Consider the following 113,662-nt stretch of genomic DNA (forward strand, 5'->3'; position numbering starts at 1 on the left):
CGCCGAGCCCCAGGCGCCCGCCGCGGCGCCCGAGCCGGTCGTGGCCGAGGCCGCGCCGGTGGAGGCGCCGACCGCCGAGCCGGAGCCGGCGGCCCTGCCCGCGGAAACGGTGGTCCAGGCCCCCGAGGCCGTCCAGGCCGCCGAGCCCGCCGCCCCCGAGGCGCCTGCGGTCCCGGTCGCCGTGGAGCCCGTACCGGAAGCGGTTCCGCAGGCCGAGGCCGTGGAGCCCGAAGCCGCTGCCGAGCCCGCCCCGGAGCCCGAGCCGGTCGTCGCACCGGCCGCCGAGCCGGTCGCCGAGCCGGTCGCGGAGGCCGCCACCGAGCCCGAGGCCGAGTCCGGCGTACCGCTCGCGCCCCTCGGAGCCGTCCTGGAGCCCTCCGCGGGCGAGGCGGCCCCCGCGTACGCCGACGCCGAGCGCGAGGCCGTCCTGCGCGTCATGCGCGAACGCCGCGACATCCGCAACGGCTTCCGCACCGACCCGATCCCGCACGAGGTGCTGCTGCGCGTCCTGGAGGCCGCGCACCACGCGCCCAGCGTGGGCCACTCCCAGCCCTGGGACTTCGTCGTCATCCGCTCGGCCGAGACCCGCCGCACGATGCACGAGCTCGCCCAGCGCCAGCGCGAGGCCTACGCGAAGTCGCTGCCCAAGGGCCGGGCGAAGCAGTTCAAGGAACTCAAGATCGAGGCCATCCTCGACACCCCGGTGAACATCGTCGTCACCGCCGACCCCACCCGCGGCGGCCGCCACACCCTCGGCCGGCACACCCAGCCGCAGATGGCCCCGTACTCCTCGGCCCTCGCCGTCGAGAACCTCTGGCTCGCCGCGCGCGCCGAAGGCCTCGGCGTCGGCTGGGTCAGCTTCTTCGACGAGCGCGAGATGGTCCGCGAGCTCGGCCTGCCGGAGCACCTGGAGGTCGTCGCGTACCTGTGCGTCGGGTACGTCGACGAGTTCCCGGAGGAGCCCGAGCTGGCGCAGGCCGGCTGGTCGCAGCGCCGGCCGCTGGCCTGGGTCGTCCACGAGGAGACGTACGGGCGCCGCGCGCTGCCCGGCGAGGAGCCGCACGACCTGCTCTCGGAGACGGTCGCCAGCATCCGCCCGCTCGACGCGAAGGCGCTGGGCGAGGCGTGGGAGCGCCAGAAGCGCATGACCAAGCCCGCCGGGGCCCTGGGCATGCTCGAAATCATCTCCGCACAGCTGTCCGGCCTCTCCCGGGTCTGCCCGCCGCCGATCCCGGAGCCGGCCGCGGTCGCGATCTTCGCGGGCGACCACGGGGTGCACGCGCAGGGCGTCACCCCGTGGCCCCAGGAGGTCACCACGCAGATGGTCGCCAACTTCCTGGGCGGCGGCGCGGTCTGCAACGCGTTCGCCAACCAGGTCGGCGCCGAGGTCTGCGTGATCGACGTCGGTGTGGCCGGGGACCTCCCCGCCACCCCCGGCCTCCTCCCGCGCAAGGTCCGCCCGGGCACCGCGGACCTCTCCACGGGCCCCGCGATGACCCGCGAGGAGGCGATCGCGGCCATCGAGGTGGGCATCGAGACGGCCCGCGACCTGGTGGCGGCGGGCAACAAGGCGCTGCTGACCGGCGAGATGGGCATCGCGAACACGACGGTGTCGGCGGCGCTGATCTCGGTCTTCACCGGCGTCGACCCGGCGGAGGTCACCGGTCGCGGCACGGGCATCAACGACGAGACGCACGCCCGCAAGGTCGAGGTCGTACGCCGCGCACTGGAGCTCCACCAGCCGGACCCGGCGGACCCGATCGGCGTCCTCGCGGCCATCGGCGGCCTGGAGCACGCGGCGATCGTGGGCATGCTGCTCGGCGGCGCCTCCCTGCGCACCCCGGTGATCCTGGACGGCGTCAGCGCGGGCGCGGCGGCCCTGGTCGCCCGGGCCATCGCCCCGGAATCCCTGTCGGCGTGCATCGCGGGCCACCGCAGCGCGGAGCCGGGCCACGTCGCGGCCCTGAACAAGCTGGGCCTGCGTCCGCTCGTCGACCTGGACCTCCGCCTCGGCGAGGGCACGGGCGCGCTGCTGGCCCTCCCGCTGGTCCAGAGCGCGGCCCGCGCGATGCACGAGGTGGCCACCTTCGACTCGGCCGGAGTCACCGAGAAGTAGCCGGATCCGCCGTGCGGGGCCGGGACTGCCGCGCAGCGGTGATCCCGGCCCCGCCGGCGTTCGCGGCGCCTTTGGGGCGCGGTCCCGGTCCGGGAAGGGGCCGGGCGGGCGGAAGGCCCGGCACTGCGGCCCCCCCGGCGGGGGCCGGGGGTGGAGCCCCGGGGGCGACGACGCGGGTCGTATCGTGGACCCGGACACCAAAACCGCACGTCACAGTCCGACAGCCGCTCCAGCGCAGCAGCGGCCTGCACACACCGCCGCATCAGGAGCCGCACCGCTATGGCCGAATACCCCGCGTACCCCGTAGGACTCCGCCTCGCCGGCCGCCGCGTCGTCGTCATCGGCGGCGGCCAGGTCGCCCAGCGCCGACTGCCCGCGCTGATCGCGGCCGGCGCCGACGTCCTCCTCGTCTCGCCCTCCGCCACGCCCTCCGTGGACGCCATGGCCGAGACCGGCGAGATCCGCTGGGAGCGCCGCCGCTACCAGGACGGGGACCTGGACGGCGCCTGGTACGCGCTGATCGCGACCCGGGACCGGGACGCCAACGACGCCGCCTCCGCCGAGGCCGAGGCCCGCAGGGTCTGGTGCGTGCGCGCCGACGACGCCGAGGCGGCCACCGCCTGGACCCCGGCCACCGGCCGCGTCGAAGGGGTCACCGTCGCCGTCCTCAGCGGCAACGACCCCCGCCGCTCCGCCGCCGTCCGCGACGCCGTCGTCGAGGGGCTGCGCGACGGCTCCCTCACCGCGAACCGCGCCCGCACCCCCGGAGTCTCGCTCGTCGGCGGCGGTCCCGGCGACCCCGATCTGATCACCGTCCGCGGGCGCCGCCTCCTCGCCGAGGCCGACGTGGTCATCGCCGACCGTCTCGGCCCCCGCGACCTGCTCGACGAACTCCCGCCGCACGTCGAGGTCATCGACGCCGCGAAGATCCCGTACGGCCGCTACATGGCCCAGGAGGCCATCAACAACGCCCTGATCGAGCACGCCAAGGCCGGCAAGGCCGTGGTGCGGCTCAAGGGCGGGGACCCGTACGTCTTCGGCCGCGGCATGGAGGAGCTCCAGGCCCTCGCCGAGGCCGGCATCCCCTGCACCGTCGTCCCCGGCATCTCCAGCTCCATCTCGGTGCCCGGGGCCGTCGGCATCCCGGTCACCCACCGCGGTGTGGCGCACGAGTTCACCGTGGTCAGCGGCCACGTCGGCCCCGACGACCCGCGCTCCCTCGTGGACTGGGCCTCCCTCGCCAAGCTCACCGGCACCCTGGTGATCCTGATGGGCGTGGACAAGATCGGCCTGATCGCCGAGGCCCTGGTGCGGCACGGCCGCCCCGCCGGCACCCCGGTCGCGGTCGTCCAGGAGGGCACCACGGCCGCCCAGCGCCGCGTGGACGCCACCCTCGCCACCGTCGGCGAGACCGTACGGGCGCAGGGGGTCCGTCCGCCCGCGGTCATCGTGATCGGCGAGGTCGTCAACGTCGGGGTCCCCGCCGCCCCCACCGCCTGAAACACCCGCGGCCCGCACGGCCGTTGGCACCACAACCCGGACAAGGCAGTATCACCCTGTGGCTGATCTCATCACCGTCGAAGACCCCGACGACCCGCGCCTGCGCGACTACACGGGCCTGACCGACGTCGAACTCCGGCGCCGGCGCGAGCCCGCGGAGGGCCTGTTCATCGCCGAGGGCGAGAAGGTCATCAGACGCGCCAAGGACGCCGGGTACGAGATGCGCTCGATGCTGCTCTCCGCCAAGTGGGTCGACGTCATGCGCGACGTCATCGACGAACTCCCGGCCCCGGTCTACGCCGTCACCCCGGAGCTCGCCGAACGCGTCACCGGCTACCACGTGCACCGCGGCGCCCTCGCCTCCATGCAGCGCAAGCCGCTGCCCGCGGCCGACGAACTGCTCGCGGCGGAGGGGGCGGGCGCGGGCCACCGGATCGCCGTCTTCGAGGGCTTCGTCGACCACGCCAACCTGGGCGCCGCCTTCCGCAGCGCCGCGGCCCTCGGCATCAGCGCGATACTGCTCTCCCCGGACTGCGCGGATCCGCTCTACCGGCGCGCCATCAAGGTCTCCATGGGCTCCGTGTTCTCGGTTCCCTACGCGCGCCTCGACCAGTGGCCCGCCGACCTGGAGAAGGTCCGCGAGGCGGGCTACCGGATCCTGGCGATGACGCCGAGCTCCAAGGCCACTCCGCTGGACCAGGTCCCGCCGGAGCGCTTCGAGCGTTCCGCGATCATGCTCGGCTCCGAGGGGCACGGCCTGTCCACGTACGCGCTGCGCGCAGCCGACGAGTGGGTCCGGATCCCGATGGCGGAGGGGATCGACTCGCTGAACGTGGCCGCGGCCTCCGCGGTGGCCTTCTACGCGACCCGCCCGCCCCAGCCCCCCGCTTCCGCGGAGGGCCAGGGGGTGTCCGGCGGATCCTCCTAGAACTTCTGGGCGGCGGCGATCCCCAGTGCCACGATCAGCGTGACCACGACGAACACGATCAGCCGCTGCCGCATCAGCCGGGGGTCCGGCCGTGAGGGGCGCCGCCCCGCTCCCGTCGTGCGCGGGGCCTGGCGGCCGCCCGTACGCCCCCCCGTCGGGCGGGAGGACGGGCCGCCCGGGTTCCGCGAGGAGGAAGACCGGGGGGACGAGGGCCGGGAGGACGAGGACCTCGGGTGACCGCCGCTGTGCGGCCCCTGACCCTGCCCGTGGCCCTGGCCCTGGCCCTGGCCCGGCCCCTGGGGCGCCGGAGTACCGCCCGTACGCCGCTCCGTGCGCTGGTCGGCGTACGCGTCGGCCAGCCGCCCGGTCGGCCGCTCGGCGCCCCGCGCGCGCTGCGCCGGAGGGCGCCCGTCGGACAGCCCCTGCGCCTCGCGGGCCGCGATCTCCTTCAGCCGCATGGACAGCTGGAGCGTGCTGGGCCGATCCTCGGGGTCCTTGGCGAGGCATGCCTGCACGAGCGGGGCCAGCGCGTCCGGGACCCCCACCAGATGCGGCTCCTCGTGCACCACGCGGTACAGCATGACCTCGGAACTGCCGTGCCCGAAGGGCGAGTCGGCGGTGGCCGCGTACGCGAGGGTGGCCCCCAGCGCGAACACGTCGGTCGCCGGGGTGACGGCGGCCCCGCGCACCTGCTCGGGCGCGAGGAAGCCGGGGGAGCCGACGGCCGTGCCCACATGGGTGAGCGTGCTCGCACCCGTGGCCCAGGCGATCCCGAAGTCGATGATCCGGGGGCCCTTGGGGGACAGAAGAATGTTCGAGGGCTTGAGATCGCGGTGGACGACCCCCGCCTCGTGCACGGCGACCAGTCCCTCGGAGAGCGCGGCCCCGATCGCGGCGATCTGCGCGGCCGTGAGGGGACCCTCCTCGGCCACCTTGTCGTGCAGGGAGGGGCCGGGCACGTACTGGGTGGCGAACCAGGGACGCTCCGCGTCCAAGTCCGCGGCCACCAGGCGCGCGGTGCACCCGCCGCGGATCCGCCGCGCGGCGGACACCTCGCGCGCGAAGCGGGAGCGGAACTCCTGGTCCTCGGCCAGGTCGGGCCGGATCACCTTGAGCGCGACCCGCTGGCCGCGCCGGTCCGATCCCAGGTAGACCACGCCCATGCCGCCGGCCCCGAGCCGTCGGTGCAGCCTGAATGATCCGACGACACGCGGGTCCTCGCGCCGGAGCCGCATCATCGCCATGTCCACCCCGCTGACCGGTCGTCCTGTTGACGTGCCACAGCTTACGGACGATCCGCCATGAGCGCTCAGAGGCCGCGCCCTCGCCGGAAGATTCGATTGTCAGTGCGGGGCAACCCACTTGAGGGTTCCTCACCCGCACGGACCCCTGTCCGTACGGCACTTGTCCGTTCGGCCAAACAGCCCTCGGGTCACGGGGATTGGGCGTCCGGCCGGGGTCGTGCGCGGGGCGCGCGGCGGTCGGCGGCGCGTGCGCCGGGCGGGCGCGCGGGGTGATCGCGGGCTTACCCCGTCGGCGGACACGCATGCGCGGGGAGTGACGGAAGTGAGCGAACTCACTACCCTCCGGTCATCCCCTCCGGGATGACCCTCACACCGGGGGACCGGTCTCCACCCAGGGGAGTACGCGCACGGCGGCCCGTCATCCTCTTGGAGGCCTGCCAAGGGGTACGAGGGCAGGACGCCAGGGGACTTCGCCGCGCCTAGTGTTGAGGACAAGCGGCGGGTGGAGCACTCGTCCCCCGAGGTCACAAGCCCGCCGCTGCCAACCGACAGGGAGAGGACCATGGCGGACACCGCACGGCACGGACGCAAGGCATTCGCGTTCAACGGCCATGAGTCCGGCACGCGCCATCCACTGGTGGCCGCGGCCATGGTGCTCCCCCTGGCCGCCCTCCTGCTCTTCCTCTTCGGAGGATTCGACCAGGTGGCGGCACAGGCGTCGTCCGTGGGCGTGATGCTGGGGCGCTGAGCGGCGCCCCAGGTCCGGGAGAGCGGCCCGGACCGGGACATCGGCCCGTCGAACCCCGTGGGGACGGGGGCGCGACGGACGGCAGGTGAAGGGTGCTGCCCGTACGACTGGGGAGTCGGACGGGCAGCACCCTTTTTCATGCCCTGCCGCACCGCCGTCCGCCGACTCATGCGACCCCGCGGTTCCGTAACCTGCTTCCGAGACGCCAGCGACGGGAGCCGTGGAACCGCGATGAACCAGGAGCCACTGCCCGCGGCCCTCGCGGCGTACGCCGGCGCGGGGGAGCGGGACGCCCCGTACGAGCTGCTCGCCGAGCGCGAGGACGGCACGGTCGTGCGCTGCGGCGAGATCGTCGCCAAGGCGCACGCCGGGGACAGTGACCGCGCGGGCCTCGCCGTACGGATGCGGATCGCCGCGGACGAGGCGCTGGCCGGGGTGCTGCTGGCCCCGCTGCACCCCGAGGTCGGCTACCTCGGGGGCCGGCCCGTGTCCCTCTGGCCGTACGGTGCCCCGGTCGACCCGGAGCGTCCTGAGGACGCCCCCTGGGAGGCGGCCGGGCGGCTGCTGGCGGCCCTGCACCAGGTGCCGGTGCACAGGCTGCCCGGACCGGTCCCCCCGATGCGCGGCCCGGCCAAACTCGCCCGCGCCCTGCGCCGCCTGTCCCGGGCCACGGCAACCGACGCGGTCGGGGGCCGGGACGGTGCCCGAAGCCCCGACGGTGCCCGAATTCCCGCCGGGGCGCGGTCCGGGGCCGCGCTCGTACCCGGCCCCGCCGAGGGCCGGTCCGCCGGCGACCTCGTACGGGCGGCCGCGCGGACCCTGCCCGCCTGGGTGCGCGGGGAGGCCCCGGCTCCCCGGGGCGGGGCCCTGTGCCACGGGGACCTGCACCTGGGGCAATTGGTGCGGGGACCCGGACCCGACGGGGGCTGGCGCCTCATCGACGTGGACGACCTCGGCATCGGGACCCCCGCCTGGGACCTGGCCCGGCCCGCGGCCTGGTACGCCGCCGGGCTGCTCGACACCGGAGCCTGGGTCCGCTTCCTCGACTCCTACCGCGCCGCCGGCGGTCCCGCGGCCGGGCCGCCCGGGTCTGACCCCTGGCCGGAACTGGACCTCGCCGCCCGGGCCCTGACCGTGCAGACCGCCGCCCTCGCCCTGGCCAAATCGGCGGAAAACCGACGCCGACTCGAGGACGTGGAACGGCTGATGGTGGAATCCTGCGCCCGGATCGCCTCCCTCCCGCCCGACTTGGAGGCGCGGGCTCCGTCGTAGGGTGAGCTTCACGCCACCGGGCATGCATCCGGTGTCGACGCAGACGGCGAGGAGTTGATCCGGTCATGCAGTGTCCGAAGTGTCACGCGATGATGCACACCTACAACCGCAACGGTGTCCAGATCGAGCAGTGCAGCAACTGCCGCGGCATCTTCCTCGACTACGGCGAGCTGGAGGCGCTGACCCGCCTGGAGTCCCAGTACACCGGCGGCCAGTACGGCCAGGTCCCGCCGCCCGCCGCACCCCCGGCCCCCTACCCGGCCGCGCACGCCCCGGCGCCCGCCTGGGGCGCCCCGCACCACGGCGGCCATGGCGGCCACGGTCACCACGGCCACCACAAGGGCGGCTTCGGCCGGATGCTCTTCTCCTCCTGAGCAACCCCGGCAACGCGGAAGCCCCGGCCGTGAGAACGGCCGGGGCTTCCGGAGGTGGTGCGCGATACTGGGATTGAACCAGTGACCTCTTCCGTGTCAGGGAAGCGCTCTCCCGCTGAGCTAATCGCGCGGGACCGCGGTGTGAACCGCAGTTCAAGGCAGGTGGTGCAGGTACTGCGTGCGCGATACTGGGATTGAACCAGTGACCTCTTCCGTGTCAGGGAAGCGCTCTCCCGCTGAGCTAATCGCGCGGGGATCCTTGCGGATCAGTGGACGATACTGGGATTGAACCAGTGACCTCTTCCGTGTCAGGGAAGCGCTCTCCCGCTGAGCTAATCGTCCTTGGAGGTGGAGACGGGATTTGAACCCGTGTAGACGGCTTTGCAGGCCGTTGCCTCGCCTCTCGGCCACTCCACCATGGAGCTGCGGGGATTCTCGGGAAGATCCCCCACTTCGAGCGGACGACGAGACTCGAACTCGCGACATCCACCTTGGCAAGGTGGTGCTCTACCAACTGAGCTACGTCCGCAGGTCACCGTGTTCGCTCCGGGGTTTTCCCCCTTCGCTCCCTGGCGACGTGTTGAACTCTAGCGGATTCCCGGGCCAGCTCAAAAACGCGTTTCCGCAGCGTGCTGCCGCTCGATCACCACCGGTCACCCGGCGGTCACCTCACCGGCGCCGCGGCGCCACCGGTCATAGACTCGCAGCCGTGCACGACCTGCTTCCCCTGGCCCGCTTCGGCGGCCTCCTCGCGACCGACCTCCGAGACGTCACCAGCGACCCCTCCGCCCTCGACTCGACGGGCTTCTGGGCGGTCGCCGCGGACTTCGAGGGCCGGCTGGTCTGCGCCCGCTTCGGCGACATACGCCCCGACCCCGTCCCGCCGCCCGTCCCGGGGGCCTGGCGCGGCCCCGCCGCCGACCAGTGGTCCTCCTCCCTCGACCGCGCGGCCTACACGGCCGGCGTACGCCGCATCCGCGAGCACATCGCCGCCGGCGAGGTCTACCAGGCCAACCTCTGCCGCGTGATGTCCGCGCCACTGCCCGACCCCGACCGGGCCGATGTCGACGCCCTCACGGCGCTGCTCGCCCGCGGCAACCCGGCCCCGTACGCAGGAACGATTCGGCTGCCGGCCCACGGCGTCGAGATCGCCACCGCCTCCCCGGAGCTCTACCTGCGCCGGGTCGGCCGCCACGTGGAGTCCGGCCCCATCAAGGGCACCGGCCGCACGGCCGCCGACCTGCTGCCCAAGGACCACGCCGAGAACGTCATGATCGTGGACCTCGTGCGCAACGACCTCGGCCGGGTCTGCGCCACCGGCTCCGTCACCGTGCCCGAGCTGTGCGCCGTCGAGGAGCACCCGGGCCTGGTCCACCTCGTCTCCACCGTCAGCGGCGAACTCGCCGACGGCGCCGGCTGGCCCGAGCTGCTCGCCGCGACCTTCCCGCCCGGATCCGTCACGGGCGCCCCGAAGTCCTCCGCGCTGCGGATCATCGAGGCCCTGGAGACCGCCCCCCGCGGCCCCTACTGCGGGGGCATCGGCTGGGTCGACGCCGACCGCGGCACCGCCGAGCTGGCCGTCGGCATCCGCACCTTCTGGATCGACCGCCGCCGCCCGAGCGGTCCGAGCCTGCTCTTCGGCACCGGCGCCGGCATCACCTGGGGCTCAGACCCCGACCGCGAATGGGCCGAGACGGAGCTGAAGGCCGCCCGGTTGCTCAGGGTAGCGTCGGGAACCCATGAGGTGACCGGCACCCCTGGGTGAGCGGAGGTAACGTACGGTGAGGATCTGGCTCGACGGCGCGCTGCGGAACGCCGACAGCGCACAGGTGTCCGTCTTCGACCACGGGCTGACCGTGGGCGACGGGGTGTTCGAGACGGTGAAGGCGGAGCGCGGCACGGCGTTCGCGCTCACCCGCCACGTGGACCGGCTGACCCGCTCCGCCCGCGGCCTCGGACTGCCGGACCCCGACGCCGACGAGGTGCGCCGGGCCTGCGCGGCCGTCCTGGAGGCCAATCCGCTGCCGCTCGCCCGCATGCGCATCACGTACACAGGGGGCGTGTCCCCGCTCGGCTCCGACCGCGGCGACGCCGGCCCGACCCTCGTCGTGGCCGTGGCCGAGGAGACCCGCCGGGCGGACACCACCGACGTGATCACCGTGCCCTGGGTCCGCAACGAGCGCTCCGCTGTGGCCGGCCTGAAGACCACCTCGTACGCCGAGAACGTCGTCGCGCTGGCCGCCGCCCACCGGGCCGGGGCCTCCGAGGCCCTGTTCGCGAACACGGTCGGACGGCTCTGCGAGGGCACCGGCTCCAACGTGTTCGTCGTCCTCGACGGAGTGCTGTACACCCCGCCGCTCGCCTCCGGCTGCCTCGCCGGCATCACCCGGGCCCTCGTCGTGGACTGGGTCGGGGCCAAGGAGGCCGACCTGCCCTTCGAGGCCCTGGAGCAGGCGGAGGAGGTCTTCCTGACCTCCACGCTGCGCGACGTGCAGGCCGTCCGGCGGGTCGACGGGCGCGCCGTGGCCGCCGCGCCGGGGCCCGTCACCGCCGAGGCGATGCGGATCTTCGAAGCGCGGGCCGGCGCGGACCTGGACCCCTGAGACGCCCGATCCGATCCGCCCGCTTAATGGCTGTCGCAGGGGGCCGCAGGGCGGGTAGAACTCGATTGATGACCACCACCCTGCGGCCGAGCGGGCCGCTTCAGCAGAGCACCGGGGGCGCGCGGTCGCGCCCGTACGAGATCCGGGTCAACAGCAGGCGCGTCGGCGCGCTGCTGCTCGCCTGCGACACGCCCTTCGGGCCGACCGTCGGCGAGATACGCGACCTCGCCGTCGACGAGCCCGACCGGCGGCGCGGCCGCGCCACGGTCGGGGCGCTCGCCGCCGAGGAGGTGCTGCGCGGCTGGGGCTGCCGGCGCGTCCGGGTCTCCGTGCCCGCGGCGTCGGCGGGCGGCCTGCGGATGGCCCAGGCGCTCGGTTACGCCGAGTACAGCCGGAACATGTCCAAGGACCTCCCGGCGGAGCCTCCCGTGCTCCGCGCGGGGGTCGTCGGCCGCCCCATGACGCAGGCCGAGTACGAGGTCTGGCTCGTCGGGGCGATCGAGGGCTACGCGGCCGACTGGACCAGCCGCGGGATGCCGGAGGAGGCCGCCCGCGCGAAGTCGGTGGCCGATCACGAGCGCGCCCTGCCCCACGGACTGGCCACCGAGGGCGCCACCCTCTCCGTCCTGGAGGCGGACGGCGTCCCCGTCGGCCACGTGTGGTCGGCGCCGAACGGGGAGGGCGCGTACGTCTTCGACGTCGCCGTCGCCGAGGAGCACCGCGGGCGGGGTCACGGGCGCGACCTGATGCGGCTGGCCGAACGCTCGGCCCTGGCCGGGGGCCACCGCGTCCTCGGGCTCCAGGTCTTCGCTGGCAACACCCCGGCCCTGCGGCTGTACGAGTCCCTCGGCTACCGGACGACGGACGTCAACTACGCCAAGGACCTCCTCTAGCGGCGGCTACGCGTCGTCGGCGGCCAGCAGGCGATCCGCGATCGCCTCGATGCGGGCGCGCAGGCCCTCCTGGCTCTTGCCGCCGTCGAGGCGCTCGCCGTCGATGACGTACGTCGGGGTGCCGGTCACGCCGATCGCCTTGCCCTCGGCCTGGTCGGCGTCGACGATCAGGATGTGCCGGCCGTCGATCAGCGCGGTGTCGAAATCCTCGGCGTCGAGGCCGAGTTCACGCGCCACGTCCAGCAGTACGGCCTCGCCGCGCTCGCCGAGCTCCGCCGTGCGGGCCAGTACGGCCTCCACGTACGGCCAGGCCTGGCCCTGCTCCGCGGCCTCCTCCGCGGCCTGCGCGGCGGCGAAGGCGTGCTTGTGCTTCTCCAGCGGGAAGTGGCGCAGCCGGATGTCCAGCCGGTCGCCGTAGCGGGCCCGCAGGGCGCGTACGTCGTCCAGGGCTCGGTGGCAGTCCGGGCACTGGAGTTCGCACCAGACGTCGAGGATCACGGAATCGGTCATGGGCCCAGTGTCCCAGCCGCCGGGCGCCGCGATCGAAACGCACCCCCTGAGGAGGAGGCGCGACCCCGAGATCTCCCGGAGATCGGCACTGGATCCGCTCCGGGCGTGGCCGTCGCAGCGGTGGCCGGTGCAGGATGGAAGGGACGGATCGCCCACCCCTGGAGGACCGCATGCTGGCCGAGACCATATGTTCCGCGGTGTCCGCGGCCGGCCTGGGCATCGCCGCGGTGACCGCGTACCGCAAGCGCTTCCTCGCCGCCACGCGCATCGCGGCGTACGCGCTGGTGCCGGTCGCCCTGGTGCTGACGGGCTTCGTGGAGTGGGTGTCCGGGATGGTCTTCAAGCCGTCCGTCTGGCTGGGCTTCGGGCTGCTCGGGCTCTCCTGGGTGCTGTTCATGACCACGCGCGCCATCGAGCGGCGCGGCCTCGGGGCGGGGGAGAAGCCCGCCAGGGCGGCCAAGCCCTCGAAGGGCGCGAAGGCGGCCGAGGGGAGCCCCGCGCAGCAGGCCGTGGCCCCGGCCGCGTCGGCCCCCTCGCCGGGTCGGGGCGCCTCCGCGCAGCCGGCGCCCCGCCAGACCCCCGCCACTCCCGCGGACGACTTCTCCGACATCGAAGCGATTCTGAAGAAGCACGGCATCTGAGGCTGCGGAGCGGTATCCCCGCAAGCCTGACTAGAAGAGGTGAACTCCCGCGTAAAGGCTGGCGTGTTGGGGGCCGGTGAAGCGCGCCCTGCGCGATCATCGCCCCGACATGCTCGACACATCGCAGGGCGACCCGCCGGTTCCCGCACCGGCCCCGGTCCCCGCCCCCGTCGCCGAGGAGCCGCGAGGCTGCCTCTTCGCGCTCTCCCAGCCGCCCCTGATGATCTTCCTAGGGGTGATCGGCACCCTCTTGCTGCTGGCCGCCGTGCACGACCTCTTCCTGCTGTGAGCCGGGGGAGCCGAGGGAGGAGCCCTGCTGTGCGTCCTGCTGGGCGCCCGGCTCCGGGAGGCCCGCGTCGGCCTCCTTGCGCCGGGCCCGGTACGCCGCCACGTGCAGCCGGTTCCCGCAGGTCCGGCTGTCGCAGTAGCGCCGCGAGCGGTTCCGTGACAGGTCCACGAAGGCCCGTCGGCAGTCCGGGGCCTCGCAGCGGCGCAGCCGCTCCTGCTCACCGGATACCACGATGAAGGCCAGCGCCATGCCGCCGTCGGCCGCGAGGTGGTCGCCCAGCGAGGCGCCCGGCGCGAAGTAGTGGACGTGCCAGTCGTAGCCGTCGTGGTCGGTCAGCTGCGGGGTGGTGCCGGCGGTCGCCACCAGCTCGTTGATCAGCCCGGCCGCGATCCGCGGGCTGGACGCCCCGAAGACCTGGGCGAACTTGCCGCGGACGGTGCGTACGCCGGCGAGGTCGCGCACGCCGAGCTCGCCGATGTCGCTGATCTTGTACTCGCGTACGAATTCACGCAGCGAGCCGACGTCCGCCAGGCCGTCGGGCTGCTCCGCCTCGGCCGCGGTGTTCACCAGCGCGACGACGACGTCGAGCGCGCGACGGGTGTCGTGGGGAATCTGCACGGGGTCGCTCCTGGGGGCCGGGCCTGCGGCGACGGACCAGTGCCGCCGATGGGGGCCGACTCTAGCCGTGCCCGGGCGGAACCGGGAGGGACCTCTGTGGCGGACCCGTCACCGGGGACGAGGCCGGCCGCGCCACGCACACCGGCGCCGCCCTCGCGGACGGCTTCCGCGAGAACAGCGCCGGCACTGCCGTATGAGGTTTTCGTCCAGCCCGTACCGTCGCCCCGAGTCGGACGGTGCGGAGTGGCCCCCGGCGCGTGCCGGGAGGTGCTCCCTGAGGGCCTGGCTCAGCTTTCGGCCAGGATGTGGGAGAGCTCCTTGTCGAGGTCGAAGTGCCGGTGTTCGGTCCCGGGTGGAACCGCGGCGTCCGTCCGCTTGAGGAACGATTCGAGTGCGCGGGCGGGTGCTTCGAGCAGTGCTTCTCCCTCCGGTGAGCTCAGGGCGATGCAGACGACGCCCTGACCGTGGCTGCGGGACGGCCAGACGCGGACGTCTCCGGTTCCGGTGGGCCGGTGGAGGCCCTCAGCGAGGAGGTCTCGGGCGAAAACCCACTCGACCGTCTCCTCGGCGCCGGTGTGGAAGGTGGCGTGCACGGCGTAGGGATCGGCCGTGTCATACCGCAGGCCCGCCGGGACAGGCAGTGAGGACTCGCTCGACACAACGAGGCGCAGGTGCAGCTCGCAGCTGACCGTGGTGTTCATAAGCGCCAGGGCCTTTCGCTCAGTGTGCGCTCGGGGATTCGCACGTCGGCGAAATCGACATGCCACCTACGGTGCCGTTGTAAACCCCTCTGACCGTTTTGCGGACCTCTGGGTCCCTCGGACGGCGGATCCAAAGCGCCATTCACGTGTGCTTCCGGCTCCGGTAGATTCGGGCTCATGAATACGGGGAGTGACCGCGGGACCCAAGGGTCCGCAGCCGAGTCCGGAGTCGAGTCCGCAGCCGACGACACGACCCAGCAGACCACGGGAGAAGCGCAGCACGTATCGAAGGCTCCCGCCTTCATCAAGTCGCGCCGCACCCTGCACCTGAGCTGGCAGGTCGGCGTCTTCGTCGTCGGCCTCGCCGTCATCGGCGCGGGCGTGGCCATGCTCGTCCTGCCCGGCCCCGGCTGGGTCGCGATCTTCGCGGGCCTGGCGATCTGGGCCACCGAGTTCGCCTGGGCCCACCTGGTGCTGCGCTGGACCAAGCGCAAGGTGACCGAGGCCGCGCAGAAGGCGCTGGACCCGAAGGTCCGCCGCCGCAACCTCATCCTGACCGGCGCCGGGCTCGTGATCGCGGGCGCCCTGATCGGCTTCTACCTGTGGAAGTACGGGCTCACGCCGCCCTGGGACCTCAAGGACCAGTGATGGTCGGGAACCACCGCTGACATGGGGTAATGTTTGCGGTGCGTCCGGGCGATTAGCTCAGTGGGAGAGCACTTCGTTCACACCGAAGGGGTCACTGGTTCGAACCCAGTATCGCCCACCCGGACCAAGGGCCCGGAGACTTCTCGAAGTCTCCGGGCCCTTGGCGTTTCCCCGGCTCCCGCCGCTACCTCAGCCGGCCGAGGGCCGCCCGCAGCCGGCGCGCGTCCCGCAGCCGCTTCTCGTAGTTCGCGCCCACCACCAGGAGCAGCAGCCCGGCCAGCGCCGGCGGCAGCCAGCGCGGCAGCGCGTCGACGACCTGGACCACGTACGGGGCCAGCTCGTGCAGGGCCACCGCCGCGAGCGTGGCGCCGCCGAGCAGCAGCGGGGCCTGGAGCCGCCGGTGCGCGCCGAGCAGGGTCACCGCCAGCGCCGCCAGGCCCAGCAGCAGGGGCCGCAGCCAGTGCGGATCGCCCCAGGCGGCGAGCAGGCTCGGCAGCAGGGTCGCGCCCAGCCCCGGCCCGTACGCCGTCCACGAGGACGCCCGGGCGTCCCGGCGGCGGCGTACGAGGCCCACCGCCAGCGCGGGCAGCGTCACCGGCAGCGCGTACGCCTCCGGGACCTGCACCCCCGACGCCGACAGGCGGATCCACGCCGCCGCCACGAACAGGGTCCCGGCCGCCCAGCCGAGCCCGCGCCGCTCCGCCCGTACCGCCGCCCCCGCGCAGACCACCCCGGCCAGCGCGCACACCAGCGCCGCCCGAGCCGGCTCCCAGGGCCAGGCCGCGAGGAGCAGGGCCGCCGCGCCGACCACGCCCGCCGCGATCTCCGCCGCGGGCCGGACCCGGCCCAGCCGCGGGCCGGCCGCCGCCACCGCCGCCGGGACCGCGAGCAGCGGCAGCGCCCACCACGGCGCCGCGAGCCCCCACAGCGCCCCCAGCGCCGCCGCCACGCCCGCCGCGTATCCGACGGCCAGCACCGCCGCGCCGGCCCGTACGGGCAGCGCCGCGGGCCGCCGCGCCGCCCCCGCCGCGCAACCGGCGCCCAGCAGCCCGAAGACCGCGAAGGTGGCGGTACGGCCGTCCAGCGCGGCCACCGACAGGTTCAGCGCCCCCAGCGCCGCGCACACCGCGGCCGCGTACCCCGGGCCGCGCCCGAGCCGCAGCGCGCCCACCCCGGCCGCCGCCGTGACCGCCAGCTGGACCGCGAGCACCGCCGCCACCGGCAACCCGCACAGCAGCGGCGCCGCGAACAGCCCGGCCCAGCCGAGCACCACCGCGATCACCCCCGGCTCCGGACGCGGCAGCACCCGGGCCAGCCACCCGGCCGCCCCCGCAGCCACCAGCAGGGTCACCGCGGCCGCCGCTCCCGGCCCGTACGCCTCCCGGGACGGGGTCGTCGCCGCCCACACCTCGCCCAGCACCACGACCCGGAACCCCAGCGAGCCGACCGCCGGCAGCAGCGCCGACAGCGCGGCCAGCGCGGCCACCCCCGCCCCCGCCCGGGTCAGACCGCGCCGGACCGCTGCCGGGAGCGCTCTGGGGGGTGTCTTGTGGATCACGCCGGGCTCGACCTGATCCACGAGACGCCCTCCGGCCCGTACCGCCGCCAGCAGCGGCAGGGCGAGCAGCAGGAACACCACCACGGCCCAGTCCGGCGCCAGGGCCGGCCGCACCGTGCCGCCGAGCGCCGCCACCCCCGCGAGGGCGCCGACGGCCGAGGCCGCCATCGCCGAGGGCTCCCGCCAGGCCACCCCGACGCCCAGCGCCGCGCACGCCGCCAGCAGCAGGGCCGGACCGGCCGCCGCCCCCGCCGAACCCGCCCGCGCCATCTCCGCCAGCCCGCTCAGCAGCGCCCCCGCCCCCAGGACGGCCGCGCTCACCGCGGCCGGGCCGGACACCGCCGCCCGCGCCCGGACCCCGGGCACCAGCAGGACGAGCGCCGCGTCCAGCGCCGCCGTCACCAGCAGTGCCCAGCCGGTCCCCACCGGCCCCGCCGCCGCGGCCACCGCCGCCAGCGGCAGCGGGAGCTGCGCCGCCAGCACCGCCGCGGGCAGCGGGACCGCCGGCCCGGGCAGCATCCTGGCGTACCCCGCCCACAGCGCGGCCAGTACGGCCGCCGCCCCCGCCGCGAACGCCGTGCCGTCGGTGCCGGGCGCGGCCACCGCGTACACCGCGTACGCGTCCAGCACCGTCAGCAGCAGCCCCACCGCCGCCACCGACTCGGCGGTCGACCGCAGCCCGCGGCGCAGCAGCAGCGCGGGCGCGCCGAGCGCCGCGGCCGTCACCACGGCCAGCACCCCGCCGCGCCCGGCGATCCCCAGGGAGCCCCAGCTGACCAGGGTGAAGGCCAGCGCGGCCACCGCCAGCAGCACCGCGCCCAGCGTCAGCAGCACGTTCTGCGCACCGGGGCCCGAGGCCTCGTTCGGGCGGCCGGCGGGAACCGGCGCGTGCGCCGCCCAGCCGTTCGGCGCCGGCAGCCGCAGCAGCCAGTCCCGCCGGGCCAGCAAGTACGTTCGCCGGGCGTCGAGTTGGGCCAGCTCCCGGTCGATGAGCGCCAGCTCGTGTCCGGGTGGCAGGGGTGTGCCGTGTGGTGGTGGAGTCGCCATGCTCCGGAGTGTGGCGCCCGTCACGCCGTCAGGACATGGGTGTGCGTACTCAGATCCGCGCTGAGTACGCGCGAGTACGCAGGGGTGCGCGCGATACGGAAGGGGAATGCGCCCCCGTGCCCACGGAAGAGTGGATGCGGCCGAGCGGGCCCCGCGCCCGGCCCCGCCGGTCCAGACTGGGGTCATGGACCGCAGCCGCCTGGACCGCTGGAACCGATACCGCTTCCGCAGTGTGTGGGACCTCGACGCCCCGCCCGCGCGCGTCTACTCCGTACTGGAGCGGACCGGCGACTACCCGCGCTGGTGGCCCCAGGTCCGCGCGGTCGAGCAGCTCGAAGGGCACAGCGGCGCCCTGCTCATCCGCTCCGTCCTCCCGTACGAGATCCGGATGACCGCCACCGAACTGCTCCGCGATCCCGGCCGCGGCCTCCTGGAGGCGGCCCTGCACGGGGACGTCGAGGGGTGGGCGCGGTGGACGGTACGGGCCCGCCGGGGAGCGGGCGAGCGCGGGACACGGGCCCTGTACGAGCAGGAGGTCGAAGTGCGCAGCCCCCTGCTGCGGCGCCTCGCGGTGCCGGTGCGGCCCGCGTTCCGGCTCAACCACACCCTGATGATGCGGGCCGGACGGCACGCGCTGGAGGCCCGGCTGGCCGCCCCGCCGGAAGCGGTTTGAACCAGACCCCGTGCCTCTTGTATTGTTCAACCCGTTCCCGGGCGATTAGCTCAGCGGGAGAGCACTTCGTTCACACCGAAGGGGTCACTGGTTCGATCCCAGTATCGCCCACCGGGTCAGGCCGGTCCGTCTCACGACGGGCCGGCCTTCCGCACGTCCGGGGCCCGTTGCGGCCGCCGGCCTACGCCGCCGCCGGCATCTCGGGGCGCAGCGGCCAGTGCGGATCCACCGCCTCCGGCGTCCCCTGCCGGGCGAACCACGCCTGCAGCCCGCGCGCCTGCGCCGCGTGCCACACCGCCTGGAGCGTGTGCAGCTCCGCCGGCGTCAGCCGTTCCAGCCGCGCCGCGAACCGGCGCCCCACCGCCCGTACGACCTCCAGTGAGGCCAGCGCGTCCGCCGCCGCGTCATGCGCGCCCTCCAGCTCTATCCCGTAGTGCGCGCACAGGTCCGTCAGTGTCCGGCGGCCCTTGCGGTACCGGTCCAGGTGCTTGTCCAGCACCCGGGGGTCCAGCACCGTCAGCGGCCGGTTGTCCAGGTACCGCGCCAGCGTCGACGCCCGGTGCCGGCGCAACTCCCGGTCCAGCAGCGTCAGGTCGAACGGCGCGTTCATCACCACCACCGGCCGGCCCGCCACCAGCTGCTCGCCGAGCGAGCGGGCTATCTCCTCGACGACGGGCGCCGGCCACCGCCCGTTGCGCTGCAGGTGTTCATCGGTCAGACCGTGCACTTCCGTGGCCCCCGGCGGCACCGGAATGCCGGGGTTGACCAGCCAGCGGGTGGAACGGACCCGGCCGCCCGCACACTCCTGCACGATGAGAGCGGCGGACACGATCCGGTCCTGCTCCACGTCCACCCCGGTCGTCTCCGTGTCGAATGCGGCCAGCGGCCCCTCATACCAGCGCGTCATGGCGAACTCCTCGTTCCCGATCGGCAGTCGGGGCGCACCCGGGCACCGCCGCCTCGGAACGTGCACCCCTGCCCGCATCGGTGATACCCGGCCTGTTTGCGCCGTACGCCGTTTGCGGACCTTCCGCTACGGAGACAACTTTCCTGGGGGACCGCACACATGACCGGTCGTCACCCCACCCACCACACCAGCCTCATTCGGCAGAGCCCGGAAGGCATGGGGAGCCGGCCATGGCGCTCGCGCAGCCCGAACCGGGCGGGATGCTGCAGGGGCGGACCGATCCGCGCACCGACGAGGACCGGACCGGACCGCTGCGCGGCTCGCTCGCCACCACCGCCTGCATGGAGACCCTCCAGGTGGCATACCTGCACGCCGTCGCCGCCGCGGCCGGCTGCTCGCTCTCCCAGCCCTTTCCGGACAACGGCATCGACTGGCAGGTCAACCACGGCGCGCCCGAGCACGTCGTCGACGACGAGGTCACCATCAAGGTGCAGCTGAAGGCGACCTACCAGACGGCGCCCAGGCCGGCGGGACCCACCTTCGCCTTCACCCTCGACAACGAGCACCTGGTGAAGCTGGCCCGCACCCCGGTCGCCGTCCACAAGATCCTCGTCGTGATGCTCGTCCCGCGAGAGCGCGACCAGTGGCTCGCCGCCGGCCACGACCGGCTCGACCTGCGGCACTGCTGCTACTGGACCAACCTCGCCGGGCACCCCGTGACCGGCCGGCGCCGGACCACCGTACGGATCCCGACCACGCGGATCTTCGACGACCGGGCGCTGTGCGAGATCATGACCCGGGTCGGGTCGGGAGGGACACCTTGATGCACTGGCACTCACCGAACCTGGAACCGCTGACGTCCCCGTCGGAGTACGGGGACTTCTCCGACTCCGGGACACCCGATCCCGCGCACGTCGACCCGGCCGTGCTGGGGGCCCTGCTGCACCGGCACGGCTGGCAGCGCCGGGGCGGGGCCGCGGGGCGGTACGGGCGATGGACGCCGCCCGCCCCGCACGGGACGGCCGGCGCCGGGAACAGCCTCCTCGTCCCGGAGAGCCGGGCCTTCCCCGACTGCTCCGACCTGCTGGAGGAGGCGCTGACCGCCCTCTCGCGCAGCGCGCTGCCCTCCGCCCGGGAGGTGCTGTACGGACTGAGCGTGCCCAGCGACGAGATCCGCTGGGAGCGGCGGATACCGGAGGGCCCCGGGGGACCGTACGGACCCCAGGGCGCGGCGGCGTGGACCGTGCAGGAGCAGCTCCGCTCGGCCGCGCGGCAGCTCCTGCTGGCCGGGGCCCTCGCGGACCGTGCCAGGGCCGGGTACTACGGGGCCCGCCACCGCGGCCAGGCCGAACGCGCCCTGGACGGGGTGCTGGTCGGGCCGGCCCCCGGCGGGCGCGTGCTCACGGCGTACGTCCCGGTGGACGGCGGGCGGGGCACCGTGACCCGGCTGCACCACGCGCTGCACGCGGCCCGGGAGGCCGTGGACTACCGGCGGGCCACCGGCGGCATGGAGGCCTTCGACGCGGCGGTCGAGGCCGGGGTCAGCCGGGAGCTGGCGGACGCGCTGATCGCGCTGGTACGGGGCTCGGAGGGGGCCGCGGTCGCGCTGGCCTGGGCGCCGGCGGCGGGGGTCCCGGCGGGGTGCGCGGCACGTCCCGAGCCGGTGGAGTTCTCGCCCGGGGACCTGCCGGTGCTCCGGGAGGCGGCGGCGCGCTACACGCGCGACGAACCGGCGGTGCCCGTGCGGGTGGCCGGGGCGGTGGTCCGGATGCGGCGCTCGGCTCCCGGCGGCGGGGGCACGATCCGGCTGCGGGTGCTGGCGGGGGCGGAGGTGCCGTACGTACGGGCGGTGCTGGACGAGGAGGCGTACCGGGTGGCGGGGCACGCGCACCTGGTGGGCGTGCCGATCCGGGTGAGCGGGCGGCTGCAGCGCCGGGGCGGGTTCCGGCGGCTCACGGACGCCACCGACGTGAGCCCGGTCCCGCTGGACGAGGTCGAGCGCGACCGCCTGATGAAGTCCCTGGACGAGTCCCTGGACCCGGCGGACGTCCTGCCCGCGGACGAGGACACGGCCTAGGCATCCCTACGGGAACCAGCCGGGGTTGCGTCCGTGCAGGTCGATCAGGGCGGGGACGCATCCCGTCAGGCAATTGCGCAGCGGGGTGGTTCCGGACTCCACGAACGTCAGCCTGCGGCCCCCGTAGTCGGCGGTCGTGGTGACGTAGACGACGTCCTCGCTGATTCCCGCCTGGTCGGTGACGGTCACCACCCGGTCCTCCTTGATCGAGACGGCCACGGAAAGGTGTCCGAGCCGGGAGTACGGGACCCTGAGGAGCCCTTCGGAGTCCAGTACGCACAGATGGCTGTCGGTGAACGCCACGTTGCGGGTCCTGCCGGTGGTGGCGTGCCCGATCAGCCGTTCCCCCGCGGCCATCTCGCACCGGTTCGCCAGTCGGCGCAGATTCCAGCCCGGACGCCCGGTGCGGGCGAGCGGAACGTCCCGGAGCATCAGGACCAGACGCAGCGCCTCCACCCAGCGGTCGGAGCCGGCTGCCACGGCAACGGCCTCGTCCAGGGGCACGTTGTCCCGGACGGGGACGGCCGGTGCCGCGGGCGTGCGGGCGTCCTGCGCCGGGTCCTGCTCCGGGGGCCGGGGGGCCCTGTTGCGTACGAAGGGATAGGCGCCGGCGCCCGTCTTGCTGCACTCCTCGGGGAGGGGGAGGCCGGCCCCCCTCATCCGACGGCGGACCTCCGGGTAGAGGTCCGTCAGGCCCAGAACCGGTCCGGCTCCGGGGACGCCGTCGCCCATGACGGCCAGCAGGAACCCGGTGAACGCGCTGTACGGCTGCTCCCTGGGCGCCATGGACCGCCGGTCAGCCGGAGCCGAGGAGAGTGAGTACACGCCCGAGTCCGACACCTGCTCGGCGATCAGCCGGGACTCGGAACTCATCAGGCCGGCGTGTCCCCGTCCGCTGTAGCAGCAGTCCAGGATCACGATCTTGACTCTGGCGGGGGACTTCCTGATCAGGTCCGCCACGTAGAAGTACGACAGGCTGGTCCAGTCCTTGCCGGAGTGGCTGGCCGTGAGACTGAGGTGGAAGGCGCCGTCGGCGGCGGCGATCAGTCCGTGTCCGCTGTAGTAGACGAGCAGCGCGCCCTCGGCCTCGTCGGCGGCCGCCGAGACCGGCCGCATGATGTCCTCGTGCTGCCGGGGATCGTCCACCGTCCGCACGTCCCAGGGCGTGAGACCGGCCGCCGCCTCCTGGGTGAGGACCTTCGCGAGGGCCCGGACGTTGCGGCGGGAGTGAGGGATCGGCGCGAGGTCCCCCGCGGCGTAGGCGGCGGCGCCGATCAGTACGGCGCGGGCGGACCCCGAAGGGGCGGCGGCCGGGAGTTCCGGGAGGGCGGGGCCGTTCACCGGCCGTCCAGCTCACGGACGATGCGCAACGCCACCTCGTCCGGGTCGTCGAGCCGTGTGGCGTCGATCTCGACCGTCTTCTTCCCGCTGGTCACCCGGACGCGTACGTTCCTGCGCCGCATGCCGGCCCAGGTGCCCAGGGAGGCCGCGACCGCGGGCAGGAGGCCCTGCGGTTCGAGCAGCAGGTGCAGGGCCTCGGTCACGGGACCCATCTCACCGCCCTGGTCCGGCGCCCGCAGAGCGGTGACGGTGACCCCGCGGAGCTCCCGGTCCTGCCGCAGCCACTGCTCCAGCCGGCGCAGTTCCTCGTCCGTCCCGTCGCCGGTCAGGCCCACCCGCACGTCCATGGAGTCCCCCTGAAGATGCTCAACTCGCAGGCCGCACATGCTAGTCACGCCGGGCGGGGCCGATGGTGCGATCGCCGCAAGAGACCGCCCAGGGGTGAGCGGTCCGGGCCGCGCGCCGCTTCCCCGGACGGTCACCGCCCTGCCAGGACGGCGCCACCGGCGGATATCCGTTTAGCGGCCGGGCCTCTGGGCTCGGTACGATTCAGGTGCGCGGCGTTCGCCCGCGCATCCCTTCCCCGGCTGTCGCGGGGCGGGGACCCCCAGAGTCAGGAGAGACCGGTGTCAGACGTCCGTGTGATCATCCAACGCGATTCCGAGCGGGACGAGCGCGTGGTGGCCACGGGCACTACGGCGGCCGAGCTCTTCGCCGGGGAGCGCACCATCGTCGCCGCGCGCGTCGCCGGCGAGCTCAAGGACCTCTCGTACGAGGTGAAGGACGGCGAGACCGTCGAGCCGGTGGAGATCTCCTCCGAGGACGGCCTGAACATCCTGCGCCACTCGACCGCGCACGTCATGGCGCAGGCCGTGCAGGAGCTCTTCCCCGAGGCCAAGCTGGGCATCGGCCCGCCGGTCCGGGACGGCTTCTACTACGACTTCGACGTGGCCCGGCCCTTCACCCCGGAGGACCTGAAGGCCGTCGAGAAGAAGATGCAGGAGATCCAGAAGCGCGGCCAGCGCTTCTCCCGCCGCGTGGTCACCGACGAGGCTGCCCGCGAGGAGCTCGCCGACGAGCCGTACAAGCTGGAGCTCATCGGCATCAAGGGCTCCGCCTCCACCGACGACGGCGCGGACGTCGAGGTGGGCGGCGGCGAGCTGACCATCTACGACAACCTCGACGCGAAGACCGGCGAGCTGTGCTGGAAGGACCTCTGCCGCGGTCCCCACCTGCCCACCACCCGCAACATCCCGGCGTTCAAGCTGATGCGCAACGCGGCCGCCTACTGGCGCGGCAGCGAGAAGAACCCGATGCTCCAGCGCATCTACGGCACCGCCTGGCCCTCGAAGGAGGAGCTGAAGGCCCACCTCGACTTCCTCGCCGAGGCCGAGAAGCGCGACCACCGCAAGCTCGGCAACGAGCTGGACCTCTTCTCCGTCCCCGACGAGATCGGCTCCGGCCTCGCCGTCTTCCACCCGCGCGGCGGCATCATCCGCCGGACCATGGAGGACTACTCGCGCCGCCGGCACGAGGAGGAGGGCTACGAGTTCGTCTACTCCCCGCACGCCACCAAGGGCGCGCTCTTCGAGAAGAGCGGCCACCTGGACTGGTACGCGGAGGGCATGTACCCCCCCATGCAGCTCGACGGTGGTACCGACTACTACCTCAAGCCCATGAACTGCCCGATGCACAACCTGATCTTCGACGCGCGCGGCCGCTCGTACCGTGAGCTCCCGCTGCGCCTGTTCGAGTTCGGCACCGTGTACCGGTACGAGAAGTCGGGCGTCGTGCACGGCCTGACCCGCGCCCGCGGGTTCACCCAGGACGACGCGCACATCTACTGCACCCGCGAGCAGATGGCCGAGGAGCTCGACCGCACCCTCACCTTCGTGCTGAACCTGCTCCGCGACTACGGTCTGACCGACTTCTACCTGGAGCTGTCGACCAAGGACCCGGAGAAGTTCGTCGGCTCGGACGAGGCCTGGGAAGAGGCCACCGCCGTCCTCCAGCAGGTCGCCGAGAAGCAGGGCCTCCCGCTGACCCCCGACCCGGGCGGCGCGGCCTTCTACGGCCCGAAGATCTCCGTCCAGGCGCGCGACGCCATCGGCCGCACCTGGCAGATGTCGACCGTGCAGCTCGACTTCAACCTGCCGGAGCGGTTCAACCTGGAGTACACCGCCCCCGACGGCTCCCGCCAGCGCCCGGTCATGATCCACCGCGCGCTGTTCGGCTCCATCGAGCGGTTCTTCGCCGTGCTGCTGGAGCACTACGCGGGCGCCATGCCGCCGTGGCTGGCCCCGGTCCAGGCCGTCGGCATCCCGATCGGTGACGGGCACGTGGAGTACCTGCAGGAGTTCGCCGCCGAGGCGAAGAAGAAGGGCCTGCGGGTCGAGGTGGACGCCTCCTCCGACCGGATGCAGAAGAAGATCCGCAACCACCAGAAGCTCAAGGTCCCGTTCATGATCATCGTCGGTGACGAGGACATGGCCGCGGGCACCGTCTCCTTCCGCTACCGCGACGGTTCGCAGGAGAACGGCATCGCCAAGGACGAGGCCCTGGCCAAGCTGGCCAAGGTCGTCGAAGACCGCGTCCAGGTCTGACCGGCGCAGTCGGGTCAGTGAGGGGCCCCCGGGGAACTTTCCTCCCCCGGGGGCCCCTCTTCGTCGTCCCGGCGGAAGATCTGGATCAGCCAGGACGAGAACGAACCCGTGACCGCCCCCAGCAGACCCAGACCGAAGATCATCAAGGTGGTGGCGATGAGCCGCCCCGACACGGTCACGGGGGCCACGTCGCCGTAGCCGACCGTCGTCAGCGTCTGGACCACGCACCACACCGAGTCCCCGAACGTCTGGATCGGGGACTGCGGGTTGCGCCGCTCGGAGTCGTAGAGGCCCAGCGAGCCGGAGAAGCCGAGCAGCAGCGAAGAGAGGCCGGCGTACGTGATCACGCGCGGGTACAGGCTGCGGCGCGGGTGGTCCCGCCTCCTGGCCATGACCGCGTCGTGGACCTTGACCATGCGCAGCGCCCGCAGCGTCGGCAGGATGACGATCACGGTGTCCAGCCAGTGGCGGCGGACGAACCGCAGCGGCCTCTGGCGGCTCAGGACCAGCCGCACCACGTAGTCCACGATGAAGCAGGTCCAGGTCAGTGCGACGATGATCGCTGCGATGTCGCGCCAGAGGGAGTGGGCGTGGGCGAGCACGCGGACCGCGTACCCGGCGAGGAACACGAGCGAGAGGTAGAAGAGCGGGATCTCGGTCCGGCGCTCCCACGCGACGTCGGGGGTCTCGACTGCAACGTGCATGGGCCCAGCATCGCGGCCGCGGTGGCGGTCCCCGCCCCGGCGACACGCCCGTCAGGGGCAAGGTCATATGCTGCATGCCATGACGACTGAGCCGGAGCAGCAGATCGGTGTGGGCACGCAGGACGCGTTCCAGCGTCTGTGGACGCCCCACCGGATGGCGTACATCCAGGGGGAGAACAAGCCGACCGGTCCGGAGGCCGGGGACGGCTGTCCCTTCTGCGGGATCCCGGAGATGTCCGACCAGGACGGCCTGGTCGTGGCCCGGGGCGAACACGTCTACGCCGTGCTGAACCTGTACCCGTACAACGGTGGCCACCTGATGGTCGTCCCGTACCGGCACGTCGCCGATTACACGGAGCTCGACGCCGCCGAGACGGCCGAGCTGGCCGACCTCACGAAGCGGGCGATGATCGCGCTGCGCAAGGCGTCCGGGGCGCACGGGTTCAACATCGGCATGAACCAGGGCGCGGCCGCCGGGGCCGGCATCGCGGCACACCTGCACCAGCACATCGTGCCCCGCTGGGGCGGGGACACGAACTTCATGCCGGTCGTCGGCCACACGAAGGTGCTGCCCCAACTCCTCGCGGACACCCGCCAGATGCTCGCCGACGCCTGGCCCAAGGACTGAGACGACCGGGGTGACCCCGGGGCCGTTCCGCGGCCCCGGGGCATCGCGCTCCACGCGTCGTAGGCGTCCTCCTACGCGTCGTACGCATCCGCCTTGCGCGGGGCGGCGTCCTGGACGAGCCCGCTGACGATCATCGAGCGGTTGCTGAAACGGTCGATGTCGGCGCCGTTCTCCTCCAGTACCCGCAGCGCCGCCGCGTGCACCGCCCGCAGGACCGGGGTCGCGGCGCGCAGGGCGTCGTCGGCCATGAAGCGGTGGCGCCAGGGCTGGCCTGCCCAGACGTGACGCAGGCCGAAGGGCTCCGGCAGGACCAGCTTGCCGCCGAAGAACTCGAGGAGCGGCGGGAACCAGGTCAGCGGGGCGCGGACGGCGAGGCGGACCACTTCCTGGGCGTCCACCAGAGGCAGCGGCCGCTCGACGGTCTCCCAGAACCGGATGGACTTCGGCACCTCGACCTTCGGGGCGGCCGACTTGCTGGTGAACAGGCCGTGCACCGGTCCGAGCGCGTGGCCGGTCACCTCGACGCGCAGCGTCTTGTACAGCACGGTGACCGTCACCAGCATGGTGATCACCAACTGGCCGTCCCAGAGCGGGTACTGGATGCCGAGGTAGTGCCGGTTGCCGCCGCTGAACTGCTGCTCGTTGCAGATCCGGGTGATCTCGTGCGGCTTGACGAGGAAGGTGTCCACGTCGGCGCCGGTCGGGCGGGCCACCTCCCCGGCGCCTTCGCCGACCGGGGTGACGATCCAGTGCTGGATCGAGGCGGGCGGCAGGCCGCCGGTGTGCAGCGGGCCGCGCTCCAGCTTGCGCAGTTCGGCGTCGACCGCGCGTATGACGTCCCAGCTGCGGAACGGGTGGATCTCCATGCCCTCGGTCTTGGGCACGAGCTCCTCGGCCATCTGCCAGCTGCCCCAGCGGGTGCCCATGCCGAGGATGCCCTTGGGGCCGGCGTAGAAGACGGAGTTGCTGCGGTCCTCGGCCGTGAGCTTGGCGAGCGAGTGCCTCAGGTCCTCCCGGGCCTTCTCGTCGGGGTTGCCGGGCACCGCCTCCGGGATCTTGGCGCCGATGCCGCTGCCGGCCAGCAGTCCGTCCCAGCGGGAGCGCAGGTCGGCTGCGGTGGCCTCGCAGATCCGGCGGGCCAGGAGCCAGCCCACGGCGGGGGCGATGATCATGCCGCGCAGGTAGAGGCCGAGGAAGCCGGTGAACGGCAGCCGGAACATGAGCACGGCCGCCACGACGGCCACGCCCACGAGCAGCAGCGTGCCCATCCAGGACGAGCGCTTGCCGTCGCCCTTGGCCAGCGTCTTGCGGAGCTGGAACAGGCCCAGCCACAGCAGGAGGCCGGGCAGGAAGACCACGCCGGCGACGAGCATGATCAGGCGCAGCTTGCGGTCGCGCTCCTTGCGGATGCGGGAGGCGGCCAGGCAGTGCTCGACGACGGTCTGCGGGTCGAGGCCGAAGGACTGGATGAGGGGTTTGCGGCCCGCGCCGAGGGTGCGGGCCTCGACGGCGCGGCAGAAGGCCTCGCCCAGGCTGGGCTCGAAGAGCGAGATCTTCGGTGGTTTGATCGTGGACTTGTGGTACTCGTTGTCGGCCTTGGCGATGTCGGACAGCTTGCTGTCCGTGCCGCCGTCCCGGTACGCGGCCGACGCGAGGGCGTTGGTCGCCGCGGTCTGGCCGCCGCCCCCCTGGAGGGGTACCTGCGCCCCGGGCCTGAAGTCGAATCCGTCGTCCGCCACCGTTGCCCCCATCGCTGTGCGTTGTGCTCTTTTGCCGCGCAGATGAGCCTATCGGCGTATCCCTTCCCATGGTCATGGGACAGGGAAATGCCGCCCACCGCAAGCGGCTTGGGTGGGCGGCTCCCGGGGGATGCCCCTGGCGCTATGTCAATCAGGTTCCCTTCTCGGCCTGTTCCCGCACCTTGTCGGCGATCTGGGGCGGCATGGGCTCGTGACGGGCGTAGGCGCGGGTGAACCGGCCGGTGCCGTGCGACACCGAGCGCAGTTCCACGGCGTACCGGTCGATCTCGATCTCGGGGATCTCGGCGCGCACCTGTGTGCGGCCGGCGCCGGCCTGTTCGGTGCCGACGACGCGGCCTCGGCGGCCGGCGAGGTCGCTCATGACGGGGCCGACGTACTCGTCGGGCACGAGGACGGCCAGCTCGGCGACGGGTTCGAGGAGGTGGATGCGGGCCTCGGCGGCGGCCTCGCGCAGCGCGAGCGCTCCGGCGGTCTGGAAGGCGGCGTCGGAGGAGTCCACCGAGTGCGCCTTGCCGTCGAGCAGGGTGATCCGCACGTCGACCAGCGGATAGCCGGCCGCGACCCCGCGGGCGGCCTGGGTGCGTACGCCCTTTTCGACGGACGGGATGAACTGGCGGGGGACGGCGCCGCCGACGACCTTGTCGACGAACTCGATGCCGCTGCCCGGGGGGAGCGGTTCCACCTCGATCTCGCAGATGGCGAACTGGCCGTGCCCGCCGGACTGTTTGACGTGCCGGCCGCGGCCCGCGGCCTTGGCGCCGAAGGTCTCGCGCAGGCTCACCTTGTGCGGGACGGGGTCGACCTGGACCCCGTAGCGGGTGCGCAGCCGTTCGAGGGCCACGTCCTGGTGGGCCTCGCCGAGGCACCACAGGACGACCTGGTGGGTGTCCGGGTTCTGCTCCAGCCGCATCGTGGGGTCCTCGGCGACGAGCCGGGCCAGCCCCTGCGAGAGCTTGTCCTCGTCGGCCTTGCTGTGGGCGGCGATGGCGAGGGGGAGCAGCGGGTCGGGCATCGGCCAGGGCTCCATGAGCAGGGGCCGGTCCTTGGCCGAGAGGGTGTCGCCGGTCTCGGCCCGGGTGAGTTTGGCCACGCAGGCGAGGTCCCCGGCGATGACCTGGGTGAGGGTGCGCTGCTGCTTGCCGAAGGGGGAGGTGAGGGTGCCGATCCGCTCGTCGACGTCGTGGTCCTCGTGCCCGCGGTCGGTCAGGCCGTGGCCGCTGACGTGCACGGTCTCCTCGGGGCGCAGGGTGCCGGAGAAGACGCGGACGAGGGAGACGCGCCCGACGTAGGGGTCGGAGGAGGTCTTGACGACCTCGGCCACGAGGGGCCCGTCGGGATCGCAGGTGACGGCCGGGCGGTCGGCGCCGTCCGGGGCGGTGACGGACACGGCGGCCCGCTCCAGGGGGGTGGGGAAGCCGCCTGTGATCAGTTCCAGGAGTTCGACCGTGCCGAGGCCCTGGCGGGCGCCGTCGGCGGCGGGGGCGGCCATCAGGACGGGGTGGAAGGTGCCGCGGGCGACGGCCCGCTCCAGGTCGTCGACGAGGGTCTTGAAATCGATGTCCTCGCCGCCCAGGTAGCGGTCCATGAGGCTCTCGTCCTCGCTCTCCGCGATGATCCCCTCGATCAGGCGGGAGCGGGCGTCGGAGATGAGGGAGAGCTCGGCGGGTTCGGGGTCGCGCTCCACGCGCTCCCCGGAGGTGTAGTCGTACACGCGCCGCGAGAGCAGGCCGAGGAGGCCGGCGACCGGGGCGTGCCCGTCGGGGCCGGGAGGCCCGTACAGGGGCAGGTAGAGCGGGATGACGGCGTCGGGGTCCTCGGCCGCGAAGTTCTCGCCGCAGACGGTGGTCATCTGCGCGTAGTCGGCGCGGGCTGCCTCCAGATGGGTGACGACGATGGCGCGGGGCATGCCGACGGCCGCGCACTCGTCCCAGACCATGCGGGTGGCGCCGTCGATGCCGTCGGAGGAGGAGACGACGAAAAGGGCCGCGTCCGCGGCGCGCAGACCGGCCCTGAGTTCGCCGACGAAATCGGCGTATCCGGGGGTGTCCAAGATGTTGATCTTGATGCCGGCCCACTCGACCGGGACGAGGGACAGCTGGACGGACCGCTGCTGCCGGTGTTCGATCTCGTCGTAGTCGGAGACGGCGGTGCCGTCCTCGACCCGGCCGGCCCGGTTGACGGCGCCCGCCGTCAGGGCGAGGGCCTCGACCAGCGTGGTCTTGCCGGCTCCGCTGTGGCCGACCAGCACGACGTTGCGGAGCGACGACGGGCGGTCGGCCGCCGGTGCCCTGCCGGCGGCTCCGGCTTGGTGTGATGTGGCTCCCATGATGCTCGTGCCTCCCGGTGTGACGGTGAGGAGGTTGAATCGGGGTCCTTCGAGCTTTGCACCGGCGTCACACTGCGTCCATACGTAGTACCCGGCACTGTCCGGAGCATGACGCGGGCATGGACCGGCGATTGCCCGGCCCGAACCGGTGGGTGCGCGGCGCAGGGGGCCCGGGGCGCTGGCTACGATGGGCCAGCCGGTGGCCGATGTGGCCGTGCGGCCCAGCGACCCTCTGGGAAGACCATGCTGAACAAGTACGCGCGTGCCTTCTTCACGCGTGTTCTCACGCCATTCGCCGCGTTCCTCCTCCGACGGGGGGTGAGCCCGGACGCGGTCACCCTGATCGGCACGGCCGGAGTGGTGGCGGGAGCGCTGGTCTTCTTCCCCCGGGGCGAGTTCTTCTGGGGCACGATCACCATCACCCTGTTCGTGTTCTCCGACCTGGTGGACGGGAACATGGCCCGCCAGGCGGGCGTCTCCAGCCGCTGGGGCGCCTTCCTCGACTCCACGCTCGACCGGGTGGCCGACGCGGCGATCTTCGGGGGCCTCGCGCTCTGGTACGCGGGCAACGGGAACGACAACGTGCTGTGCGCGGTGGCGATCTTCTGCCTGGCCAGCGGCCAGGTCGTCTCCTACACGAAGGCCCGTGGCGAGTCGATCGGGCTGCCGGTGGCCGTCAACGGGCTCATCGAGCGCGCCGAGCGGCTGGTGATCTCGCTGGTCGCGGCCGGCCTGTCCGGGCTGCAGACCTTCGGGGTGCCCTCGTGGATCGGGGTGCTGCTGCCGATCGCGCTGTGGGTCGTCGCCGTGGGCTCGCTGGTCACGCTGATCCAGAGGGTGGTCACCGTACGCCGCGAGGCGGCGGAGGCCGACGCGGCGGCCTCCGTGGCCGAGGGCGGCGCGGCCTGATGGCCGGGCGGGTGCAGGACAAGCTGGTCGACGGGTTGTACGGGCTCGGCTGGGCCGGGGTCAAGAGGCTGCCGGAGCCGGCCGCGGTGGCCCTCGGTCGCCGCATCGCCGACTTCGCGTGGAAGCGGCGCGGCAAGAGCGTGCTGCGGCTGGAGTCGAACCTGGCCCGGGTGGTGCCCGACGCCGGTCCCGAGCGGCTGCGCGAGCTGTCCCGGGCGGGCATGCGCTCGTACATGCGGTACTGGATGGAATCGTTCCGGCTGCCGACCATGGACCCGGAGCGCTTCGGCACCGATGTCGAGTTCGAGGACGAGCACCTGCTGCGCGAGGCCCTCGACTCCGGGCGCGGGGTCGTCGTGGCGCTGCCGCACCTCGCCAACTGGGACCTCGCCGGGGCCTGGGCCATCGGCCACATGAAGGCGCCGTTCACCACGGTCGCCGAGCGGCTGAAGCCCGAGACCCTCTACGACCGGTTCGTCGCCTACCGCGAGAGCCTGGGCATGGAGGTCCTGCCGCACAGCGGCGGCGCCGCCTTCGGCACCCTCGCCCGCCGGCTGCGCTCCGGCGGCCTGGTCTGCCTGGTCGCGGACCGCGACCTGTCGGCCTCCGGGGTCGAGGTCGACTTCTTCGGCGCCGCGGCCCGCATGCCGGCCGGACCGGCACTGCTGGCCCAGCAGACCGGCGCGGTGCTGCTCCCGGCGACCCTGCACTACGGCGACACGCCGAAGATGTACGGCCGGATCCACCCCGAGGTCGAGGTGCCGAAGACCGGGACCCGGACCGAGAAGACCACCGCCATGACCCAGGCGGTGGCGGACGCCTTCGCCCGGGGGATCGCCGAGCACCCGGAGGACTGGCACATGCTGCAGCGGCTGTGGCTGGACGACCTGGAGGAGCGCCCGTAGTGAAGATCGGCATCGTGTGCCCGTACTCCTGGGACGTACCGGGCGGCGTCCAGTTCCACATCCGCGACCTCGCCGAGCACCTGATCCGCCTCGGCCACGAGGTGTCGGTGCTGGCCCCGGCGGACGACGAGACGCCGCTGCCGCCGTACGTGGTCTCGGCCGGCCGGGCGGTGCCGGTGCCGTACAACGGGTCGGTGGCCCGGCTGAACTTCGGCTTCCTTTCGGCGGCGCGGGTGCGGCGCTGGCTGCACGACGGCGTCTTCGACGTGATCCACATCCACGAGCCGGCCTCGCCCTCGCTGGGACTGCTGTCCTGCTGGGCGGCGCAGGGGCCGATCGTGGCCACCTTCCACACCTCGAACCCGCGCTCGCGCGCCATGATCGCCGCGTACCCGATCCTGCAGCCGGCCCTGGAGAAGATCAGCGCGCGGATCGCGGTGAGCGAGTACGCGCGCCGCACGCTCGTGGAGCACCTGGGCGGGGACGCCGTCGTGATCCCCAACGGGGTCGACGTGGACTTCTTCGCCAAGGCCGAGGCGAACCCCGACTGGTCCGGGCAGACCCTCGGCTTCATCGGCCGGATCGACGAGCCCCGCAAGGGCCTGCCGGTCCTGATGGCGGCTTTCCCCAAGATCGTGGAGGCCTGCCCCGACGTACGGCTCCTCGTGGCGGGCCGCGGTGACGAGGAGGAGGCCGTGGCCTCCCTGCCCGCCGAGCTGCGCGCGCGGGTGGAGTTCCTCGGCATGGTCTCGGACGAGGACAAGGCGCGGCTGCTGCGCAGCGTCGACGTGTACGTGGCCCCGAACACGGGCGGCGAGAGCTTCGGCATCATCCTGGTCGAGGCCCTGTCGGCGGGAGCCGCCGTGCTGGCCTCCGACCTGGACGCCTTCGCCCAGGTCCTGGACCAGGGGGCGGCGGGGGAGCTGTTCGCCAACGAGGACGCCGACGCGCTGGCCGCGGGCGCCGTGGCCCTGCTGCGCGACCCGGAGCGGCGCGCGGAGCTGAGCGCCCGGGGCTCCGCGCACGTACGCCGCTTCGACTGGTCGACGGTCGGGGCGGACATCCTCGCGGTCTACGAGACGGTGACGGACGGCGCCGCGGCGGTGGCCACGGACGAGCGCGTCCGGCTGCGCACCCGGCTGGGCCTGACCCGGGACCCGTCCTGACGCCCGGCCCGGAATCCGTTCCGGCCCGCGGCAGGGGGTAATGTCGCGGGCCGTGATCGAAACCCTTGTCTGGACCGCCCTCGCGCTCGGCGTCATCGGGGTCTACCTCAGCTGGACCGCCGGACGGCTGGACCGGCTGCACTCGCGGATGGACGCCGCCCGCGCCGCCCTCGACGCGCAGCTCGTCCGGCGCGCCTCGGTGGTGCTCGAAGTGGCCACCTCCGGAGTGCTCGACCCCGCCTCCTCGATCGTCCTGTACGAGGCCGCCCACGGCGCCCGCCAAGCCGAGGAGGAGCAGCGCGAGGTCGCCGAGAGCGAGCTCAGCCAGGCGCTGCGCGCGGTGTTCGCCGACGCCGCCCAGGTGGACCTGCTCAAGGCCGCCCCCGGCGGCGAGGCCGCCGCCGAGGAGCTGGCCGCGGCGGTCCGCCGGGTGCCCATGGCGCGGCGGTTCCACAACGACGCCGTACGGGCGGCCCGTGCGCTGCGCCGGCACCGCAAGGTCCGCTGGTTCCGGCTGGCCGGCCACGCCCCGTTCCCGCTCGCCTTCGAAATGGACGACGAGCCTCCGGCGGATCTCGCCGACCGGCCGTAGCGGCACCCGCCAGCCCCACTTGTACCCGAAGGCCAAGTCGAAAGGGGCCACCGGCTCCTCATTGGCCCTTGCGGTGGACTGGTCGGGGAAGGTTTGCTCGGCGCAGTAGAACCGCAGCACCCGTCTTCCCTTCGAGTGAGGTCAATCCGTGAGCACGCTTCCCTCCACCCCGCAGTCCGCTGAGTCCGCGATCGGCACCTCCCGCGTCAAGCGCGGCATGGCCGAGCAGCTCAAGGGCGGCGTGATCATGGACGTGGTCAACGCCGAGCAGGCGAAGATCGCCGAGGACGCCGGCGCCGTGGCCGTCATGGCCCTGGAGCGGGTCCCCGCCGACATCCGCAAGGACGGCGGCGTCGCGCGCATGTCGGACCCGAACATGATCGAAGAGATCATCGAGGCCGTCTCCATCCCCGTCATGGCCAAGTCCCGCATCGGCCACTTCGTCGAGGCCCAGGTCCTGCAGTCCCTCGGCGTCGACTACATCGACGAGTCCGAGGTCCTCACCCCGGCCGACGAGGTCAACCACTCCGACAAGTGGGCGTTCACCACCCCCTTCGTCTGCGGTGCCACCAACCTGGGCGAGGCCCTGCGCCGCATCGCCGAGGGCGCGGCCATGATCCGCTCGAAGGGCGAGGCCGGCACGGGCAACGTCGTCGAGGCCGTCCGCCACCTGCGCCAGATCAAGAACGAGATCGCCCGCCTGCGCGGCTACGACAACAACGAGCTGTTCGCCGCCGCCAAGGAGCTGCGCGCCCCGTACGAGCTCGTCAAGGAGGTCGCCGAGCTCGGCAAGCTCCCGGTCGTGCTGTTCTCCGCCGGTGGCGTCGCCACCCCGGCCGACGCCGCGCTCATGCGCCAGCTCGGCGCCGAGGGCGTCTTCGTCGGCTCCGGCATCTTCAAGTCCGGCGACCCGGCCAAGCGCGCCGCCGCCATCGTGAAGGCCACCACCTTCTACGACGACCCGAAGATCATCGCGGACGCCTCCCGCAACCTGGGCGAGGCCATGGTCGGCATCAACTGCGACACCCTCCCCGAGGCCGAGCGCTACGCCAACCGCGGCTGGTAGTCACCATGACGAACCCCGTTGTCGGTGTCCTGGCCCTCCAGGGCGACGTACGGGAGCACCTGATCGCCCTGGCCGCGGCGGACGCCGTGGCCAGGCCGGTCCGGCGCCCCGAGGAGCTCGCCGAGGTCGACGCCCTCGTGATCCCCGGCGGCGAGTCCACGACGATGTCGAAGCTCGCCGTCCTGTTCGGCATGCTGGAGCCGCTGCGCGAACGGGTGAAGGCCGGCATGCCGGTCTACGGCACCTGCGCCGGCATGATCATGCTCGCCGACAAGCTGCTCGACGGCCGTGACGACCAGGAGACCCTGGGCGGCATCGACATGATCGTGCGCCGCAACGCCTTCGGCCGGCAGAACGAGTCCTTCGAAGCGAAGATCGACTTCGCGGGCATAGAGGGAGGCCCCGTGGAGGGCGTCTTCATCCGCGCCCCGTGGGTCGAGTCGGTCGGCGCCGCCGCCGAGGTGCTGGCCACGTACGACGGCCACACGGTCGCCGTGCGCCAGGGCAACGTCCTCGCCACCTCGTTCCACCCCGAGCTGACCGGAGACGACCGGGTCCACGCGTACTTCGTCGACATGGTGCGCGCGGGGCTGTAGACAGGTCCCGGTAGGATCTGAGGTGCACACTGTTGGTTACGCGAAGGAGACAGGCGGATGTCCGGCCACTCTAAATGGGCTACGACGAAGCACAAGAAGGCCGTGATCGATGCCAAGCGCGGCAAGCTCTTCGCGAAGCTGATCAAGAACATCGAGGTCGCGGCGCGCATGGGCGGCGCCGACATCGACGGCAACCCGACCCTCTTCGACGCCATCCAGAAGGCCAAGAAGAGCTCGGTCCCGAACAAGAACATCGACTCCGCGGTCAAGCGCGGCGGCGGCCTTGAGGCCGGCGGCGCCGACTACGAGACGATCATGTACGAAGGCTACGGCCCGAACGGTGTCGCGGTGCTCATCGAGTGCCTCACCGACAACCGCAACCGCGCCGCGTCCGACGTCCGCGTCGCCATGACCCGCAACGGCGGTTCGATGGCCGACCCGGGCTCGGTCTCGTACCTGTTCAACCGCAAGGGCGTCGTCCTGCTGCCCAAGGGCGAGCTCTCCGAGGACGACGTCCTGGAGACCGTGCTCGAGGCGGGTGCCGAAGAGGTCAACGACCTCGGCGACAGCTTCGAGATCATCAGCGAGGCCACCGACATGGTCGCGGTCCGCACCGCGCTCCAGCAGGCGGGCATCGACTACGACTCGGCCGACTCCAACTTCCTGCCGACCATGCAGGTCGAGCTGGACGAGGAGGGCGCGCGCAAGATCTTCAAGCTGATCGACGCGCTCGAGGACAGCGACGACGTCCAGAACGTCTTCGCCAACTTCGACGTCTCCGACGAGGTCATGGAGAAGGTCGACGCCTGATCGGGCGTCAGCGGCGGGCCGGCGGGGACACACCCCGCCGGCCCGCCGCTTTGTCAGTGCCACCGGTTAGCCTGCACGCACTGGCAATCGAAGGAGGGCGGGGGCGGAGTGCGCGTACTCGGCGTGGACCCGGGGCTGACCCGGTGCGGTGTCGGCGTGGTCGAGGGTGTCGCCGGCCGCCCGCTGACCATGCTCGCGGTGGGGGTCGTACGGACGCCCGCGGACGCGGAGTTGGGGCACCGGCTCGTCGCGATCGAGCAGGGCATCGAGGAGTGGCTCGATGAGCACCGGCCCGAAGTCGTCGCCGTGGAGCGGGTGTTCAGCCAGCACAACGTCAGCACGGTGATGGGCACCGCCCAGGCGAGCGCCGTCGCCATGCTGTGTGCGGCGCGCCGCGGGATACCGGTCGCCCTGCACACCCCCAGTGAGGTCAAGGCCGCCGTCACCGGCTCCGGCCGGGCCGACAAGGCGCAGGTCGGCGCGATGGTGACCCGGCTGCTGCGGCTGTCCGCCCCGCCCAGGCCGGCCGACGCCGCGGACGCCCTCGCCCTCGCCATCTGCCACATCTGGCGGGCCCCCGCCCAGAACCGCCTCCAGCAGGCGGTCGCCCTGCACGCCTCGAAAGGCCGCCCCTCATGATCGCCTTCGTCAGCGGCCCCGTCGCCGCGCTCGCCCCCACCCTGGCCGTGATCGAGGTCGGAGGGGTGGGCATGGCCGTGCAGTGCACGCCGAACACCATCGCCGGCCTGCGGATGGGGGAGACGGCGCGGCTGGCCACCTCCCTGGTCGTACGGGAGGACTCGCTGACGCTGTACGGCTTCGCCGACGACGACGAACGGCAGGTCTTCGAACTGCTGCAGACGGCGAGCGGGGTGGGGCCGCGCCTGGCGCAGGCGATGCTCGGGGTGCACAGCCCGGACGCGCTGCGCCTGGCGGTCTCGACCGGGGACGAGAAGTCCCTGACGGCGGTCCCGGGCATCGGCAAGAAGGGCGCCCAGAAGCTGCTCCTCGAACTGAAGGACAAGCTGGGCTCACCGCTGGTGGGCGCGCAGCGGGCCCCCGTGGCGGCGGGTCCGGCGCCCTGGACGGAGCAGCTGGCGGCGGCCCTGATCGGCCTGGGCTACGCCTCCCGGGAGGCGGAGGAGGCCGTCACGGCGGTCACCCCCCAGGCGGAGGCGGCCATCGCCGCCGGCGGTTCGGCCCCGGTCCCGCAGCTCCTGCGGGCGGCCCTCCAGACCCTGAACCGCACCCGCTGACCGGTGCGCCGCCGCGCGGGTCCGGCAGCAACCACCGCACAACCGAGAAGGCAGACTGACAGCGTGAACTGGGATGACGAGAGCGACGACCGGATCGTGGCGGCGGCCGCGGACGGCGAGGACACCGCCGTCGAGGCCGCACTGCGGCCCAAGGACCTCGGCGAGTTCGTCGGCCAGGAGAAGGTCCGCCAGCAGCTCGACCTGGTGTTGAAGGCGGCCCGCCAGCGCGGCGCCACCGCCGATCACGTGCTGCTCTCCGGCGCGCCGGGTCTCGGCAAGACCACCCTCTCCATGATCATCGCCGCCGAGATGGGCGCGCCCATCCGGATCACCTCCGGCCCCACCATCCAGCACGCCGGCGACCTCGCCGCGATCCTCTCCTCCCTCCAGGAGGGCGAGGTCCTCTTCCTCGACGAGATCCACCGCATGTCCCGGCCCGCCGAGGAGATGCTCTACATGGCCATGGAGGACTTCCGCGTCGACGTGATCGTCGGCAAGGGGCCCGGGGCCACCGCCATCCCGCTGGAGCTGCCGCCATTCACCCTCGTCGGGGCGACGACCCGGGCCGGCCTGCTCCCGCCCCCGCTGCGCGACCGCTTCGGCTTCACCGGGCACATGGAGTTCTACGCCCCCGAGGAGCTGGAACGCGTCATTCACCGCTCCGCCCGCCTGCTCGACGTGGAGATCGACACGGCCGGCGCCGCCGAGATCGCCGGCCGCTCCCGCGGCACCCCGCGCATCGCCAACCGGCTGCTGCGCCGCGTCCGCGACTACGCGCAGGTCAGGGCCGACGGGGTGATCACCCGCGAGGTGGCCGGCACGGCCCTCCAGGTGTACGAGGTGGACGCGCGCGGCCTCGACCGCCTCGACCGCGCCGTGCTGGAAGCCCTGCTCAAGCTGTTCGGCGGCGGCCCCGTGGGCCTGTCGACCCTCGCCGTCGCCGTCGGTGAGGAGCGGGAGACCGTCGAGGAGGTCGCCGAGCCGTTCCTCGTACGGGAGGGCCTGCTGGCCCGTACCCCGCGCGGCCGGGTCGCGACCCCCGCCGCATGGGCTCACCTGGGGCTTGTCCCGCCGGCGCCACACGGGAGTGGATCAAGCGGACAACAGGGCTTGTTCGGGGCCTGACGGCGCGGAGGTTCGCCCCGTCAGGAACTGCGGTGCCATGCTGGGCGTTGTTCCATCGGTGCGGACTCGCCTAGACTCCGCCGATGCCGACCCTTCAGGTCGGTGTGCCCACCCCCGTAGAAATTGGCCGTCTCCCGTGCGGTCGTGCGAAGGATCTCCGTCCCGTGAATCTCGTGACACTCCTCCCGTTCATCGTGCTCATCGGGGCGATGTTCCTGATGACCCGCTCCGCGAAGAAGAAGCAGCAGGCGGCCGCGCAGATGCGTGACCACATGGTGCCCGGCACCGGTGTCCGCACCATTGGCGGCATGTACGCCACGGTGAAGGAGATCGGCGAGGACACCGTCACCCTCGAAGTGGCCCCCGGTGTCCACGCGATCTACGCGAAGAACTCCATCGGCGCCGTCCTCGAGGACGCGGAGTACAACCGCATCGTCCACGGCATCAGTGATGATCTGACGATCGACACGCCGGTCGTCCCGGACGACGCCTCCTCGCTCACCCTGGACAAGGACGCGGACAAGAACGCGGACGAGGCCGGGACCGACGCGCCGAAGCTCGACCTGGGCAAGAAGGACGAGCCCGAGGCCGGCGAGCCGAAGGACGGCGAGACCAAGGGCGACGAGCCCAAGGACGGCAAGGCCGACGGCGAGGCCGGCGCGAAGTAGCGCGCGGCCGGGGACCGGGGAGGCGCCTGACCGGCTGCCGCCGCGGTCCCCGTCAGTGACACTTCTGCGGGGGGCAGGGGTCCCCACCACACATTTCGTGGCCGTCCGCGCGCTGACCCGGCGCGGGGCGGTTGGACAGGGAGATACGACAAGGTGGCAGCACCGAAGAAGGGCCGGCGGCCCACGGGGGCTCAGGGGAGGCCGGGGCGCGCCCTGGCGATCATCCTGATCGCGATGGTGGCGCTCACCGCGGGGATGTTCCTCACGAAGCAGACGACTCCCCGGCTCGGCATCGACCTCGCGGGCGGTACGAGCATCACGCTCAAGGCCAAGAGCGAGCCCGGGAAGCCGGACGCGATCAACGAGACCAACATGAACACGGCGGTCGGCATCATCGAGCGCCGCGTCAACGGTCTCGGCGTGTCGGAGGCCGAGGTCCAGACGCAGGGCCGCGACCACATCATCGTGAACATCCCCAAGGGGACGAACGAGAAGCAGGCCCGCGAGCAGGTCGGTACCACCGCCCAGCTGTACTTCCGCCCGGTCCTGGCCTTCGCCGACGGCGCCCCCGCGGCCCCCGAGGCCACGCCGAGCCCGTCCGCGAGCAGCTCCGGCGCCCCGAAGGCCGAGGGCAGCGGCAAGCCCGGCACCCCGGCCACCCCGTCGTCCAGCGCCACTTCCCAGGGCCGTGTGCTCAGCGAGGCCCTCAAGGCCCCGGCCGCCACCGCCTCTCCCTCGCCCTCGGCGAGCGAGTCGAAGAAGGCAGACGACAAGGCTCCGGCCCCCACCCCGGCCCCGTCGGGCGTCGAGGCGGCCGCCGCCGACCTCCAGGCGAAGTTCGCGGCTCTCGACTGCACCAACGAGGCGCAGCGCGCCGCGGCCGGCAAGGGTGCCAAGCCCGAGGACGCGACGGTCGCCTGTGGCAAGCGCGGCGACACCTGGGGCAAGTGGATCCTCGGCCCGGCCGGTGTCGCCGGTACGGACGTCAAGGACGCCAAGGGTGTCATCGACCCGCAGCGCGGCCAGTGGATCGTCACCATGCAGTTCACCGACAAGGGCGCCGACAAGTTCGCCAAGATCACCGGTGAGCTCGCCACCAAGCAGATGCCGCAGAACCAGTTCGCGATCGTGCTCGACGGCGAGGTCGTCTCCGACCCGTCCGTCAGCCAGGCGCTGACCGGCGGCAACGCCGAGATCTCCGGCGGCTTCACCCAGCAGTCCGCGCAGGACCTGGGCAACATGCTCTCGTACGGCGCCCTGCCGCTCTCCTTCAGCGAGGACAGCGTCACCACCGTCACCGCCGCGCTCGGCGGCGAGCAGCTGAAGGCCGGCCTCATCGCCGGTGCCATCGGCCTCATCCTCGTGGTGATCTACCTGCTCGTGTACTACCGGGGCCTGGCCTTCATCGCCATCATCAGCCTCCTGGTGTCCGCGATCCTCACCTACACGATCATGGCGCTGCTCGGGAAGGGCATCGGCTTCGCGCTGAACCTGCCCGCCGTCTGCGGTGCGATCGTCGCGATCGGCATCACGGCGGACTCGTTCATCGTGTACTTCGAACGCATCCGCGACGAGATCCGCGAGGGCCGCACCCTGCGTCCCGCCGTGGAGCGGGCCTGGCCGCGCGCCCGGCGCACCATCCTGGTCTCCGACTTCGTGTCGTTCCTGGCCGCCGCGGTGCTGTTCATCGTCACCGTCGGCAAGGTGCAGGGCTTCGCCTTCACCCTGGGTCTGACCACCCTGCTCGACGTGGTCGTGGTGTTCCTCTTCACCAAGCCGATCATGACGCTGCTCGCCCGTACGAAGTTCTTCTCCAGCGGCCACCCCTGGTCCGGCCTGGACCCGAAGCGGCTCGGCGCCAAGCCGCCGCTGCGCCGGTCCCGCCGCACCGGCTCCGGTACCGGTTCCGGTTCCGTCACCGCTCCCGTCGACGTAAAGGAGGCGTGAGAGATGTCGAAGCTGGGAGATCTCGGCGCCAAGCTGTACCGCGGTGAGGTCGGCTACGACTTCGTCGGCAAGCGTTTCGTCTGGTACGGCGTTTCCATCCTGATCACCATCACGGCGATCGTGGCCCTGGCCGTCCAGGGCCTCAACATGGGCATCGAGTTCAAGGGCGGTGCCGTCTTCACCACCCCGAAGACGGCGGTGTCGGTGACCCAGGCCACCGACGACGCCGAGAGGGCCTCCGGCCACCAGGCGATCGTCCAGAAGCTCGGCAACGGCACCCTGCGCATCCAGATCTCCAGCCTGGACCCCGCGCAGGCCAACGCCGTCAAGACCAAGCTCGCGGCCGACCTCAAGGTGCCCGAGGCCGACATCAACGCGGACCTGGTCGGCCCCAGCTGGGGTGACCAGATCGCGAACAAGGCGTGGACCGGCCTCGGCATCTTCATGGTCCTCGTGGTGATCTACCTCGCCATCGCCTTCGAGTGGCGTATGGCGGTCGCCGCGCTGATCGCCCTGATCCACGACCTCACCATCACCGTCGGCGTGTACGCGCTGGTCGGCTTCGAGGTCACTCCGGGCACCGTGATCGGTCTGCTGACGATCCTCGGTTACTCCCTCTACGACACCGTCGTCGTCTTCGACGGTCTGAAGGAGGGCTCGAAGGACATCACCAAGCAGACCCGCTACACGTTCAGCGAGATCGCCAACCGCAGCATCAACGGCACGCTGGTCCGCTCGATCAACACCACCGTCGTGGCGCTGCTCCCCGTCGGGGCGCTGCTCTTCATCGGCGGCGGCCTCCTGGACGCCGGCATGCTGAACGACATCTCGCTGTCGCTCTTCGTCGGCCTCGCGGCCGGTGCGTACTCCTCGATCTTCATCGCGACCCCGCTGGTCGTCGACCTCAAGGAGCGCGAGCCGGCGATGAAGGCGCTGAAGAAGCGGGTGCTCGCCAAGCGGGCGGCCGCGGTGGCCAAGGGCGAGTCCCCGGAGGACGAGGGCTTCGAGGCCGCCGACGGCCCGCAGGTCGTGGCCCAGGGCCGTGCCGGGCGGCGCCGGTGAGCACGCTGTCCCCCGAGGCGCGCGAGCTGCTGCTCGGCCGGATCAAGGACGTGGCGGACTACCCGAAGCCGGGCGTGATGTTCAAGGACATCACCCCGCTGCTGGCCGACCCGAAGGCCTTCGCGGCCCTGACGGACGCGCTGGTGGAGCTGGCCGGGCAGTACGGCGCGACGAAGATCGTCGGGCTGGAGGCGCGCGGATTCATCCTCGCGGCGCCCGTGGCGGTCCAGGCGGGCATCGGCTTCGTGCCGGTGCGCAAGGCCGGGAAGCTGCCCGGTGCGACGCTGGCCCAGTCGTACGAGCTGGAGTACGGGACGGCGGAGATCGAGGTCCACGCCGAAGACCTGTCGGCCGGTGACCGGGTCATGGTCATCGACGACGTCCTGGCCACCGGCGGCACCGCCGAAGCCTCGCTCTCGCTGATCCGGCGGGCCGGGGCGGAGGTCGCCGGGGTGGCGGTCCTGATGGAGCTGTCGTTCCTGCCGGGCCGTGAACGGCTGGGCGGCGCCCTCGCGGGCGCCCCGCTGGACGCCCTGATCGTCGTCTGACCCAGGCTCTGCCGAAGCGGCGGGCATCCGGTTCTTCCGGGTGCCCGCCGCTTTCGTGTGCGCCGCCGCCGTGACGTCCCGCCCGGGCCCGGGCGGGCAGGGGCTCGCGGAACGAGGGGGCCGAACCCTCGCTACCATGGGTTGTCCGGACCGGACACGGGCACCGGATCCTCCCCCGCACTTCGTCCGGGGGGACCCCCAGAGGAGCGCTCTTGCCAGACGAGGTCCAGCCACTCTCCGCCGCGCAGCCCGACCCGCAGGCCGAGCGGGCCGCGCAGCCCCCCGCCACGCCCCCGCCGGCCCCGCCCGTGAAGCCCGCGTCCGCGAAGCCCGCGCCCGCGAAGTCGGCCGGGTCCTCCAACCGCGTGCGCGCCCGGCTCGCCCGCCTCGGCGTCCAGCGTTCCAACCCGTACAACCCGGTACTGGAACCCCTGCTCCGTATAGTCCGCAGCAACGACCCGAAGATCGAGACGGCCACCCTCCGCCAGATCGAGCAGGCGTACCAGGTCGCCGAGCGCTGGCACCGCGGCCAGAAGCGCAAGAGCGGCGACCCGTACATCACCCATCCGCTCGCCGTGACCACCATCCTCGCCGAGCTCGGCATGGATCCGGCCACCCTGATGGCCGGTCTGCTGCACGACACGGTCGAGGACACCGAGTACGGGCTGGAGGACCTGCGCCGCGACTTCGGCGACGCCGTGGCCCTGCTCGTGGACGGCGTCACCAAGCTCGACCGGGTCAAGTTCGGCGAGGCCGCGCAGGCCGAGACCGTACGCAAGATGGTCGTCGCCATGGCCAAGGACCCCCGCGTCCTGGTCATCAAGCTCGCCGACCGCCTGCACAACATGCGCACCATGCGCTACCTCAAGCGGGAGAAGCAGGAGAAGAAGGCCCGCGAGACCCTCGAGATCTACGCCCCGCTCGCGCACCGGCTGGGCATGAACACGATCAAGTGGGAGCTGGAGGACCTCTCCTTCGCGATCCTCTACCCGAAGATGTACGACGAGATCGTCCGCCTCGTCGCCGAGCGCGCGCCCAAGCGCGACGAGTACCTCACCGTCGTCACCGACGAGGTCCAGACCGACCTCCGCGCCGCCCGCATCAAGGCCACCGTCACCGGTCGCCCCAAGCACTACTACAGCGTCTACCAGAAGATGATCGTCCGCGGCCGTGACTTCGCGGAGATCTACGACCTGGTGGGCATCCGCGTCCTCGTCGACACCGTCCGGGACTGCTACGCGGCCCTCGGCACGGTGCACGCGCGCTGGAACCCGGTCCCCGGCCGGTTCAAGGACTACATCGCGATGCCCAAGTTCAACATGTACCAGTCGCTCCACACGACGGTCATCGGACCCAGCGGCAAGCCCGTCGAACTGCAGATCCGCACCTTCGACATGCACCGCCGCGCCGAGTACGGCATCGCCGCCCACTGGAAGTACAAGCAGCAGACCGTCGCCGGCACCTCCAAGGTCCGCACCGACGTCCCGCAGGCCGCCAAGGGCAGCGCCGGCCAGGACACGGTCAACGACATGGCCTGGCTGCGCCAGCTGCTGGACTGGCAGAAGGAGACCGAGGACCCCGGCGAGTTCCTCGACTCGCTGCGCTTCGACCTCTCCCGCAACGAGGTCTTCGTCTTCACGCCCAAGGGCGACGTCATCGCGCTGCCCGCCGGAGCCACCCCCGTGGACTTCGCGTACGCAGTCCACACCGAGGTCGGCCACCGGACCATAGGCGCCCGCGTCAACGGCCGCCTCGTCCCGCTCGAATCGACCCTGGACAACGGAGACCTCGTCGAGGTCTTCACCTCCAAGGCCGAGGGCGCCGGCCCCTCGCGCGACTGGCTGGGCTTCGTCAAGTCCCCGCGGGCCCGCAACAAGATCCGCGCCTGGTTCTCCAAGGAGCGCCGGGAGGAGGCCATCGAGCACGGCAAGGACGCCATCGCGCGGGCCATGCGCAAGCAGAACCTGCCGATCCAGCGCATCCTCACCGGCGACTCGCTCGTCACCCTCGCGCACGAGATGCGCTACCCCGACATCTCCTCCCTGTACGCGGCGATCGGCGAGGGCCACGTGGCCGCGCAGGGCGTCGTGCAGAAGCTGGTGCAGGCCCTCGGCGGCGAGGAAGCGGCCAACGAGGACATCGAGGAGAGCGTCCCGCCCTCCCGGACCCGGGGCACGCGCCGCAAGAACGCCGACCCGGGCGTGGTCGTCAAGGGCGTCGACGACGTGTGGGTCAAGCTGGCCCGCTGCTGCACCCCGGTCCCGGGCGACCCGATCGTCGGCTTCGTCACGCGCGGCAGCGGCGTGTCGGTCCACCGGGCGGACTGCGTCAACGTGGACTCCCTCTCCCAGGAGCCCGAGCGGATGCTGGAAGTCGAATGGGCACCCACCCAGTCCTCCGTCTTCCTGGTCGCCATCCAGGTCGAGGCGCTGGACCGGTCCCGGCTGCTGTCCGACGTCACCCGCGTCCTGTCGGACCAGCACGTGAACATCCTCTCGGCGGCCGTCCAGACCTCGCGCGACCGCGTGGCCACCTCCCGCTTCACCTTCGAGATGGGCGACCCCAAGCACCTGGGCCACGTCCTGAAGGCCGTACGGGGCGTCGAGGGCGTCTACGACGTCTACCGGGTCACCTCGGCCCGGCGGCCGTAGCCGCCCGCCCGAGGGCGCGCGGCGCACGTACGAGGGCCCCGGTACGCGATCGCGTACCGGGGCCCTCGTGCACGTACGGGCGGAGTGACTAGCCGCCGAACTCCTCCAGACCCTTCAGGGCCTGGTCCAGCAGGGCCTGGCGGCCCTCCAGCTCGCGCGAGAGCTTGTCGGCCCTCGCGTTGTTGCCCGCCGCGCGGGCCGCGTCGATCTGCTCACGCAGCTTGTCGACCGCCGCCTGGAGCTGACCCGTCAGACCGGCCGCACGGGCCCGCGCCTCCGGGTTCGTACGACGCCACTCGCCCTCCTCGGCCTCCTGGATCGCACGCTCCACCGCGTGCATCCGGCCCTCGACCTTCGGCCGGGCGTCGCGCGGCACGTGGCCGATGCCCTCCCAGCGCTCGTTGAGGGAGCGGAACGCGGCGCGGGCCGCCTTCAGGTCCGTCACGGGGACGAGCTTCTCGGCCTCGTCGGCCAGCTCCTCCTTCAGCTTCAGGTTCTCCACCTGTTCGGCGTCGCGCTCCGCGAAGACCTCGCTGCGCGCCGCGAAGAACACGTCCTGCGCACCGCGGAAACGGTTCCACAGATCGTCCTCGGACTCGCGCTGCGCCCGGCCCGCCGCCTTCCAGTCCGCCATCAGCTCGCGGTAGCGGGCGGCCGTCGGACCCCAGTCGGTCGACTTCGACAGAGACTCGGCCTCCGCGACCAGCTTCTCCTTGACCTTGCGGGCGTCCTCGCGCTGCGCGTCGAGCGAGGCGAAGTGCGCCTTGCGGCGCTTGGAGAAGGCGGAACGGGCGTGCGAGAAGCGGTGCCACAGCTCGTCGTCCGACTTGCGGTCCAGGCGCGGCAGACCCTTCCAGATGTCCACCAGGGCCCGGAGCCGCTCGCCCGCACTGCGCCACTGGTCGCTCTGCGCCAGCTGCTCGGCCTCGGCCACCAGCGCGTCCTTGGCCGCACGGGCCTCGTCCGTCTGCTTGGCCTTCTGGACCTTGCGCTCCTCGCGCCGCGAGTCCACGGTCGCGACGAGCTTGTCCAGCCGGACGCGCAGGGCGTCGAGGTCGCCCACGGCGTGGTGCTCCTCCACCTGCGTGCGCAGGTGGTCGATGGCCGTCTGCGCGTCCTTGGCGGACAGATCGGTGGTCCGCACCCGGCGTTCGAGGAGGCCGATCTCGACCACCAGGCCCTCGTACTTGCGCTCGAAGTAGGCCAGAGCCTCCTCGGGGGTGCCCGCCTGCCAGGAGCCGACGACCTTCTCGCCCTCGGCAGTACGCACGTACACGGTGCCCGTCTCGTCGACGCGGCCCCACGGGTCGCTGCTCACAGCGCCTCCTCCACCTGATGCCTGCGAGGGGTTCGCCCCCTGGGCATCGTCCACAGTTTCCTGGGGCGGGCAGCGCCCGCCCTGCACAACGCCAACATAGGCGACCGCCGGGCCGGCTGTCCGCATCCCGCACGACGGAATATCGCCGTACGGGCCGGACGCCGGCCGGGCCCGGGGCCGCCGGAACCCGTCAGTTCTGGGTGACGGCGCCCTTCTGGATGGTCACCGGGGTCTTCGGGGCCCCGTCCTGGCCACCGTCGGCCGTACCGGCCTTGGCCACCTCCTCCAGCGCCTTCAGACCCGCCGCGTCGATCTTGCCGAACGGCGTGTACGACGGAGCCAGCGGGCTGTCCTTGTAGACCAGGAAGAACTGGCTGCCGCCGCTGTGCGGCTGGCCGGTATTGGCCATCGCCACCGTGCCCGCCGGGTAGATCACCTGGCCCTGCTCGTTCGGCTTGCCCAGCGAGTCGAGGTTCTCGTCCGCGATGGTGTAGCCGGGGCCGCCCATGCCGGTGCCCTCCGGGTCGCCGCACTGCAGCACGAAGATCCCGGAGGTGGTCAGGCGGTGGCACTTGGTGTTGTCGAAGAAGCCCTTGTCCGCGAGCGCCTTGAACGAGTTGACGGTCTCCGGCGTCTTCGCCGCGTCCATCTCGAACTTGATCTCACCCGCGGTGGTCTTCAGGTCGAACGTGTACTTCGCGTTCTTGTCGATCGCCATCGCCGGCGCGGGCGACTGCTTCGCCGACGGGGAGGCCGACGGGCTCGCCGCCGGATCCGCCGCGCTGTCCTTCTTGTCCTTGTCGAAGACACCGCCCACGACGAGGCCCACCAGCGTGGCGACCACGACGGCCACCGCCGCGCCGATCACCGCCGCCCGCTGCCGCGCCTTGCGGCGGGCCTCGGCCCGGCGCTTCTGCTGGCGCTCGTACTTCTCCCTGGCGAGCTGTCGCCGCCGCTGATCGCTCGTGACCACCGGGTCGTCTCCTTGTACGTGTATGGCACCGCTGTCCGGGCTCGGTTAGGCCGTACCGTATATGGGTTCGCTGTGGAACGAGCGGCGCCGGTAGGCTCTGAGCAGCGGCATTCCGATCTCGGCCGCTGCCGAAGCTCCCGCCGGACGACGATTGAGGACGAACGTGCTGATTGCCGGGTTCCCCGCCGGGGCCTGGGGGACCAACTGTTACGTGGTCGCCCCCGCCGCCGGTGAGGAGTGCGTCATCATCGACCCGGGCCACCAGGCCACCCAGGGTGTCGAGGAGACGCTGAGGAAGCATCGGCTCAAGCCCGTCGCGGTCGTCCTCACCCACGGCCACATCGACCATGTGGCCTCGGTGGTCCCGGTGTGCGGAGCACACGACGTACCGGCCTGGATCCACCCCGAGGACCGCTTCATGATGAGCGACCCGGAGAAGGCACTGGGCCGCTCCCTGGGAGCGCAGCTGATGGGCGAGCTCACGGTGGGGGAGCCCTCCGACGTGAAGGAGCTCACCGACGGCGCGAAGCTGGCGCTGGCGGGCATGGAGCTCACCGTGTCGCACGCGCCCGGGCATACCAGGGGGTCGGTGACCTTCGGGATGCCCGAGGCGGGGGACATCCCCCCGTTGCTGTTCTCGGGCGACCTGCTCTTCGCCGGCTCCATCGGACGTACCGACTTCCCGGGCGGCAGCCACGCCGACATGCTCGAGTCGCTGGCCCGCGTGTGCCTGCCGCTCGACGACTCGACCGTGGTGCTGCCCGGTCACAACGAGCACACGACCATTGGCCGTGAGCGCGCCACCAACCCGTACCTGCGGCAGGTGGCCGCCGGCCTGGGAGACGGCTTCACGTCTCCACGACGAGGAATGTGACGAGAGTTTCGTGAGCACCTTCAAGGCCCCCAAGGGCACGTACGACCTGATCCCGCCGTACTCGGCGAAGTACCTGGCCGTCCGCGACGCCATCTCCGGGCCCCTGCGGCTGTCCGGCTACGGGTACGTCGAGACGCCGGGCTTCGAGGACGTCGACCTGTTCGCGCGCGGTGTCGGTGAGTCCACCGACATCGTGACCAAGGAGATGTACACCCTCACGACGAAGGGCGGGGCCAACCTCGCGCTGCGCCCCGAGGGCACCGCCTCCGTGCTGCGCGCGGCGCTGGAGGCGAACCTGCACAAGGCCGGCGGCCTGCCGGTGAAGCTCTGGTACTCGGGCTCGTACTACCGCTACGAGCGCCCGCAGAAGGGCCGCTACCGCCACTTCTCGCAGGTCGGTGCCGAGGCGATCGGTGCCGAGGACCCGGCGCTGGACGCCGAGCTGATCATCCTGGCCGACCAGGCGTACCGCACGCTGGGCCTGCGCAACTTCCGGATCCTGCTGAACTCGCTGGGCGACAAGGAGTGCCGCCCGGTGTACCGGGAGGCGCTCCAGGCCTTCCTGCGCGGGCTGGACCTGGACGAGGAGACCGTCCGCCGGGCCGAGATCAACCCGCTGCGCGTCCTCGACGACAAGCGGGCCGAGGTGCAGAAGCAGCTGGTCGGCGCGCCGATGCTGCGGGACTACCTGTGCGACGCGTGCAAGGCGTACCACGAGGAGGTGCGGGCGCTGATCACGGCGGCCGGGGTCGCCTTCGAGGACGACGAGAAGCTGGTGCGCGGGCTGGACTACTACACGCGGACCACCTTCGAGTTCGTCCACGACGGCCTGGGCTCGCAGTCCGCGGTCGGCGGCGGCGGCCGCTACGACGGCCTGTCCGAGATGATCGGCGGACCGGCGCTGCCGTCGGTGGGCTGGGCGCTGGGCGTGGACCGTACGGTGCTGGCGCTCGAAGCGGAGGGTGTCGAACTGGACATCCCGCCGGCGACGTCGGTGTTCGCGGTGGCGCTGGGCGAGGCGAAGCCGGTGCTGTTCGGGCTGGTCACGGAGCTCCGCAAGGCCGGGGTCGCGGCCGACATCTCGTACGGCGGCAAGGGCCTCAAGGGGGCCATGAAGGACGCCAACCGTTCCGGCGCCCGCTTCGCGATCGTCGCCGGCGACCGCGACCTCGCCGAGGGCGTGGTCCAGCTGAAGGACATGGAGTCCGGGGAGCAGGGGCCGGTCGCCGTGGCGGACGTGGTCGGGGTCCTGCGGACCAAGCTGGCCTGACGGCCGTCGGTGCCCGGCGGGGCCGCAGTGGCGCGGAGCGCCGCCGCGGCCCCGCCGTGTCGCGTCAGAGCAGGTCGTGCCGCATGGCCGTGGTCACCGCGGCCGTGCGGTCGGTGACCTCCAGCTTCCCGAAGATGCGCAGCAGGTGCGTCTTGACGGTGGATTCCGCGACGAACAGGCGGCGGCCGATCTCCGCGTTCGTCGCGCCCTCCGCGACCAGGCGCAGGACCGCCACCTCCCGGTCGGAGAGCCGGGGGCGCGCGGGGCGGGTGCGCAGGCGGTCCACCAGGCGGCCCGCCACCGAGGGGGCCAGGACCGTCTCGCCCCGTACGGCCGCGCGGACGGCGCCGGCCAGTTCGGCCCGCGCCATGTCCTTCAGCAGGTAGCCCGCCGCCCCCGCCTCGACCGCCCGCAGGATGTCCCGGTCGTTCTCGTACGTCGTCAGCACCACCACCCGCACCGGCAGTCCGGCCGCGCTGATCCGGGCGATCGACTCGACGCCGTCGCCGCCCGGCATCCGCAGGTCCATCAGGATCAGGTCCAGGCCGTCGGGGCCCAGCTCCGCGGCCAGCGCCTCCGCCTGCGGGCCGTTCGCCGCCTCCCCGACGACCTCCAGGTCCGGCTCCGCGCTCAGCATGCCGCGCAGGCCCTCCCGTACCACCGGATGGTCGTCGGCCAGCAGGATGCGGATCATGTTCGGCGGCTCCTCAGGGCGTCGTCGGGGAGATCGGGAGAGTGGTCGTCGGGAGGGTGACCGTGACCGTCGTGCCGCACCCCGGCGCGGCCTCGACCGCCGCCGTGCCGCCGACCTCCGCCGCGCGGGCGCGCAGCCCCCGCAGGCCGTAGCCCGGCACCGGGGCCGCCGGGTCGAATCCGCGGCCGGTGTCGCGGACCGCGACGGTCAGTCCGTCGTCACCGTAGGCCAGGGACACCGAGCAGCGCGCCCCCGCCCCCGCGTGCTTCGCCGCGTTCGCCAGTGACTCCTGGCAGGACCGCAGCGCCACCACCTCCAGCGCCGCGGCCAGCGGCCGCACCTCCCCGGTCACCGACACGTCCGCCGGCGGGTCCTGCCGGGCTGCGAGGCGGCGCACGGCGTCCGGCAGGGAGCCGGCGTCCAGGTCGGCCGGTGCTCCGCCCGCGACCAGGGCCCGGGCCTCGGCCAGGTTCTGCCGAGCCGTGGCGGCCATCAGCTCCAGGTGCCGGTGGGCCTGCTCCGGGTCGGTGTCCAGCTCCGACTGCACGGCCTGGACCAGCATCAGCAGACTGGTGAAGCCCTGGGCGAGGGTGTCGTGGATCTCGCGGGACATGCGTTCCCTTTCGGCATGGGCGCCCTGGGCGGCGGAGAGCCGGGCCACCTCCTCCCGGCTGGCGTCGAGTTCGGTGATCAGCGAGGCCCGCTCCTGGCTCTGCCCGATGATCCGGAGGATCCAGGCACCGAAGAACGAGGAGAAGGCGAGGGTGACGAACGAGCCGACCGCGTTCATGAAGACGACGTGGCCCTCGGGCCGCCACAGCAGCGCCCAGCCGGCCACCGGCAGCAGCGACACCACCGCCATCGCCCCGATCGCCCGGCGCAGCGGCAGCAGCATGAAGCAGTGCGGGGCGATCGCGAAGGTGATCAGCCGGGTCTCGCCGACCAGGAAGGCGGCGGGCAGGAACAGGGCCGTCAGCACGCCCAGGTAGCGCAGGGACAGCGCGGGTTCGGCGCCCGGATCCCTCAGGAGCAGGGGCCGGCCGGCCCACGCGTACCAGGGGATCAGCAGCGTGAGCAGGGCGGCGGCGGGGAGCCGGTACGACAGCGCGGGGAAGTCCGCGCCCAGGACGAAGGCGACGGTCGCGGCCCACACGACGCCGAAATAGAGGTCCCACGGCCCGAACGCGCGGTCCCAGACGTGGGATTCGCGCGCTCCGGCCGTACCGGTGAAGCTGTTCAGCCGTCGCGGCGGTTCTTCCACTTGAAGGTCAGCAGACACAGCACCAATCCTCCGACGACCCAGGCCCCCAGGACCAGGGCGACCTTTCCGTACTCCCAGCCGCCCGCCTGCTCCAGGACGGCCGCGGACTCGGGCAGGAACACCCCGCGCAGACCCTGGCACATCCACTTGAGCGGGAACAGCGCACCGATGTTCAGCAGCCAGTCCGGGATCGTGTTGACCGGGATGAAGACGCCGGAGATGAACTGGAGGATCAGGAACGGCAGGACGACCACCGAGCTCGCGCTCTTGCCGGACTTGGGAAGGCTGCTGATGGCGATGCCGAGCAGGGCGCAGCCGGTCAGGCCGAGGGCGAAGATCCAGCCGAAGGTCAGCCACTTCGCGGCCGAGGACGGCAGGTCGAGGTCGAACAGGGTGGAGCCGACGAGCAGCAGGATCGCGGTCTCGGCGAGTCCGGTGGCGAGCACCATCCAGACCTTGCCGAGGAAGTACGCGGCCGGGGGCATCGGGGTCCCGCGCAGCCGGCGCAGCACCTTCTCGTCCCGCTCGACGGCGATCGAGATGCCGAGCGACTGGAAGCTGGTGGACATGATGCCCGCGGCGACCATCCCGGCCGCGTACAGCTGGGAGGCGGTGACCCCGGTGTTCTCCACGCTGTCGTGGAAGATCGAGGCGAAGAGGGCGAGGAAGACGATGGGGAAGGCGAAGGTGAAGATCATCGCGTCGCGCTGGCGGACGAACTGCTTGATCTCCAGCCCCCCGCGGCTCAGGCCCAGGGTCCAGGCGCCGGGCAGCGCCCCGGCGGCCGCGGCGGCCCGGCCGCCCGTCGTCGCGGTCGTGGCGGTGGTGCTCATCGGGCGTCCTCCGGCTGCTGCGCGGTCGTGGGTACGAGCTGGCCCGTGAGGCGCAGGTACACGTCCTCCAGGGTGGGCCGGCCGATCTTCAGCCCCGGGATCTCCCCGTCGAAGCGGGCCATCAGCTCGGCGACCGTACGGGTGGGGGTGTCGGTGGCGACGCTCCGCGGGACGCCGTCGTCCCCGGTCCACTCGACGGTGGCGCCGGTGCCGAAGCGCGAGCGCAGCTCGGCCGGTTCGCCCTCGGCGACCACCTTGCCGCTCGCGATGACCGCGAGCCGGTCGGCGAGGGCCTCGGCCTCCTCCAGGTAGTGCGTGGTGAGCACGATGGTGGTGCCCTCGCCGGCGAGCAGCCGGATCAGGTCCCAGAACCGGCGGCGGGCCGCCGGGTCGAAGCCCGTCGTCGGCTCGTCGAGGAGCAGCAGCTCGGGACCGCCGATGACGCCGAGCGCCACGTCGAGGCGGCGCCGCTGCCCGCCGGAGAGCCCCTTCACACGCTGGTCCCGCTTCTGCTCCAGCCCGACCAGGGCGATGACCTCGGCCGGGTCCCGCGGGGCCGGGTAGTAGCGGGCGAAGTGCTCCACCGTCTCCCGCACCGTCAGTTCCGCGGGCGCCGACTCGTCCTGCCAGACGATCCCGACGCGCGAGCGCCAGGCCCGCCCGGCCGTGGCCGGATCCGCGCCGAGCACGCCGACCTCACCCCCGTCCCGCTCCCGGTGGCCCTGCAGGATCTCCACCGTCGTGCTCTTGCCGGCACCGTTGGGCCCGAGGAGGCCGAAGACCTCGCCCTGCCGGATCGTCAGATCGAGTCCGTCCACCGCGGTGACCTCGCCGTACTGCTTGCGAAGCCCCCGTACTTCCACCGCGTTCCGTGTCATGCCTCAAATGGTGTGGCGGAACGCGGGCCACCGGTCCCCCCGTGCATACGTCCTTATGTCCACCGAACGGTGGACACACAGCTCCGTACGGCACAATGGCCGGTGCTTGTTGACCTTGCAGATGTGGAGCGGGCGGTATGACGACACGAAGTACGGACGCAGATGCCGCCCCGCGGACGGTCGGCGCGAGCAGGGCCCTGGCCCTGCTGCTGGTGATCACGGGCGCCCTGGGACTGCTCGCCGCCTGGGTGATCACGATCGACAAGTTCAAGCTGCTCGAGGACCCGAACTTCACGCCGGGCTGCAGCCTGAACCCGATCGTCTCCTGCGGCAACATCATGAAGAGCGATCAGGCGTCCGCCTTCGGCTTCCCGAACCCGATGCTGGGGCTGGTCGCGTACGGGATCGTCGTCTGCGTCGGCATGAGCGTGCTCGCCGGCGCCCGGTTCCGGCCCTGGTACTGGCTGACCCTCAACGCGGGCATGCTGTTCGGCGTCGGGTTCTGCACCTGGCTGATGTACCAGTCGCTGTACAACATCAACTCGCTGTGCCTGTGGTGCTGCCTGGCGTGGGTCGCCACGATCTTCATGTTCTGGTACGTCACCGCGTTCAACGTGCGCGAGGGGCTGCTGCCCGCCCCGGGCTGGCTGCGCGCCTTCCTCGACGAGTTCACCTGGGTGCCGCCGGTACTGCACGTCGGGATCATCGGCATGCTGATCCTGACGCGCTGGTGGGACTTCTGGACCTCCTGAGGCGGCCCGGGGCGCCTGAGGGCGCGGCCCGCGGGCAGTGGGCTGTCAGTGCGCTCGCTTAGGCTTCCTGTGTGGAACCAGACCTGTTCACCGCCGCTGCCGAAGACCGCCGGGAGACGGACCCGGCGAGCTCCCCGCTCGCCGTCCGGATGCGCCCGCGCACCCTGGACGAGGTCGTCGGCCAGCAGCACCTGCTGAAGCCCGGATCACCGCTGCGGCGGCTGGTCGGGGACGGGGCGGGCGGTCCGGCCGGGGCCTCGTCGGTGATCCTGTGGGGCCCTCCGGGCATCGGCAAGACCACCCTCGCGTACGTGGTGAGCCAGGCGACGCGGAAGCGGTTCGTGGAGCTGTCGGCCATCACGGCGGGCGTGAAGGAAGTACGCGCCGTCATCGAGGGCGCCAAGCGGGCGGCCGGCGGGTACGGCAAGGACACGGTCCTCTTCCTCGACGAGATCCACCGCTTCAGCAAGGCCCAGCAGGACTCGCTGCTCCCGGCCGTCGAGAACCGCTGGGTGACGCTGATCGCCGCGACCACGGAGAACCCGTACTTCTCGATCATCTCCCCGCTGCTGTCGCGCTCGCTCCTGCTCACGCTGGAGCCGCTGACGGACGAGGACCTCAGCGCGCTGATGCGGCGCGCGCTGACGGAGGAGCGGGGGCTGGGCGGGGCGGTGACCCTGCCGGCGGACGCGGAGGCGCACCTGCTGCGGATCGCGGGCGGCGACGCCCGGCGGGCGCTGACGGCCCTGGAGGCCGGCGCCGGTTCGGCGATCGCCCAGGGGGAGTCCGAGATCAGCCTCCGGACGGTGGAGGAGGCCGTCGACCGGGCGGCGGTGAAGTACGACCGTGACGGCGACCAGCACTACGACGTGGCGAGCGCGCTGATCAAGTCCATCCGCGGTTCGGACGTGGACGCCGCGCTGCACTACCTGGCGCGGATGATCGAGGCCGGGGAGGACCCGCGGTTCATCGCCCGCCGGCTGATGATCTCGGCGAGCGAGGACATCGGCCTGGCGGACCCGTCGGCCCTGCCGCTCGCGGTGGCGGCGGCGCAGGCGGTGGCGATGATCGGCTTCCCGGAGGCGGCGCTGACCCTCTCGCACGCGACGATCGCCCTGGCCCTGGCCCCCAAGTCGAACACGGCGACGACCGCGATCGGCGCGGCCCTGGCGGACGTCAGGGCGGGCCTGGCGGGCCCGGTGCCGACGCACCTGCGGGACGGGCACTACAAGGGAGCGGCCAAGCTGGGCCACGCGGTCGGGTACGTGTACCCGCACGACGTCCCGGGCGCGATCGCCGCCCAGCAGTACGCGCCCGACGCGGTGCACGGCAAGCGGTACTACGAACCGACCCGCTACGGCGCCGAAGCGCGGTACGCGGACGTGGTGGAGAAGGTCCGCGAGCGGCTGCGCGGCGGTGGTTCCGGCCCGTCCGGCGCTTGAGGGCCGGGTCAGGGGCGGGGGAAGGCTCCGCCCGGCGGTCACGGCGTGCGGGGGATCAGCCGCCGACCTGTCCTGCTCGCCGTGGACCAGCAGACCAACCAGGACAAGGGCAGCGAGACGGCCGACACGTGGCAGCCGCCGCGCGCGGCGTACCGCTGCGAGTACGCCCGCCGCTCCGTCGGGATCAAGGCCAAGTACGGGCTCTTCGTGACCCCGCCGGAGAAGGCGCCGCTGAGCGGCATGCGCGCGACCTGTGCCCGCCCCCCCCGTACCCGGCCCCCGTACCTAGCCGCCCGCCGCCGCGAACAGCGTGTGCATCGCCCGGCGCAGCTCGCAGACGTCGCGTACAGGCGCCGGGAAGTCGAAGCGGGCGTCGAAGGAGGAGCCCTCGCCCGTGAAGCGGACCCGCAGGCCCAGCCGGTCCAGGGCCAGCGGGACCGCGGCCGTGCCGGCGCTCTCCCGGGGGCCCAGCAGCGCGCACAGGTCCGCGATCCGGTCGCGGTGGGCGGCGGCCAGGTGCTGGAGGAGCTCCGTCTCGTGGTGCACCATCGGGTCGGGCTCCGCAGCGGCCAGCTCCTCCGGGTCCACGTGCTCGGCGCCCCACAGGTCGTCCACCGAGATCTCGCCGACCTCCAGGCGCAGCATGACGAAGGACGGCCGGCCGTGCAGCCCGAGGAGCTCGCCCACCGGCCGGCGCTCCGCCAGCAGTGCGGCGCAGGCCGCGCGGTCGTCCCCGCGCACCTGCGTCAGCCACCCGGCGAGCCACGCACGGCCTCGGATACGATGGGGAACGGACACCGGCGCCACATCCGTGATCTCGATCACGGAGGTGAGGTCGTCGTCCTGGGCGTATGCGGCCGCCCTGGCAGCCGCGGATTCCCCTGACACCAGGAGAATCACGTCCCCGTCCGGGGTGACGGTCCGCGCGGCCGGCCCCCCTGCCCCGAGCTCTGCCTGGTCAAGCGACCGCACCTGGTCGAAAGCACCCGGCAGCATGAGGGATACTGAGGCGTTGGACTCTACGAGGGTTCGTACGCGTTCGGCTCCGGTGAGCTGCCGAACGCCTTCCCTGGGACGCGGCTGACCTTGCTTATCGTCGGCGCAAGCGGATTCTGTTTCAGCTGAATCCGAACTGCGTTGCGCACTGGGCAGGGGGATCCCATGTGGTCGAGACATTACGTCCTCCTCGATAAGGTAAGCCTCACCTAACTTACATGGAGGTAGGTTCCCCGTGAACCAGAAGCGACCCAAGGTCAAGAAGTCGCGTGCCCTCGGCATTGCGCTGACCCCGAAGGCCGTCAAGTACTTCGAGGCCCGCCCCTACCCGCCGGGCGAGCACGGCCGTGGCCGCAAGCAGAACTCGGACTACAAGGTCCGTCTGCTCGAGAAGCAGCGTCTGCGCGCTCAGTACGACATCTCTGAGCGTCAGATGGCCCGCGCGTACGACCGCGCCAAGAAGGCCGAAGGCAAGACGGGCGAGGCGCTGGTCGTCGAGCTCGAGCGTCGCCTCGACGCCCTGGTCCTGCGTTCGGGCATCGCCCGCACCATCTACCAGGCCCGCCAGATGGTCGTTCACGGCCACATCGAGGTCAACGGTGCCAAGGTCGACAAGCCGTCGTTCCGTGTCCGCCCGGACGACGTCATCACCGTGCGCGAGCGCAGCCGCGAGAAGGTTCCGTTCCAGGTTGCCCGTGAGGGTGGCTACGCAGGCGAGGGCGAGACCCCGCGCTACCTGCAGGTCAACCTGAAGGCCCTGGCCTTCCGCCTGGACCGTGACCCGAACCGCAAGGAAATCCCGGTCATCTGCGACGAGCAGCTCGTCGTCGAGTACTACGCCCGCTGATCCAGCGGCCGTAGCCTCACAGGCTGGTCAGCCCGCCGGTTCCCCTCTGGGGGAGCCGGCGGGCTTCCTGTTTTGGGCGGACCCCGAATTCCGGTACGGCGGCGGATCTCCGGCGCGATAGGGTCGGAGGAAGACCTGTCTGGTGATCAACATGCAGAGACCTGCAGAGAGCGGTGCAACGTGTCCGGTGGAGAGGTGGCCGGGATCCTCGTGGCCGTCTTCTGGGCCATCCTGGTCTCCTTCCTCGCCGTGGTGCTGGTGAGGCTGGCCCAGGTGCTCAAGGCGACCACCAAGCTGGTGGCCGACGTGACCGAGCAGGCCGTCCCGCTGCTCGCGGACGCCTCCACCACGGTCCGCTCCGCGCGCACCCAGCTCGACCGGGTCGACGCGATCGCGAGTGACGTCCAGGAAGTCACCTCGAACGCCTCCGCGCTCTCCTCCACCGTGGCCTCCACCTTCGGCGGACCGCTGGTCAAGGTCGCGGCCTTCGGTTACGGCGTCCGCAAGGCACTGGGCAAATCCACCGAAGCCGCGCCGCCGCGGGCGTCCCGACGTACTGTGATCGTTGGCCGTACGGTGCCGGCGGCCCGGCGCCGGAAGCAGAAGGGCTGAAACCTCCGATGTTCCGCCGAGCCTTCTGGTTCACCGCAGGCGCAGCCGCCGGCGTATGGGCCACCACCAAGGTCAACCGCCAGCTCAAGAAGCTGACGCCGGAGAGCCTCGCCGCCCAGGCCGCCGACAAGGCCGTGGAGGCGGGCCACCGCCTCAAGGACTTCGCCCTCGACGTCAAGGCGGGAATGTCCCAGCGCGAGGACGAGCTGAACGACGCACTGGGGCTCGGGCGGGACGCCATGGACCCGGTCCGGCCCGACAACGTCACCGCCCTCCCCGGGCCGCGGCGGCTCCGGGCCATCCAGAACGACAAGACCACCCACGAGACCCGCTCGGCGGGTTCGTACAACCGGAATGAGGACCACTGATGGAGTCGGCTGAAATCCGCCGCCGCTGGCTGAGCTTCTTCGAGGAGCGCGGTCACGCCGTTGTCCCTTCGGCGTCGCTCATCGCGGACGACCCGACTCTGCTGCTGGTCAACGCGGGCATGGTCCCGTTCAAGCCGTACTTCCTCGGTGAGACCAAGCCGCCGGCCCCCCGGGCCACCAGCGTGCAGAAGTGCGTCCGTACGCCGGACATCGAAGAGGTCGGCAAGACCACCCGCCACGGCACGTTCTTCCAGATGTGCGGCAACTTCTCCTTCGGCGACTACTTCAAGGAAGGCGCCATCAAGTACGCCTGGGAGCTGCTGACCAGCTCCGTGGCGGACGGCGGCTACGGCCTTGAGCCGGAGAAGCTCTGGATCACCGTCTACCTCGACGACGACGAGGCCGAGACGATCTGGCGCGAGAAGATCGGTGTCCCCGCCGAGCGCATCCAGCGTCTGGGCAAGAAGGACAACTTCTGGTCCATGGGCGTCCCGGGCCCCTGCGGTCCGTGCTCCGAGATCAACTACGACCGCGGTCCCGAGTTCGGCGTCGAGGGCGGCCCGGCCGTCAACGACGAGCGCTACGTGGAGATCTGGAACCTGGTCTTCATGCAGTACGAGCGCGGCGCCGGCGACGGGAAGGAAGACTTCCCGATCCTCGGCGACCTGCCGTCGAAGAACATCGACACCGGTCTCGGCCTCGAACGCCTCGCGATGATCCTGCAGGGCGTACAGAACATGTACGAGACCGACACCCTGCGCGTGGTCATGGACAAGGCCACCGAGCTGACCGGCGTGCAGTACGGCGCCGCCCAGAACACCGACGTCTCGATGCGCGTGGTCGCCGACCACATCCGCACCTCCGTCATGCTCATCGGCGACGGCGTCACCCCCGGCAACGAGGGCCGCGGCTACGTGCTGCGCCGCATCATGCGCCGCGCCATCCGCAACATGCGCCTCATGGGCGCCACCGGCCCCGTCGTCCAGGACCTGGTCGACGTCGTGATCAACACGATGGGCCAGCAGTACCCGGAGCTCGTCACCGACCGCAAGCGCATCGAGACCGTCGCGCTCGCCGAAGAGGCCGCCTTCCTCAAGGCCGTCAAGGGCGGCACCAACATCCTCGACACCGCCGTGAGCGAGACCAAGGCCGCCGGCGGCACGGTCCTCTCCGGCGACAAGGCGTTCCTGCTCCACGACACCTGGGGCTTCCCGATCGACCTCACCCTGGAGATGGCCGCCGAGCAGGGCCTCTCCGTGGACGAGCCCGGCTTCCGCCGCCTGATGCAGGAGCAGCGCGACCGGGCCAAGGCCGACGCCAAGGCCAAGAAGACCGGCCACGCGGACATGTCCGCCTACCGGGAGATCGCCGACGGCTCCGGCGCCACCGAGTTCACCGGCTACGCCACCACCCAGGGCGAGTCCACCATCGTCGGCCTGCTGGTGAACGGCGTCTCCGCGCCCGCCGCCTCCGAGGGCGACGAGGTCGAGGTCGTCCTCGACCGCACCCCCTTCTACGCAGAGGGGGGCGGCCAGCTCGCCGACCAGGGCCGCATCAAGCTCGACTCCGGCGCCGTCATCGTCGTCCGCGACGTGCAGCAGCCGGTCCCGGGCGTCTCCGTGCACAAGGGATCCGTCCAGGTCGGCGAGGTGACGGTGGGCGCCTCCGCGTACGCCGCCATCGACGTGAACCGGCGCCGGGCCATCGCCCGCGCCCACTCGGCCACGCACCTGACCCACCAGGCGCTGCGCGACGCCCTCGGCCCGACGGCCGCCCAGGCCGGTTCCGAGAACAGCCCCGGCCGGTTCCGCTTCGACTTCGGCTCGCCGAACGCCGTCCCCGGCACGGTCCTCACCGACGTCGAGCAGAAGATCAACGACGTGCTCTCGCGCGAGCTCGACGTCACCGCCGAGATCATGAGCATCGACGAGGCGAAGAAGCAGGGCGCCATCGCCGAGTTCGGCGAGAAGTACGGCGAGCGCGTGCGCGTCGTGACCATCGGCGACTTCTCCAAGGAGCTGTGCGGCGGCACGCACGTCGGCAACACCGCCCAGCTGGGTCTGGTGAAGCTGCTCGGCGAGTCCTCCATCGGCTCCGGCGTGCGCCGCGTCGAGGCCCTCGTCGGCGTGGACGCGTACAACTTCCTCGCCAAGGAGCACACGGTCGTCGCCCAGCTCCAGGAGCTGGTCAAGGGCCGCCCGGAGGAGCTGCCGGAGAAGATCGCCTCCATGCTCGGCAAGCTGAAGGACGCCGAGAAGGAGATCGAGAAGTTCCGCGCGGAGAAGGTCCTGCAGGCCGCCGCCGGTCTGGCCGCGGGCGCCCAGGACATCCGCGGCGTCGCCCTCGTCGTCGGCACCGTCCCGGACGGCACCGGCGCCGACGACCTGCGCAAGCTGGTCCTCGACGTCCGCGGCCGCATCCAGGGCGACCGCCCGGCCGTCGTGGCCCTCTTCACGACGGCGAACGACCGCCCGCTGACCGTGATCGCCACCAACGAGGCCGCCCGCGAGCGCGGTCTCAAGGCCGGTGACCTGGTCCGCACCGCCGCCAAGACCCTCGGCGGCGGCGGTGGCGGCAAGCCGGACGTGGCCCAGGGCGGCGGCCAGAACCCGGCCGCCGTCCCGGACGCCATCGCCGCGGTCGAGCGCCTCGTCGTCGAGACGGTCTGACCATGACGCTGCGCCGTGGCCGCCGTCTCGCCATCGACGTCGGGGACGCCCGGATCGGGGTCGCCTCGTGCGACCCCGACGGGGTGCTCGCCACACCGGTGGAAACCGTTCCGGGCCGGGACATCCCCTTCGCCCACCGGCGGCTGCGGCAGCTCGTCGAGGAGTACGAACCCCTTGAAGTCGTGGTCGGCCTGCCCCGCTCGCTCAGCGGGCGGGAGGGGCCGGCCGCGGCCAAGGTGCGCGCCTTCGCGAACGAACTCGCCAAGGGCATCAAGCCGGTGACGGTCCGTCTGGTGGACGAGCGGATGACCACGGTCACCGCCGCGCAGGGGCTGCGGGCCTCGGGAAGGAACGCGAAGAAGGGCCGCTCGGTGATCGACCAGGCGGCCGCGGTGGTCATCCTTCAGAACGCTCTTGAGACCGAACGGGTATCAGGTAATCCGCCCGGTGAGTGCGTCGAAGTGGTTGTCTGATCGCGGTACGGTAACGTTCCGCGCGATGCGGCGTCATTCGAACAAGTCGTCGCCCACCACTTCAGAGGCGGAACCGGGTGCCGCGGCGGACAGGGCCGTGGCCTCCGTCTCGCGGCTCTAGGGGACCGATGACTGAGTATGGCCGGGGCCGTGGCCCCGAACCGTGGCACCCGGAGGACCCCCTGTACGGGGACCAAGGGTGGACCGGGCACGAGGCCCAGCAGGCTCAGATGCCCTACGCCGGCGGTCCCCAGCAGCAGTACCCGCAGGAGCCGCAGTACCAGCAGGACCCTCAGTACGCGCAGGGCCGGCAGTACCCGCAGGATCCGCAGTACGCGCAGGACCCCCAGTACCAGCAGCAGTTCGTGCAGCAGGGCCAGTACCCGGACCAGCAGCAGGGCTACGCCCCGCAGCAGCCCCAGCAGGTCTACCAGCAGCAGCCGCAGCAGCCGGTGTACGACGGCCAGGGCCAGGGCTGGGACACCGGCCAGGTCCAGGCCCAGGCCCAGTACGCAGCCGTCCCGCAGGCCGACCCGTACCTCGGCGCGGACCCGTACGCCCAGCAGCCCGTCGGCGGCTACCCGGGCGAGGCCCCCGACCTCTACGCCACGCCCGAGGCCTACCCGCCGCCGCAGCCCCCGGGCAGGCGCCACCTGGTCACGGAGCAGGAGGCGGAGACCGAGTACGCCGACGAGACGGCGGAGGCGGCCGACGAGGCCGCCGCGGCCCCTTCGGTCCCGCCCGGCGACGGCGACGACTCCGAAACCCCGGGCGGCGGCGGACGCCGCGGCCGCTCGAAGGACAAGAAACCCAAGGGCCGCAACGGCGCGGCCTGCCTGATCGCCGCCGTCGTGATCATCGGCGTCCTCGGCGGTGGCGGCTACTACGGCCTGGACTACCTCAAGTCCAAGTTCAGCACCGGCGAGGACTACGCCGGCGAGGGCGAGGGCTCCGTCAGCATCGACATCCCCAAGGGCACCGGCATGGGGGAGATGGGCCGCATCCTGAAGGCGCACGGTGTCGTCAAGAGCGCCGACGCCTTCGTCGCCGCCGCCAAGGCCAACCCCAAGGGCGGAGCCCTCCAGGCGGGCTCCTACACGATGAAGCTGCACATGTCGGGCAAGGCGGCCGTCGACCTGATGGTGGGCGGCGCCGGCGTCAACGCCCTCGACGTCATCCCCGGCTGGAAGACCAGCCAGGTCTACAAGGCCATCGACGAGCGGCTCAAGCTCAAGGAGGGCACGACCAAGGACGTCGCCACCAAGGAGGCGAAGAACCTCGGTCTGCCCGACTGGGCCGCCAACAAGGACCTCAAGGACCCGCTGGAGGGCTTCCTCTACCCGGCCCGCTACGACCTCAGCAAGGACGCGACCCCCCAGTCGATGCTCAAGCAGATGGTCGCCAAGTCCAACGAGGCCTACGAGAGCGCGGACGTCAAGGGCCAGGCCTCCAAGCTGGGCCTTTCGAGCCCGCTGCAGCTCATCACCGTCGCGAGCCTCGTCCAGGCCGAGGGCAAGTACCAGCACGACTTCGACAAGATCTCCCGGGTCGTCTACAACCGGCTCAAGCCGGGCAACACCGAGACCTACGGTCTGCTCGACTTCGACTCGACGGTCAACTACATGCGGGGCCAGAGCACCCTGGACGTGGGTTCCGTCAACGACCTGCGCAAGCTCGACGACCCGTACAACACCTACAAGATCAAGGGCCTGCCGCCCGGACCGATCGGCAGCCCGGGCCCGGACGCGCTCAAGTCGGCGATCAACCCGGCCACCGGTCCCTGGTACTACTTCGTGTCGGTGAACGAGAACGAGACCCTGTTCGCCGTGACCAACGAAGAGCACAACAGGAACCGCCAGAAGTACGAAGAGGAGAGGAAGAAGGAAGGGCAGTGATACGCGCAGCCGTGCTCGGTTCCCCGATCGAGCACTCCCTTTCACCGGTGCTCCACCGCGCCGCGTACCAGGAGCTCGGCCTCGACGACTGGTCGTACGACCGCTTCGAGATAGACGAGGACGCGCTCCCGCAGTTCGTCGCCGGCCTCGGCCCCGAGTGGGCCGGGCTGTCGCTGACGATGCCGCTCAAGCGCGCGGTCATCCCGCTGCTCGACGGCATCAGCGACACCGCCGCCTCCGTCGAGGCGGTCAACACCGTCGTCCTGACCGAGGACGGCCGGCGCCTCGGCGACAACACCGACATCCCCGGGATCGTCTCCGCGCTCCACGAGCGCGGGGTCGACCGGGTGGACCGCGCCACCATCCTCGGCGCCGGGGCCACCGCCTCCTCGGCCCTGGCCGCCCTCGCCCGGATCTGCTCCGGCGAGGTCACGGTGTACGTCCGCTCCGAGGCCCGCGCCGACGAGATGCAGGAGTGGGGGGAGCGCCTCGACGTGGCCGTCCGTACGGCCGACTGGGAGGACGCCGCCGAGGGGCTCGGCGCGCCGCTGGTCATCGCGACGACCCCGGCGCGGGCCACGGACTGGCTGGCCGACCGGGTACCGGCCGGTGCGGGCACCCTCTTCGACGTCCTCTACGACCCGTGGCCGACCGCCCTCGCGGCGGCCTGGTCGCAGCACGGGGGCAGGCTCCTGGGAGGCCTGGACCTCCTCGTCCACCAGGCGGTGCTCCAGGTCGAGCAGATGACCGGCCGCCACACCGCGCCGCTGGCCGCCATGCGGGCCGCGGGAGAGGCCGCGCTGCGCTCCCGCCACTGATCCGCTGCCGCCCGCACCCGCCGTGACCGCACCTGATGCACTGCGCGGGCCGATCTTGCCCGTGTACGGTCGCACTCGCCAGGGTGAGCCCGGGTGCACCGCCGTCCGCCAGCTGGACCGGAGGGCGGCGCACCGGCCCGGACGTGGGAGGATCGGGTGTGGCGGGTCCGGGCCGAGCACCCGGCCGCGCCGCCGCAGTACCCAGGCGCGAGCATGAGGAGCATCGTTGAGCAGGTTGCGTTGGCTGACCGCAGGAGAGTCGCACGGACCGGCACTGGTCGCGACGCTGGAGGGCCTTCCCGCCGGCGTTCCGGTCACCACCGAGCTGGTGGCCGACCACCTGGCCCGGCGCCGGCTCGGCTATGGCCGCGGTGCCCGGATGAAGTTCGAGCAGGACGAGGTCACCTTCCTCGGCGGCGTCCGCCACGGCCTGTCCCAGGGCTCCCCGATCGCCGTCATGATCGGCAACACCGAGTGGCCCAAGTGGGAGACCGTCATGTCGGCCGACCCGGTCGACCCGTCGCTGCTCAAGGACACCGGCCGCAACGCGCCGCTGACCCGCCCGCGCCCGGGCCACGCCGACCTGGCGGGCATGCAGAAGTACGGCTTCGCCGAGGCCCGGCCGATCCTGGAGCGCGCGAGCGCCCGTGAGACCGCCGCCCGCGTCGCCCTCGGCGCCGTGGCCCGCTCCTTCATCAAGGAGGTCGCGGGCATCGAGATCGTCTCGCACGTGGTGGAGCTGGCCTCGGCCAAGGCCCCGTACGGGGTCTACCCGACCCCCGCCGACGTGGAGAAGCTCGACGCGGACCCGGTGCGCTGCCTCGACGCCGACGCGTCGAAGGCGATGGTCGCGGAGATCGACCAGGCCCACAAGGACGGCGACACCCTCGGCGGCGTCGTCGAGGTCCTCGCGTACGGGGTGCCGGTAGGCCTCGGCTCGCACGTGCACTGGGACCGCCGCCTGGACGCGCGCCTCGCGGCCGCGCTGATGGGCATCCAGGCGATCAAGGGCGTCGAGGTCGGCGACGGCTTCGACCTGGCCCGCGTACCCGGCTCGCAGGCGCACGACGAGATCGTGGCCACTCCCGAGGGCATCAAGCGCACCTCCGGCCGCTCCGGCGGCACCGAGGGCGGTCTGACCACCGGTGAGCTGCTGCGCGTACGCGCCGCCATGAAGCCGATCGCGACGGTGCCGAAGGCGCTCGCCACGATCGACGTCGCCACCGGCGAGGCCGCTGCCGCCCACCACCAGCGCTCGGACGTCTGTGCCGTCCCCGCGGCGGGCATCGTCGCCGAGGCGATGGTCGCCCTCGTCCTCGCGGACGCGGTCGTGGAGAAGTTCGGCGGCGACTCGGTGCCCGAGACCCGGCGCAACGTGCAGTCGTACCTCGACAACCTGCAGATCCGGTGACGGGCGGACCATTGGTCGTCCTGGTCGGGCCCATGGGGTCCGGCAAGTCCACGGTGGGGGCGCTGCTCGCCGAGCGGCTCGGCGTCCCCTACCGGGACACCGACGCCGACATCGTCGCGGCCCAGGGCCGCGAGATCTCCGACCTCTTCGTCGACGAGGGCGAGCCGTACTTCCGCGAGCTGGAGCGGCAGGCGGTCGCCGCCGCCGTCGCCGAGCACACCGGAGTCCTCGCCCTCGGCGGCGGCGCCGTCCTCGACGAGGGCACCCGGGGGCTGCTGGCCGGCCTGCCCGTCGCCTATCTGTCGATGGACGTCGAGGAGGCCGTCCGGCGCGTCGGCCTGGGCGCCGCCCGCCCGTTGCTCGCCGTCAACCCGCGCCGCCAGTGGCGCGAGCTGATGGAGGCCCGCCGCCCCCTGTACACCGAAGTCGCGCGCGTCGTGGTGGCCACCGACGACCGCACCCCCGAAGAGGTCGCCCAGGCGGTCCTCGACGCTCTGGAGTTGAAGGACGTATGACAGACCAGGTGACGCGCATCCAGGTCGGCGCCAGCGCCGGACACGACGCGTACGACGTACTGGTGGGGCGGCAGCTGCTCGGCGAGCTGGGCGGCCTGATCGGTACGAAGGCCCAGCGGGTCGCCGTGATCCACCCCGAGGCGCTGGCCTCGACCGGTGAGGCCCTGCGCGACGATCTGGCCGAGCAGGGCTACGAGGCGGTCGCCATCCAGGTGCCGAACGCAGAGGAGGCCAAGACCGTCGAGGTCGCGGCGTACTGCTGGAAGGCGCTCGGCCAGTCCGGGTTCACCCGCACCGACGTGATCGTCGGCGTCGGCGGCGGGGCCACGACCGACCTCGCGGGCTTCGTCGCGGCCTCCTGGCTGCGCGGGGTGCGCTGGATCGCCGTACCGACCACCGTCCTGGCGATGGTGGACGCGGCCGTCGGCGGCAAGACCGGCATCAACACCGCCGAGGGCAAGAACCTGGTCGGCGCCTTCCACCCGCCGGCCGGCGTGCTGTGCGACCTGGCGGCGCTGGACTCCCTGCCGGTCAACGACTACGTCAGCGGCCTCGCCGAGATCATCAAGGCCGGATTCATCTCCGACCCGGCGATCCTCGACCTGATCGAGGCCGACCCGGCCGCGGCCCGCACGCCCGAGGGCCCGCACACCGCGGAGCTCATCGTCCGCTCGATCCGGGTCAAGGCGGACGTCGTCTCCAGCGACCTGAAGGAATCGGGCCTGCGCGAGATCCTCAACTACGGGCACACGCTCGCGCACGCCATCGAGAAGAACGAGCGCTACAAGTGGCGGCACGGCGCGGCCGTGTCGGTCGGCATGGTCTTCGCGGCCGAGCTCGGCCGGCTCGCGGGCCGGCTCGACGACGCGACGGCCGACCGGCACCGGGAGATCCTGGCCGCGGTCGGGCTGCCGCTGACGTACCGCGGCGACCAGTGGCCCAAGCTGCTCCAGACCATGCAGGTCGACAAGAAGTCCCGCGGCAACCTGCTGCGCTTCATCGTCCTCGACGGCCTGGCCAAGCCCACCGTCCTGGAGGGCCCCGACCCGGCGCACCTGATCGCGGCGTACGGCGAGGTGTCGGCGTGAGCCGCAAGGTGCTCGTGCTGAACGGGCCGAACCTGGGCCGGCTGGGCTCGCGCGAGCCCGACGTGTACGGGGCCACCTCGTACGCCGGGCTCGTCCAGAGCTGCCGCGCGCTGGGCGAGGAGCTCGGCTTCGACGTCGAGGTCCGCGAGACCAACGACGAGGGCGCGATCGTGCGCTGGCTGCACGAGGCGGCGGACGGCAAGATCCCGGTCGTGATCAATCCCGGCGCCTTCACGCACTACTCGTACGCCATGCGGGACGCGGCGGCGCAGCGCACCGCGCCGCTGATCGAGGTGCACATCTCCAACCCGTACGCCCGCGAGGAGTTCCGGCACACGTCGGTCATCGCCTCGGTGGCGACCGGGACGGTGGCGGGCTTCGGCATCGGCTCGTACCGGCTGGCGCTGCGCGCGCTGGCGGACGAAGTCGCACTCTGACGGTGCTGGTGGGCGGCTTCCGCCCCGCTGTCATATAACGTTCTCGCATCAGTGGGCAGAACGGGACGGAGTGGCAGCGGATGCAGCAAGGAGTGGGGGGCGGCGGCGCGGGCTGGGGGCAGCCGGGACATCAACCGGCCGTGCCCCCGCAGCCGCCGATACCCCCCGCGCACGGGTGGCCGGTGCCGGTGCCGCCGCACGCGCCCCCGCAGGCACAGGTCCCGCACGTGCAGCCGCATTCGCCGCCGCCCGTGTCCGAGGCCACGGGGCACATTCCGCTGCCTCCCGCGGTGGCCGGGACGGGTGGGGCCACGCTGGCCGTGCTCCTGATCGGCCCGGCGGGCGCGGGCAAGACCACCGTGGCCCGGCACTGGGCGAGCACCCGGCCGGTTCCGACCGCCCACGTGAGCCTGGACGACGTCCGGGAGTGGGTGTGCTCGGGCTTCGCGGACCCGCAGGCCGGCTGGAACGACCACTCCGAGGCCCAGTACCGGCTGGCCCGCCGTACCTGCGGCTTCGCCGCCCGCAACTTCCTGGCCAACGGGATCTCCTGCATCCTCGACGACGCCGTCTTCCCCGACCGGCCGGTGGTGGGCCTGGGCGGCTGGAAGCGGCACGTGGGGCCCGCCCTGCTGCCCGTCGTCCTCCTGCCCGGCCTGGAGATCGTCCTGGAGCGCAACGCCGCACGTTCGGGCAACCGGCGCCTCTCGGACGAGGAGGTCGCCCGCATCCACGGCCGCATGGCGGGCTGGTACGGCTCGGGCCTGCCGATCATCGACAACTCGGACCTGGACGTGGAGGCCACTTCCCGGGCCCTGGACGAGGCCCTGGCCCGGACCCTCGGGACACCCGCCTTCTGACCGGTCAGGTTTGGAGAAGCGTGGAGCCGCACCCCGCGGCTAGCGTGAATTCCACGCCAACCCCACCGCTTCAGGAGTGATCATGACCACCTCTCCCACCCAGGGAATCAAGACCGTCCTGCACCCCGTCTCCGACCTGGCCGCGGCCAAGGACGTCTACACCGCGCTGCTCGGTGTCGCTCCCACGGTCGACGAGCCCTACTACGTCGGCTACGAGACCGGCGGCCAGCAGATCGGGCTGGTGCCCGGCGGCGCTCAGCAGGGCATGGCCGCGCCCGTGGCGCACTGGCACGTGCCGGACATCGAGGCCAAGATCGCCGAGGTGACCGCCGCCGGGGGCAAGCTCAAGGACCCCGTGCGCGACGTCGGCGGCGGCCGCCTCGTGGCCACTTTCACCGACCCCGACGGCAACGTCCTCGGGCTCCTCCAGGACCGGTGAGCGCGCCCCGCTCAGCTGGTTAGATCGAGCCAGGCCGCCCGAACCGACGTACGGAGACACGATGAGCATGGCCAGGTCCGCGCCGCACGATGCCGACAGCCACGACCTGATCCGCGTGCACGGCGCGCGCGTGAACAACCTCAAGGACGTCAGCATCGAGATCCCCAAGCGCCGACTGACGGTGTTCACCGGTGTCTCCGGCTCGGGCAAGAGCTCGCTGGTGTTCGACACGATCGCCGCCGAGTCACAGCGGCTGATCAACGAGACCTACAGCGCCTTCGTCCAGGGCTTCATGCCGACGCTGGCCCGGCCCGAGGTGGACGTGCTCGACGGCCTCACCACCGCGATCACCGTCGACCAGCAGCGGATGGGCGGGGACCCGCGCTCCACGGTCGGCACCGCCACCGATGTCAACGCCATGCTGCGCATCCTGTTCAGCAGGCTCGGCAAGCCGCACATCGGCTCCGCCAAGGCGTTCTCCTTCAACGTCGCCTCCATCAGCGGGGCCGGCGCGGTCACCGTCCGGCGCGGCGGGCAGGAGGTCAAGGAGAAGCGCAGCTTCAGCATCACCGGCGGCATGTGCCCGCGCTGCGAGGGCCGGGGAGCGGTCACCGACATCGACCTCACGCAGCTCTACGACGACACCAAGTCCCTCAACGAGGGCGCGTTCACGATCCCGGGCTACACCGGGGGCGGCTGGAACAGCCGCCTCTACATCGAGTCGGGGTTCTTCGACCCGGACAAGCCGATCCGCAAGTACACCAAGAAGGAACTGCAGGACCTCCTGCACCGCGAACCGACCCGCATGAAGATCGCGGGCATCAACATGACGTACGAGGGCCTGATCCCCCGCGTGCAGAAGTCGATGCTGTCCAAGGACACCGAGTCCATGCAGCCGCACATCCGGGCCTTCGTGGAACGGGCGGTCACCTTCACCACCTGCCCCGACTGCGCGGGAACCCGGCTCAACGAGGGCGCGCGGTCCTCGAAGATCGAGCGGAAGAACATCGCGGACCTGTGCGCGATGGAGATCCGGGACCTGGCCGAATGGGTCCGCGCCCTCGATGAGCCCTCCGTGGCTCCCCTGCTCGCCACCCTGCTGGGGACCCTCGACTCGTTCGTGGAGATCGGCCTCGGTTACCTCTCGCTCGACCGCGCCTCGGGCACGCTGTCCGGCGGCGAGGCGCAGCGCGTCAAGATGATCCGCCACCTCGGCTCCTCGCTCACCGACGTCACGTACGTCTTCGACGAGCCCACCACCGGCCTGCACCCGCACGACATCCAGCGGATGAACAAGCTGCTGCTGCGCCTGCGGGACAAGGGCAACACGGTCCTCGTCGTGGAGCACAAGCCGGAGACGATCGCGATCGCCGACCACGTCGTCGACCTCGGCCCCGGCGCCGGCTCGGGCGGCGGCACCGTCTGCTTCGAAGGCACCGTCGAAGGGCTGCGGACCGGCGGCACGATCACCGGCCGGCACTTCGACGACCGGGCCTGCGTCAAGGAGAGCGTGCGCAAGCCCACCGGCACGCTGGAGATCCGCGGGGCAGATGCCCACAACCTCCGCGACGTCGACGTCGACATCCCGCTCGGGGTGCTCACCGTCGTCACCGGCGTCGCCGGCTCGGGCAAGAGCTCGCTCGTGCACGGCTCGATCCCCGCCGGTGAGGGGGTGGTCTCGGTCGACCAGGGAGCCATCAAGGGGTCCCGGCGCAGCAACCCGGCCACGTACACCGGGCTGCTCGACCCGATCCGCAAGGCGTTCGCCAAGGCCAACGACGTGAAGCCGGCCCTGTTCAGCGCCAACTCCGAGGGCGCCTGCCCGACCTGCAACGGCGCCGGGGTCATCTACACCGACCTGGCGATGATGGCCGGGGTCGCCACCACCTGCGAGGAGTGCGAGGGCAGGCGGTTCGACTCCTCGGTCCTCGACTACCACTTCGGCGGCCGTGACATCAGCGAGGTGCTCGCGATGTCGGTGACCGAGGCAGAGGCGTTCTTCGGGTCCGGTGAGGGACACCTCCCGGCCGCGCACCGCATCGTCGCGCGCCTCGCCGACGTCGGGCTCGGCTACCTCACCATCGGCCAGCCGCTCACCACCCTCTCCGGGGGCGAGCGCCAGCGGCTCAAGCTGGCGACCCACATGGCCGACAAGGGCGGGGTCTACGTCCTGGACGAGCCGACGGCCGGCCTGCACCTCGCCGATGTCGCGCACCTGCTGGGGCTGCTCGACCGGCTCGTCGACTCCGGCAAGTCGGTGATCGTCGTCGAGCACCACCAGGCCGTCATGGCGCACGCCGACTGGATCATCGACCTCGGGCCCGGCGCCGGCCACGACGGCGGCCGCGTCGTCTTCGAGGGCACCCCCGCCGAGCTCGTCGCCGAGCGCGCCACCCTCACCGGCGAGCACCTCGCGGCGTACGTGGGCGCCTGACCGGGCGGGGCCCGGCGGATGACCGGGGGCGGGGCCCGGCGCCTGACCGGGCCGCGTCCGGCCCGGGCCCGGCGGCCGGGGCGGCCCCCGGCCGGTCAGCCGCCGGGCCCCGGCCCCGTACGGATGCGCTCACCAGGCCGGATGCGCGGGGCGCTCGTACGCTCGAAGACATGTCAGACGTGTACGCGGCCCGCCGGGGCCTGCTTCGCGACCGATGTGCCGCCGCCGGGAACGCCGCCGCACTGATCACGCGTCCGGCGAACGTCCGCTACCTCGCCGGGGCGTCCCCGCCGTCCGCGGTCCTGCTCGTCGGGCCGGACGGCGAGGACATGCTGTTCACCGTCGGCCCGCCCAGCGGCGAAGCCGACGAGGGCCGCCTCGACGAGCGGCTCAGGCTCTCCGTACTGGCCGGCCCCGGGAGCGACGCGGCCGTGGCGGCCGGAGACGCGGCCGGTGCGCTGCGGGTCGAGTCGCTGGCCGTCGAGGAGCACCACCTCACCGTCGCCCGCCACCGCGCCCTGCGCTCCGTCGCCCCCAAGCTGCGGCTCGTGGACCTGGGGGCCGCCGTGGAGCAGCAGCGCCTCGTCAAGGACGAGGAGGAGATCGCCTGCCTGCGGATCGCCGCCGAGATCGCCGACCAGGCCCTCGGCGAGCTGCTGGAGTCGATCCTGGTGGGCCGGACCGAACGCCACCTCGCCCTGGAGCTGGAGCGCCGTCTCGTCGACCACGGAGCCGACGGGCCCGCCTTCCCCACCTCCGTCGGCACCGGGCCGAACTCCGGCCGCTCCCGGCACCGGCCCTCCGACCGCCGTGTCGAGGAGGGGGACTTCCTCTCCGTCTGCCTCGGTGCCAACTACCGCGGCTACCGCTGCGAGATCGGCCGGACCTTCGTGATCGGCACCAGCCCGGCCGACTGGCAGATCGAGCTCTACGATCTTGTTTTCGCGGCGCAGCGGGCGGGCCGCGAGGCGCTGCTGCCCGGCGCCGCGTACCGCGAAGTCGACCGCGCGGCGCGCTCCGTACTGGACTCCGCGGGCCATGCCGAAGCCCTCGCTCCGTCGACCGGACACGGTGTCGGCCTCGAAATCGACGAGGACCCGCAGCTTGCACCTACGGCAATGGGTAAACTGGACGCTTGCGTGCCGGTCACCGTCGAACCGGGGGTTCACCTCCCGGGCCGGGGAGGTGTCCGGATCGATGACACGCTCGTCGTGCGCCCCGAGGCGGACGGCGGTCCCGAGCTACTCACCATTACGACCAAGGAGCTGCTCGCGCTCTAGCCCGCCGCGGCGGGCTGTGCGCGCACCCGTGGTCTTCCAGTGCAGGAGATTCCGCAACCGTGGCTTCCACGAACGACCTCAAGAACGGCATGGTGCTCAAGCTCGATGGCGGCCAGCTCTGGTCCGTCGTCGAGTTCCAGCACGTCAAGCCCGGCAAGGGCCCGGCCTTCGTGCGCACCAAGCTCAAGCACGTGCTCTCCGGCAAGGTCGTCGACAAGACGTTCAACGCCGGCACGAAGGTCGAAACGGCCACCATCGACCGCCGCGACATGCAGTTCTCGTACATGGACGGCGACTACTTCGTCTTCATGGACATGAGCACCTTCGACCAGCTGATGGTCGACAAGAAGGCCGTCGGCGACGCCGCCAACTTCCTCATCGAGGGCTTCACCGCCTCCGTGGCCCAGCACGACGGCGAGGTGCTCTACGTCGAGCTCCCGGCCGCGGTCGAGCTGACCATCGAGCACACCGACCCGGGCGTCCAGGGCGACCGCTCCACGGGCGGCACCAAGCCGGCCAAGCTGGAGACCGGTCACGAGATCCAGGTCCCGCTGTTCGTGAACACGGGCGAGAAGGTCAAGGTCGACACCCGTACCTCCGACTACCTCGGCCGGGTGAACAGCTAACCGTGGCTGCCCGCAGCAACGCGCGCAAGCGCGCCTTCCAGATCCTGTTCGAGGCCGACCAGCGCGGGGTGCCCGTGCGCGAGGTCCTCGCGGACTGGATCCGCCACGCGCGCTCGGACGACCGGCAGCCGCCCGTCAGCGCCTTCACGATGGATCTCGTCGAGGGGTACGCCGACAAGGTGAACCGCATCGACGACCTGATCGTCACCTACGCCGTGGACTGGGAGCTCGACCGCATGCCGGTCGTCGACCGGAACATCCTGCGGCTCGGTGCCTACGAGCTGATCTGGGTGGACGACACCCCGGACGCCGTGGCCATCGACGAGGCCGTCCAGCTGGCCAAGGAGTTCTCGACGGACGAGTCCCCCTCGTTCGTGAACGGGCTGCTGGCCCGCTTCAAGGACCTGAAGCCGAGTCTGCGCCGGGGCGAGTAGCCCAGGCGGTTCGGCGAGCACGGAGGGCCCGCAGCGCACGCGCGCTGCGGGCCCTCCGTGCGTTCGCGCGCAGCCGGTACGCGAAAACCGGCGTGGGCCGGGAGCCACTCCTGGCTCCCGGCCCACGCCGGTAACGTTTCTGCTGGTCCTGGGCGCGGGGACTAGATGTCCTCGTGCGCCACGGCGCGACGCGCATCCGCGTCGAGCACGCCCCAGCTGATGAGCTGCTCGGTCAGGACCGAGGGGGACTGGTCGTAGATGACGGCCAGGGTGCGCAGGTCGTCCTGGCGGATCGACAGCACCTTGCCGTTGTAGTCCCCGCGCTGGCTCTGGATGGTGGCGGCGTACCGCTGGAGCGGGCCGGCCTTCTCCGCGGGCACGCCCGCGAGGCGCTCCAGGTCGAGGCGCAGCTTCGGCGGCGGCTCGGCGGCCCCGCCCGGAGTGGTGCCCGGCAGCAGCTCCTGCACCGGAACCCCGTAGAAGTCCGCCAGCTCGGCGAGGCGCTGGACGGTCACGGCGCGGTCCCCGCGCTCGTACGAACCGACCACCACGGCCTTCCACCGGCCCTGGGACTTCTCCTCGACACCATGGAGGGAGAGGCCCTGCTGGGTGCGGATGGCGCGGAGCTTGGCCCCGAGCTGTTTGGCGTATTCGCTGGACATAACGCTCCCGGACGCTGTGACGCTGTGACGACATGGACGCTGACGACATGGACCACGTGCGGCTCCGCCGCGCGGCTGGTAACTCACTGTGAGGTTACGCAGCGTTACTTGGATGCGTCAAGCCGAATGATGTCGGAGGCCGTCCCGCGAGGGGCGCCGCCCGCGCCCCGTGCCGGTTCCCCGCCCGGGCCCTGGTACGGTGGAGCACGTACATCAGACGTCCTTTAAGGTCCGTCCCGTGAGGCGGAGAAGGAGGTCCTCTTCATGGACGCTCAGGCTGCTCAGAATGTCGGTGCCCAGGGCACCGAGGCGATGCGCCCCGTGCTCGAGGCACAGGACATCGCGCGGGTGCTGACCCGCATCGCCCACGAGATCGTCGAACGCGCCAAGGGCGCCGACGACGTGGTGCTCCTCGGCATTCCCACCCGCGGTGTGTACCTCGCCCGCCGGCTGGCCGCCAAGCTCGAAGAGATCACCGGCACGAAGATCCCGGTCGGCTCCCTCGACATCACCATGTACCGCGACGACCTGCGGCTGAAGCCCGCCCGCGCGATCGGCCGCACCGAGATCCCCGGCGACGACATCGACGGACGCCTCGTCGTCCTCGTCGACGACGTGCTCTTCTCCGGCCGCACCATCAGGGCCGCCCTGGACGCGCTGGGCGACCTCGGCCGCCCCCGTGCCGTGCAGCTGGCGGTCCTCGTCGACCGCGGCCACCGCGAGCTGCCGATCCGTGCCGACTACGTCGGCAAGAACCTCCCCACGTCGCTGCGGGAGACCGTCAAGGTCCAGCTCCAGGAGGAGGACGGCCGAGACGCCGTGCTGCTCGGCCAGCGGACCGACACGGCCGCCGGGCAGTAGCCCGTACGAGTGAGGGGCCCCGAACGCGGGGGCCCGCGCGCGAGCCTGCCCGCCGGGCCGCACTCCATCCCGCCGCAGCCCACGCCTCCCCGCCGCTGCGCCCTGCCCGCCGCTCTGACCTCATCGACAAACGGAGCACCCTGATGAAGCGCCACCTCATCTCGGCCGCCGATCTCACGCGCGACGACGCCGTCCTCATCCTCGACACCGCCGAGGAGATGGCACGCGTCGCGGACCGGCCGATCAAGAAGCTGCCCACCCTGCGCGGCCTCACCGTCGTGAACCTCTTCTTCGAGGACTCGACCCGCACCCGGATCTCCTTCGAGGCTGCCGCCAAGCGGCTGTCCGCCGACGTCATCAACTTCTCCGCCAAGGGCTCCTCGGTCTCCAAGGGCGAGTCCCTCAAGGACACCGCGCTGACCCTGGAGGCGATGGGAGCCGACGCGGTCGTCATCCGCCACCACGCCTCCGGCGCCCCCTACCGGCTCGCGACCTCCGGCTGGATCGACTCCGCCGTGGTCAACGCGGGCGACGGCACCCACGAGCACCCCACGCAGGCCCTGCTGGACGCCTTCACCATGCGACGCCGTCTGGTCGGCCGCGACGCCGGCCTCGGCAAGGACCTGAACGGCCGCCGCATCACGATCGTCGGCGACGTCCTGCACAGCCGCGTCGCCCGATCCAACGTGCAGCTGCTGCACACGCTCGGCGCCGAGGTCACGGTCGTGGCCCCGCCCACCCTGGTCCCGATCGGCGTCGAGAGCTGGCCCTGCGAGGTCTCGTACAGCCTCGACGACGTGCTGCCGAAGTCCGACGCGGTCATGATGCTGCGTGTGCAGCGCGAACGCATGAACGCCGCCTTCTTCCCGACCGAGCGGGAGTACTCCCGCCGGTACGGGCTCGACGGCGACCGCATGGCCAAGATGCCCGAGCACGCCATCGTCATGCACCCCGGCCCGATGAACCGCGGCATGGAGATCACCGCCGAAGTCGCCGACTCCGACCGCTGCACGGCCGTCGAGCAGGTCGCCAACGGCGTCTCCACCCGGATGGCCGTCCTGTACCTGCTGCTCGGAGGCTCCGAGCCGGCCGTCACCACCACCAGCACGCCCCGCATCGAGGAGAGCAAGTAACGATGAGCAAGATCCTGATCCGTGGCGCGAAGGTACTCGGTGGCGAGGCGCAGGACGTCCTGATCGACGGCGAGACCATCGCCGAGGTCGGACAGAACCTGTCCGCCGAGGGCGCGACCGTCATCGAGGCCGAGGGCCAGGTCCTCCTCCCCGGCCTCGTCGACCTGCACACCCACCTGCGCGAGCCGGGCCGCGAGGACTCCGAGACCGTCCTGACCGGCACCCGCGCCGCCGCCTCCGGCGGCTACACCGCCGTCTTCGCCATGGCGAACACCTTCCCCGTCGCCGACACCGCAGGCGTCGTCGAGCAGGTCTGGCGCCTCGGCAAGGAGTCCGGCTACTGCGACGTGCAGCCCATCGGCGCCGTCACCGTCGGCCTGGAGGGCAAGCAGCTCTCCGAGCTGGGTGCCATGCACGACTCCGCCGCCCGCGTCACCGTCTTCTCCGACGACGGCAAGTGCGTCGACGACGCCGTCATCATGCGCCGCGCCCTGGAGTACGTGAAGGCCTTCGGCGGCGTCGTCGCGCAGCACGCCCAGGAGCCCCGCCTGACCGAGGGCGCCCAGATGAACGAGGGCGTCGTCTCCGCCGAGCTGGGCCTCGGCGGCTGGCCGGCCGTCGCCGAGGAGTCGATCATCGCCCGCGACGTCCTCCTCGCCGAGCACGTCGGTTCCCGCGTGCACATCTGCCACCTCTCCACCGCCGGATCCGTCGAGATCGTCCGCTGGGCCAAGTCCCGCGGCATCGACGTCACCGCCGAGGTCACCCCGCACCACCTGCTCCTCACCGACGAGCTGGTCCGCTCGTACAACGCGGTCTACAAGGTCAACCCGCCGCTGCGCACCGAGCGCGACGTCATGGCCCTGCGCGAGGCGCTCGCCGACGGCACGATCGACATCGTCGCCACCGACCACGCCCCGCACCCGCACGAGGACAAGGACTGCGAGTGGGCCGCCGCCGCCATGGGCATGGTCGGCCTGGAGACCGCGCTCTCCGTCGTCCAGCAGACGATGGTGGAGACCGGACTGCTCGACTGGGCGGGCATCGCCGAGCGCATGTCCTTCGCCCCGGCGCGGATCGGCGGCCTGGACAACCACGGCCGCCCCGTCTCGGCAGGTGAACCCGCGAACCTGACCTTGGTCGATACCTCGTACCGTGGTGTCGTGGACCCCGCACACTTCGCCTCCCGCAGCCGCAACACGCCTTACGAGGGCCGTGAGCTGCCGGGACGCGTCACTCACACCTTCCTGCGGGGCCGGGCAACGGTCGTGGACGGGAAACTGGCGTGACACCTGCAGTAATCCAACTGGCCGCAGAGGCTGCCGAGCGACGGTCGGCGGAGGTGACGGACTGGGGCGCCCGCATGTCGTGGGTGCTCGGTCTGCTCGTCTTCATCGCGTTCGTGTACTGGCTGATGCGGCAGGGCTGGAAATGGCGCGGCGCCCTGCAGAGCGATCTGCCGGAGCTGCCCGCCGCCCCCGGCGGCCTCCCCGAGCACCGGCTGGCCCTGACCGGCCGCTACCACGGGTCCACCACCGCCGGGCAGTGGCTCGACCGGATCGTCGCCCACGGCCTGGGGGTGCGCAGCCGGGTCGAGCTCACGCTCACCGACGCGGGCCTCGACGTGGTCCGTCCGGGTGCCACCGACTTCTTCGTACCGGCCGCGCAGCTGCGCGGCGCCCGCCTCGACAAGGGGATCGCGGGCAAGGTACTCACCGAGGGCGGTCTCCTCGTCGTCACGTGGGCGCACGGCGACAAGCTGATCGACTCCGGATTCCGCTCCGACCGCGCGGCCGAACACGCCGCCTGGGTCGAGGCCATCAATCTCATGAACCAATCCATCACGACGGAAGGCGCCGAACGATGACGACCTCCACCAGGGGAGCAGCCAAAGCTCCCGCCGTACTCGTCCTGGAGGACGGTCGGATCTTCCGCGGCCGCGCCTACGGCGCCGTGGGGGAGACCTTCGGCGAGGCCGTGTTCTCCACCGGCATGACCGGCTACCAGGAGACCCTCACCGACCCGTCGTACCACCGGCAGGTCGTCGTGATGACCGCCCCGCACGTGGGCAACACCGGCGTCAACGACGAGGACCCCGAGTCCTCCCGCATCTGGGTCGCCGGGTACGTCGTACGCGACCCCGCCCGCGTCCCGTCCAACTGGCGCTCGCAGCGCTCGCTGGACGAGGAGCTGGTCAAGCAGGGCGTCGTCGGCATCTGCGGCATCGACACCCGCGCCCTGACCCGCCACCTGCGCGAGCGCGGCGCCATGCGCGTCGGCATCTTCTCGGGGGCCGCCTGGGAGGGCGTCCGCGACGAGGCCCTGGTGGCCAAGGTCCAAGACGCCCCGCAGATGAAGGGCGCGAACCTCTCCGCCGAGGTCGCCACCAAGGAGGCGTACGTCGTCCCCGCCATCGGCGAGAAGAAGTTCACCGTGGCCGCCGTCGACCTCGGCATCAAGGGCATGACCCCGCACCGGATGGCCGAGCGCGGCATCGAGGTGCACGTGCTCCCCGCCACCGCCACCGTCGAGGACGTCTACGCGGTCGAGCCGGACGGCGTGTTCTTCTCCAACGGCCCGGGCGACCCGGCCACCGCCGACGGCCCCGTCGCCGTCATGCAGGGCGTCCTGGAGCGCAAGACCCCGCTCTTCGGCATCTGCTTCGGCAACCAGATCCTGGGCCGCGCGCTCGGCTTCGGCACGTACAAGCTGAAGTACGGCCACCGCGGCATCAACCAGCCGGTGCAGGACCGCACCACCGGCAAGGTCGAGATCACCGCGCACAACCACGGCTTCGCCGTGGACGCGCCCCTCGACAAGGTCTCCGAGACCCCCTACGGCCGCGCCGAGGTCTCCCACGTCTGCCTGAACGACCAGGTCGTCGAAGGCCTCCAGCTGCTCGACCAGCCGGCCTTCTCCGTCCAGTACCACCCCGAAGCGGCAGCCGGCCCGCACGACGCCGCCTACCTCTTCGACCGCTTCGTAACCCTGATGGAGGCCGAGCGTGCCTAAGCGCACCGATATCCAGTCCGTCCTGGTCATCGGCTCCGGCCCGATCGTCATCGGCCAGGCCGCCGAGTTCGACTACTCCGGCACCCAGGCCTGCCGCATCCTCAAGGCCGAGGGCCTGCGGGTCATCCTGGTGAACTCCAACCCCGCGACGATCATGACCGACCCGGAGATCGCCGACGCCACGTACGTCGAGCCGATCACCCCCGAGTTCGTCGAGAAGATCATCGCGAAGGAGCGCCCCGACGCGCTGCTGCCGACCCTCGGCGGCCAGACCGCGCTCAACACCGCCATCTCCATGCACGAGCAGGGTGTGCTGGAGAAGTACGGCGTCGAGCTCATCGGCGCCAACGTCGAGGCCATCAACAAGGGCGAGGACCGCGACCTCTTCAAGGGCGTCGTCGAGGCCGTCAAGGCCAAGATCGGCTACGGCGAGTCCGCCCGCTCGGTCATCTGCCACTCCATGGACGACGTCATCAAGGGCGTCGACACCCTCGGCGGCTACCCCGTGGTCGTGCGCCCCTCCTTCACCATGGGCGGCGCCGGCTCGGGCTTCGCCCACGACGAGGACGAGCTGCGCCGCATCGCCGGCCAGGGCCTCACGCTCTCCCCGACCACCGAGGTGCTCCTGGAGGAGTCCATCCTCGGCTGGAAGGAGTACGAGCTGGAGCTGATGCGCGACACCAAGGACAACGTGGTCGTCGTCTGCTCCATCGAGAACTTCGACCCGATGGGCGTCCACACCGGCGACTCCATCACCGTCGCCCCGGCGATGACGCTGACCGACCGCGAGTACCAGCGGCTGCGCGACATCGGCATCGCGATCATCCGCGAGGTCGGCGTCGACACCGGCGGCTGCAACATCCAGTTCGCGATCGACCCGGTCGACGGCCGCGTCATCGTCATCGAGATGAACCCGCGCGTCTCGCGCTCCTCGGCGCTCGCGTCGAAGGCCACCGGCTTCCCGATCGCCAAGATCGCCGCCAAGCTGGCCATCGGCTACACCCTCGACGAGGTCCCCAACGACATCACCGAGAAGACGCCGGCCTCCTTCGAGCCGACCCTCGACTACGTCGTCGTCAAGGCACCGCGCTTCGCCTTCGAGAAGTTCCCGCTGGCCGACGCCACCCTCACCACCACCATGAAGTCGGTGGGCGAGGCCATGGCCATCGGCCGCAACTTCACCGAGGCCCTCCAGAAGGCCCTGCGCTCCCTGGAGAAGAAGGGCTCGCAGTTCACCTTCGTCGGCCCCGTCGGCGACAAGGAAGAGCTCCTCGCCACCGCCGTCCGCCCCACCGACGGCCGCATCAACACCGTCATGCAGGCCATCCGCGCCGGCGCCACCCAGGAAGAGGTCTTCGAGTCCACGAAGATCGACCCCTGGTTCGTCGACCAGCTCTTCCTGATCAAGGAGATCGCCGACGAGCTGGCCGCCGCCGAGAAGCTCCACCCCGAGCTGCTCGCCGAGGCCAAGCGCCACGGCTTCTCCGACGCCCAGATCGCCGAGATCCGCGGCCTGCGCGAGGACGTCGTCCGCGAGGTCCGCCACGCGCTGGGCGTCCGCCCGGTCTACAAGACCGTCGACACCTGCGCCGCCGAGTTCGCCGCGAAGACCCCGTACTTCTACTCCTCGTACGACGAGGAGAGCGAGGTCGCGCCCCGCGAGAAGCCCGCCGTGATCATCCTGGGCTCCGGCCCGAACCGCATCGGTCAGGGCATCGAGTTCGACTACTCCTGCGTCCACGCCTCCTTCGCCCTCAGCGACGCCGGCTACGAGACCGTGATGGTCAACTGCAACCCGGAAACCGTCTCCACCGACTACGACACCTCCGACCGCCTGTACTTCGAGCCGCTCACGCTCGAGGACGTGCTGGAGATCGTCCACGCCGAGTCGCTGGCCGGCCCCATCGCCGGCGTCGTCGTCCAGCTCGGCGGCCAGACCCCCCTCGGTCTCGCCCAGGCCCTCAAGGACAACGGCGTCCCGGTCGTCGGCACCCCGCCGGAGGCCATCCACGCCGCCGAGGACCGCGGCGCGTTCGGCCAGGTGCTCGCCGAGGCCGGCCTGCCGGCCCCCAAGCACGGCACCGCCACCACCTTCGCGGGCGCGAAGGCCATCGCCGACGAGATCGGCTACCCGGTCCTCGTGCGCCCCTCGTACGTGCTCGGCGGCCGCGGCATGGAGATCGTCTACGACGAGGACCGGCTGTCCTCGTACATCGCGGAATCCACCGAGATCTCCCCGACCCGCCCGGTCCTCGTCGACCGCTTCCTCGACGACGCCATCGAGATCGACGTGGACGCCCTCTACGACGGCACCGAGCTCTACCTCGGCGGCGTCATGGAGCACATCGAGGAAGCCGGCATCCACTCCGGCGACTCGGCCTGCGCCCTGCCCCCGATCACCCTCGGCGGCTTCGACATCAAGCGCCTGCGCGCCTCCACCGAGGCCATCGCCAAGGGCGTCGGCGTGCGCGGCCTGATCAACATCCAGTTCGCGATGGCGGGTGACATCCTCTACGTCCTGGAGGCCAACCCGCGCGCCTCGCGCACCGTCCCCTTCACCTCGAAGGCGACCGCGGTCCCGCTCGCCAAGGCCGCCGCCCGCATCTCGCTCGGCGCCACCATCGCCGAACTGCGCGAAGAGGGCATGCTCCCGAAGACCGGCGACGGCGGCACCCTGCCGCTCGACGCGCCGATCTCCGTCAAGGAGGCCGTCATGCCGTGGTCGCGCTTCCGCGACATCCACGGCCGCGGCGTCGACACCGTCCTCGGCCCGGAGATGCGCTCCACCGGCGAGGTCATGGGCATCGACTCGGTCTTCGGCACGGCCTACGCCAAGTCGCAGGCCGGCGCCTACGGCCCGCTGCCCACCAAGGGCCGCGCGTTCATCTCCGTCGCCAACCGCGACAAGCGCTCGATGATCTTCCCGGCGCGCGAGCTCGTCAACCACGGCTTCGAGCTCATGGCGACCTCCGGCACCGCCGAGGTGCTGCGCCGCAACGGCATCAACGCCACCGTCGTGCGCAAGCTCAGCGAGGGCGAGGGCCCGGGCGGCGAGAAGACGATCGTCCAGCTCATCCACGACGGCCAGGTCGACCTGATCGTCAACACCCCGTACGGAACCGGCGGCCGCCTCGACGGCTACGAGATCCGCACGGCGGCCGTGGCCCGCGGCGTCCCGTGCCTGACCACGGTCCAGGCGCTCGCCGCGGCCGTCCAGGGCATCGACGCGCTCAACCACGGCGACGTGGGCGTGCGCTCGCTCCAGGAGCACGCGGAGCACCTGACCGCGGCCCGCGACTAGCAGCCCGTACGAGGAGGGGGACACGGATGCGCGATGCGCATCGGTGTCCCCCTCGTCATGAGCGCACAAGGGATCTTCTCGACATGTACAAGCTCTTCTTCAACCTGGTCTTCAAGCGGATGGACCCGGAGCAGGCCCACTACCTGGCCTTCCGCTGGATCCGGCTCGCGGCCCGCACCCCGGTGCTGCGCACCTTCGTCGCCGCGGCCCTGGCCCCGCGCCACGAGGAGCTGCGCACCGAGGCACTCGGGCTGCGCATGCACGGCCCCTTCGGTCTCGCGGCGGGCTTCGACAAGAACGCCGTCGCCATCGACGGCATGTCGATGCTCGGCTTCGACCACATCGAGATCGGCACGGTCACGGCGCAGGCCCAGCCGGGCAACCCCAAGAAGCGGCTGTTCCGGCTCGTGCCGGACCGCGCGCTGATCAACCGCATGGGATTCAACAACGAGGGCTCCGCGGCCGTGGCGGCCCGCCTGGCGGCCCGCGTCCCGGTCTTCAAGACGGTCGTGGGCGTCAACATCGGCAAGACCAAGGTCGTGCCGGAGGAGGAGGCGGTCGCGGACTACGTCGCCTCCACCGAGCGCCTGGCCCGCCACGCGGACTACCTGGTCGTGAACGTCTCCTCGCCGAACACGCCCGGCCTGCGCAACCTCCAGGCCACCGAGTCCCTGCGCCCGCTCCTGACGGCCGTGCGGGAGGCCGCGGACCGCACCGTGACCGACCGCCGCGTCCCGCTGCTCGTCAAGATCGCCCCGGACCTCGCGGACGAGGACGTGGACGCGGTCGCCGACCTGGCGCTGGAGCTCGGCCTGGACGGCATCATCGCGACCAACACCACCATCGCGCGCGAGGGGCTGGGCCTGAAGTCCTCCCCGGACCTCGTGAAGGAGACCGGAGGCCTCTCGGGCGCCCCGGTCAAGGAGCGCTCCCTGGAGGTCCTGCGCCGCCTGTACGCCCGCGTGGGCGACCGGCTGGTGCTGGTGGGCGTCGGGGGCATCGAGAACGCCGAGGACGCCTGGCAGCGGATCCTGGCCGGCGCCACCCTCGTCCAGGGGTACAGCGCGTTCATCTACGAGGGCCCGTTCTACGCCCGCGCGATCCACAAGGGCCTGGCCGCGCGCCTGGCCGTCAGCCCGTACGCGACCCTCGCCGAGGCCGTCGGCGCCGAAACCCGGAAGGCCATGCAGTGACCGAGACCCCCGTGACCGAGACCGTGACCCCCTTCGGCACCCGCCTGCGCGCGGCGATGGACGCGCGCGGCCCGCTGTGCGTGGGCATCGACCCGCACGCGGCGCTCCTCGCCTCCTGGGACCTGGACGACGACATCGCGGGCCTGGAGAAGTTCTCCCGCACGGTCGTCGAGGCGCTTGCCGACTCGGTCGCCGTCTTCAAGCCGCAGGCCGCCTTCTTCGAGCGCTTCGGCTCCAAGGGCATCGCGGTGCTGGAGCGGACCGTGGCCGACGCGCGGTCCGCCGGCACGCTGGTCGTGATGGACGCCAAGCGCGGGGACATCGGCTCGACGATGGCCGCGTACGCGCAGGCCTTCCTGTCGCCGTCCTCGCCGCTGTTCTCCGACGCCCTGACGGTCTCCCCGTACCTGGGTTACGGCTCGCTGGAGCCGGCCGTGGAGCTGGCCCGCCGCTCGGGCGCCGGACTCTTCGTCCTCGCGCTCACCTCGAACCCGGAGGGCGCGGAGGTCCAGCGCGCGGTCCGCGAGGACGGCCGCACGATCGGCGCGACGATGCTCGGACACCTCGCCGCGGAGAACGAGGGCGCCTCGCCGATGGGTTCCTTCGGAGCGGTGGTCGGGGCCACGCTCGGCGACCTGTCCTCCTTCGACCTGGACATCAACGGTCCGCTGCTGGCCCCCGGCATCGGCGCGCAGGGCGCGACGGCGGCCGACCTCCCGGCGGTCTTCGGCGCGGCCGTCCGCAATGTGGTCCCGAACGTCTCGCGGGGCGTGCTGAAGCACGGTCCGGACGCAGCCGCGCTGCGCGCCTCGGCGACCCGGTTCGCGGACGAAATCCGCGCGGCGGTCTCCGCCTGAGTCCGTTCGGGGATGCCGTCGGGAGGGCCGGCCGCACCGCGCGTCGTACGGTCTGACGAAAATCGAACGTCTTTCCCCGGACAAAACCGGGGTGTTTTGTCCGTGATGTACGGTTCAGTGGAGGCTGACCAGGACTTTTCGTCCGTTCTCGCTGACTGGAGCGGTCATGGCCGCTAGTCTCCGATCAGAGTGACGAGCAGCGAACGAGTTCCACCGCTGTTCGGGCATTCGCCTGGTGTGGTGCCCTGGGGCTCCCCACTGGTCCGTATCCGACAGTTCGACATCCGAGGTGACGTAGGCGTGGCTCTTCCGCCCCTTACCCCTGAACAGCGCGCAGCCGCGCTCGAAAAGGCCGCCGCGGCTCGCCGGGAGCGGGCCGAGGTGAAGAATCGACTCAAGCACTCCGGCGCCTCGCTCCAAGAGGTCATCAAGACGGGCCAGGAGAACGACGTCATCGGCAAGATGAAGGTCTCCGCCCTGCTGGAGTCCCTGCCTGGCGTGGGCAAGGTCCGCGCCAAGCAGATCATGGAGCGCCTCGGCATCTCCGAGTCCCGGCGTGTCCGAGGTCTCGGTTCCAACCAGATCGCGTCTCTGGAGCGTGAGTTCGGCACTCCTGCCGGCTGACGCGTTGCCTGAAGTTCGCCCGGCGTTCTCAGGCAGTCCCGAGAACCTGGATAATCGCTCTATGGCAGCAGAGGTTCGTCCGCGGCTGACCGTGCTCTCCGGCCCCTCGGGGGTCGGCAAGAGCACGGTCGTCGCGCATATGCGCAAGGTCCACCCCGAGGTATGGCTCTCGGTGTCGGCCACCACCCGCAAGCCGCGGCCCGGTGAGCGACACGGAGTCCATTACTTCTTCGTCAACGACGACGAGTTCGACAAGCTGATCGCCAACGGCGAGCTGCTGGAGTGGGCCGAATTCGCGGGCAACCGCTACGGCACACCGCGCGGCGCGGTGGTGGAACGCCTGGAGAGCGGAGAACCCGTTCTCCTGGAGATCGACCTCCAGGGCGCGCGACTCGTCCGCGAGTCCATGTCCGACGCCCAGCTCGTCTTCCTCGCACCGCCGAGCTGGGACGAGCTGGTCCGCCGGCTCACCGGCCGCGGCACCGAATCACCGGAGGTCATCCAGCGCAGGCTGGAGTCCGCCAAGGTCGAACTGGCTGCCGAGTCCGAGTTCGACACCACCCTGGTCAACACCTCCGTCGAGGACGTGGCGCGCGAGCTGCTAGCCTTGATGGAAGTTGTCTGATCGTTGATCGATGTTCATTTCGGTCAATGCTTGATCATTCACCCATTCTTCGGAAGGTAGAGCGTGTCCTCTTCCATCACCGCGCCCGAGGGCATCATCAACCCGCCGATCGACGAGCTGCTCGAGGCCACGGACTCGAAGTACAGCCTCGTGATCTACGCGGCCAAGCGTGCGCGTCAGATCAACGCGTACTACTCGCAGCTCGGTGAGGGCCTGCTCGAGTACGTCGGCCCGCTGGTGGACACCCACGTCCACGAGAAGCCGCTTTCGATCGCGCTGCGCGAGATCAACGCGGGTCTGCTGACCTCCGAGGCCATCGAGGCCCCGGCCCAGTAAGGCACCGAGAATCCTTTCAGCACAGGCCCGGCAGAACATCTGCCGGGCCTGTGGTGTGTCATAGACACGTACGACGGTCAGCGATAGGGGCGTGTGGTGGGTAAGCCGAAGATCGTGCTCGGAGTCAGCGGCGGCATCGCCGCGTACAAGGCGTGCGAGCTGCTGCGCCGGCTCACCGAGTCCGGGCACGAGGTGCGGGTCGTCCCCACGGCGGCTTCCTTGAACTTCGTGGGCGAGGCCACCTGGGCCGCGCTCTCCGGGAACCCGGCCGGCACGCAGGTGTGGGAGACCGTCCACGAGGTCCCGCACGTCCGCATCGGGCAGAACGCCGACCTCGTCGTCGTCGCCCCCGCCACCGCCGACATGCTCGCCAAGGCCGCTCACGGCCTCGCCGACGACCTGCTCACCAACACGCTGCTCACCGCGCGCTGCCCGGTGGTGTTCGCCCCCGCCATGCACACCGAGATGTGGGAGCACCCCGCCACCCGGGAGAACGTGGCCACGCTGCGCCGCCGCGGGGCCGTCGTCATCGAGCCCGCCGTCGGCCGGCTCACCGGCAAGGACACCGGCAAGGGGCGGCTGCCCGACCCCGAGGAGATCTTCGAGGTGTGCCGGAGGGTCCTGGCGCGCGGGGCGGCCGAGCCCGACCTGGCCGGCCGGCACGTGGTGATCAGCGCGGGAGGCACGCGGGAGCCGCTCGACCCGGTCCGCTTCCTCGGCAACCGCTCCTCCGGAAAGCAGGGCTACGCGCTGGCCCGCACGGCCGTCGCCCGCGGGGCCCGGGTCACCCTCGTGGCGGCCAACACCGCGCTGGCCGACCCGGCCGGGGTGGACGTCGTCCGGGTCGGGACGGCCGTACAGCTGCGCGAGGCCGTGCTCAAGGCGGCAGCGGACGCCGACGCCGTGGTGATGGCCGCGGCCGTGGCCGACTTCCGGCCGGCCGAGTACGTGACCGGCAAGATCAAGAAGAAGGACGGGCAGGATCCGGCCCCCGTGGCGCTCGTCCGCAACCCCGACGTCCTCGCGGAGATCTCGGCCGACCGGGCCCGGGAAGGCCAGGTCGTGGTCGGTTTCGCCGCCGAAACGGACGACGTGCTCGCGAACGGGCGGGCCAAATTGCTCCGCAAGGGGTGTGATCTTCTCGTCGTGAACGAGGTGGGCGAAGCCAAGACCTTCGGTTCCGAGGAGAACGAAGCCGTCATCCTGGCCTCCGACGGGACGGAAACTCCGGTTCCCTACGGTCCGAAGGAAGCGCTGGCCGAGGTGATCTGGGACCGGATCGCCGGGCGACTCGCCCCCCGACGCGCCTGAGTGACGGCTCTTCTCGTAGCGGATTCCATGAGCCAGAATGGAGTGCCGCAGGTCACATGGCTCCCATTGGGCGAGACAGGTGGTCCGGCAAACGGTGGCGACCGATAAACTGCACACTCGGAACGTGATCGGGCGCAGCCCCCGGTGTGGTTCCGCCAAATGATCAGCCAGCAGCCGCTGCAACCCCAGGGAGCGTTGTGTCCCGTCGCCTGTTCACCTCGGAGTCCGTCACCGAGGGTCACCCCGACAAGATCGCTGACCAGATCAGCGACACGATCCTCGACGCACTTCTCACCGAGGACCCGACCTCGCGTGTGGCCGTGGAGACCCTCATCACCACCGGTCTCGTCCACATCGCCGGTGAGGTGACGACGAAGGCGTACGCGCCGATCGCGCAGCTCGTCCGCGACAAGATCCTCGAGATCGGTTACGACTCCTCGAAGAAGGGCTTCGACGGCGCCTCCTGTGGCGTGTCGGTGTCCATCGGCGCGCAGTCCCCCGACATCGCGCAGGGCGTCGACACCGCGTACGAGAAGCGGGTCGAGGGCGACGAGGACGAACTCGACAAGCAGGGCGCCGGCGACCAGGGCCTGATGTTCGGCTACGCGTGCGACGAGACCCCCGAGCTCATGCCGCTCCCGATCCACATCGCTCACCGGCTCTCGCGCCGCCTGTCCGAGGTCCGCAAGAACGGGACCATCCCGTACCTGCGCCCCGACGGCAAGACCCAGGTCACCATCGAGTACGACGGCGACAAGGCCGTCCGCCTCGACACCGTCGTCGTGTCCTCGCAGCACGCCTCGGACATCGACCTGGACTCGCTGCTCGCCCCGGACATCCGCGAGTTCGTCGTCGAGCACGTCCTGGCCCAGCTCGTCGAGGACGGCATCAAGCTCGACACCGAGGGCTACCGTCTGCTGGTCAACCCGACCGGTCGCTTCGAGATCGGCGGCCCGATGGGCGACGCCGGCCTCACCGGCCGCAAGATCATCATCGACACCTACGGTGGCATGGCCCGCCACGGCGGCGGCGCCTTCTCGGGCAAGGACCCGTCCAAGGTCGACCGCTCCGCCGCGTACGCCATGCGCTGGGTCGCGAAGAACGTGGTCGCCGCCGGCCTCGCCTCGCGCTGCGAGGTCCAGGTCGCGTACGCCATCGGCAAGGCCGAGCCCGTCGGCCTCTTCGTCGAGACCTTCGGCACCGCCAAGGTGGAGGTCCAGAAGATCGAGGACGCGATCGGCCAGGTCTTCGACCTCCGCCCGGCCGCGATCATCCGCGACCTCGACCTGCTGCGCCCGATCTACGCCCAGACCGCCGCCTACGGCCACTTCGGCCGCGAGCTGCCGGACTTCACCTGGGAGCGCACCGACCGCGTGGACGCCCTGCGCGCGGCCGCCGGCCTGTAGGACCCCCGCGTACCGCGCGTACGCAGCCGTACGGCCCCGGACCCCGGTCCGGGGCCGTACGGCGTTGGCGCCCCCCGCGCCCCCGCCCCGCGCCCGCCCGCTGGCGTGGCGGTGCCCTCCCGGGGCGAGGGGCGACGGCTCCATCCGGAGCCGGGCTCAGGTCCGGCCGTGAAGGACGGCAGCGTCCGCCGCCGCCCGCCCTGATCCCGGGAGGGCCCGGAACACGGCCGCGGCCCGCGGGGCCGCCGCCGCACGGGGGAGCGCCCCGGACCCGCGCACCGGCTCCCGCTGTCGGTGCCGTTTGGTAAGAATGCAGCTGTGAGCAGCGAGAACGAATCCGAGCCGACGGGCGCCGCCGGCGCCCCGCCGGAGCAGCTCGCGCTGATGCGGGAGATGGTCGCCGAGGCGAAGGCCAAGGCCCCCAAGGCCAAGCCGCGCACCTGGCGCGGAGCCGCCGTCGCCGAGGAGCTCCCCGTGGCCCGCGTCCTCGTCAACAAGGGCGTGCTCCATCTCGACCGGCTCTTCGACTACGCCGTCCCCGCCGAACTCTCCGAGGCCGCACGGCCCGGCGTCCGCGTCCGGGTCCGCTTCGGGGCGGGCGGCCACCGCGTGCACGGCGGACGCCGCGAGGGCGGCGGCCTCATCGACGGGTTCATCGTCGAGCGGCGCGCCGAGTCCGACTACCACGGAGCCCTCGCCGCCCTCGCCCAGGTGGTCTCGCCCGAGGTCGTGCTCACCCCCGGCATGCTGTCCCTGGCCCGGGCCGTCGCCGACCGGTACGCCGGCAGCCTGGCCGACGTACTCCAGCTCGCCCTGCCCGCGCGCAGCGCCCGCGCCGAGGCCAAGCCCTCGCCCGAGCCCCTGCCCCCGCCCCCCGCACCCGAACCGGGCGGCTGGGCGCGGTACGGCGCCGGCCCCGCCTTCCTGCGGGCGCTGGCCACCGGCGGTGCGCCGCGCGCCGTCTGGACCGCCCTGCCCGGACCGGGCTGGGCCGACGAGCTGGCCCGGGCCATGGCCGCCACCCTCGCCTCCGGCCGCGGAGCCCTCGCCGTCCTGCCCGACGGACGCACCGCGGCCCGGGTGGACGCGGCGCTCACCGCCCTGCTCGGCGAGGGCCGGCACGCACTGCTGACCGCCGAATCCGGACCCGAGAAGCGCTACCGCCAGTGGCTCGCCGTGCACCGGGGCTCGGTCCGCGCCGTCATCGGCACCCGGGCCGCGATGTTCGCGCCCGTACGGGACCTGGGGCTGGTCGCCATCTGGGACGACGGCGACTCCAGCCACAGCGACGACCACGCGCCGTTCCCGCACGTACGGGAGGTGCTGGAGCTGCGCGCCGTCGGCGACGGCTGCGGATTCCTGGCCGGGAGCACCAGCTGCACGGTGGAGGCCGCCCAGCTGGTCGAGACGGGCTGGGCGCGGCCGCTCGTCGCCGACCGCGAGACGGTACGGGCCTGCGCGCCCCGGATCCGGACCGTGGGCGACGAACTCCTGGCCCGGGACGAGGCGGCCCGCGCCGCCCGGCTGCCGAGCCTGGCCTGGGAGACCGTACGGGAGGGACTGAAGTCGGGGCCGGTCCTCGTCCAGGTGCCGCGGCGGGGCTACGCCCCCCGGCTGGCGTGCGAGCGGTGCCGCGCTCCTGCCCGCTGCAAGGTCTGCGCGGGACCGCTGGAGGCCCCCGACGCACGGGACCTGCACTGCGGCTGGTGCGGCCGGCAGGAGAGCGCCTGGCACTGCGAGGAGTGCGGGTCCTTCCGGCTGCGCGCCCAGGTGGTGGGGGCCCGGCGGACGGCCGAGGAGCTGGGGCGGGCCTTCCCGGCCGTGCCCGTACGGACATCGGGGCGCGACCACATCCTGGATGAGGTGCCGGACCGGCCCGCGCTGGTGGTGTGCACCCCGGGGGCCGAGCCGGTCGCGGCGGGCGCCGGGTACGCGGCGGCGCTGCTGCTGGACGGCTGGGCGATGCTGACCCGGCCCGATCTGCGGGCCGGGGAGGACGCGCTGCGCCGGTGGATCGCGGCCGCTTCGCTGGTACGGGGTGAGGGGCAGGTCGTGGTGGTCGCGGAGCCGACGCTGCGGCCGGTCCAGGCCCTCGTACGGTGGGACCCGGTGGGCCATGCCGTACGGGAGCTCGCGGAGCGTGCCCAGCTCGGGTTCCCGCCGGTGTCCCGGATGGCGGCCGTCGCCGGCCGCGGCGAGGCGGTGGAGGCCTTCCTGGCCGGAGCCGGGCTGCCGGCGGACGCGGAGGTGCTCGGTCCGGTCCCGGTGCCGGGGCGGCGCGGGGAGGCCTCGCCGGGGGAGCGGGCCCTGGTCCGCGTCCCGCCCGGCAGCGGGGCGGCGCTGGCGGCCGCCCTGAAGTCGGCCCAGGCGGCCCGGCTGGCCCGAGGGGTCCCGGCGGCGGAGGTGGTGCGGGTCCGGATCGACCCGCCGGACATCGGCTAGGAAGCGTCCCGGCCCGATCGGCAAAACACCCCCAGGGCAGGCCCTGGAACCCGGGCCGGGCAGCCGCGCAGCCGAACGCCCCCGGTGGGGGCGGCCACGGGGGCCGTCCCCACCGGGGGCGGGAGTGCGGATGCGGCGTCGGGCCGGCCGGCCGTCGGAGAGTCGGCGTCCCGGCGGCCGGCAGCGGATCAGCCGTTGCGGATCACCCGGCAGGGATCACCCGGCAAGGATCACCCGCGACGGGTCAGCCGTTGCGGGGCCCCGGGAAGGCGGCCGCGGAGCGGGACGGGACCGCGGCCTGGGGCTCCTCGCGCAGCGGCTGCGGCGGCACCGAGCGGGCCGCCGGGACCGTGGGCAGCGGCCCGAGGGTCCGGGTGGTCGTGCCCTCGGCCAGCGGCTCCGCGGACTCCGCGGCCTGGGCCCGCCGGGCCCCGTACCGCCGGTGCACGGCCTGCTTGGTGACGCCGAGCGCGGAACCCACCGCGTCCCACGAGAAGCCGAGCGAGCGGTCGAAGTCCACCGCTGCGGTCACCAGCGTCTCGACGCTGTCCCGCAGCTCCTGCGCGAGACGGACGGTGGGCGCGGGGGCCCGGCCATAGACGACGAAGCCCGTGGAAGGACCGGAGCGGCGCGGGCGGTACACGTTGCCGAGCTGGGCGGTGAGCGTACGCAGAGCATCCACCTGCCGGCGAACCCGCTCGATGTCCCGCACCAGGAGATGCAGGCTGGCCCGTGCTTGGGCGTCGTGGGTGGCGTGGTCGGCCATGAAGAAGCCTCTCGAACCGGTGCTGAAGAGCGGATCGGGCCGCAGACACCGATCTCATCGCGCGGCCCGGTTTCGGTCAATCTCTCTTGACCAACGCGCCAAACGGCACTGAAGTCACGCACCGGGGGCGTGTCGGCATATGCGAGAGGCGCGCGTGTGTGCGTACGCCCCCTGACGGGGTGTCCGGGCCCACGCGGCAGCCCGGCACGGGCCCCTGGGATGCCCGCCTACCGGGCCGGGCGGCCCCAACGGCGCCGGGAACATAGACTGGTGCGCTGCTGACAGCCGAGATAGCGAGGTAGGACCCAGTGAAGCTCGTCTTCGCAGGCACCCCCGAGGTCGCCGTGCCCGCCCTGGACGCCCTCATCGCCTCCGGGCGGCACGAGGTCGCCGCCGTCGTCACCCGGCCCGACGCACCGGCCGGCCGCGGCCGCCGGCTCGTCGCCAGCCCGGTCGCCGAGCGCGCTGCGGAGGCCGGCATCGAGATCCTCAAGCCCGCCCGCCCCCGCGACCCGGAGTTCCAGGCCCGGCTGCGCGAGATCGCCCCGGACTGCTGCCCGGTCGTCGCGTACGGCGCGCTGATCCCCAAGAGCGCCCTGGAGATCCCCCGGCACGGCTGGGTCAACCTGCACTTCTCGCTGCTGCCCGCGTGGCGCGGGGCCGCCCCCGTCCAGCACTCGATCATGGCGGGCGACCAGGTCACCGGCGCCTCCACGTTCCTCATCGAGGAGGGCCTGGACACCGGGCCCGTCTACGGGCACCTGACCGAGGAGATCCGCCCCACCGACACCAGCGGCGACCTGCTGACCCGGCTCGCCTTCGCCGGCTCCGGCCTGCTGGCCGCCACCATGGACGGCATCGAGGACGGAACGCTGCGCGCCGTCGGGCAGTCCGCCGACGGCGTCTCGCTCGCCCCCAAGATCACCGTCGAGGACGCCCGCATCGACTGGCGCGCCCCGGCGATGCGCGCCGACCGCCTCGTGCGCGGCTGCACGCCCGCACCCGGCGCGTGGACCGTCTTCCGCGGGGAGCGGCTCAAGCTGATCTCCGTCGGCCTGGTCACCGACCGCACGGACCTGACGCCCGGCGAGCTCGCCGCAGCCAAGAACAACGTGTACGTCGGTACCGGCTCGCACGCCGTGGAGCTGCTCTGGGTGCAGCCCCAGGGCAAGAAGCCCATGCGCGGCGCGGACTGGGCGCGCGGGGTGCGCATCGCTCCCGGCGAGCGCGTCGGCGCCACCGACGTAGGCTGATCCGTACCGGCGGTCCAGCCCCGGCGACCCGGCCGCACCCCGCACACCCGCAAACGCCGTACCTCGTACGACCCGTAAACCCGGAGCACCTTTCACGTGAGCGATCAGTCCCGTCCCCCGCGCAGCGCCGCAGGCCAGCGGCAGGCCAAGCCGTACCGCCGCCCCAAGAAGGACCCCGTCCGGATGCTGGCCTTCGAGGCGCTGCGGGCGGTGGACGAGCGCGACGCCTACGCGAACCTCGTCCTGCCCCCGCTGCTGCGCAAGGCCCGCCAGACGGAGGGCTTCGAGGCGCGGGACGCGGCGCTGGCCACCGAGCTCGTGTACGGGACGCTGCGCCGGCAGGGCACGTACGACGCGGTCATCAAGGCCTGCATCGACCGGCCGCTGCGGGAGGTGGACCCGCCGGTGCTGGACGTGCTCTCGCTCGGCGCCCACCAGCTGCTGGGGACCCGGATCCCCACGCACGCGGCGGTCTCGGCCAGCGTGGAACTGGCCCGGGTGGTGCTCGGGGACGGGCGCGCCAAGTTCGTGAACGCCGTGCTGCGCAAGATCGCCGCGCACGACCTGGACGGCTGGCTGGAGATCGTCGCCCCGCCGTACGAGGAGGACGCCGAGGAACACCTGGCGGTGTACCACTCGCACCCGAGGTGGGTCGTCAGTGCCCTGTGGGACGCCCTCGGCGGCGGCCGGGCCGGCATCGAGGACCTCCTCGAAGCAGACAACGAGCGGCCCGAGGTCACGCTGGTGGCGCGGCCCGGACGGTCCACGACGGATGAGCTGGTGGAGGCGGTCGGCGAGGACTCGGCGCTGCCGGGGCGTTGGTCGCCGTACGCCGTCCGGATGGCCGAGGGCGGCGAGCCGGGCGCGCTGGAAGCGGTGCGCGACGGACGCGCGGGCGTCCAGGACGAGGGCAGCCAGCTGGTGGCGATGGCCCTCGCGGCCGCACCCGTCGAGGGCCGCGACGAGCGCTGGCTGGACGGGTGCGCGGGACCCGGCGGAAAGGCGGCCCTGCTGGGCGCCCTGGCGGCGCAGCGCGGGGCGTTCCTGCTGGCCTCCGAGAAGCAGCCGCACCGGGCGCGGCTCGTGGAGCGAGCCCTGGCCGGCAACCCGGGCCCGTACCAGGTCATCGCGGCCGACGGCACCCGGCCGCCGTGGCGGCCGGGCTCCTTCGACCGGGTCCTGATGGACGTCCCCTGCTCCGGGCTGGGCGCGCTGCGCCGCCGCCCGGAGGCCAGGTGGCGCCGCCGCCCGGAGGACCTGGAGGGCTTCGCCCCGCTCCAGCGCGCACTGCTGCGGGAGGCCCTGTCGGCGGTCCGGGTGGGCGGGGTCGTGGGCTACGCGACGTGCTCGCCGCACCTGGCCGAGACCCGGGTCGTCGTGGACGACGTCCTGCGCGGCCGCGGCGCGGGCGCCTCGCCGGTGGACGCAGAACTGATCGACGCCAGGCCGTACATGGCGGGTGTCCCGGCCCTGGGCGACGGCCCGGACGTACAGCTGTGGCCGCACCTGCACGGGACGGACGCGATGTACCTGGCGCTGATCCGGCGCACGGGGTAGCGGGGCGCGCTTCGGGGGCCGGTGCGCCGGTACTCGGCGGGTCACGGAGGCTGGTGGGTCACCGCCACCGGCGGTGTGGTTGCGGGGTCGGGCGGGCCGGGGCGGGGGCTTCGGGGGCGGGACTCATGGGCTCGGGGTCGGGGTGGTGTTCGGGGGCGTCCCGTCAGTCCACTGTCCTTCCGTGTCGGGTCGGTCCGTCAAGGGCGCTCCCTTCGGTCGCGTCGCTTCGCGATGGCCTTCGGCCCCCCTTGACCGACCGCCCCGCCCCGGAATGCCATAAGACTGCCGGGAAGCCCCCGAAGGAATGGCCGGGAGGTTCATGTCCAGGGACGGGCCCTCAGCGATGCCGATCGGCGTCTCCTGTGCATCAGCACGCCGAGAGGGCGTCATGGCCGGTCATTCCGCACCTCGGCAGGTCAACCCGCGCCGGACAGCGGTGAGATGACCATCCCCCGCCCGTTCGCCCCGGATCGCTACGCGCTCCTCACGTCTCAGCGTCCGACGGCCGTCTGGGGCTGGACATAAGCCGCCCATGGCCGGCACCAACCCCTCCGATGGGGCGCCTGCGGCCCGCTTGTCCCTTTTGGTGACCGATCGGAACCCGTGAACCGCCTTGCCGGAGTGGGAGGTTGAGAGATCCGGCATCAGACTCCCTCTCGCCCTCATCTCGCCCCTTTTCCGTCGTCAGACGGTCTGCAGGCGCCCGGAAAGCCGCCCGTGAACGTCTTTTGGCGTCCTCCGGCGGCGTGCAGCCGCCGACAAGACCTTTCACACCTGGTGTGTGGGCGGCTTATGTCCAGCCCCAGACGGTCGCCGGACGCCATGCCGTGAGGAGCGCGTAGCGATCCGGGGCGCATCCCGCCCGACCGGGACTGGATGGGCATCTCATCGCTGTCTGGTGCGGGTTGGCCTGCCGCGGTCCGGAAAGGCAGCCTGTGAGGCCCTCCTGGAGGCCTGGTTTGCCCGCGCGCCCGTCCCGGCCGGGCTCGGCGAGTCGGGGACGGGAACAGGGCCGGCCGAGACCGCCGGTCGGCATCGCTGAGGGCCCGTCCCTGGACATGAACCTCCCGGCCATTCCTTCGGGGGCTTCCCGGCAGTCTTATGGCATTCCGGGGCGGGGCGGTCGGTCAAGGGTGGAGCGCAGCGACATCGCGAAGCGACGCGACCGCAGGGAGCGCCCTTGACGGACCGACCCGACACGGAAGGACAGTGGACTGACGGGACGCCCCCGAACACCATCCCGACCCCGCCCGCCCGGAGCCCCCGCCCCGCCCGCCCCCTCCCGAGCGCACCATGGTGGGAGGCGTAGGCGTAGGCGTAGGCGTAGACGGAGACGGAGAGGAGCCCGCGGCCATGGTCGAGCGGGTGATCGAGGAGGGCGGGATCAGGCTCTGTACCGAGTCCTTCGGGGATCCGGGGCATCCCGCCGTTCTGCTCGTCATGGGGGCCGGGGCTTCGATGCTCTGGTGGGACGAGGGCTTCTGTCGGGCGCTCGCCGGAGGCGGGCGCTTCGTGATCCGGTACGACCACCGTGACACCGGCCGGTCCCTCACGTACGAGCCGGGGCGTCCCGAGTACACCGGCGCCGATCTGGCCGGTGACGCCGCCCGGGTGCTCGATGCGTACGGCGTCCCCGCCGCGCACGTCGTGGGGGTCTCCGCCGGAGGGGCGCTCGCGCAGCGCTTCGCGCTCGACCATGCCGCCCGCGTCCTCTCGCTCGTACTGATCAGCACGACCTCGGCCGTATCCGGCGGCGGACGGGTGCTCCCGCCGCCCACCGCGGAGTTCCTGCGGTTCGTCTCCACCTCGCAGACCACCGCGCAGACCACCTCGCAGACCACCGCGCAGACCACCACGCACGCCGACCGGTCGGACGCCGACTCCGTGGTCGAGCACCAGGTCGACTTCGCCCGGCTGCTCGCCGGCGGTCGGCGTCCGTTCGACGAGGCCGCCGTCCGCAGCCTCGTCCGGCGCGACATCCGGCGCGCGCACGACTTCGCCGCGGCCCGCAACCACGACCTGCTCCCCGACGGCGACCCCTCGCCCGCGCCCCTGTCCTCCATCGCCGTGCCCACGCTCGTGATCCACGGGACCGCCGACCCGATGTTCCCGCTGCCGCACGGAGAGGCACTCGCGCAGGAGATCCCCGGGGCGCGGCTCCTGGTCCTGCAGGACGCCGGTCACGGGGTCGAGCGGGCCGACCGGGACGCGATCGTCCCCGCGATCCTCGAACACACCTCAGCGGATCCCCATCCATAAGAATGTCTTAATCGACCTTCAGGTCTCCATTAAGCACTGCTACGACCATCTTCAGTTCCGGGGTCGTGGCCGGAACTGCGCCACGGCATGGCAGGCTTGGGGCATGGCCGCTCAGATTTATCCCAGCATCCTGTCCGCCGACTTCGCCCGACTCGCCGAGGAGGCGAAGGCCGTCGAGGGGGCCGACTGGCTGCATGTCGATGTCATGGACAACCATTTCGTCCCGAACCTCACCCTCGGTATGCCCGTCGTGGAATCCCTGAGCCGCGCCACGGACATCCCGCTCGATCTGCACCTCATGATCGAGAACCCGGACCGCTGGGCCCCGCAGTACGTCGAGGCCGGCGCCGGATCGGTCACCTTCCACGCCGAGGCCGCCGCCGCGCCCGTGCGGCTCGCGCGGGAGATCCGGGCCAAGGGTGCGCGGGCGTCCATGGCCCTGAAGCCCGCCACGCCCATCGAGCAGTACGAGGACATCCTCCCCGAGCTCGACATGCTGCTGATCATGACGGTCGAGCCCGGCTTCGGCGGCCAGCCCTTTCTCGACATCATGCTCCCCAAGATCCGCCGCACCCGGGAGCTCATCGCCAAGCACGGCCTTGAGCTGTGGCTCCAGGTCGACGGCGGGGTTTCGGCCACGACCGTCGAGCGGTGCGCCGAGGCCGGCGCCGACGTGTTCGTCGCGGGAAGCGCCGTCTACGGGGCGGTCGACCCGTCCGCGGCCGTACGTACCCTGCGGGAGCAGGCGGACGTGGCGATCGCCGCTGCGCCCTGGGCTTGCGACCACTGAAGCGAGAGTTGATGGACGGCTCGGTGAACGGGAGCCGTCCAGGCTGATCAACGGCCGCCGGATCTGACAGGATGAACGGCGAGTCGAGAGTGTGAACAGCAGTGAGGAGAACGCGGTGTCTGCAATGTCGGCGGGACGGTCAGCCCTGCGGATGGGACCCGCGGAGCTGGTGCAGGCGGCGGCCATGGCCCGCCGCTTCTACCTGGAGGGCAAGTCCAAGATCCAGATCGCCGAGGAGTTCGGCGTGAGCCGCTTCAAGGTGGCCCGGGTCCTGGAGACCGCCCTCGAGCGCGACCTCGTACGCATCGAGATCCGGGTGCCCGCAGAGCTCGACGCCGAGCGGTCCGACGCGCTGCGGGCCCGGTACGGGCTCCGGCACGCGGTGGTGGTCGAGTCCCCGGCCGACGCGACCGAGGACGCGCCGGATCCCGAGAACCTGGGCGCGGTCGCGGCCGACCTGCTCGGCGAGCTCGTCAACGAGGGCGACGTACTGGGCCTCGCGTGGGGGCGGTCGACCATCCACATGGCCGCCTCCCTGCACCGGCTGCCGCAGTGCACCGTGGTGCAGCTGACGGGGGTGTACGACGCCGGTACGGCCGAGCGCGGGTCCGTGGAGGCCGTGCGGCGGGCCGCCCAGGTCTCGGGCGGCGACGCGCACCCGATCTACGCGCCGATGCTGCTCCCCGATCCGGCGACCGCGGCCGCGCTGCGGAGTCAGACGGGCATCGCCCGGGCCTTCGAGTACTTCGACAAGGTGACGGTCGCCGCGGTCTCGATCGGGTCGTGGGAGCCGGGGATCTCGACCGTCCACGACATGCTGACGGACGAGGAGCGCGCGCACTACGCTTCGCTCGGTGTCGCGGCCGAGATGTCCGCCCACCTGTTCGACTCCGAGGGGCGGCGCGTCGGGCGGGACCTCGGTGAGCGCTGCATCACCGTCGAGGCGGACCGGCTGCGGCGGATCCCCGAGGTCGTGGCCATCGCGGGCGGGCTGCGCAAGGCGTCCGCGATCGGGGCGGTGCTCCGGTCCGGGCTCGTGACCAGCCTGGTCACCGACACGGCGGTCGCGGACTACCTGCTGACCGAGTCGGAGCCGGGGCTGCGGCCGGCGCTGGACCGGGCCGACCCGGACGACTGAGTCCCGCGATTTCTTTGCGGATCGTTCGCGGCACCCCCGCGCCGCAGCTCTGGCCTGGCCGCGTCCGGGGCGGGCGCGGTCCGCGGGGTGGATGGTGCCGTAATTGAGATCCGAACGGCGGCCCGTGCGGGGGCCTGCGGGGCGCATACTGGTCTCAATGACAAAGTCAGCAGTACCTCGCCGCCATTTGCCGTCCAGCCCGTTCAAGGCCCCCGTGGAACCGCCGCTCCGGCAGTTCAGCGTCGGCGACCGGGTCTCTCACGATGAGCACGGCCTCGGCCGTGTCGTCGGTATCGAGGAGGGGATCGCTGTCCTGGTCGACTTCGGGTCGGTCCAGAAGAGAATTCTGAGCCCTTACACCAAGATGTCCGCGCTCTGAGGTCGTCGCCGTCCCGGTTGCCTTTACCGGGCAGGCGATTCGCGAGCGAATCGGATATTTGGCACGATCGGTGCATGATCTTCAGGGACGTGCCCCGGTCGTTGCTGCGTTGCGTGGTGGGGGCGCTGTTCCTTTGCGCTGCGCTGGCCGGCGTGGCGGGGTGCGGTGGGCAGAGCGACGCGCCGCCGTCCGCTTCCGCGGCGGCATCGGGTGCGCCATCGGCCGCCGCTTCCGTACCGGGCCCCGGATCTTCCGCGTCGCCGCCCGGCTGGGCCAAGGGGATCGCGACCGTACGGGTGGACGCGCTGCCGGCGCAGGCGCGGGACGTGCTCGTGCTCATCGACAAGGGCGGTCCGTACGCCTACCGGCAGGACGGGACCGTGTTCGGGAACTTCGAGAAGGTCCTGCCGAAGCAGAAGCGCGGGTACTACCACGAGTACACGGTGAAGACGCCGGGGGAGCGCGACCGCGGGGCGCGGCGGATCGTGACCGGTGAGGGTGGGGAGTTCTACTACACGGACGACCACTACGAGACCTTCAAGGCGGTCCTGCGATGACCCTGGACCCGCGGCCGCTCGGGCCCGCGCTGGCCGCTGCCGAGGAGGCGGGCTGGACGACGCTCCGGGTGGACCTGGCCGGGGTGCGCGGCAAGGCCGAGCTGATGCGGCGGTGGGGAGCGGCGCTCCGGGTGCCGTCGTGGTTCGGCGGGAACTGGGACGCGTTGGCCGATGCGCTGATCGACCTGTCCTGGCTGCCGCAGGCGCCGGGGAGACTGCTGGTGGTGACGTCCTGGCGGTCCTACGCGGGCGCGAGGCCGGCCGACTGGGAGACCCTGCAGGAGATCCTGGAGGAGGCCGTCGACTTCTGGCGCGACGGCGGTGCGGGCGAGTTGACGGTGCTGCTCGCCGAGCCGCCGGCCGGTCCGGACCGGCCGGCGGACCGGACGTGACCGTGGGGGCGGGGGGCTCGCCCCCACCCCCGCCGACTCAGCCCTTCGGGATCCACGGCGGCGTTTGGCCCCAGGACCAGACCGGGATCTTCGCCGCGTCCACCGGTGGGGGGTTGGGGCCCGAGTAGATCAGGGCCATGCGGGTGCCCCACTCGATGTAGTACGTGAACACCGCGCGGAATTCGGGGTCCGTCGGGAGGCCGACCTCGTCCGCCGTGTCCATCAGCAGGTCCACCCAGCGGCGGCGCTGCTTCTCGGTGATGCCGCGGCCCAGGTGTTTGGTGGCCATGTGCTGGTGGCCGCCGTGGTGGGCCGTGTACTCCGCCGGGCCGCCGAAGACCTCCGACAGCCAGACGGCGACGTGCCGGGGGTGCGCCGAGTCCATGCCCGCGAAGACCGGTGCCAGGATCTCGTCCTGCAGGGCGTGCGCGTAGAAGGCGTCCGTGAGGCGGTTCATCGCCTCCGCTCCGCCCATCCACTCGTAGATGGTGGGGGTGGTGCCGGGTGTGGTGCTCATGACTGGGGTGCGGCCTTTCCGGGGCCGGCCACTTCGGTGACGCGGTAGTGCTGCATCTCCTCGATGGCCTTCACGTACGGGCGGATCGCGCTGAAGAACGCCGGGAAGTGCTCGCCCTTGCGGAATCCGTTGAGGTGGGCGTCGACCGACGTCCAGCGGATGCGCAGGATGTAGTGCTCCCGGTCGTTCTCCTCCTCGCAGCGGGCCAGCTCGTAGTCGATGCACTCGGGTGACGCGGCCAGGGCCTCCGCGGCCTGCCGGTACGAGTCCTCGAAAGCCTGCTGGTCGTCCAATGCGATCCGGTAGCGGATGTATTCGACGGTGGTGGTCATGGGGCGTGCCTCTCCCTGTGATCGGGTGCCGGTCGGCTCGCTGTCAGACTTGCGTGATCATGCCCCGGTGGGGAGGGGTTTCGTCATTCCGACGCAGACTTCTGGGAGTCCGAGTCGGACGCGTCCGCGACGTCGGGGCCCGCCGCGCGGACCTGGTGGACCTTGGCCAGCGAGTCGCGGAGCTCGGTCAGCCACTCGTCCGTGTTGCGGCCGACGAGGCGGACGCACCAGGCGAGGGCGTCGGCCCGGCTGCGGGCGACGCCGCCCGCCACCAGGGTGTCGAGCACCTTGCGCTCCGGCTGGCGCAGGCGCGTCATGACCGGGACGGCCAGGTGCGTGAACAGGACGCGGTCGTCACCGGACTGGACGGCCCAGGCGACCTTGCGGCGGTAGAGCTCCTCCGCCTCCCGCGCGACCTCGATGCGCTGTTCGCGGGTGCGCTCGCGGAACTCCTTGACGGACTCGGCCGCCGGGATGGTGCCGACGACCGTGATCTCCTCGCGGTCGACCGAGACGTCGACCAGGGACTCGTAGACGTCCACCGGAAGGCGGTCCGCGAACCACGTGCGAAGCTGCTCGCTCTGCTCGGATGTAATCATGTAATCAACGTTGCATCCGAGGGGATCGTGATCGCAAGCGATTCGTGTTCGCTCTCAGCCCATCGAGCGGTAGCGGTGGATCAGTGAGACCGCCATGGCCCCCTCGCCCACCCCCGAGGCCACGCGCTTGACCGAGTGGGCCCGGACGTCGCCGGCCGCGAAGACGCCGGGGACGCTCGTCTCCAGCGGGTACGGGGCACGCTCCAGGCTCCACTCCGCCGGGAGCTCCCCGCCGTTGGCGATCAGGTCGGACCCGGTGAGCACGAAGCCGTACTCGTCGCGCTCGACCACGCCCGAGAGCCAGTCGGTGTGCGGGCGGGCGCCGATGAAGGTGAACATGAACCGCGCCGGGACGGGCGTGTCCTCGCCCGTCGTCGCGTCGTGGAGGGTCAGCTGCTCCAGGTGATCGTCGCCGTCCAGCCGGACCACCGTCGTACGGACCCTGACCTCGATGTTCGGGGTGCGGTCGATCTCGTCGATCAGGTAGCGGGACATGCTCGCGTCCAGGGACTCGGCGCGGACCAGGATGGTCACCCTGGCCGCGTACTTGGCGAAGTGCACCGCCGCCTGGCCGGCCGAGTTCGCGCCGCCCACGATGAACACGTGCTGGGAGATGCACGCCGAGCTCTCCGTCGTCGCCGCGCCGTAGTAGAGCCCCGCGCCCTCGAAGCGGTCCGCGCCCGGGGCCTCCAGCCGGTTGTACGAGACCCCGGTGGCCAGCAGCACCGTCTCGGCGCTGATCTCCGTGCCGTCGGCCAGGGTAAGGATCTTCGCCGGGTCGTCCCGGGTCAGCGAGACCACCTCCACCGGGTGCAGGATCTCGGCGCCGAAGCGGGAGGCCTGGATGGTGGCGCGGCGGGTCAGGTCGCCGCCGGAGAGGCCCGAGGGGAAGCCCAGGTAGTTCTCGATCAGGCTGGAGGTGCCCGCCTGGCCGCCCGGGGCGCGGGAGTCCAGCATCAGCGTGGAGAGGCCCTCGGAGGCCGAGTAGACCCCGGCCGCCAGGCCCGCCGGGCCCGCTCCGACGATGACGCACTCGTAGTGCGGGCGCGAGGCGGTGGTGGCCAGCCCGAGGCGCTGGGCGAGCGCGGTGTCGGACGGCGCGGAGAGCACCGCTCCGTCCGGGAAGCGCACGAGGGGCAGCGCCGCGTCGGGCTGGGCGGCGATCAGGGTCAGCGCCTCCGGGTCCCGCTCCACGTTCAGGAAGCGGAACGGCTGGCCGTTGCGGGTGAAGAAGTCCCGGACGGCGTGCGTGCCGGGGGAGACGAGGTGCCCCGCGACGATGATGCCGTCGTAGGCGGGGCGGTAGGTGGCCAGCCAGTCGGAGAGCAGGTCGTCCAGGACCGGGAAGAGCCGCTCGTGCGGCGGGTCCCAGGGCTTGAGGAGGTAGTAGTCCAGCCGGACCCGGTTGATCGCGGTGATCGCCGCGTCCGTCTCCGCGTACGCCGTCAGCAGCACGCGGCGGGCGTCCGGGAAGCGGCTGACGGCCTCCAGCAGGAACTCCACGCCGGTCACGTCGGGCATGCGCTGGTCCACGAGGAACAGCGCCGGATCGTGGCCGCGCTCGTCGAGGGAGTCCAGGATCTTGAGGGCGTCGGCGGCGGAGGACGCGCCGAGCACCCGGTAGCGGTCGCCGTAGGCGCTGCGCAGGTCGCGGCGGACGGCCCGCAGCACCTGCGGATCGTCGTCCACGGCCAGGATGACGGGCTTGCGGCTCTCGGCGCGCTCCGCCGCGGCCCCCGCGGCGACGGCAGTGGCGGGAGCGGTGGCGCTCTCCGGGGCCGCACTCATGCCGCGTCCAGCATCAGCTTGTCCGCGTAGCACCAGGCCCACGCCTCGCCCGGCTCGTGCGAGGCGGCGATGGGGTGCTCGGTGGCGCGGTAGTGCTTGGTGGCGTGGCGGTTCTTGGAGGAGTCGCAGCATCCGACGTGCCCGCAGCTGAGGCACATCCTCAGGTGCACCCAGTCGTCGCCGAGGGCGAGGCACTCCTCGCAGCCCTCGGTACCTGGTTTCACCGGACGTATCTGATCGGTGTGTGTGCACAACAGGTCCGTCGTCATCGTCCCCGTCCCTCTCCTCGATCCTTCGCGCACCCGTGATTCGCGGCGCGTCCAGACCATAGGGCGGTGCCCCCGTAATGGTTCAGTGATTCGGCCGAGGTCATGAAGTCTCGCGGCTACTTCATGACCTCCGGAAGCGACTACCTGAGGTGCCCCCGCGACCTGCCCTCCCACCTCATGAAGTCGCATACGGGCGCTTTGACGCAGCCCCCGGGCGCAAGCAGTGTGGGTCAGGCCAACGACAACAGGCGGCGCCTGGAGGAATCCGTGAGCAGAAAGATTCTGGTCATTGTCTCCGAACACGGTTACTGGGCCGAAGAACTGATAGGCCCCGTTTCGAAGTTCGACGAGCGGGGCTACGAAGTCGTATTCGCCACGCCGACCGGAAAGCGTGCGCACGCTCTTCCGCCGAGCCTCGACGCGAACTTCATCGACCCTCCACTGGGACGCTCGGTCACCACCGAGGAGAACGCCCGGCTGGGGCGGGAGTTCGAGCAGTCGAGCCGGCTGGACACGCCGCTCGACATCGAGGCGTGGGCACCGGAGCGCCCGTACACGAGCGACGCGGGCTACCTGCGCAAGCTGGAGCAGTACCACCGCGATCTGGAGAAGCTGGAAGCCGACATCGCCGGCTACGACGCGCTCCTCATCGTCGGCGGCAGCGGTCCCATCGTCGACCTCGCCAACAACGAGCGCGTCCACGCGCTGATCCTGGCCTTCAAGAACGCCGGCAAGGTCGTGGCCGCCGAGTGCTACGGGGTGTCCTGCCTGGCCTTCGCCCGCGACTGGGGCGACCGCAAGAGCATCATCTGGGGCAAGCACGTGACCGGCCACTGCAAGGAGTACGACTACAAGGACGGCACCGGATTCCTCGGTACCGACTTCAACATGGGCCCGCCGCCGTACCCGCTGGAGTACATCCTGCGCGATGCCACCGGGCCGCGCGGCGCATATCACGGGAATTTCGGCCACCCGCTCTCGGTGATCGTCGACTACCCGTTCGTCACCGGCCGTTCCACCCCTGATTCATATCTGACGGGGCAGAAGATCGTGGAAGTCCTGGAGGACGGTCTCACCCGTTACGGGTGGTAGGGGGAATCATGGAAGCCACTCCCGGACGGGAAAGGCTGATCGAGCAGTTCAAGGCCGACGGCCTGAATGTGATGTTCGGAAATCCGGGGACGGTGGAACAGGGATTCCTCGACGCGGTGGACGCGGCGGAGGATTTCCATTACGTCCTCGCCCTCCAGGAGACCGTGGCCGCCGGGATCGCCGACGGCTACGCCCGGGCCACCGGCGGCGCGGCCCTGCTCCAGCTGCACTCCGGGGTCGGGCTGGGCAACGGCATCGGGATGCTCTACCAGTCGCTGCGCGGCCACACCCCGCTCGTCGTGGTCGCCGGAGACGCAGGGGTCCGCTACGACGCCATGGACGCCCAGATGGCTTCCGACCTGGTGGCGATGGCGAAGCCGGTGACGAAGTACGCGACCCGGGTCACCGACCGGCACTCCGTACTGCGCACCATCCGGCGGGCGGTCAAGATCGCCCTGACCCCGCCGCGCGGCCCCGTCTTCGTGGCGCTGCCGATGGACGTGCTGGACGAGCTGAACTCCGAGCCCGTCCTGCCCGCCGCGGTTCCGCTCACGGACGTGGCACCCTCGCCGGCCTCGGTGGGGCGGGCGGCCGAGCTGCTCGCCTCCGCCGAGCGGCCCGTGATCCTCGTCGGGGACGGGGTCTCGCTCTCCGGGGCCCAGCGCGAACTCGTCGCCGTCGCCGAGCTGCTGGGCGCCGACGTGTACGAGGTCGACTCCTCCGAGGTGAACATCGCGGCCTCGCACCCGCTGCGCCGCGGCCAGAGCGGCCACATGTTCGGCCCGCACAGCAAGGAGCTCGTGGGCGGCGCGGACGGGGTGCTGATCGTCGGCACCTACGTCTTCCCGGAGGTGTTCCCCGAGCTGGAGAACCCCTTCAGGGCCGGCGCCAGGGTCGTCCACATCGACCTGAACGCGTACGAGATCGCCAAGAACCACCCGGTGGACCTGGGCCTGGCCGCCGACCCGAAGCAGGCGCTGCACGCGCTGGCCGGCGTACTCGAACGCCGGCTGAGCCCGCAGCGCCGGGCGGCCGCGGCCTCCCGGCTCGACGCCCGCACCCGGGAGCGGGCGCTGTCCGCCCGGGGCGGGGACACCGATCAGGACGGCACGCCGATGGCCGTCTTCCTGCGGACCCTGGCCGAGCGCACCGGCGGGGACCTGATCGTCTTCGACGAGGCGCTGACCACCTCTCCGCTGGTGACCCGGTACCTGCCGCCGGAGCGCCCGGGGGACTACCACCTCACCCGGGGCGGCTCGCTCGGGGTGGGCTTCCCCGGGGCGGTCGGCGCCAAGCTGGCCCGTCCGGACCGGCTGGTCGTCGGCTTCGCGGGCGACGGCGGGTCGATGTACACGTACCAGGCGCTGTGGACCGCGGTCCGGCACGGCATCGACGCCAAGTTCGTGGTCTGCAACAACCGCAAGTACCGGCTGCTGGACGACAACATCGCCCAGTACTGGCGGGAGCGGGACATCCCGGAGCACGGCTTCCCGGGCTCCTTCGACCTCTCCCACCCCGAGATCGACTTCGCCGGGCTGGCGCGGGCGCTCGGCGCCGGGGGGACGCGGGTGGAGAAGCCGGACGAGGCGGTCGCCGCCGTGGGCCGGATGCTCGACCACCCCGGGCCGTTCCTGGTCGACGTGCAGATCTGACGCACCGCCGCGCCGCACCGCCGCCATCCACCGCACCGCACACCACCACGGACAGGAGGAGACCGCATGCCCGCCGAGCGGCTGACCGAGGACGCGATCCGCACCTTCGCGGAGAACTGGTACGTGGCCCTGGACCAGCACCTTCCGCTGGACCAGGTGCTGCCCCTCATCACGGGGGACCTGGAGTTCAAGGTCCCCGAGGACACCTTCCTCGGACACCAGGGCTTCGGCCGCTGGTACGAGGCGGTCACGCACCGCTTCTTCGACGAGGTCCACACCGTCACGAAGGTGGAGCCCGTCATCGAGGGCGACCGCGCCGTCGTACGGGTGCTGGTCAACTGGCAGGCCAAGATCTGGGACCCGCCGGCCGCCCGCAGCGAGTGGCTCGGCTTCGACGCCGACCAGACCTGGACGGTCGTGGCCGGTCCCGACGGCCCGCTGATCAAGCAGTACACCGTCAACGACCTGGCCCCGATGCCCGGTTCCGGCTCGCTCTGAGCGCGGACGCGGGGCAGTCGAAGGAGAAGCGACGATGACCGAAGTGACACGGGAGCGGGTCGAGGCGGCCTACGCCGCCCTCGGCTCCGGCGACCGGGCCCGCATCCTCGAGTACTACTCCGAGGACCTGCGCTGGCTGGTGCCGGGCAGTCACCCGCTGGCCGGCTGGTACGAGAGCCTGGACGCCTTCCTGGAGCTGATGGGGCAGACCCACAAGCTCACCGGCGGCACCTTCCGGATGGACATCCAGGCGGTCCTCGTCGGCGAGGACTGCAGCGCCGACGTCTGCCGCAACGTCGCCCTGCGCGACGGCGCCGACCAGGCCAGCCAGTCCCCGTACGAACGGATGGACTACCCCGTCTTCCACTTCATGCGGTGGCGGGACGGCCGGATCATCGAGGGCCGCGACGGGCTCTTCGGGGACTCGGCGACCGCCTTCAGCCAGTTCTGGGCGCCGTTCGCGCCCGACGGAACCCGCCGCGACCGATAGGGGGAGGAGCGCTGTGGACGCACGACAGATCCTTGAGAAGTACTACGAGTACGCCAACGCGGGCGACTGGGACCGCTGGTGCGACCTGTTCGCCGACGACCAGGTCATGGACGAGCAGCTCGCCGGACACATCGAGGGCCTGGAGGTCCTGCGCTCGATGATGAAGGGCATGGGGACGATGTACCGCGTCTTCCGGAACGAGCCCGTGCACTTCCTCGTCGACGGGGAGAAGGCCGCGGCCGTCTCCCACCTCAGCGCCGTCAGCCCCACGGGCGAGACGATCGAGGCCGAGGTCATGAACTTCTTCCGGATCGCGGACGGAAAGATCACGTACATGGCGAACTACCACGACACCGTCCCCTTCCAGGTGCTGAGCCAGGGCTGAGGGGGGCCGACTCGTGGGAAACGCCGACAGAGAAGAGTACGACTACGTCATCGTGGGATCCGGCACCGCGGGCAGCGTCCTCGCGAACCGGCTCTCGCAGGACCCGGACGTTTCCGTCCTGGTCCTGGAGGCGGGCGGCAACCGGATCCCGCCCGAGGTGGACGACCCGTCCTCCTGGTACAAGCTGCTCGGCGGGCCCGTCGACTGGGGCTACACCAGCGTCCCGCAGCCCGGGCTCGACGGCCGCCGTACGTACGAACCGCGCGGCAAGGCCCCCGGCGGCAGCAGCAACCTGTACATCATGATGCACATCCGGGGCCACGCCTCGGACTTCGACAACTGGGCCTACCAGGGCGCCGCCGGCTGGGGCCACGAGGACGTCCTGCCGTACTTCGCCCTCCTGGAGGGCCAGGAGGACGCCACCGCGCCCACCACCGGCACCCGCGGCCCGCAGCGCATCACCAACGCCGGTCAGCACGGCCCCAACCCGGTCTCCCGCGCCTTCATCGACGCGGCCGTCGAGCTCGGCCACCAGGAGATCGCCGACTTCAACACCGACGGGCCCCGGCGCGGCCTCTTCGGCACCGGCTGGCACCACATCGACGTGGCCGACGGGCGCCGGCAGGGCACCCTCGCCGCCTACCTGGAGCCGGCGCTGCAGCGCTCCAACCTGACCCTGCGCACCAGCGCCCAGAGCACCCGGCTGCTCTTCGACGGCGACACCTGCACGGGCGTGGAGTACGCGCAGCTCGCACCGGCCGCCGAGTTCCCCGGCCGGAGCGTGCGCGACGCCCACGGCACCGCCGGCGATCCCGGACTCCACTCCGTACGGGCCCGCCGCGAGGTCATCGTGGCCGCGGGGGCGATCGAGTCGCCGAAGCTGCTGCTGCTCTCCGGCGTCGGCAACCCCGAGCAGCTGCGCGAGCACGGCATCAGGACGGTCGCGGCGCTGCCCGGGGTCGGCGAGAACTTCCACAACCACGTCCTGACCGGGCTGATGGCCGAGGTCACCCAGGAACTGCCGCCCCCGGCGCAGAACCTGTCGGAGAGCGCTCTGTTCCTCTCGTCCCGGCCCGGTCTGCCGGCGCCCGACCTGCAGATCGCCTTCGTCCACGTGCCGTTCGACGTGATCGTCGGGAAGGACCACCCGAACACGGTGAGCATCCTCCCCGGGGTCGTGCGGCCCGCCTCCCGCGGCTGGATCCGGCTCGCGAGCGCGGATCCGCTGGCCCACCCGCTGATCAACCCCAACTACCTGGGCGACCGGTGGGACCTGGAGCGGATGGTGCAGGGGATCAAGCTGGCCCGGGAGATCTTCGCGACCTCGGCCTTCTCCCCCTGGTACAAGCAGGAGCTCCAGCCCGGCCCCGGTTTCGTCTCCGACGAGGACCTGCGGACCTTCGCGAAGCAGAAGTCGGAGAGCTACCACCATCAGGCCGGCTCCTGCCGCATGGGCATCGACGACCTCTCCGTCGTCGACCCCGAGCTGCGGGTGCACGGCGTACGCAACCTGCGCGTCGTCGACGCCAGCGTGATGCCCGCCGTCCCGTCGGGCAACTGCCACACCGCCATCGCGATGATCGCCGAGCGCGCGGCGGACTTCCTGAGGGGGACCTCCCGTGCCTGACGCCGTACTGCGCGAGGGTGCGCTGAGCGGGACCCGGATCGCGGTCCTGGTCGAGAGCGACTTCTACGAGCCCGAGATCTTCTACTACGGGCACCGGTTCGCCGAGGAGGGCGCCGAGGTCGACTTCCTGACCCGGCTGTGGGGCAACGACTCCATCACCTTCTCCGGACACGAGTACCGGGCGCCGTTCACCGCCGACAAGTCCCTGGAGGGGCTGAGCGACGAGGAGCTGCGCCGGTACGCGGCGATCATCGTGCCCTCGGGCATGGTGGCCGACCGGCTGCGCTACACCGAGGACGTGGACGTACTGGCGCCGGCGACGGAGCTGCTGCGCCGGGCCTTCGAGGAGCCGACGGTCCTGAAGGGGATCATCTGCCACGGCATGTGGCTGGCCGCCTCGATCCCGGACAAGATCCAGGGCCGCAAGGTGGTCTGCCACAACAACCTCATCGGCGACGTCCGCAACATGGGCGCCGAGTACGTCAACGAGGACGTGGTGGTCGACGGTGACCTGGTCACCGGTCGCACCGGCGCCCACCACCACCTCTTCGCCCGCCGGATCATCGAACTGATCGCGGCGGGGCGGGGCCGGGGGGCCGCCTGATGGCCGGCGCCGGGGAGCGCGTGATGGTCTGGTCGCACGTGGGCCTGAACTGCGCGGACCAGAAGACGACCGAGGAGTTCTACACGCGGTACTTCGGCTTCACCCGGGCCCGGGTGGTCGACCTCGGGGAGGCCAGGATCGTGTTCCTGCGCAAGGGGGACGCGTACCTGGAGCTCTTCGCGGCCGGTTCCGCGGCGGCCCGGCCGGCGCAGGACGACGGGCCGCAGGCCCCGGGCCGGATGCGCCACCTGGCCTTCCAGACCGACAGCGTGGACGCGTTCCTGGCCGAGCTGGGCGACGCGGCCGAAGTGACCCTGGGGCCACTGGACTTCGACGACTTCATCTGCGGCTGGCGGACCGTGTGGGTCCGCGATCCCGACGGGGTGATCGTCGAGGTCAGCCAGGGATTCGAGGACGACCGCTCACACGACAAGGACGGTGCATGACATGGCGGACGCCGTGAGCTTCTCCTTCTCCGACACCATCGCGGGCTACGTCGGCCGCTTCGACTCCGAGTCCCGCCTGCTGCGGCTGAAGACCTCCGACGGGCGTGAGTTCGACGTGTCCCTGGCCGGGGACCCGAGCGCCGAGCTGGTCCGCAATCTGGACGAGCCGTACATCGACGCCTCCGGGCACATCGACGAGATGCTCTCGCCCGGACGGTTCCTCTTCGTCTACGGCGTCCACTACCCGGAGGCCGGCGGGCGTTTCGACGCCAAGCGCCTGGTCTTCCTGGGCCGCGGTGCCGAGGACTACCGGTTCGAGGAGCCCAGCTGGTGGGTCAAGCAGATCGAGTCGCTGGCCGACTTCTACAAGCGGGCGCAGTTCGGCGAGGGACCGGTGGACTTCACCGAGTACCGCACCGAGATCCGGCTCGGCGGCGACAAGACCGCCAGCCACGTCCAGGAGACCGACACGATCTCCCGCCTGGTCTACGGCATGGCCTCGGCCTATCTGCTGACCGGCAAGGACGAGTACCTGGAGGTCGCCGAGCGCGGCACCGAATACCTGCGCAAGCACATGCGGGTCGTGGACAGCGAGGAGGACGTGGTCTTCTGGTACCACGGCATCAGCGTCGACGGGGACAGCGAGCGCAAGCTGTTCACCTCGGAGTTCTCCGACGACTACGACGCGATCCCGATGTACGAGCAGATCTACGCGCTGGCCGGCCCGATCCAGACGTACCGGGTCACCGGTGACATCCGGATCAAGAACGACGCGGACGCCACCATCCGGCTGTTCGACAAGTTCTTCAAGGACCCGGAGCAGGGCGGCTACTACTCGCACATCGACCCGATCCTGTTCAGCGCGGACCACGAGTCCCTCGGCGAGAACGCCGAGCGCAAGAACTGGAACTCGGTCGGCGACCACGCGCCCGCGTACCTGATCAACCTGTACCTGGCGACCGGCGACCAGAGGTACGCCGACTTCCTCGAGTACACCTTCGACACCATCGCGGACAAGTTCCCGGACTACAAGAACAGCCCGTTCGTCCAGGAGCGCTTCTTCCGCGACTGGTCGCACGACACCGCGCACAGCTGGCAGCAGAACCGCGCGGTCGTCGGGCACAACCTCAAGATCGCCTGGAACCTGATGCGGATGAACTCGCTGAAGGCCAAGCCGGCGTACGAGGACCTCGCCAGGAAGATCGGCGAGATCATGCCGGCCGTCGGCAGCGACGTGCAGCGCGGCGGCTGGTACGACGTGGTCGAGCGGGTCAAGTCCGTCAGCAAGGACGGCCAGGAGACGTATCGTTTCGCCTGGCACGACCGCAAGGCCTGGTGGCAGCAGGAGCAGGCGATCCTCGCCTACCTCATCCTGAACGGCACGGTCGGCGGAGACGCCTTCCTGCGCGAGGCCCGGCAGGCGGAGGCCTTCTACAACACGTTCTTCCTCGACCACGACGAGGGAGCCGTCTACTTCAACGTGCTCGCCAGCGGTACGCCGTACCTGCTCGGCACGGAGCGGCTCAAGGGCAGCCACTCGATGTCCATGTACCACTCGGCGGAGCTCTGCTACCTGTCCGCCGTCTACAACAACCTGCTGATCAACAAGCGGGAAATGGACTTCCACTTCAAGCCCGACCCGACCAACCTGCCCGACCGCGTACTGCGGGTCTCTCCCGACCTGCTGCCCGCCGGCTCCGTGCAGATCGCGTCCGTCGAGATCGACGAGAAGCCGTACCCGGACTTCGACGCGGACGGTCTGACCGTCAGGCTGCCGGACGTCCAGGGGCGGGTCAAGGTCAAGGTCCGGCTGCGCCCGGTGACTTCATAGCGCTCAACGGGGGGCGCCCCGACTAGAGGGGAAAGCAATGTCTCTGAACGTCAAGGAACGCCGCAACAAGGGCGGTACCGTCCTCGTCGCCACCGGCGAGATCAACAGTGAGACCTCCGGCCAGCTGCTGCAGTCCCTGCTGCCGCTGGTCCGCGAGGGCCGGCCGCTGCG

General features: G+C 71.9%; 110 protein-coding genes, 7 tRNA genes and 1 pseudogene (1 of these 118 running past the window's edge). 87 read left to right on the forward strand and 31 right to left on the reverse strand.

Annotated elements, in window-relative coordinates; all coding sequences use genetic code 11:
• From cobT to K7B10_RS31400, 3 genes are all read left to right on the forward strand, one after another.
• Positions 1-2,116, forward strand: a 2,116-nt coding sequence (gene cobT, locus K7B10_RS31390; RefSeq protein ID WP_229341353.1) for a nicotinate-nucleotide--dimethylbenzimidazole phosphoribosyltransferase, incomplete at its 5' end; no start/stop codon positions are given.
• A 279-nt stretch (positions 2,117-2,395) separates the two neighbouring features.
• Positions 2,396-3,616 (forward strand): uroporphyrinogen-III C-methyltransferase, encoded by a 1,221-nt coding sequence (gene cobA / locus K7B10_RS31395; RefSeq protein ID WP_229341355.1) that lies wholly within the window; start codon positions 2,396-2,398, stop codon positions 3,614-3,616.
• A 58-nt stretch (positions 3,617-3,674) separates the two neighbouring features.
• Positions 3,675-4,544, forward strand: coding sequence for a TrmH family RNA methyltransferase (locus K7B10_RS31400; RefSeq protein WP_229341357.1), 870 nt, complete (start codon positions 3,675-3,677; stop codon positions 4,542-4,544).
• Here the strand turns inward: K7B10_RS31400 and K7B10_RS31405 are convergent.
• Entirely contained in the window at positions 4,541-5,788 is a 1,248-nt protein-coding gene (locus K7B10_RS31405; protein ID WP_229341359.1) for a serine/threonine-protein kinase, read from the reverse strand. The genes K7B10_RS31400 and K7B10_RS31405 overlap by 4 nt on opposite strands.
• Positions 5,789-6,350: 562 nt before the next feature.
• Here K7B10_RS31405 and K7B10_RS31410 point away from each other — a divergent pair.
• From K7B10_RS31410 to K7B10_RS31420, 3 genes are all read left to right on the forward strand, one after another.
• Positions 6,351-6,536, forward strand: a complete 186-nt coding sequence (locus tag K7B10_RS31410; protein WP_048479189.1) for a hypothetical protein — start codon at positions 6,351-6,353, stop codon at positions 6,534-6,536.
• Between the two features lie 231 nt (positions 6,537-6,767).
• On the forward strand, positions 6,768-7,808 hold the full coding sequence (locus K7B10_RS31415) for a phosphotransferase (RefSeq protein WP_229341361.1): 1,041 nt from the start codon (positions 6,768-6,770) through the stop codon (positions 7,806-7,808).
• Positions 7,809-7,873: 65 nt separating this feature from the next.
• On the forward strand, positions 7,874-8,182 hold the full coding sequence (locus K7B10_RS31420; protein ID WP_229341363.1) for a TFIIB-type zinc ribbon-containing protein: 309 nt from the start codon (positions 7,874-7,876) through the stop codon (positions 8,180-8,182).
• Between the two features lie 55 nt (positions 8,183-8,237).
• Here K7B10_RS31420 and K7B10_RS31425 read toward each other — a convergent pair.
• The 5 genes from K7B10_RS31425 to K7B10_RS31445 all read right to left on the reverse strand — a co-directional run bounded on the left by K7B10_RS31425 (position 8,238) and on the right by K7B10_RS31445 (position 8,711).
• Positions 8,238-8,312: transfer RNA gene (locus tag K7B10_RS31425), tRNA-Val, on the reverse strand.
• Between the two features lie 49 nt (positions 8,313-8,361).
• A tRNA-Val gene (locus tag K7B10_RS31430) sits at positions 8,362-8,433 on the reverse strand.
• Positions 8,434-8,452: 19 nt separating this feature from the next.
• Positions 8,453-8,524: transfer RNA gene (locus K7B10_RS31435), tRNA-Val, on the reverse strand.
• A gap of 1 nt (position 8,525) precedes the next feature.
• Positions 8,526-8,599, reverse strand: a tRNA-Cys gene (locus tag K7B10_RS31440).
• A gap of 39 nt (positions 8,600-8,638) precedes the next feature.
• Positions 8,639-8,711: transfer RNA gene (locus K7B10_RS31445), tRNA-Gly, on the reverse strand.
• Positions 8,712-8,891: 180 nt separating this feature from the next.
• Here K7B10_RS31445 and K7B10_RS31450 point away from each other — a divergent pair.
• From K7B10_RS31450 to K7B10_RS31460, 3 genes are all read left to right on the forward strand, one after another.
• The gene (locus K7B10_RS31450; RefSeq protein ID WP_229341365.1) at positions 8,892-9,947 is read left to right on the forward strand and encodes a chorismate-binding protein; all 1,056 of its coding nucleotides are present in this window, start codon (positions 8,892-8,894) and stop codon (positions 9,945-9,947) included.
• Between the two features lie 16 nt (positions 9,948-9,963).
• Positions 9,964-10,785: an aminotransferase class IV gene (locus tag K7B10_RS31455; protein ID WP_229341367.1), complete on the forward strand. Its 822-nt coding sequence runs from the start codon at positions 9,964-9,966 to the stop codon at positions 10,783-10,785.
• 68 nt (positions 10,786-10,853) lie between these two features.
• On the forward strand, positions 10,854-11,678 hold the full coding sequence (locus K7B10_RS31460) for a GNAT family N-acetyltransferase (protein WP_229341369.1): 825 nt from the start codon (positions 10,854-10,856) through the stop codon (positions 11,676-11,678).
• A gap of 6 nt (positions 11,679-11,684) precedes the next feature.
• Here the strand turns inward: K7B10_RS31460 and K7B10_RS31465 are convergent, their stop codons facing one another.
• Positions 11,685-12,188: a DsbA family protein gene (locus K7B10_RS31465; protein ID WP_030860082.1), complete on the reverse strand. Its 504-nt coding sequence runs from the start codon at positions 12,186-12,188 to the stop codon at positions 11,685-11,687.
• Positions 12,189-12,358: 170 nt separating this feature from the next.
• Here K7B10_RS31465 and K7B10_RS31470 point away from each other — a divergent pair, with 170 nt between their 5' ends.
• Together K7B10_RS31470 and K7B10_RS31475 are read left to right on the forward strand one after the other, a co-directional pair.
• On the forward strand, positions 12,359-12,829 hold the full coding sequence (locus K7B10_RS31470; protein WP_229341371.1) for a hypothetical protein: 471 nt from the start codon (positions 12,359-12,361) through the stop codon (positions 12,827-12,829).
• 109 nt (positions 12,830-12,938) lie between these two features.
• On the forward strand, positions 12,939-13,118 hold the full coding sequence (locus K7B10_RS31475) for a hypothetical protein (protein WP_078860215.1): 180 nt from the start codon (positions 12,939-12,941) through the stop codon (positions 13,116-13,118).
• A gap of 63 nt (positions 13,119-13,181) precedes the next feature.
• Here the strand turns inward: K7B10_RS31475 and K7B10_RS31480 are convergent.
• Together K7B10_RS31480 and K7B10_RS31485 are read right to left on the reverse strand one after the other, a co-directional pair.
• Positions 13,182-13,736 (reverse strand): annotated as a pseudogene (locus tag K7B10_RS31480) (CGNR zinc finger domain-containing protein); the annotation flags it as partial.
• Between the two features lie 287 nt (positions 13,737-14,023).
• A complete protein-coding gene (locus tag K7B10_RS31485; RefSeq protein WP_030011909.1) occupies positions 14,024-14,437 on the reverse strand; it encodes an SsgA family sporulation/cell division regulator in 414 nt (137 codons plus the stop codon).
• 177 nt (positions 14,438-14,614) lie between these two features.
• Here K7B10_RS31485 and K7B10_RS31490 point away from each other — a divergent pair, with 177 nt between their 5' ends.
• Both K7B10_RS31490 and K7B10_RS31495 read left to right on the forward strand, forming a co-directional pair.
• Positions 14,615-15,085 carry a TIGR02611 family protein gene (locus tag K7B10_RS31490; RefSeq protein WP_229341375.1) on the forward strand — a complete coding sequence of 157 codons (471 nt, stop codon included), beginning with the start codon at positions 14,615-14,617 and terminating at the stop codon, positions 15,083-15,085.
• A gap of 46 nt (positions 15,086-15,131) precedes the next feature.
• Positions 15,132-15,203 (forward strand) — tRNA-Val (locus tag K7B10_RS31495).
• A gap of 66 nt (positions 15,204-15,269) precedes the next feature.
• Here the strand turns inward: K7B10_RS31495 and K7B10_RS31500 are convergent.
• A complete protein-coding gene (locus K7B10_RS31500) occupies positions 15,270-17,690 on the reverse strand; it encodes an SCO7613 C-terminal domain-containing membrane protein (RefSeq protein WP_229341377.1) in 2,421 nt (806 codons plus the stop codon).
• A 184-nt stretch (positions 17,691-17,874) separates the two neighbouring features.
• Between K7B10_RS31500 and K7B10_RS31505 the strand changes: the two genes are divergently transcribed.
• Entirely contained in the window at positions 17,875-18,363 is a 489-nt protein-coding gene (locus K7B10_RS31505; protein WP_372481493.1) for an SRPBCC family protein, read from the forward strand.
• 39 nt (positions 18,364-18,402) lie between these two features.
• Positions 18,403-18,474, forward strand: a tRNA-Val gene (locus K7B10_RS31510).
• 70 nt (positions 18,475-18,544) lie between these two features.
• Here the strand turns inward: K7B10_RS31510 and K7B10_RS31515 are convergent.
• Complete coding sequence (locus tag K7B10_RS31515; RefSeq protein ID WP_229341379.1) at positions 18,545-19,270, reverse strand: 3'-5' exonuclease; 726 nt, start codon at positions 19,268-19,270, stop codon at positions 18,545-18,547.
• Positions 19,271-19,500: 230 nt separating this feature from the next.
• On the opposite strand from K7B10_RS31515, the gene K7B10_RS31520 reads away from it, so the two are divergent.
• Both K7B10_RS31520 and K7B10_RS31525 read left to right on the forward strand, forming a co-directional pair.
• Complete coding sequence (locus tag K7B10_RS31520; protein WP_229341381.1) at positions 19,501-20,094, forward strand: DUF4365 domain-containing protein; 594 nt, start codon at positions 19,501-19,503, stop codon at positions 20,092-20,094.
• A complete protein-coding gene (locus K7B10_RS31525) occupies positions 20,094-21,347 on the forward strand; it encodes a hypothetical protein (protein WP_229341383.1) in 1,254 nt (417 codons plus the stop codon). Before K7B10_RS31520 ends, K7B10_RS31525 begins: the two co-directional genes overlap by 1 nt.
• 6 nt (positions 21,348-21,353) lie before the next feature.
• Here the strand turns inward: K7B10_RS31525 and K7B10_RS31530 are convergent, their stop codons facing one another.
• Both K7B10_RS31530 and K7B10_RS31535 read right to left on the reverse strand, forming a co-directional pair.
• Positions 21,354-22,688, reverse strand: a complete 1,335-nt coding sequence (locus K7B10_RS31530; RefSeq protein WP_229341385.1) for a caspase family protein — start codon at positions 22,686-22,688, stop codon at positions 21,354-21,356.
• The gene (locus tag K7B10_RS31535) at positions 22,685-23,035 is read right to left on the reverse strand and encodes an effector-associated constant component EACC1 (protein WP_229341387.1); all 351 of its coding nucleotides are present in this window, start codon (positions 23,033-23,035) and stop codon (positions 22,685-22,687) included. Before K7B10_RS31535 ends, K7B10_RS31530 begins: the two co-directional genes overlap by 4 nt.
• 279 nt (positions 23,036-23,314) lie before the next feature.
• Here K7B10_RS31535 and thrS point away from each other — a divergent pair, with 279 nt between their 5' ends.
• Positions 23,315-25,291, forward strand: a complete 1,977-nt coding sequence (gene thrS, locus K7B10_RS31540; protein WP_229341389.1) for a threonine--tRNA ligase — start codon at positions 23,315-23,317, stop codon at positions 25,289-25,291.
• Positions 25,292-25,305: 14 nt separating this feature from the next.
• Here the strand turns inward: thrS and K7B10_RS31545 are convergent, their stop codons facing one another.
• Entirely contained in the window at positions 25,306-25,995 is a 690-nt protein-coding gene (locus K7B10_RS31545; RefSeq protein WP_229341391.1) for a potassium channel family protein, read from the reverse strand.
• 67 nt (positions 25,996-26,062) lie between these two features.
• On the opposite strand from K7B10_RS31545, the gene K7B10_RS31550 reads away from it, so the two are divergent.
• On the forward strand, positions 26,063-26,623 hold the full coding sequence (locus K7B10_RS31550; protein ID WP_229341393.1) for an HIT family protein: 561 nt from the start codon (positions 26,063-26,065) through the stop codon (positions 26,621-26,623).
• Positions 26,624-26,694: 71 nt separating this feature from the next.
• Here the strand turns inward: K7B10_RS31550 and K7B10_RS31555 are convergent, their stop codons facing one another.
• Together K7B10_RS31555 and K7B10_RS31560 are read right to left on the reverse strand one after the other, a co-directional pair.
• Positions 26,695-28,362, reverse strand: a complete 1,668-nt coding sequence (locus K7B10_RS31555) for an AbeC-like domain-containing protein (RefSeq protein WP_229341395.1) — start codon at positions 28,360-28,362, stop codon at positions 26,695-26,697.
• A gap of 151 nt (positions 28,363-28,513) precedes the next feature.
• Positions 28,514-30,709 (reverse strand): elongation factor G-like protein EF-G2, encoded by a 2,196-nt coding sequence (locus K7B10_RS31560; RefSeq protein ID WP_229341397.1) that lies wholly within the window; start codon positions 30,707-30,709, stop codon positions 28,514-28,516.
• Between the two features lie 243 nt (positions 30,710-30,952).
• Between K7B10_RS31560 and pgsA the strand changes: the two genes are divergently transcribed.
• The 15 genes from pgsA to K7B10_RS31635 all read left to right on the forward strand — a co-directional run bounded on the left by pgsA (position 30,953) and on the right by K7B10_RS31635 (position 46,010).
• On the forward strand, positions 30,953-31,618 hold the full coding sequence (pgsA, locus tag K7B10_RS31565) for a phosphatidylinositol phosphate synthase (RefSeq protein ID WP_229341399.1): 666 nt from the start codon (positions 30,953-30,955) through the stop codon (positions 31,616-31,618).
• Complete coding sequence (locus K7B10_RS31570) at positions 31,618-32,523, forward strand: phosphatidylinositol mannoside acyltransferase (protein ID WP_229341401.1); 906 nt, start codon at positions 31,618-31,620, stop codon at positions 32,521-32,523. The genes pgsA and K7B10_RS31570 overlap by 1 nt, the downstream gene beginning before the upstream one ends.
• Positions 32,523-33,689 (forward strand): glycosyltransferase family 4 protein, encoded by a 1,167-nt coding sequence (locus tag K7B10_RS31575; protein WP_229341403.1) that lies wholly within the window; start codon positions 32,523-32,525, stop codon positions 33,687-33,689. Before K7B10_RS31570 ends, K7B10_RS31575 begins: the two co-directional genes overlap by 1 nt.
• Before the next feature lie 52 nt (positions 33,690-33,741).
• The gene (locus K7B10_RS31580) at positions 33,742-34,281 is read left to right on the forward strand and encodes a hypothetical protein (protein ID WP_229341405.1); all 540 of its coding nucleotides are present in this window, start codon (positions 33,742-33,744) and stop codon (positions 34,279-34,281) included.
• Positions 34,282-34,429: 148 nt separating this feature from the next.
• Complete coding sequence (pdxS, locus tag K7B10_RS31585; protein ID WP_008740483.1) at positions 34,430-35,347, forward strand: pyridoxal 5'-phosphate synthase lyase subunit PdxS; 918 nt, start codon at positions 34,430-34,432, stop codon at positions 35,345-35,347.
• A gap of 5 nt (positions 35,348-35,352) precedes the next feature.
• Positions 35,353-35,943 (forward strand): pyridoxal 5'-phosphate synthase glutaminase subunit PdxT, encoded by a 591-nt coding sequence (gene pdxT, locus K7B10_RS31590; RefSeq protein ID WP_229341407.1) that lies wholly within the window; start codon positions 35,353-35,355, stop codon positions 35,941-35,943.
• 57 nt (positions 35,944-36,000) lie between these two features.
• A complete protein-coding gene (locus K7B10_RS31595) occupies positions 36,001-36,753 on the forward strand; it encodes a YebC/PmpR family DNA-binding transcriptional regulator (RefSeq protein ID WP_053786045.1) in 753 nt (250 codons plus the stop codon).
• A gap of 108 nt (positions 36,754-36,861) precedes the next feature.
• Positions 36,862-37,392, forward strand: coding sequence for a crossover junction endodeoxyribonuclease RuvC (gene ruvC, locus K7B10_RS31600; RefSeq protein ID WP_229341409.1), 531 nt, complete (start codon positions 36,862-36,864; stop codon positions 37,390-37,392).
• Complete coding sequence (ruvA, locus tag K7B10_RS31605; RefSeq protein WP_229341411.1) at positions 37,389-38,009, forward strand: Holliday junction branch migration protein RuvA; 621 nt, start codon at positions 37,389-37,391, stop codon at positions 38,007-38,009. Before ruvC ends, ruvA begins: the two co-directional genes overlap by 4 nt.
• 63 nt (positions 38,010-38,072) lie before the next feature.
• Positions 38,073-39,134, forward strand: coding sequence for a Holliday junction branch migration DNA helicase RuvB (gene ruvB / locus K7B10_RS31610; RefSeq protein WP_229341420.1), 1,062 nt, complete (start codon positions 38,073-38,075; stop codon positions 39,132-39,134).
• Between the two features lie 164 nt (positions 39,135-39,298).
• Positions 39,299-39,802: a preprotein translocase subunit YajC gene (yajC, locus tag K7B10_RS31615; protein ID WP_229341430.1), complete on the forward strand. Its 504-nt coding sequence runs from the start codon at positions 39,299-39,301 to the stop codon at positions 39,800-39,802.
• 153 nt (positions 39,803-39,955) lie between these two features.
• The gene (gene secD / locus K7B10_RS31620) at positions 39,956-41,749 is read left to right on the forward strand and encodes a protein translocase subunit SecD (RefSeq protein ID WP_229341432.1); all 1,794 of its coding nucleotides are present in this window, start codon (positions 39,956-39,958) and stop codon (positions 41,747-41,749) included.
• Positions 41,750-41,752: 3 nt separating this feature from the next.
• Positions 41,753-42,811 carry a protein translocase subunit SecF gene (gene secF / locus K7B10_RS31625; RefSeq protein WP_229341434.1) on the forward strand — a complete coding sequence of 353 codons (1,059 nt, stop codon included), beginning with the start codon at positions 41,753-41,755 and terminating at the stop codon, positions 42,809-42,811.
• Positions 42,808-43,359: an adenine phosphoribosyltransferase gene (locus K7B10_RS31630; RefSeq protein ID WP_229341436.1), complete on the forward strand. Its 552-nt coding sequence runs from the start codon at positions 42,808-42,810 to the stop codon at positions 43,357-43,359. The genes secF and K7B10_RS31630 overlap by 4 nt, the downstream gene beginning before the upstream one ends.
• A 212-nt stretch (positions 43,360-43,571) precedes the next feature.
• Positions 43,572-46,010, forward strand: a complete 2,439-nt coding sequence (locus K7B10_RS31635; protein WP_229341437.1) for a RelA/SpoT family protein — start codon at positions 43,572-43,574, stop codon at positions 46,008-46,010.
• Between the two features lie 88 nt (positions 46,011-46,098).
• Here the strand turns inward: K7B10_RS31635 and K7B10_RS31640 are convergent, their stop codons facing one another.
• Positions 46,099-47,328 (reverse strand): DUF349 domain-containing protein, encoded by a 1,230-nt coding sequence (locus K7B10_RS31640; protein ID WP_229341439.1) that lies wholly within the window; start codon positions 47,326-47,328, stop codon positions 46,099-46,101.
• Positions 47,329-47,518: 190 nt separating this feature from the next.
• Positions 47,519-48,301 carry a peptidylprolyl isomerase gene (locus K7B10_RS31645; RefSeq protein WP_229341441.1) on the reverse strand — a complete coding sequence of 261 codons (783 nt, stop codon included), beginning with the start codon at positions 48,299-48,301 and terminating at the stop codon, positions 47,519-47,521.
• 163 nt (positions 48,302-48,464) lie between these two features.
• On the opposite strand from K7B10_RS31645, the gene K7B10_RS31650 reads away from it, so the two are divergent.
• Complete coding sequence (locus tag K7B10_RS31650; RefSeq protein ID WP_030860023.1) at positions 48,465-49,175, forward strand: MBL fold metallo-hydrolase; 711 nt, start codon at positions 48,465-48,467, stop codon at positions 49,173-49,175.
• Positions 49,176-49,185: 10 nt separating this feature from the next.
• On the forward strand, positions 49,186-50,445 hold the full coding sequence (gene hisS / locus K7B10_RS31655; RefSeq protein ID WP_229341443.1) for a histidine--tRNA ligase: 1,260 nt from the start codon (positions 49,186-49,188) through the stop codon (positions 50,443-50,445).
• 64 nt (positions 50,446-50,509) lie between these two features.
• On the opposite strand, the gene K7B10_RS31660 is transcribed toward hisS, so the two are convergent.
• From K7B10_RS31660 to K7B10_RS31675, 4 genes are read right to left on the reverse strand one after another with little or no spacing between them, the layout of a single operon-like run.
• The gene (locus tag K7B10_RS31660; protein WP_229341445.1) at positions 50,510-51,139 is read right to left on the reverse strand and encodes a response regulator; all 630 of its coding nucleotides are present in this window, start codon (positions 51,137-51,139) and stop codon (positions 50,510-50,512) included.
• Positions 51,140-51,152: 13 nt separating this feature from the next.
• Positions 51,153-52,418: a sensor histidine kinase gene (locus K7B10_RS31665; protein WP_229341447.1), complete on the reverse strand. Its 1,266-nt coding sequence runs from the start codon at positions 52,416-52,418 to the stop codon at positions 51,153-51,155.
• The gene (locus K7B10_RS31670) at positions 52,376-53,233 is read right to left on the reverse strand and encodes an ABC transporter permease (protein ID WP_229341449.1); all 858 of its coding nucleotides are present in this window, start codon (positions 53,231-53,233) and stop codon (positions 52,376-52,378) included. The genes K7B10_RS31665 and K7B10_RS31670 overlap by 43 nt, the downstream gene beginning before the upstream one ends.
• On the reverse strand, positions 53,230-54,111 hold the full coding sequence (locus K7B10_RS31675; RefSeq protein WP_229341451.1) for an ABC transporter ATP-binding protein: 882 nt from the start codon (positions 54,109-54,111) through the stop codon (positions 53,230-53,232). The genes K7B10_RS31670 and K7B10_RS31675 overlap by 4 nt, the downstream gene beginning before the upstream one ends.
• Positions 54,112-54,248: 137 nt before the next feature.
• Here K7B10_RS31675 and K7B10_RS31680 point away from each other — a divergent pair, with 137 nt between their 5' ends.
• Positions 54,249-54,863 (forward strand): vitamin K epoxide reductase family protein, encoded by a 615-nt coding sequence (locus K7B10_RS31680; RefSeq protein ID WP_229341460.1) that lies wholly within the window; start codon positions 54,249-54,251, stop codon positions 54,861-54,863.
• A gap of 71 nt (positions 54,864-54,934) precedes the next feature.
• Positions 54,935-56,305 (forward strand): replication-associated recombination protein A, encoded by a 1,371-nt coding sequence (locus K7B10_RS31685; protein WP_229341462.1) that lies wholly within the window; start codon positions 54,935-54,937, stop codon positions 56,303-56,305.
• Between the two features lie 38 nt (positions 56,306-56,343).
• Here the strand turns inward: K7B10_RS31685 and K7B10_RS31690 are convergent, their stop codons facing one another.
• Both K7B10_RS31690 and K7B10_RS31695 read right to left on the reverse strand, forming a co-directional pair.
• On the reverse strand, positions 56,344-56,547 hold the full coding sequence (locus tag K7B10_RS31690) for a hypothetical protein (protein ID WP_229341464.1): 204 nt from the start codon (positions 56,545-56,547) through the stop codon (positions 56,344-56,346).
• Between the two features lie 43 nt (positions 56,548-56,590).
• Entirely contained in the window at positions 56,591-57,301 is a 711-nt protein-coding gene (locus tag K7B10_RS31695) for a DUF2470 domain-containing protein (RefSeq protein WP_229341466.1), read from the reverse strand.
• Between the two features lie 235 nt (positions 57,302-57,536).
• Here K7B10_RS31695 and rpsD point away from each other — a divergent pair, with 235 nt between their 5' ends.
• The 17 genes from rpsD to nusB all read left to right on the forward strand — a co-directional run bounded on the left by rpsD (position 57,537) and on the right by nusB (position 74,507).
• A complete protein-coding gene (gene rpsD / locus K7B10_RS31700; protein ID WP_030026606.1) occupies positions 57,537-58,148 on the forward strand; it encodes a 30S ribosomal protein S4 in 612 nt (203 codons plus the stop codon).
• A 180-nt stretch (positions 58,149-58,328) separates the two neighbouring features.
• Positions 58,329-58,760 (forward strand): DUF948 domain-containing protein, encoded by a 432-nt coding sequence (locus tag K7B10_RS31705; protein ID WP_229341468.1) that lies wholly within the window; start codon positions 58,329-58,331, stop codon positions 58,758-58,760.
• Positions 58,761-58,768: 8 nt separating this feature from the next.
• A complete protein-coding gene (locus K7B10_RS31710) occupies positions 58,769-59,128 on the forward strand; it encodes a DUF6167 family protein (RefSeq protein ID WP_229341470.1) in 360 nt (119 codons plus the stop codon).
• Positions 59,128-61,797 carry an alanine--tRNA ligase gene (gene alaS, locus K7B10_RS31715; RefSeq protein ID WP_229341471.1) on the forward strand — a complete coding sequence of 890 codons (2,670 nt, stop codon included), beginning with the start codon at positions 59,128-59,130 and terminating at the stop codon, positions 61,795-61,797. Before K7B10_RS31710 ends, alaS begins: the two co-directional genes overlap by 1 nt.
• A gap of 2 nt (positions 61,798-61,799) precedes the next feature.
• On the forward strand, positions 61,800-62,270 hold the full coding sequence (gene ruvX, locus K7B10_RS31720) for a Holliday junction resolvase RuvX (protein ID WP_030028999.1): 471 nt from the start codon (positions 61,800-61,802) through the stop codon (positions 62,268-62,270).
• A gap of 128 nt (positions 62,271-62,398) precedes the next feature.
• Complete coding sequence (gene mltG / locus K7B10_RS31725) at positions 62,399-64,165, forward strand: endolytic transglycosylase MltG (RefSeq protein ID WP_229341481.1); 1,767 nt, start codon at positions 62,399-62,401, stop codon at positions 64,163-64,165.
• Complete coding sequence (locus K7B10_RS31730; RefSeq protein WP_229341483.1) at positions 64,162-64,983, forward strand: shikimate dehydrogenase; 822 nt, start codon at positions 64,162-64,164, stop codon at positions 64,981-64,983. Before mltG ends, K7B10_RS31730 begins: the two co-directional genes overlap by 4 nt.
• A gap of 226 nt (positions 64,984-65,209) precedes the next feature.
• Positions 65,210-66,394, forward strand: a complete 1,185-nt coding sequence (gene aroC, locus K7B10_RS31735; RefSeq protein ID WP_229341485.1) for a chorismate synthase — start codon at positions 65,210-65,212, stop codon at positions 66,392-66,394.
• Positions 66,391-66,909: a shikimate kinase gene (locus K7B10_RS31740; RefSeq protein ID WP_308284651.1), complete on the forward strand. Its 519-nt coding sequence runs from the start codon at positions 66,391-66,393 to the stop codon at positions 66,907-66,909. Before aroC ends, K7B10_RS31740 begins: the two co-directional genes overlap by 4 nt.
• Entirely contained in the window at positions 66,906-67,997 is a 1,092-nt protein-coding gene (aroB, locus tag K7B10_RS31745) for a 3-dehydroquinate synthase (RefSeq protein ID WP_229341489.1), read from the forward strand. Before K7B10_RS31740 ends, aroB begins: the two co-directional genes overlap by 4 nt.
• Complete coding sequence (gene aroQ / locus K7B10_RS31750) at positions 67,994-68,434, forward strand: type II 3-dehydroquinate dehydratase (protein ID WP_229341491.1); 441 nt, start codon at positions 67,994-67,996, stop codon at positions 68,432-68,434. The genes aroB and aroQ overlap by 4 nt, the downstream gene beginning before the upstream one ends.
• Before the next feature lie 80 nt (positions 68,435-68,514).
• The gene (locus K7B10_RS31755; protein WP_229341493.1) at positions 68,515-69,294 is read left to right on the forward strand and encodes an AAA family ATPase; all 780 of its coding nucleotides are present in this window, start codon (positions 68,515-68,517) and stop codon (positions 69,292-69,294) included.
• A gap of 82 nt (positions 69,295-69,376) precedes the next feature.
• Positions 69,377-69,733 (forward strand): VOC family protein, encoded by a 357-nt coding sequence (locus tag K7B10_RS31760; RefSeq protein WP_229341504.1) that lies wholly within the window; start codon positions 69,377-69,379, stop codon positions 69,731-69,733.
• Between the two features lie 61 nt (positions 69,734-69,794).
• Positions 69,795-72,167 carry an ATP-binding cassette domain-containing protein gene (locus tag K7B10_RS31765; protein ID WP_229341506.1) on the forward strand — a complete coding sequence of 791 codons (2,373 nt, stop codon included), beginning with the start codon at positions 69,795-69,797 and terminating at the stop codon, positions 72,165-72,167.
• A gap of 170 nt (positions 72,168-72,337) precedes the next feature.
• The gene (locus K7B10_RS31770; RefSeq protein WP_229341508.1) at positions 72,338-73,447 is read left to right on the forward strand and encodes an aminopeptidase P family protein; all 1,110 of its coding nucleotides are present in this window, start codon (positions 72,338-72,340) and stop codon (positions 73,445-73,447) included.
• A gap of 59 nt (positions 73,448-73,506) precedes the next feature.
• A complete protein-coding gene (gene efp / locus K7B10_RS31775; protein WP_030859979.1) occupies positions 73,507-74,073 on the forward strand; it encodes an elongation factor P in 567 nt (188 codons plus the stop codon).
• Positions 74,074-74,075: 2 nt separating this feature from the next.
• The gene (gene nusB / locus K7B10_RS31780; protein ID WP_030294584.1) at positions 74,076-74,507 is read left to right on the forward strand and encodes a transcription antitermination factor NusB; all 432 of its coding nucleotides are present in this window, start codon (positions 74,076-74,078) and stop codon (positions 74,505-74,507) included.
• 161 nt (positions 74,508-74,668) lie between these two features.
• On the opposite strand, the gene bldD is transcribed toward nusB, so the two are convergent.
• On the reverse strand, positions 74,669-75,169 hold the full coding sequence (gene bldD, locus K7B10_RS31785) for a transcriptional regulator BldD (protein ID WP_007263032.1): 501 nt from the start codon (positions 75,167-75,169) through the stop codon (positions 74,669-74,671).
• Positions 75,170-75,433: 264 nt separating this feature from the next.
• On the opposite strand from bldD, the gene pyrR reads away from it, so the two are divergent.
• The 14 genes from pyrR to K7B10_RS31855 all read left to right on the forward strand — a co-directional run bounded on the left by pyrR (position 75,434) and on the right by K7B10_RS31855 (position 92,270).
• Positions 75,434-76,030, forward strand: coding sequence for a bifunctional pyr operon transcriptional regulator/uracil phosphoribosyltransferase PyrR (gene pyrR, locus K7B10_RS31790; RefSeq protein WP_229341510.1), 597 nt, complete (start codon positions 75,434-75,436; stop codon positions 76,028-76,030).
• Between the two features lie 143 nt (positions 76,031-76,173).
• Positions 76,174-77,163 carry an aspartate carbamoyltransferase catalytic subunit gene (locus K7B10_RS31795; RefSeq protein WP_030157459.1) on the forward strand — a complete coding sequence of 330 codons (990 nt, stop codon included), beginning with the start codon at positions 76,174-76,176 and terminating at the stop codon, positions 77,161-77,163.
• Positions 77,164-77,165: 2 nt separating this feature from the next.
• The gene (locus K7B10_RS31800; RefSeq protein ID WP_229341512.1) at positions 77,166-78,452 is read left to right on the forward strand and encodes a dihydroorotase; all 1,287 of its coding nucleotides are present in this window, start codon (positions 77,166-77,168) and stop codon (positions 78,450-78,452) included.
• On the forward strand, positions 78,449-79,030 hold the full coding sequence (locus K7B10_RS31805; RefSeq protein ID WP_229341514.1) for a PH-like domain-containing protein: 582 nt from the start codon (positions 78,449-78,451) through the stop codon (positions 79,028-79,030). Before K7B10_RS31800 ends, K7B10_RS31805 begins: the two co-directional genes overlap by 4 nt.
• Entirely contained in the window at positions 79,027-80,175 is a 1,149-nt protein-coding gene (gene carA, locus K7B10_RS31810) for a glutamine-hydrolyzing carbamoyl-phosphate synthase small subunit (protein WP_229341524.1), read from the forward strand. Before K7B10_RS31805 ends, carA begins: the two co-directional genes overlap by 4 nt.
• Complete coding sequence (gene carB / locus K7B10_RS31815; RefSeq protein WP_229341533.1) at positions 80,168-83,476, forward strand: carbamoyl-phosphate synthase large subunit; 3,309 nt, start codon at positions 80,168-80,170, stop codon at positions 83,474-83,476. The genes carA and carB overlap by 8 nt, the downstream gene beginning before the upstream one ends.
• Positions 83,477-83,559: 83 nt before the next feature.
• Complete coding sequence (locus K7B10_RS31820) at positions 83,560-84,669, forward strand: quinone-dependent dihydroorotate dehydrogenase (RefSeq protein WP_229341535.1); 1,110 nt, start codon at positions 83,560-83,562, stop codon at positions 84,667-84,669.
• Positions 84,670-84,692: 23 nt separating this feature from the next.
• Entirely contained in the window at positions 84,693-85,526 is an 834-nt protein-coding gene (gene pyrF, locus K7B10_RS31825) for an orotidine-5'-phosphate decarboxylase (RefSeq protein ID WP_308284694.1), read from the forward strand.
• A gap of 300 nt (positions 85,527-85,826) precedes the next feature.
• Positions 85,827-86,150, forward strand: a complete 324-nt coding sequence (locus K7B10_RS31830; RefSeq protein ID WP_008740406.1) for an integration host factor — start codon at positions 85,827-85,829, stop codon at positions 86,148-86,150.
• A gap of 61 nt (positions 86,151-86,211) precedes the next feature.
• Entirely contained in the window at positions 86,212-86,775 is a 564-nt protein-coding gene (gene gmk, locus K7B10_RS31835) for a guanylate kinase (RefSeq protein ID WP_229341537.1), read from the forward strand.
• Positions 86,776-86,838: 63 nt separating this feature from the next.
• Positions 86,839-87,111: a DNA-directed RNA polymerase subunit omega gene (gene rpoZ, locus K7B10_RS31840; RefSeq protein WP_004948662.1), complete on the forward strand. Its 273-nt coding sequence runs from the start codon at positions 86,839-86,841 to the stop codon at positions 87,109-87,111.
• Between the two features lie 96 nt (positions 87,112-87,207).
• Positions 87,208-88,422, forward strand: a complete 1,215-nt coding sequence (gene coaBC, locus K7B10_RS31845) for a bifunctional phosphopantothenoylcysteine decarboxylase/phosphopantothenate--cysteine ligase CoaBC (protein WP_229341546.1) — start codon at positions 87,208-87,210, stop codon at positions 88,420-88,422.
• A gap of 197 nt (positions 88,423-88,619) precedes the next feature.
• Positions 88,620-89,828: a methionine adenosyltransferase gene (metK, locus tag K7B10_RS31850; protein ID WP_030873691.1), complete on the forward strand. Its 1,209-nt coding sequence runs from the start codon at positions 88,620-88,622 to the stop codon at positions 89,826-89,828.
• A 318-nt stretch (positions 89,829-90,146) separates the two neighbouring features.
• The gene (locus K7B10_RS31855) at positions 90,147-92,270 is read left to right on the forward strand and encodes a primosomal protein N' (protein WP_229341555.1); all 2,124 of its coding nucleotides are present in this window, start codon (positions 90,147-90,149) and stop codon (positions 92,268-92,270) included.
• Positions 92,271-92,514: 244 nt separating this feature from the next.
• On the opposite strand, the gene K7B10_RS31860 is transcribed toward K7B10_RS31855, so the two are convergent.
• A complete protein-coding gene (locus K7B10_RS31860) occupies positions 92,515-93,036 on the reverse strand; it encodes a hypothetical protein (RefSeq protein ID WP_229341557.1) in 522 nt (173 codons plus the stop codon).
• Positions 93,037-93,344: 308 nt separating this feature from the next.
• On the opposite strand from K7B10_RS31860, the gene fmt reads away from it, so the two are divergent.
• The 8 genes from fmt (at position 93,345) to K7B10_RS31900 (ending at position 101,361) form a co-directional block, all read left to right on the forward strand.
• Complete coding sequence (fmt, locus tag K7B10_RS31865) at positions 93,345-94,289, forward strand: methionyl-tRNA formyltransferase (protein ID WP_229341559.1); 945 nt, start codon at positions 93,345-93,347, stop codon at positions 94,287-94,289.
• Positions 94,290-94,385: 96 nt separating this feature from the next.
• On the forward strand, positions 94,386-95,846 hold the full coding sequence (locus K7B10_RS31870; protein WP_229341561.1) for an RsmB/NOP family class I SAM-dependent RNA methyltransferase: 1,461 nt from the start codon (positions 94,386-94,388) through the stop codon (positions 95,844-95,846).
• Positions 95,847-97,199: 1,353 nt separating this feature from the next.
• Complete coding sequence (locus K7B10_RS31875) at positions 97,200-98,105, forward strand: alpha/beta fold hydrolase (RefSeq protein WP_229341570.1); 906 nt, start codon at positions 97,200-97,202, stop codon at positions 98,103-98,105.
• Positions 98,106-98,208: 103 nt separating this feature from the next.
• On the forward strand, positions 98,209-98,895 hold the full coding sequence (gene rpe / locus K7B10_RS31880) for a ribulose-phosphate 3-epimerase (RefSeq protein WP_229341581.1): 687 nt from the start codon (positions 98,209-98,211) through the stop codon (positions 98,893-98,895).
• A gap of 124 nt (positions 98,896-99,019) precedes the next feature.
• Positions 99,020-100,033 carry a sugar-binding transcriptional regulator gene (locus tag K7B10_RS31885; protein WP_030871648.1) on the forward strand — a complete coding sequence of 338 codons (1,014 nt, stop codon included), beginning with the start codon at positions 99,020-99,022 and terminating at the stop codon, positions 100,031-100,033.
• Between the two features lie 157 nt (positions 100,034-100,190).
• Complete coding sequence (locus K7B10_RS31890; RefSeq protein ID WP_030157491.1) at positions 100,191-100,412, forward strand: CarD family transcriptional regulator; 222 nt, start codon at positions 100,191-100,193, stop codon at positions 100,410-100,412.
• A gap of 74 nt (positions 100,413-100,486) precedes the next feature.
• Positions 100,487-100,969, forward strand: a complete 483-nt coding sequence (locus tag K7B10_RS31895) for a guanyl-specific ribonuclease (protein ID WP_229341583.1) — start codon at positions 100,487-100,489, stop codon at positions 100,967-100,969.
• A complete protein-coding gene (locus K7B10_RS31900) occupies positions 100,966-101,361 on the forward strand; it encodes a barstar family protein (RefSeq protein ID WP_229341589.1) in 396 nt (131 codons plus the stop codon). The genes K7B10_RS31895 and K7B10_RS31900 overlap by 4 nt, the downstream gene beginning before the upstream one ends.
• A gap of 37 nt (positions 101,362-101,398) precedes the next feature.
• Here K7B10_RS31900 and K7B10_RS41370 read toward each other — a convergent pair whose 3' ends face one another.
• From K7B10_RS41370 to K7B10_RS31920, 5 genes are all read right to left on the reverse strand, one after another.
• Positions 101,399-101,878 carry a group II truncated hemoglobin gene (locus tag K7B10_RS41370; protein ID WP_308284652.1) on the reverse strand — a complete coding sequence of 160 codons (480 nt, stop codon included), beginning with the start codon at positions 101,876-101,878 and terminating at the stop codon, positions 101,399-101,401.
• Positions 101,875-102,210 carry a putative quinol monooxygenase gene (locus K7B10_RS41375; RefSeq protein WP_308284653.1) on the reverse strand — a complete coding sequence of 112 codons (336 nt, stop codon included), beginning with the start codon at positions 102,208-102,210 and terminating at the stop codon, positions 101,875-101,877. Before K7B10_RS41375 ends, K7B10_RS41370 begins: the two co-directional genes overlap by 4 nt.
• An 83-nt stretch (positions 102,211-102,293) precedes the next feature.
• Entirely contained in the window at positions 102,294-102,809 is a 516-nt protein-coding gene (gene abmR, locus K7B10_RS31910) for an ATP-binding transcription factor AbmR (protein WP_229341591.1), read from the reverse strand.
• Between the two features lie 54 nt (positions 102,810-102,863).
• Entirely contained in the window at positions 102,864-104,597 is a 1,734-nt protein-coding gene (locus K7B10_RS31915; RefSeq protein ID WP_229341593.1) for an FAD-dependent oxidoreductase, read from the reverse strand.
• Positions 104,594-104,866, reverse strand: coding sequence for a UBP-type zinc finger domain-containing protein (locus K7B10_RS31920; RefSeq protein WP_229341595.1), 273 nt, complete (start codon positions 104,864-104,866; stop codon positions 104,594-104,596). The genes K7B10_RS31915 and K7B10_RS31920 overlap by 4 nt, the downstream gene beginning before the upstream one ends.
• A 267-nt stretch (positions 104,867-105,133) precedes the next feature.
• Here K7B10_RS31920 and K7B10_RS31925 point away from each other — a divergent pair, with 267 nt between their 5' ends.
• The 10 genes from K7B10_RS31925 to K7B10_RS31970 form a co-directional block, all read left to right on the forward strand.
• Positions 105,134-105,958: a type 1 glutamine amidotransferase domain-containing protein gene (locus K7B10_RS31925; protein WP_229341597.1), complete on the forward strand. Its 825-nt coding sequence runs from the start codon at positions 105,134-105,136 to the stop codon at positions 105,956-105,958.
• An 8-nt stretch (positions 105,959-105,966) separates the two neighbouring features.
• Entirely contained in the window at positions 105,967-107,610 is a 1,644-nt protein-coding gene (locus tag K7B10_RS31930) for a thiamine pyrophosphate-binding protein (RefSeq protein WP_229341606.1), read from the forward strand.
• Positions 107,611-107,676: 66 nt separating this feature from the next.
• On the forward strand, positions 107,677-108,108 hold the full coding sequence (locus K7B10_RS31935; RefSeq protein ID WP_229341616.1) for a nuclear transport factor 2 family protein: 432 nt from the start codon (positions 107,677-107,679) through the stop codon (positions 108,106-108,108).
• A gap of 34 nt (positions 108,109-108,142) precedes the next feature.
• Positions 108,143-108,598 carry a nuclear transport factor 2 family protein gene (locus K7B10_RS31940; RefSeq protein ID WP_229341618.1) on the forward strand — a complete coding sequence of 152 codons (456 nt, stop codon included), beginning with the start codon at positions 108,143-108,145 and terminating at the stop codon, positions 108,596-108,598.
• A gap of 13 nt (positions 108,599-108,611) precedes the next feature.
• Complete coding sequence (locus K7B10_RS31945; protein WP_229341621.1) at positions 108,612-108,983, forward strand: nuclear transport factor 2 family protein; 372 nt, start codon at positions 108,612-108,614, stop codon at positions 108,981-108,983.
• 13 nt (positions 108,984-108,996) lie between these two features.
• Positions 108,997-110,610: a GMC family oxidoreductase gene (locus K7B10_RS41380; protein ID WP_229341623.1), complete on the forward strand. Its 1,614-nt coding sequence runs from the start codon at positions 108,997-108,999 to the stop codon at positions 110,608-110,610.
• On the forward strand, positions 110,603-111,214 hold the full coding sequence (locus tag K7B10_RS31955; protein ID WP_229341638.1) for a DJ-1/PfpI family protein: 612 nt from the start codon (positions 110,603-110,605) through the stop codon (positions 111,212-111,214). The genes K7B10_RS41380 and K7B10_RS31955 overlap by 8 nt, the downstream gene beginning before the upstream one ends.
• On the forward strand, positions 111,214-111,660 hold the full coding sequence (locus tag K7B10_RS31960; RefSeq protein WP_229341645.1) for a VOC family protein: 447 nt from the start codon (positions 111,214-111,216) through the stop codon (positions 111,658-111,660). The genes K7B10_RS31955 and K7B10_RS31960 overlap by 1 nt, the downstream gene beginning before the upstream one ends.
• Before the next feature lies 1 nt (position 111,661).
• A complete protein-coding gene (locus K7B10_RS31965; RefSeq protein WP_229341647.1) occupies positions 111,662-113,491 on the forward strand; it encodes an AGE family epimerase/isomerase in 1,830 nt (609 codons plus the stop codon).
• A gap of 37 nt (positions 113,492-113,528) precedes the next feature.
• Positions 113,529-113,662 carry the 5' end (the start) of an STAS domain-containing protein gene (locus K7B10_RS31970; protein ID WP_229341649.1) on the forward strand. It continues 229 nt past the right edge of the window, so the window shows 134 of its 363 coding nt (coding positions 1-134); its start codon is at positions 113,529-113,531; the stop codon falls past the right edge of the window.

Source organism: Streptomyces flavotricini, assembly GCF_020639365.1.
In the GTDB taxonomy this organism is placed as follows: Bacteria; Actinomycetota; Actinomycetes; order Streptomycetales; family Streptomycetaceae; genus Streptomyces; species Streptomyces flavotricini.

Excerpts from the sequence above, each read along its gene's own strand:
- cobA (WP_229341355.1), top strand. The coding sequence starts at position 2,396 with ATGGCCGAATACCCCGCGTACCCCGTAGGACTCCGCCTCGCCGGCCGC.
- K7B10_RS31405 (WP_229341359.1), bottom strand. The coding sequence starts at position 5,788 with ATGGCGATGATGCGGCTCCGGCGCGAGGACCCGCGTGTCGTCGGATCA.
- K7B10_RS31410 (WP_048479189.1), top strand. The coding sequence starts at position 6,351 with ATGGCGGACACCGCACGGCACGGACGCAAGGCATTCGCGTTCAACGGC.
- K7B10_RS31415 (WP_229341361.1), top strand. The coding sequence starts at position 6,768 with ATGAACCAGGAGCCACTGCCCGCGGCCCTCGCGGCGTACGCCGGCGCG.
- K7B10_RS31420 (WP_229341363.1), top strand. The coding sequence starts at position 7,874 with ATGCAGTGTCCGAAGTGTCACGCGATGATGCACACCTACAACCGCAAC.
- K7B10_RS31460 (WP_229341369.1), top strand. The coding sequence starts at position 10,854 with ATGACCACCACCCTGCGGCCGAGCGGGCCGCTTCAGCAGAGCACCGGG.
- K7B10_RS31465 (WP_030860082.1), bottom strand. The coding sequence starts at position 12,188 with ATGACCGATTCCGTGATCCTCGACGTCTGGTGCGAACTCCAGTGCCCG.
- K7B10_RS31470 (WP_229341371.1), top strand. The coding sequence starts at position 12,359 with ATGCTGGCCGAGACCATATGTTCCGCGGTGTCCGCGGCCGGCCTGGGC.
- K7B10_RS31475 (WP_078860215.1), top strand. The coding sequence starts at position 12,939 with ATGCTCGACACATCGCAGGGCGACCCGCCGGTTCCCGCACCGGCCCCG.
- K7B10_RS31485 (WP_030011909.1), bottom strand. The coding sequence starts at position 14,437 with ATGAACACCACGGTCAGCTGCGAGCTGCACCTGCGCCTCGTTGTGTCG.
- K7B10_RS31490 (WP_229341375.1), top strand. The coding sequence starts at position 14,615 with ATGAATACGGGGAGTGACCGCGGGACCCAAGGGTCCGCAGCCGAGTCC.
- K7B10_RS31500 (WP_229341377.1), bottom strand. The coding sequence starts at position 17,690 with ATGGCGACTCCACCACCACACGGCACACCCCTGCCACCCGGACACGAG.
- K7B10_RS31505 (WP_372481493.1), top strand. The coding sequence starts at position 17,875 with ATGGACCGCAGCCGCCTGGACCGCTGGAACCGATACCGCTTCCGCAGT.
- K7B10_RS31515 (WP_229341379.1), bottom strand. The coding sequence starts at position 19,270 with ATGACGCGCTGGTATGAGGGGCCGCTGGCCGCATTCGACACGGAGACG.
- K7B10_RS31520 (WP_229341381.1), top strand. The coding sequence starts at position 19,501 with ATGGCGCTCGCGCAGCCCGAACCGGGCGGGATGCTGCAGGGGCGGACC.
- K7B10_RS31525 (WP_229341383.1), top strand. The coding sequence starts at position 20,094 with ATGCACTGGCACTCACCGAACCTGGAACCGCTGACGTCCCCGTCGGAG.
- K7B10_RS31535 (WP_229341387.1), bottom strand. The coding sequence starts at position 23,035 with ATGGACGTGCGGGTGGGCCTGACCGGCGACGGGACGGACGAGGAACTG.
- K7B10_RS31545 (WP_229341391.1), bottom strand. The coding sequence starts at position 25,995 with ATGCACGTTGCAGTCGAGACCCCCGACGTCGCGTGGGAGCGCCGGACC.
- K7B10_RS31550 (WP_229341393.1), top strand. The coding sequence starts at position 26,063 with ATGCTGCATGCCATGACGACTGAGCCGGAGCAGCAGATCGGTGTGGGC.
- K7B10_RS31560 (WP_229341397.1), bottom strand. The coding sequence starts at position 30,709 with ATGGGAGCCACATCACACCAAGCCGGAGCCGCCGGCAGGGCACCGGCG.
- pgsA (WP_229341399.1), top strand. The coding sequence starts at position 30,953 with ATGCTGAACAAGTACGCGCGTGCCTTCTTCACGCGTGTTCTCACGCCA.
- K7B10_RS31570 (WP_229341401.1), top strand. The coding sequence starts at position 31,618 with ATGGCCGGGCGGGTGCAGGACAAGCTGGTCGACGGGTTGTACGGGCTC.
- pdxT (WP_229341407.1), top strand. The coding sequence starts at position 35,353 with ATGACGAACCCCGTTGTCGGTGTCCTGGCCCTCCAGGGCGACGTACGG.
- K7B10_RS31595 (WP_053786045.1), top strand. The coding sequence starts at position 36,001 with ATGTCCGGCCACTCTAAATGGGCTACGACGAAGCACAAGAAGGCCGTG.
- ruvA (WP_229341411.1), top strand. The coding sequence starts at position 37,389 with ATGATCGCCTTCGTCAGCGGCCCCGTCGCCGCGCTCGCCCCCACCCTG.
- secF (WP_229341434.1), top strand. The coding sequence starts at position 41,753 with ATGTCGAAGCTGGGAGATCTCGGCGCCAAGCTGTACCGCGGTGAGGTC.
- K7B10_RS31660 (WP_229341445.1), bottom strand. The coding sequence starts at position 51,139 with ATGATCCGCATCCTGCTGGCCGACGACCATCCGGTGGTACGGGAGGGC.
- K7B10_RS31670 (WP_229341449.1), bottom strand. The coding sequence starts at position 53,233 with ATGAGCACCACCGCCACGACCGCGACGACGGGCGGCCGGGCCGCCGCG.
- K7B10_RS31675 (WP_229341451.1), bottom strand. The coding sequence starts at position 54,111 with ATGACACGGAACGCGGTGGAAGTACGGGGGCTTCGCAAGCAGTACGGC.
- K7B10_RS31680 (WP_229341460.1), top strand. The coding sequence starts at position 54,249 with ATGACGACACGAAGTACGGACGCAGATGCCGCCCCGCGGACGGTCGGC.
- K7B10_RS31690 (WP_229341464.1), bottom strand. The coding sequence starts at position 56,547 with ATGCCGCTCAGCGGCGCCTTCTCCGGCGGGGTCACGAAGAGCCCGTAC.
- K7B10_RS31695 (WP_229341466.1), bottom strand. The coding sequence starts at position 57,301 with ATGCTGCCGGGTGCTTTCGACCAGGTGCGGTCGCTTGACCAGGCAGAG.
- K7B10_RS31710 (WP_229341470.1), top strand. The coding sequence starts at position 58,769 with ATGTTCCGCCGAGCCTTCTGGTTCACCGCAGGCGCAGCCGCCGGCGTA.
- alaS (WP_229341471.1), top strand. The coding sequence starts at position 59,128 with ATGGAGTCGGCTGAAATCCGCCGCCGCTGGCTGAGCTTCTTCGAGGAG.
- ruvX (WP_030028999.1), top strand. The coding sequence starts at position 61,800 with ATGACGCTGCGCCGTGGCCGCCGTCTCGCCATCGACGTCGGGGACGCC.
- mltG (WP_229341481.1), top strand. The coding sequence starts at position 62,399 with ATGACTGAGTATGGCCGGGGCCGTGGCCCCGAACCGTGGCACCCGGAG.
- aroB (WP_229341489.1), top strand. The coding sequence starts at position 66,906 with ATGACAGACCAGGTGACGCGCATCCAGGTCGGCGCCAGCGCCGGACAC.
- K7B10_RS31755 (WP_229341493.1), top strand. The coding sequence starts at position 68,515 with ATGCAGCAAGGAGTGGGGGGCGGCGGCGCGGGCTGGGGGCAGCCGGGA.
- K7B10_RS31760 (WP_229341504.1), top strand. The coding sequence starts at position 69,377 with ATGACCACCTCTCCCACCCAGGGAATCAAGACCGTCCTGCACCCCGTC.
- K7B10_RS31765 (WP_229341506.1), top strand. The coding sequence starts at position 69,795 with ATGAGCATGGCCAGGTCCGCGCCGCACGATGCCGACAGCCACGACCTG.
- K7B10_RS31770 (WP_229341508.1), top strand. The coding sequence starts at position 72,338 with ATGTCAGACGTGTACGCGGCCCGCCGGGGCCTGCTTCGCGACCGATGT.
- bldD (WP_007263032.1), bottom strand. The coding sequence starts at position 75,169 with ATGTCCAGCGAATACGCCAAACAGCTCGGGGCCAAGCTCCGCGCCATC.
- pyrR (WP_229341510.1), top strand. The coding sequence starts at position 75,434 with ATGGACGCTCAGGCTGCTCAGAATGTCGGTGCCCAGGGCACCGAGGCG.
- K7B10_RS31795 (WP_030157459.1), top strand. The coding sequence starts at position 76,174 with ATGAAGCGCCACCTCATCTCGGCCGCCGATCTCACGCGCGACGACGCC.
- K7B10_RS31800 (WP_229341512.1), top strand. The coding sequence starts at position 77,166 with ATGAGCAAGATCCTGATCCGTGGCGCGAAGGTACTCGGTGGCGAGGCG.
- carA (WP_229341524.1), top strand. The coding sequence starts at position 79,027 with ATGACGACCTCCACCAGGGGAGCAGCCAAAGCTCCCGCCGTACTCGTC.
- K7B10_RS31820 (WP_229341535.1), top strand. The coding sequence starts at position 83,560 with ATGTACAAGCTCTTCTTCAACCTGGTCTTCAAGCGGATGGACCCGGAG.
- gmk (WP_229341537.1), top strand. The coding sequence starts at position 86,212 with ATGGCAGCAGAGGTTCGTCCGCGGCTGACCGTGCTCTCCGGCCCCTCG.
- K7B10_RS31860 (WP_229341557.1), bottom strand. The coding sequence starts at position 93,036 with ATGGCCGACCACGCCACCCACGACGCCCAAGCACGGGCCAGCCTGCAT.
- K7B10_RS31875 (WP_229341570.1), top strand. The coding sequence starts at position 97,200 with ATGGTCGAGCGGGTGATCGAGGAGGGCGGGATCAGGCTCTGTACCGAG.
- rpe (WP_229341581.1), top strand. The coding sequence starts at position 98,209 with ATGGCCGCTCAGATTTATCCCAGCATCCTGTCCGCCGACTTCGCCCGA.
- K7B10_RS31885 (WP_030871648.1), top strand. The coding sequence starts at position 99,020 with ATGTCGGCGGGACGGTCAGCCCTGCGGATGGGACCCGCGGAGCTGGTG.
- K7B10_RS31890 (WP_030157491.1), top strand. The coding sequence starts at position 100,191 with ATGACAAAGTCAGCAGTACCTCGCCGCCATTTGCCGTCCAGCCCGTTC.
- K7B10_RS31895 (WP_229341583.1), top strand. The coding sequence starts at position 100,487 with ATGATCTTCAGGGACGTGCCCCGGTCGTTGCTGCGTTGCGTGGTGGGG.
- K7B10_RS31900 (WP_229341589.1), top strand. The coding sequence starts at position 100,966 with ATGACCCTGGACCCGCGGCCGCTCGGGCCCGCGCTGGCCGCTGCCGAG.
- K7B10_RS41370 (WP_308284652.1), bottom strand. The coding sequence starts at position 101,878 with ATGAGCACCACACCCGGCACCACCCCCACCATCTACGAGTGGATGGGC.
- K7B10_RS41375 (WP_308284653.1), bottom strand. The coding sequence starts at position 102,210 with ATGACCACCACCGTCGAATACATCCGCTACCGGATCGCATTGGACGAC.
- abmR (WP_229341591.1), bottom strand. The coding sequence starts at position 102,809 with ATGATTACATCCGAGCAGAGCGAGCAGCTTCGCACGTGGTTCGCGGAC.
- K7B10_RS31915 (WP_229341593.1), bottom strand. The coding sequence starts at position 104,597 with ATGAGTGCGGCCCCGGAGAGCGCCACCGCTCCCGCCACTGCCGTCGCC.
- K7B10_RS31920 (WP_229341595.1), bottom strand. The coding sequence starts at position 104,866 with ATGACGACGGACCTGTTGTGCACACACACCGATCAGATACGTCCGGTG.
- K7B10_RS31930 (WP_229341606.1), top strand. The coding sequence starts at position 105,967 with ATGGAAGCCACTCCCGGACGGGAAAGGCTGATCGAGCAGTTCAAGGCC.
- K7B10_RS31935 (WP_229341616.1), top strand. The coding sequence starts at position 107,677 with ATGCCCGCCGAGCGGCTGACCGAGGACGCGATCCGCACCTTCGCGGAG.
- K7B10_RS31940 (WP_229341618.1), top strand. The coding sequence starts at position 108,143 with ATGACCGAAGTGACACGGGAGCGGGTCGAGGCGGCCTACGCCGCCCTC.
- K7B10_RS31960 (WP_229341645.1), top strand. The coding sequence starts at position 111,214 with ATGGCCGGCGCCGGGGAGCGCGTGATGGTCTGGTCGCACGTGGGCCTG.
- K7B10_RS31965 (WP_229341647.1), top strand. The coding sequence starts at position 111,662 with ATGGCGGACGCCGTGAGCTTCTCCTTCTCCGACACCATCGCGGGCTAC.